The following is a 109,594-nucleotide window of genomic DNA, read 5'->3' as shown; positions in this document are numbered from 1 at the left end:
AGCGCACCGAAACCGAGCTTCTCAAGACCCCGAACCTGGGTCGCAAGTCGCTCAACGAGATCAAGGAAGTTCTGGCTTCCAAGGGTCTCACTCTCGGCATGAAGCTGGAGAACTGGCCGCCGGCTGGTCTCGAGAAGCCCTAAGGCGCTCGGTCACCATTAAAGGACACAACAATGCGTCACCGTCTTGCCAACCGCAAACTCAACCGCACGTCGAGCCACCGACTCGCCATGCTGCGCAACTTGGCCAACTCGCTGCTGCGTCACGAGCAAATCGTGACCACGCTGCCGAAGGCCAAGGAACTGCGTCGCGTTGCCGAGCCGCTCATCACGCTGGGCAAAAAGCCGTCGCTGGCCAACCGTCGTCTGGCTTTTGATCGTACCCGCGATCGCGAAATCGTCGTCAAGTTGTTTGACGAACTGGGTCCGCGTTTTGCCAACCGTAACGGGGGCTATCTGCGCATCCTGAAGTATGGTTTCCGTCAGGGCGACAATGCGCCGATGGCTCTGGTCGAGCTGGTCGAGCGCCCAGAAGTGGAAGCTGCTGCCGAGTAATTTCGGTATGGCTTTCTGCAAAACGCCACGAGAGTGATCTCGTGGCGTTTTGTTTTGCTGTTTTGCAGTGAGGCTGTCTGTTGATGTTCAGGACAGGGTTGTTTCATGCCCTGCTGCCAATGCGGCAGGTGGATCATCCTAGTAATCCCGGCGGAAAACGGTTAACAAAGGCAGTTACCGGTCCGGTGATGAAGGGGTGACAAGCACCATGCAAAGTATCTGTGCCTCGCAAGCAGACATGAATGCTTTGCAGAGGCTCGGGTCCGTGGCACTCCACATCTTCGGGAACTGGCTATCTCGGGTAAAATCATGCAGCTTTTTCCGTGAGCCACATGCAGGGGCAGATCAGGATGATGCCGTGCATGGCAAAGCCGAGGCTCCGATTCAATGCCTTGAAAACGGTCTCGTTAGAGTACAATGCTGCGGCCACCGTCGACCGGCAGGACATGCCCGGTTATATAGTGCGCATCCAGCAGCAAAAAACCGACCGCAACCGCAATGTCGTCTGGCGTACCGATGCGTCCCAGGGGAATGCTGGCTTCGATGGCCTGGCGGCTGGACGTGTCGAAGAGGCTGCCGTTTTCCGGCCACAGATTGGCTCCGGGGGCCACGCCATTGACCCGGACCCGCGGCGCCAGATCGCGTGCCAGCGTACGCAGGACTGCGGCATGCCCGGCTTTGGCGGCGCTGTAGACAGCATGATCCGGCATGGGGCGGTCGATGTGGATGTCCACGATCCCGACGATCGCTCCGTTGGCCTGCTGCAAGTGTGGCGCCGCCGCCTGAGCCAGCCACAAGGGGGCCTTCAGGTTGCTGCCGATCAGGTCCGCCCAGCTGGCCTCGTCAATCCGGCCAACCGGGGTCGGGAAAAAACTCGAAGCATTGTTGACCAGATAATCCAGCCGGCCAAACTGTTCCAGCGTCGCATCGACCAGCGCCGGCAGTTGCCCGCAATCGAGCAAATCCGCTTGATGCGTGGCAGCGGACCCTGGCCGCAGCCGGTTCAGGTCGTCGGCCAGCATGCTGGCTTCCGCCGCTGACTGACGGTAATGCAGCATCAGGTTCAGGCCGCGTGCATGAAGGTGGCGGGCAATGCCCGCGCCGATGCGGCGGGCGGCTCCGGTAATCAGGACAACGGGGGTAGAGGAAGGCGTCATGGACTGGTCCGATGGCGCGGGTGCTTTCCCTTGGTGGAACAATCCCGCAGAATGCGCGCCATTCTGTCATATCTGTGTTCGAGCGCCCATGCTTCCCGTGCCTGACATCGCTGCTGCTGCCATTTCCGGCCGGTTGGCCGACCTGATTCGCGCCGAAATCGGCGAGCAGCAAGGATTCATCCCGTTTTCCCGCTATATGGAACTGGCGCTGTATGCGCCGGGGCTGGGGTACTACACCGCCGGCAGCCACAAGCTGGGTGAAGGCGGGGATTTCGTGACGGCACCCGAACTGACGCCACTGTTTGCCCGTACGCTGGCCCGCCAGCTGGCACAGCTGCTGCCACTGACCGGCGGCACTGTGTACGAATTCGGTGCCGGTAGCGGCATTCTGGCTGCCGACCTGCTGGATGCCTTGCGCCAGCTTGATGTCCTGCCGGTCCGTTACCGGATCATGGAGTTGTCCCCCGACTTGCGCGCCCGGCAGCAGGCCTTGCTGGCCGCACGCCACCCGGACCTGCTGGAGCGCATCGACTGGCTGGAGCAGTGGCCGGAACAGTTCGACGGCGTGGTGCTCGGCAACGAAGTGCTGGATGCCATGCCGTGCGAGCTGGTTACCCGCACTGCCGAAGGCGAACTGATGCAGACGGGCGTGGGCTGCGCCGGGCCGGACTGGCAATGGCAACAGCGGCCGGTGACAGAACCGGTCCTGGCGCAAGCCGCCGCCGGACGGCTGCCGGCCCGGGGGCCGTACACCAGCGAAATCGGCCTTGCAGCCGAAGCGTTTGTCGCCACGCTGGGCCGCCACCTGCAACGCGGTGCGGTCATCCTGCTGGACTATGGTTTCCCGGCACACGAGTTCTATCACCCGCAGCGGGCACAGGGCACGCTGATGTGCCACTACCAGCACCTGGCGCATACCGATCCGTTCCAGTGGCCGGGGCTGACCGACATTACCTGCCATGTGGATTTTTCCGCCATTGCCGAAGCCGGGCTCAATGCCGGACTGGAGCTGGCCGGTTACACCACCCAGGCCAATTTCCTGCTCAATTGCGGGCTGACCGACTGTCTGGCCGAACTCGACCCCGACGACGTACGGACTTACCTGCCGCAGGTGCATGCCGTGCAGAAACTGGTGTCACCGGCCGAAATGGGTGAGCTCTTCAAGGTCATCGGTTTTGCCAAGGGCATTGATGCCGGCTGGACCGGTTTTGCCCGCGGCGACCGGAGCGGCACCCTGTAACGCCCTCTTGCTAGATGCGCTTGGCCGGTACGTGCCGGCTGCCGCCAGCCACGGGCTGCGGAACCCGATGCAAGACCCGCGTACCTTGGACCCCTCTCCGGCCGGCACGCCGGCCAGAATCTGCACCACGTTCAGCCCGCCGGTGTCGCCGCGCCGGCCTCCCGGCTGACTTCGACCGCCGTAACCTTGAATTCCGGACAGTTGGTGGCCCAGTCACTGTTGCCGGTGGTCAGCAGGTTGGTATGGCTGTCGGGAAAGTGGAAGCTCGCATATACCACTCCCGGCGGCACATGCTCGGTCACCCGCGCCGACAGGCTGGTATGGCCGCTGCGGCTGGCCAGCTCCACCCGGTCGCCGTTGCCGATGCCGCGCGAGGCCGCATCCAGCGGATGGATGTGCAGCTGGTCGTGTCCGGCCCAGGCCACATTGGCGCTGCGCCGCGTCTGGGTGCCGACGTTGTAGTGCGGCAGGATGCGGCCGGTGGTCAGGATCAGCGGATAGCGCGCACTGGCCTGCTCGGTGGTCGGGACGTAGCGGGTGTTGTTGAACATGCCGCGGCCGCGGGTAAACGTATCGCGGTGCAGGACCGTCGTACCTTCCGGGGCCAGTGCATTGCACGGCCACTGCACGCTGCCCAGCCGTTCCAGCAGCGGGTAGCTGATGCCGGCAAAGGTCGGGGTCAGGCGGGCGATTTCGTCCATGATCTCCGACGGGTGCGTGTAGGGCATCGGATACCCCAGCGCTGCCGACAGGGCGCATGTCACCTGCCAGTCGGCCAGTCCGCCCAGCGGCGCCATCACCTGGCGGATGCGTGACACCCGCCGTTCGGCATTGGTGAAGGTGCCGTCCTTTTCCAGAAAACTGGAGCCGGGCAGCAGCACGTGGGCAAAGCGGGCGGTTTCGTTGTGGAACAGGTCCTGCACCACGATGAAATCCATGGCGCGCAGTGCTGCGGTCACATGCTGGCTGTCAGGGTCGCTCTGGGCGATGTCCTCGCCCTGGCAATAGAGCCCGCGGAACTGTCCGGCCAGCGCCGCGTCGAACATCTGCGGAATCCGCAGGCCCGGCGTGTCCGGCAGCATGACGCCCCATTCTGCCTCGAAACTTTCGCGCACCTCGCGCAGGCCGATGTGCCGGTAGCCGGTGAATTCGTGCGGCACAGCGCCCATGTCGCAGGCACCCTGGACGTTGTTCTGGCCACGCAGCGGGTTGACGCCCACGCCGTCCCGGCCGAGGTGGCCGGTGGCCAGCGCAAGGTTGGCCAGTGCCATGACGCCGGTCGAACCCTGGCTGTGCTCGGTGACGCCCAGGCCGTAATAAATGGCGGCGCGGCCGGCGCGGCCGTAACGGCGTGCCGCCTCGCGCAGCAGTCCGGCCGGTACGCCGCACTCGGCGGCCACGGCTTCGGGGGCATGTTCCGGCATCATGATGAAGTCGCGCCACGACAGCCAGGACGTTTCATCACAGCGCTCGCCGACAAAGCCGGTGTTGCCCAGGTTTTCCTCGATCAGGGTGTAGGCCAGTGCGTTCAGGACGGCCACATTGGTGCCCGGACGCAGTTGCAGGTGCAGGCCGGTACCGGCATGCAGGGTATCCAGCAGGCCGGTGTGGCGCGGGTCGATCACGATCAGCCCGGCTCCTTCGCGCAGGCGCCGGCGCAGCGCCGAAGCAAACACCGGGTGGGCATCGGTCGGATTGGCGCCGCAGACCAGGATCAGGTCGGCCTCGCGTACCGAGTCAAAATCCTGGGTGCCGGCCGCCTCGCCGTAGCTGGCCTTGAGTCCGTATTCGCTGGGGGAATGGCAGACACGCGAGCAGTTGTCGATGTTGTTGTTGCCGAACGCTGCCCGTACCAGCTTTTGCACCAGATAGGCTTCTTCGTTGCTGCACCGGCTGGAGGCAATGGCGCCGACGGCTTCCGTGCCGTATTGCGCCTGCACCCGCTTCAGCCCGGCGGCAGCAAAGGCAATGGCCTCGTCCCAGCCCACGGCGCGCCACGGATCGTCGGCATGGTCGCGGATCAGCGGCGTGGTCACCCGGTCAGGATGCGTGGCATAGCCCCAGGCAAAGCGGCCCTTGATGCAGGCATGACCATGATTGGCGTGTCCGGCGCGGTCCGGCACCATGCGGACCACCTGCTCGCCCTTGAGCTCGGCCTTGAGCGAGCAGCCGACGCCGCAATAGGCACAGGTGGTGGTTACGCTGTGGGTCGGCTGGCCGCGGTGGATCACCGTGTTTTCCACCAGGGAGGCGGTCGGACATGCCTCGACGCAGGCGCCGCACGATACGCATTCCGATCCCATCAGGTCCGGGCCGGCAAACCCGATGCGCGTGGCAAAGCCGCGGTCGAGCAGGTTGAGGGCAAAGGTGCCCTGGACCTCTTCGCAGGCACGCACGCAACGCGAACAGACGATGCAGCGGCCCGGGTCGTAGGTGAAATACGGACTGGAAATGTCCAGTGCATCGCCGAGGTGGCTGGCGCCCTGCTGGCCGTAACGGATGGCGCGGACGCCCACTTCACCGGCCGTATCCTGCAATTCGCAGTTGCCGTTGCTGGCGCAGGTCAGGCAGTCGGTCGGGTGGTCCGACAGGTACAGCTCCATCACCCCGCGGCGCAGGCGCGCCAGCTGCGCAGACTGGGTGCGTACCACCATGCCGTCTTCGCAGGGCGTGGTGCACGATGCCGGCGTACCGCGACGGCCCTCGATTTCCACGAGGCACATGCGGCAGGAGCCGAACGCCCCCAGCGTATCGGTGGCGCACAGCTTGGGAACGGGCGAGCCGGCCAGCGCTGCCGCGCGCAGGACTGACGTGCCGGGTGCGACCCGGACCGGTTTGCCGTCAATGGTCAGGGTCAGACTGGCCGGACCGGCGACGGCCGGGGTGCCCAGATCCGGGGTGGAGAGGTTTTTCATGCGGAATGCCTCAGGTCCGGTCAGCAAGGCCGAAATCGCGGGGGAACTGGCGCAGGGCGCTCAGGACCGGAAAATGCACCATGCCGCCCAGCGCGCACAGCGAGGCATCGCGCATGGTCTGGCACAGTTCAGTCAGCAGTTCCACGTCATCGTCCGGGTGCAGGCCGGTGCGGATGCGGTCGACCAGCTCACCGGCACGCACGGTGCCCACGCGGCAGGGCGTGCACTTGCCGCAGGATTCTTCGGCACAAAAATGCAGGGCCAGCCGGGCTAGGTCGGCCAGATCGGCGCGGTCGTCCACCGCCACCACGCCGCCGTGGCCGACCAGTGCCCCGCGGGCAACAAACGCTTCGTAATCCAGCAGCAGGTCAAAATCGGCCGGTGCCACCCAGGCGCCGAGCGGGCCGCCGATCTGGACCGCCTTGATCGGGCGGCCGCTGGCCGAGCCACCGCCAAAATCGTGCAGCAGTTCGGACAGGCGCAGGCCGAAGGCGGTTTCCACCAGCCCGGTCTGGCGCAGGTTGCCGGCCAGCTGGACGGCCAGCGTGCCGCGCGAACGTTCGCTGCCGTAACGGCTGAAGGCCTCGCCGCCCTCGCGGGCGATGAACGGTATGGCCGCCAGCGTCATGACGTTGTGCACCAGGGTCGGCTGGCCGAACAGGCCGGCCTCGGACGGCAGTGGCGGCCGGGGCCGCACCATGCCGCGCCGGCCTTCGATCGACTCCAGCAGGGCCGATTCCTCGCCGCAGATATAGGCGCCGGCACCGCAGCGGACCTCCAGCTCGAAGGCCTGCCCGTTGCCCAGGATGTTGTCTCCCAGATAGCCGGCCTGCCGGGCCTGGGCAATGGCTTCGCGCATATGCTCGATGGCGCGCGGGTATTCGGAGCGGATGTAGACGTAGCCCTGGCGGGCACCGACCGTCAGGGCGGCCAGCGTTATGCCTTCGATCAGCGCATACGGGTCGCCTTCCAGCAGCATGCGGTCGGCGAACGTGCCTGAATCGCCTTCGTCGGCGTTGCAGACGACGAACTTTTCCACCGCATGCGCCCGCCGGACTCCCTGCCACTTGATGTGGGCCGGAAACGCCGCGCCGCCCCGGCCGCGCAGGCCGGAGGTTTCCAGCGCCTGCAAGAAGGCATCAGCCCCGGTCGACAGCCAGCGTTGCAGGCCGGCGTAGCCGCCGGTGGCCAGATAGTCCGATAGCGACAGCGGCCGGGTCAGCCCGGCGCGGGCAAATACCAGCCGTTGCTGGCGGGCGAGGAAAGGATGCTGCTCCAGGTCGCCGATCCGCGCCGGGTGGGCGCCGCCATCGAGAAAACCGGCATCGAACAGGCCGGCGACATCGCCGGCCGGCACCGGGCCGTAGGCCACCCGCCCCTGCGCGGTGTCCACTTCGACCAGCGGTTCCAGCCAGTACAGGCCGCGGCAGCTGGTACGGACCACCTCCAGCGGCATGCCGCGCCGGCCGGCTTCCTGGATCAGGGTCTCGGCCAGTGCATCGGCGCCGACGGCACAGGCGACCGAGTCGCAGGCAACATGCACCTGCGCCGTCATGGCTGCTGCTCCAGCCGGGCCAGCAGTTCCAGCAACCTGTCGGGCGTAACGCGGGCATGCAGCCGGCCGTCCAGCTCCAGTGCCGGTGAACAGGCACAGGCACCGAGGCAGTACACCGGCTCGCAGGCCACCGGGCCGTCGGCAGCCAGGGCGTGGTCCAGCAGGTGCGCCAGGGTATCGGCGCCCATGGCCTGACAGGACTCGGCACGGCACAGGCGCAGCGTGTGCGCTCTGGGCGGCGTGCGGCGGAAGTCGCGGTAAAAGCTGATGACGCCGTCTATGTCGGCACGGGACTGGCGCAAGGCCTGCGCCAGCCGGGGCACGGCCGCATCCGGGATGTAGCCGAACTGCGCCTGGATGGCGTGCAGCAAGGGCAGCAGCGCGCCGCGACGGTCCTGGTTGGCTCCGATCAGGGCATCCAGCGTGGCAAGCAGGTTATCGTCGGCCATGGCGGGCGCTTCGGGTGAGGGACATGCCTGCACTGTAGCCAGGGGGGCGGGCTTTTGCCGGGAGCGGCCGGTCGGGCGGAGCATGTGCAAGCGGCGGGTTGCCGCGCGGGGCCGGAAGAGGTCGGGCAAACCGGGGTGACGGGCCCGCCACCGGGCCGCTGGCCCCGGGCGGTATTGCCGGAGTCATCCGGACGGGGTCTGGTACGGACCTGCCGGGCCGGGTGCGTGTGAAGAGCATCCGCCGGACCATGCCGTTGGGCATGGCTGCACGGCCTGGCCAAGGCGCATGTCCGCAGAGGACCGGGCCGGAGCCGGCAGGTCGCGGAGGAAGAAGGGTATTGCCCGGCTCAAGGGCGGGGCCCGGCGCCGGATTGTCCTCCGGGTCTGGCCGGCGTGGCCGGAGCCGATACCGGCACGCGGGGATTGTGCTGGCTGCGGCAGGATGCTTTCATCGTCCTGTCGTGCAGGCTGACGGGCATCTGCCCCTCATCACCCTGACCATGCGACCCACCGGCAACCAACTTGAAAGAGCATGGCCATGCCTGACATCGCACCCTTGACCTGGAGCCGCCTGCTGACCTGCCTGCTGTGCGGTTTCCTGATCGGCATCGAGCGCCAGCTGCGCGGCAAGCCGATTGGCATCCGGACCTCGTCCCTGATCATCCTCGGCAGCTACTGTTTTCTGGAGCTGAGCTGCGCCATCAGCCCGCAGGCCGCAGACCAGGCCCGTGTGCTGGGGCAACTGGTGACCGGGATCGGTTTTCTGGGCGCTGGCGTGATGATGACGCAAAACGGCGTCGTGATCGGTGCCACGTCGGCGGCGACGGTGTGGGTGCTGGCTGCACTGGGTGCGATGATCGGCCTCAACCTGTCGGTCCCGGCCATCGTGCTGACCTTCTTCATCCTCGGCATCCTTGTCGGGGTCGACTGGCTGGAACGCAAGTTCGTGCATCTCCAGCGCGGGGTGCACAAGCCGTTCGACGACCGCCACGGGGCCGAGTGAGGGAGCGGGCGTCCGATTGTGAGCTGCGGCCGGCCCGCAGCAAGGGCGCCTGAACGGGGCCACCGTGCGGGGCTTGCATTCCAAGGGGGCATGGCAGGCTCTTGTGGCGGTGGCGGCCTCCCCGTTGCCCGCGTACGGGACCGTGCGTCAGCAGGTTCCCGCGGTTCCTTCTCGTACAGGTCCCCGTACCCGCATACGGGCAGGCTCAGGAACGGTTTGCTGCCGGTGCCAATGCCGTGCTGCTGGACGTAGCAGCCCCTTTCCCGTGGCTGGCAACCCTGCCGCCGTTGGCCTCAAGGAGCGCAGCGTGTCCGCTCCCGGGCAAGATCTGGCAGCGTCATTTGCCAGGAGCCGTTCCCTGTCTGGTCAGCGGTTTTTCCGGCCCTGCCGGCGCGTCCAGCCCCACCACAGCGCCAGTCCGGCCAGGGCCGCCAGCACGACCGGCAGGTTGCCCCAGCGCATGTAGGGTGTCAGGCCGCTGCGCGGCTGTACCGTTACCTCCAGCACGCCACGGGTGAATTGCGGCATCTCGGCCAGCACTTGGCCGCGGTGGTCGATGGCCGCAGTCAGGCCGGTATTGGTGGCGCGCACCATCGGGCGCCCGGTTTCCAGTGCCCGGGTCTGTGCCAGTTGCAGGTGTTGCCAGGCCGCGTTGCTGTTGCCGAACCACGCCATGTTGCTGACGTTGGCGAGGAGGGTGGCCTCGCGGGCCGGTCCGATCAGCTCTTCGCCAAAGCTGTCTTCGTAGCAGACGTTGAAGGCAACCCGTTCGCCGGCCAGCGTCAGCGGTGTCTGCTGCGTGCCGCCGGGGGTGAAGCCCGACAGCGGGATGTCCATGAAACGGTACAGCCAGCCGGTCAGCCATGGCAGCGGGATGAATTCACCGAACGGTACCAGGTGGTCCTTGCTGTAGCGTTGTTCGCGTCCGGTGACGCTGACCACGCTGTTGAAATAGCGGCCGTCCGCCAGCCGGGTGGGCGCGCCGGTGACCAGCTCGGCTCCCTTGGCGGCCGCCATGTCCCGCAGGGCATTGACGTACTGCGCCGGCATTTCGTCGTACATCAGCGGAAAGGCGGTTTCCGGCAGGATGATCAGGCGGCCGCGGGCGGTGGCAACCTGCTCGGCGTATACACGCAGGGTCAGGCCGAAAGCGTCCGGGTCCCACTTGAGCGACTGCGGAATTGCCCCCTGCGCCAGCGACACGGTCAGCGGTTTGCCGACCGGATGCGTCCACTCCCGTTGCTTGAGGGCGACGCCGCCGCTCCACAGGGTGGCCACCAGCAGCACTGTCAGGGCGATCGGCCGCCGTTGCGGCCTGGTATTGTCGGTCTGGCGCAGCCAGAACAGCCACGCCAGCACGGCGGCAGTCAGGGCCACCATCCAGCTGAGGCCGAAGATGCCGGTGACCGGCAGGTAGCCGGCCAGCGGACCGTCCGGCACCTGGGTATAGCCCAGTGCTCCCCACGGAAACCCGGTGATCACCCAGCCGCGCAGCCAGTCGGCCAGCGTCATCAGGAGCGGAAATGCCAGCAGCCAGGTGCCGGTCGGCCGGTCGCTGCGGCGGGCCCAGCGGGCGGCCAGCGCCAGTGCCAGCGCCGGAAACAGCGCCAGCCAGGCTGGCAGCAGCAGGGTCAGCGGGGCGGCCAGCAGGGCGGGCAGTCCGGCGATGTCGTGCAGGCTGAGGTAGGTCCAGTAAAAGCTGGCGGTAAAGCCGGCCAGCGCCCAGACATAGCCTGCGGCAAAGGCGCGGCGCGGGCTGGCACCGATGGACAGGCGGACCGGTACGGCCAGCAGCACCGGCATCAGCCAGCCTAGGTGATAAGGCGCCAGCGTCAGCGGATAGGCCAGGCCGGCCAGCAGGGCAACAAGCAGGATTCGCACGGATCGGGTTTCCACACAAACAGGTGACGGCAGGTGAAACACCTGCCGTCCGGTCATGATGTCCGGCCAGGCCGGGGTATCAGGCGTCTGCCGCAGGCCGGACCGGCTCGGGCAGTTTTTCCACCAGCAGCATCTGCACCCGGCGGCTGTCGGCACGCAGCACGGTAAAGCGCCAGCCTTGCCGGTCGACGGTTTCACCGCGCTTGGGCAGGTGTCCGAGCTCGTTCACCACCAGTCCGCCGACGGTGTCGATGCCGTCGCCGGCAAAGCCGGTGTGGAAATAGTCGTTGAAGTCGTCGAGTTCGGTGATGGCCTTGACGCGCCAGCGGCCGTTCTTGCCCGGCACGATGTGCGACTCGGTTTCGTCGAAGTCGTATTCGTCCTCGATGTCGCCGACGATCTGTTCCAGCACGTCCTCGATGGTGATCAGGCCGGCCACGCCGCCGTATTCGTCCACCACGATCGCCATGTGGTTGCGGGTCTGGCGGAATTCGCGCAGCAGCACGTTCAGGCGTTTGGATTCGGGGATGAACACGGCCGGGCGCAGGCTGTCGCGCAGGTCGAAGGCGTCGCGGTCGGCAAAGTACGACAGCAGGTCCTTGGCCAGCAGGATGCCGAGCACTTCGTCCTTGCTGTCACCGATCACCGGAAAGCGCGAGTGGGCGGTTTCCATGACATAGGGCAGGAAGGTTTCGACCGCGTCGTCGACGCTGACCACGTCCATCTGGCTGCGCGGCACCATCACGTCGCGCACGGCCAACTCGGAGACTTCCAGCACGCCTTCGATCATGGCCAGCGCCTCGGCGTCGAGGAGGTTGCGCTCGAAGGCGGAGTGCAGCAGCGCGACCAGTTCCTCCCGGTCCTCGGGTTCGCGCAGCAGCAGGGTAGACAGGCGTTCAAGCCAGGACGGTTTATGACTGGGATCGTCCGTTTCCATAGCAGGCGGTCAATGCTCCACGGCGTAGGGGTCTGTGTATCCTAAGCGAGCGAGGATGACGGTTTCAAGAGCTTCCATGGTCTCGGCTTCGGCATCGGTTTCATGATCGTAGCCTTGCAGATGCAACATGCCATGCACGGTGAGGTGAGCATAATGGGCATGCAGATCCTTGTCCTGCTCGGCCGCTTCGCGTGCCACCACCTCGGCGGCCAGCACGATGTCGCCCATCAGCGGCAGGCCGGCGATGGCCTCGTCGCCTTCGTTGAGGGCGAAGCTCAGTACGTTGGTGGCGGCATCCTTGCCGCGGTATTCGGCATTCAGGCGCTGCCCCTCGGCATTGTCGACCACGTGCAGGCCGATCTGCACCGCGCGGCTGCGCCCTTGCAGGGCCGCGCTCACCCAGCGGGCAAAATCGGACGGCCGCGGCAGGCCGGTGGCGGCCACGCGATAATCAATGTTCAGGTCCAGCTCGCGCGGAGCCGGGCGGAAGCGGGTCTTGGCAAGTTTCATGCGTCTGCTTTCGGTTCGTGTTGCTTTTGCCAGCTGTCGTAGGCATCGACGATCTTCTGCACCAGCGGGTGGCGCACCACGTCGCAGCTTTCGAAATGGTGGAAAGCGATGCCACGCACCCCCTTGAGGATACGCTCGACTTCGACCAGCCCGCTTTTCTGGTGGCGGGCGAGGTCGATCTGGGTGATGTCGCCGGTGATGACCGCCTTCGAGCCGAAGCCGATGCGGGTCAGGAACATCTTCATCTGTTCCGGCGTGGTGTTCTGCGCCTCATCCAGAATGATGAAGGCGTGGTTGAGCGTGCGCCCGCGCATGTAGGCCAGCGGGGCGATTTCGATCAGGTTTTTCTCGAAGAGCTTGGCCACCCGGTCAAAGCCCATCAGGTCGTACAGCGCGTCGTAGAGCGGGCGCAGGTAGGGATCGACCTTCTGCGCCAGGTCACCGGGCAGGAAGCCGAGCTTTTCGCCCGCTTCCACCGCCGGCCGCACCAGCACGATGCGCTTGACCGCATCGCGCTCCATGGCATCCACCGCACTGGCCACCGCCAGGTAGGTCTTGCCGGTGCCGGCCGGGCCGATGCCGAAGGTGACATCGTGGTTCTGGATCGCCTTGATATAGACGTTCTGCCCCGGTGTGCGGCCAAACAGGTCGCCCTTGCGGGTCATCAGCACCGGCGTGCCGCCATCAACACCTTCCTGCGCCAGCGGCTCCATGCCGCGCTTGAGTTCGACCAGACCGAGCTGGACGTCTTCCACATCCAGCGGCCGGGTGGCGCGCAGGTAGAACGATTCCAGCACCTGCGCCGCCTCGCGGGAACGCCGGCCGGCGATCTTGAACTTTTCGTTGCGGCGGGTGATGGCCACGTCCAGCGCGGTTTCGATCTGGCGCAGGTTGTCGTCCAGTGCACCGCACAGGTTCATGAGCCGGGCGTTGTCGACCGGGGAAAAGCTGATGGTTTCGATCGGAGTGGACATGTCGGTATCTTGCGGCCTCAGTCTTCGAGGGTGAGGATTTCGCCGCGCACGCTGTGGCGCAGGGCTTCGGTGATGACCACTTCGACCATCTGGCCGATCAGGCGCGGCTGGCCGACGAAGTTGACGATGCGGTTGTTGGCGCTGCGCGCCGCCAGCTCGCTGCTGTCCCGCCGCGAGATTCCTTCGACCAGCACGGTCTGCACCGTTCCCACCATCGACTGGTTGATTTCAAACGTCTTGCGGTCCAGCAGTTCGGTCAGTGTCTGCAGACGCTTCACCTTGACCTCGTGCGGCGTGTCGTCGGGCAGGTCGGCGGCCGGCGTGCCGGGGCGCGGGCTGTAGATAAAGACGAAACTGGCGTCGAACTCCAGCTCTTCAACCAGCTTGCGGGTCTTTTCGAAATCCTCGTCGGTTTCGCCGGGGAAGCCGACGATGAAATCCGACGACAGGCACAGGTCGGGCCGGATGGCGCGCAGCTTGCGGATGATCGACTTGTATTCCAGCGCCGTGTAGCCGCGCTTCATGGCCGCCAGCACGCGGTCGGCGCCGGACTGCACCGGCAGGTGCAGGTGCGACACCAGCTTGGGCAGGCGGGCATAGCAGTCGATGATGCGCGGGGTGAATTCGCGCGGGTGACTGGTGGTAAAGCGGATGCGCTCGACGCCGGGGATTTCGTGCACGCACTCGAGCAGGCAGGCAAAGTCGGCAATCTCGCCGTCGGCCATGGCGCCGCGGTAGGCGTTGACGTTCTGCCCCAGCAGGGTGATTTCCTTCACTCCCTGCTGGGCGAGGCCGGCCACTTCGGTCAGCACGTCGTCGAGCGGGCGGCTGACTTCCTCGCCGCGGGTGTAGGGCACCACGCAGAAGGTGCAGTATTTGGAACAGCCTTCCATGACCGAGACAAAGGCAGCCGCGCCTTCGACCCGGGCCGGCGGCAGGTGGTCGAACTTTTCGATTTCCGGGAAGGAAATGTCCACCTGGGCCGCGCCGCTTTCACGGCGCTGGCTGATCAGCTGCGGCAGGCGATGCAGGGTTTGCGGGCCGAAGACCACGTCCACGTAGGGCGCACGCTTGACGATGGTGTCGCCCTCCTGGCTGGCCACGCAGCCGCCGACACCGATGATGAGGTCGGGCCGGGCTTCCTTGAGCGGGCGTACCCGTCCCAGATCGGAAAACACCTTTTCCTGCGCCTTTTCGCGCACCGAACAGGTGTTGAACAGGATGATGTCGGCGTCGTCCGGGCTGTCGGTCTTGACGATTTCTTCGGCGAGGCCGAGCACGTCGGCCATCTTGTCCGAGTCGTACTCGTTCATCTGGCAGCCGAAGGTCTTGATATAGAGCTTTTTCATGAGGGGCAAAAGCCAAAAACCGACGCCGTGCGCCGGTTTTTTGTTGGGAAATGAATCGCTTGCCACGATTGTAACATCGCGCCCTGCCTTCGCCACCGTCAAAGCGACGGTGGTTGCCGCCTCAATCGCTGGCTGCGGCCACGTGTTCGGCCAGGATCGCCTCCTCCAGCAGCCGGGTGGCCTGTGCGGGCGTCCCGTAACGCAGGCGGGTCAGGGTAAAGGCCGGGTAGTAGTCGAGCTCCGGCAGGTCGATGCAGCGCAGTGCCCCGCTGGCCACCCACGGCGCGGCAAAGTGCTCGGGCAGGTAGCCGATCAGCTCGCCAGCCAGCAGCAGCAGCGCCGTGCCTTCCATCGAGGCTGACTGTACCGGCGTGCGGTAGCCGTCGTTTTCGTCGAGCGGCGTGATGTCCGGCTGCCCGCGTCCGGCCAGCGCATAGGGCAGCAGGTCCTGGCGCTGGCACGGTGGCGTGGTGCGGCAGAACACCGGATGACCGGGGGCGGCATACAGGCGCTGGCGCTCGCGGAACAACGGCAGGTACAGCAGGCCGGGACGCTCCTGGTCGCTGGAGCACAGGCCGAGCTGGAGCCGGCCCTGCAACAGTCCGGCCTCGATGTCGCTGGTGGCGAGCACTTCCAGCGTCAGCGTCACCTCCGGATAGCGCTGCCGGAATCCGGCCAGTGCTGCCGGCAACCGGCACAGCGGATTCATGGCGATGGTGTCGACCACGCCGATGTCCACATGGCCGTTGATCTGGCCGCGCAGCTGGCCGACCCGGCTTTCGTATTCGTCTACCCGGCGCAGGAAGCGCAGGGTTTCCTGGTAGACCGCTTCACCCTCCGGTGTCAGGCGAAAACCGCTGCGGCCACGCTGGCACAGGCGCACGCCCAGCCGGGTTTCCAGGTCGCTCATCTTGCCGCTGATGGTTGACTGGCTCATGCCCAAGCGCACCTGCGCCGCCGAAAAACCGCCGCAGTCGACAATCACGGTAAAAATCTGCAACAACCGCAGGTCAAACTGGTTCAGACGCACATCCACCCTCAGGAATCTGGCGAAAACACCGTAGATTAGTGTTTTATTATACTCCGGTCATGCCGGGCGGATGGCAGGGCCGGACAGAAAAAAACCCCACGGCAGGCCGTGGGGCAGAACGCAATTCGGAGAGCGTCTGAAGAATCGAGCAATACAGGGCAGGTTAGATGGTCAGGGCGCCGGTCGCCAGCTGGAATGCCGCGATCAGGCCAAGGATTACGGCCACGCCGGCCAGCACCAGCTCGTTGCGGGTGAACAGCACGCCACCCTGCTCACGGCGGGCCTTGATGTAGAACAGGATGCCCGGGGCGTACAGCACCATCGACAGCAGCAGGTATTTCGGGCCGGCGGCGTACAGCAGCCAGCAGCCGTAGACCGAACCCAGCAGCGCAATCAGCTTGTCCTTGCCGGCCGCCCGCAGGTCGCCGTCGTAGCCTTCGCCGCGCACGGCGATCTTGACGGCGTAGAGCGCGCACAGCAGGTAGGGGATCAGGATCATCGAGGTGGCCAGCAGCAGCAGGTCCAGATAGGCCGAGCCGTTGAAGAGGGTGATGATCAGGAACAGCTGCACGAGGCCGTTGGTGAGCAGCAGCGCGTTGACCGGCGCACCCTTGGCGTTGGTCTTGCCGAGGAAGGCCGGCATGGTGCCGTCCTTGCCGGCGAGGTAGGGCACTTCGGCAGCCAGCAGGGTCCAGGCCAGCAGGGCACCGCCGACCGAAATCACCAGACCGGCATTCATCAGTGCTGCACCCCAGTCACCCACGGCAGCCTTGAGCACGCCGGCGGTGGACGGGTTTTTCAGGGCGGCCAGTTCCGGCTGCGACAGCACGCCCAGCGACAGCATCGACACGGCGACGAACAGCAGGATGGACAGGGCAAACCCGATCATGGTGGCCTTGCCGACGTCGGCCATCTTTTCGGCGCGGCTGGAGAAGATCGATGCGCCTTCGATGCCGATGAACACCCAGGTCGTCACCAGCATGGTGCTCTTGACCTGGTCGACGAGGCTGCCGAGTTCCGGACGGCCCCAGAAATCCAGGGTAAAGGTTTCGATGCGGAAGGCCACCACCACCAGCACCAGGAACAGTGCCAGCGGGATCAGCTTGGCTACGGTGGTGATGATGTTGATCAGCGCTGCACCCTGGATGCCGCGGCAGATCAGTGCGTGATAGCCCCACAGCAGGGCCGACGAGCACAGGATGGCCGGCAGGGTGTTGCCGTCACCGAAGAAGCCCATCGAGGAAAACGAGCCGAGTGCCGAGAAGATCACCACGTAGTAGGACACGTTGCCGATCCACGCCGAGATCCAGTAACCCCAGGCCGAGTTGAAGCCCATGTAGGGGCCGAAACCGGCACGGGCATAGCCGTACACGCCGCCTTCGACTTCCGGCTTGCGGTTGGCGAGGGTCTGGAACACGAAGGCCAGCATCAGCATGCCGACAAAGGTGATGCCCCAGCCGATCATGATGGCGCCGGCGCCGGCCGATGCGGCCATGTTTTGCGGCAGCGAGAAAATGCCGGCGGCGATCAGGGCACTGACCACCAGGGCCGTCAGCGCGCCGAGCTTGAGTTTGGGGGCCGCAGCAGCGGGAGCCGCCGCGGCGGGCGGCACGGCGCTGGCGCCATGGACGAGTTCGGTCATGATGCTTTCCTTTCAGGCGGAAAAATCCGGATCAAAACGCTTAGTGAAGAAATTCTTTGCGCACGTACTCGGAGGTCATGCATTGCAGGGCGCCGCCGTAGCTGAGGGAGAAATACAGCGCGTCGCCCACCTGGCAGGGCTGGCTGGCGTCGGTGACATCGACGATCAGGTGGTCCGAGCTGCCGCCGATGATGCGGACGGCCGGGTCCAGCGGAGTCAGGTCGGCAAAGTTGACGTCCTGCTTGCCGATGGCGCAGATGGCGCGCTGGCGGATGCCGAGGTCCTCGAATTCCGGCTTGTGGCCGAAGGCGTCCAGTGCGGTGGAGTTGACCGGCACCGAGGGCTTGAACTTGAGTTCGACGATTTCGACGGCCAGCCGCATGGTGTCCTGCCGGGTGCCGGGGATCGGGTCGTCGTTGAGGCCGATGCCCATCAGCAGCGATGCGCCCAGCCGCAGCTGGTTGATGCCGGCGGGCAGGCCGCCGCGCAGCAGCAGCGGCAGGGCGGCCGAGCTGGCGCCGGAAATCGTGCGTAGCTGCACGCCCAGTTCGCGTTCGATCCGGCGTGCCAGATCCACCAGCTGCTGCTGGTTTTCGGTGGTGGGCTCGACGCCGCCATAGCAGGCGAGGTTGGTGCCCAGTCCTTCCAGCTCCAGCCCCGGCAGCTCGGTGACCAGCCGGGCCAGTGCAACGGTGTCGTCGGCGCTGAAGCAGCCTTCGCGCAGGTCGCCGAGGTCATGCATGACGATCACGCCGTGCGTGCGTCCCAGTGCGATGGCAGCGGCGGACAGGGCCCGTACCGTGTGTGGTTCGGAGTTGAGCGACAGGTCAGCGTAACGCACCACGTCCACTGCCCGGCTGACCGACGGGATGCGCAGCAGCAGCTTGCGGGCGGGCAGGTCCTGGAGTTTTTCCAGGTTGCCGATGCGCGAGTCGCCGATGATGTCGATGCCGCCGTCGATCAGGGCTTCGGCGACCGGGTGTGCGCCGCAGGCGAGTTTGGTGATGCCGACCGGGCGAATGCCGGAGGCATGGCACAGTTCCACCATCGCCCGGGTGTTGGCGCGTACTACGGGCAGATCGACAAACAGGCAGGGCATGGTTTGGGACATGGTTTTCTCCGTTGGACTGGCGCAGGCCGGCCGGGCGGAGAGTGGCGACCGGCTTGCCTGCTTGATGCCTCCGGACTGTATGACCCGTTATTCACAAATTAAATAATCAAGTACTGATGTTTACTTCGTGTTTTACCAATGTAAGCAAAAGTCATGCAGTAAACGTCAATGTCAAGACAAAAATACGTTGCTAATCAATATTTTAATTGCATTGTGCTGTTGGTTCGGGTGGACGGTGGATGGTCATTTCCGGCAAGCCGGCCTCTTTGGCATTGCCCTAAGTGAAGTGCCATGCATGACACACGCTCTGGTCTGGCCGGTGCCCGGCAACCCGTCTGTTTTTCGTTGGTTCCAGGCGCGGGCATGTGCCGGGGTGCGGGCTGCATTGCTGTTAGGCAGGTATCCGCATGTGTGGTTGGTGCCAATGCCGGTCCGGGCAAGTGGTTTTCTGGCATGTCTGCCGGCTTATGCAGGCGGCTGGTGCGGATGCGGGTCTGGTCACGCCGGCAGTCTGCCGTTGTGCCGCTTCTGTCATGAAGTATCGGGAGTCCGGCATCGGTGATTGCAGAGAGGGTCTCGGCGCAAGGCTGGCGGACAGGTCCGGGCGCAGACCGGGCCGGTACTACCGGCCGGGCGCCGTGCGTGAATTTTTTGCGTGAGGGTGTTGACAGGCAACCGGTGCCTCTCTAATATTCGGGCTCTCCCAAACGGGGGAAATACGGCGAATTAGCTCAGTCGGTTAGAGCGACGGAATCATAATCCGCAGGTCCGGGGTTCGAGTCCCTGATTCGCCACCAGTATTCAAGGGGTTACGTGCAAACGTAACCCCTTTTGCTTTGCTTCGCAATTGCGGAGCATGCTTCGCAATTTTCTCCCCTCTGGAAAATCTAAGTATTTTCTATCAATAAGTTACCTGCACGACTAGACGGAAATTTGCTCCGCAAAACCATTTTTGCCATTCGCCTGTTCTTCATCAAGCCAAAACCAATTTGAGTCTGGAAAGGCTCAAAAATGCCATTATGCTAGCGACTTGGGATTAGCGGCTTTCGTCCATGAGCGGCCTACTAGGAACCATCCTGAAAGCCGACACTAGGGATGTGCGTATGACAGGACTTTGGTAACCGGGCCTCCGCGCGAAAATGCTCTTAGCAGGCTGTTGAAATACCCGTCAGCCGAGCGTATTCCTGTTTTTGCTTACGCATGACCCAGCCTTGATTGTCCCCAGTTGCCGTTTCCCCGGCCAATTCAAGCCAGAATCCGCCATCAGATGGCACTTTGGCGGTGGATTTCCCCGGTATTGCCCCACTCACGACAGCTGCGGACGCAATGCGGCCAACGTCCGCAGCCGCGTCAGGTTGTACGCCGCCATCGTCAGCGTCAGTAACTGATCCACCTTTGCCAAACCCCGCACCATCACCTGACGGATCGGGCTGATGGTTTTGCCCCAGCCAAAGCACTGCTCGATGCATTTGCGCCGGCGCTGGCTCATGGCGTAGCCGCGATGGCGTGTGGTTCGGCCATCGATGGCACTGCCTCCCTTTCGCCGTGTATTACGCGCCACATGCGGCGTCACGTTCATCTTCCGGCAGGCACTGACGAAGCCTCGTGTGTCGTAGTTCCTGTCGGCCCCGACCGTGACGCGGGCATCCGGTCGGCAGACATCAGCCAGTAGGGTGGCTGCCTCCTCACGTTCGGCGTAACCGTCAGCGGTGCTGGCCCGCACATTGACCACCAGGCCGTGCCGGTTGTCGGTCAGGACATGGCCGAGGTAACTCAGCTGGGCCGGGGCCACGCTGCTCTTGCGGTACAGCCTGCTCCCGGGATCGGTCACGGAAGCATGGGTGGCATTACTGCGCTTCTCGCCATGCCAGTTGCCCGGTGGCCGGTCATCATCGCTGCCATCCTTTCGCCGTAGGCTCTTGTGGCTGGCCCAGGCCTGGATCAGGGTGCCGTCGACGCTGAAGTGCTCGCCCGACAGCAATCCTTGCGACGCCGCCATCTCGACGGTGGCATTGAACAATTCGGTGACAGCATCAAAGGCAATCAGCCGGTTACGGTTCTTGCTGAAGACAGAGTGGTGCCACACCGTGTCTTCAATCGACAGGCCCACAAACCAGCGGAACAGCAGGTTGTAGGAAATCTGCTCGACGAGCAGTCGCTCGCTGCGAATGCTGTACAGCACCTGCAGCATCATGGCTCGCATCAGTTTCTCGGGTGCGATGCTTGGTCGTCCGCCTTTGACATCGGCCTTGTACATTACCGAGAAGCGGGCATCCATACGGGCCAGGGCTTCGTTGAGCCAGGTCCGGACAGGTCGCAGCGGATGGTTGGCGGGAACGAATTCCTCAAGCCGGATGGTGCTGAACAAGGCTTCGTTATAACCGTCCGCTCCGCGCATTCTGCGTCCTTCCATCTGGAGTGTTTGCCTGCATCGTCGCTGATCGGGGTTCGAGACGCCAGTATTTCAACGGCCTGCTAGCATGCAAAATCTTGATCCTTTTCTGGTGCCGTCCGTATGATTGCGCATGACTTGGAATTTTCTCCATGAGACTGCAAGTGACCTAAGCATATTAATATGCACGGCTTGCCCGGTAATCCAGAACAGCACCAAACATCCCGCCGAGAACAAGATATGAACCAGAATATAATAACCTTTGATGATGCGACAATAGAAAAACTTTTTGGCAACGAGGCTGCTGATTACGAAAACATTGAGCGACTTCGGGAATATTACTTTAAGGGTAAAGTTTATAGCCGAGTTACGGCAGACCTTCCTTTGAGAATTATCGTCGGCCACAAGGGTGTTGGAAAATCCGCCCTGATAAGATATGCCATGCATGAAGACTATATGAATGGAGTATTGCCGGTCCTCATTAAGCCGGACGATGTTGTGGCGATTGCAAAGAGTAATATAGACTTCCTTCAGCGTATAAAAGATTGGAAGACCGGGCTTTCACAAGTGATTGGAAATAAAGTACTTGAGGATTTTGGAATCGGTGACAATGCAACAATGCAACTGTTCACGCAACCAGGTGGAAAGTTGCTCAACCTGATTCACGACTCAATTTCAGGGTTGCTTGATAAGGCAGGAGTAAATATTGCTCCAACTAAAGAAAGCATTGCGAAACGATTTTTGGAGAAGAAAAAAATACGGGTATACATCGATGATCTTGATCGAGGCTGGGCGGCAAAGAAAGATGAGATTAATAGAATATCAGCCCTCTTAAGTGCCGTTCTTGATATGTGTACTGAATATCCAGGGATTCAGTTTAGAGTTGCACTTAGGTCTGATGTTTATTTTTTGTATCGTACATCGGATGAATCTACAGACAAAACCGAAGGGTCAGTTGTCTGGTTCTCTTGGACCAATCATGAAATTCTCGCTCTACTCGCAAAAAGAGTGGAGACGTTTTTTGGGCGCACACCACCTGATAAATTAGAAAAATTGCCACAAAGTGAATTGGCGAAGTTTTTATTGCCTATTATGGAGGAAAGATTTAATGGAGTAGGGAAATGGGAGAGTGCCCCAATACATAGAATTCTCATGACCCTCATCAGGAGACGACCTAGAGACCTAGTGAAGTTGTGCTCTCTGGCTGCACGGCACGCTCATGAGCGTGAAGAAAATAAAATCTACACTGAAGATTTTGAAGGAATATTCGAAGAGTACTCACAAGGCCGGTCGCAAGATACGTTCAATGAATACAAGAGTGAACTTCCTCAGATTCAGAGACTAATTGAAGGCATGAGGCCAACAGCTAAGGAAGTTAAGGAAGGCATGGGCTGGATCTATAGCACAGACTCTCTAAACAAGAAGCTTGCCAATATTTGCCAGCAAGGCTCATTCACATTTTCAAGTGGAAAAAAAGCCTCTACTAAAGAGTTGGCTCAATTCATGTATAAGATCAACTTCCTAGTAGCAAGAAAAGATCACGGCAAAGATGGGTTAATTGAAAGAAAGTACTTTGAAGAGAATAGATATATTTCTTCCGAGTTTCGTGATTTTGGCTACGACTGGGAGATTCATCCTGCATTCCGAAAACATCTTCAACCGGAAAGTATCTTTTCACTCTCAAAATCCATTTCCCTCAGCGCAGACTGACAATAATAAAATTTGCGGCGGGAATGGTTTGGTAGCACTTCACCATATAATTTTCATTACAGTCACATGCCAATTGGTGTCCTACATACAGAGTATTCCGCTGTCGTTGAACTTGAGTGTTGAATGTCTGCTTTTCGGAAAACGTTACTCCCGGTTTGGGTCGAAAGCTGACGCATAGGGTACGAATTATGGAAGGGTTATTTGCTCCGCAAAAAAATAACGCCCCCCGCCGTTATTGACTTTCAGAGGTGCTCTCACCATGGTTTTGCGGAGCAAAAAAACGCTTATCTCTTTGATTTGTTGTATTTTCACTCAGGAATCATAATCCGCAGGTCCGGGGTTCGAGTCCCTGATTCGCCACCAAATAATCAAGCAAAAGGCCAACTCAACCGAGTTGGCCTTTTGCTTTTCCAGGCTATGTAGCCACGGTGTAGCCAGTTTTGGCTGCACGGGAGAGCAGGTTTCTTGCCGTGCTGTATGGGGAAGGATCTTGGTTCTCTTGAAACATGCTCGAAACGAGACGTGGTGGTTAAAAAAGAAATCTGCTGTTGCCCTCCAGCCGGACTGGGTGGAGGGGATATGCCGCAATGCCCTGTGCTGTTCAAAATCTTCCTGCCACCCGTACAACCCGCCCCAGAACCTGAGCAGCCGTGACGGCCAGTTGCCCGGAGCTCACTGTTTCAATCAGCCGCCCCAGACCGGGAGCCGGAGCGGTCAGGAACGGATCCAGCCAGCGTGACGAGCACAGCAGCGGCAGGGCCCGTACCGACAAGGCTGCCGAACCCAGTGTCGTTGCAGCCATACTCACCTGCCGGTTTTCGGCCCGTTCCTGGATGCACCAGGTCACGAAGTGCTCGCAGTTGTTGAACAGCAGGTGCGGTTGACGGCGACCGGCGAAGCACAAATGGCTGCTGCAGCACCACGGCTAATGCCCATGTTGACCATCAACGGGAACAGCGTCGCCATCAGCAACACGCCCAGGCCGGTGGCCGATGACACTGCCAGCGACATGACGCAGGCGACGAAATACGCGGCGACCATCAGCACATACGGCGACTTGATCGCCCCCAGCGGGCGGGCGGCCAGTTTAACCACCATATCGTTGGCGCCGATGTGGGTCATGTAGGCCGCAAAACCGCACAGCACCATGATCATCAGGCCAAGATCAGCCGACCGGTTTGACCGCAGAGGCTTGATGAATTCGACGATATCCGTCATGACCGGCCCGGTGGCTTCCACTTTGTCGGGCAATACCGGCTGCCCCAGCCAGGCCGCTACCGCGAGCAGGAGAACCCCGCCCACCATTAGCACCCCGGTTGGCGAGTGGCCTTTGAAAATGTAGCGGCCGACCACGGCCGTTACCGCAAAGCCAATCAGCAACTCCAGCATGATGCACCCCTAAAATTAAGCAATGCCAATTTGCTAATGCTCAACGCCATGCAACACGGGATACTTGCAAAAAACTGATCTGTCACGACAGGAAAACTCTTCATCCTTGGATGAGGCCTCCTGAAACACAGGACCGGACTGTCCTAGGTATCTGAGCGGTACAGTATCGTAAGCGCCATCACCGCTAACACTCGCCAACGGCTCCGCCAGATTCAGTTGCGACAGCCGTGCTTCTGCTTGCTCAGCGTCGTCCTGACGATAGTCGGTCATCTTCGCTGCCCGGACATCCAAGGTGGCGGCATCAATGGCCAGATGGACTTTGCACCAGGCCCGGCAGTACCCGGAGCCATGCTTTTTGACCTTCCATTCTTTCTTGCCGCAAATCTTGAGACCCGTGCTGTCGACCAGCAGGTATAAGGGTTCAGTCCGGCAGCAAACCGGGATGTAGACAGTCAGGATGGCTTGCCGCAAGGCCAGTTTGAACAATGCTTTCAGCGTCGGCGCCGTTTGAATGGCGGCATCGGTATAGACCGGCGGACGCCCGTTGACCCCGGTACGTTCCCCCGGTCAGGGCGTGTCAGGTGGCAGCCAGATCGTCAAATTGCTCCGGCTTTGCAGGCTGTGGTTGTCTTCGGGTCAGTTAGTGGTGCGGTAGCGGGGCTTGTGCGGATTCATGTGGCGAGTCTACTTCGCCAGCCAGCTGGACAGCCCCGGCAGGGGAGTTCTGCAACAACCCCCCCTTAAAATTAACTGATGCTTGACGCCAATCAAATATTGTGTGCGTCAACATGGTTGTCTAAAAGTGCTATCGGCGTATGGTGGCGCTTGCGATAGCGCTATCGATTTCACGGGTCGCCTCCACGACCAGCCAGCCATAAGCCGGCTGCCTGTGGTCGGCACATGCCTGCCGCCCTGCCGCGCGCGACCTTGCCTACCGGTTTTCCGGGTGACATCGACAAGGATCGTCGCATGAGTACCACGACCTCGCCCCGACGGCTGTTCAAGACTTTTCCGTCCGCCTTCAGCATCCTGTTCCTGATCATGCTGATCGCCATCATCCTGACCTGGATCGTCCCCGCCGGCTCCTTCGCCAAGCTGGCGTACGACAAGCCCGCGCAAGCACTGGTGGTTACGCCGCCGACCGGGGCGAGCTACAAGGTGCCGGCGACGCAGGCCGAACTTGACCGGCTGGGCGTCAGCATTGACGTCAAGCAATTCGTCGACGGCACCATCCGCAAGCCGATCGCCATCCCCGGCACCTACGAGCGGCTCGCGCAGTCGCCCAAGGGACTCGCTGACGTGACCGAGAGCATGGTCAAGGGCACCATTGAGGGAGTGGACATCATCGTGTTCATCCTGGTGCTGGGTGGGCTGATCGGCGTGGTCAACGCGACCGGCGCGTTCAACGCGGGCCTGGTTGCGCTCTCGAAGAAGGCACAGGGCAATGAGTTCCTGTTCGTCGCCTCGGTGTGCACGGTGATGGCAGTGGGCGGCACCACCTGTGGGCTGGAAGAAGAGGCCGTCGCCTTCTACCCCATCCTGGTGCCGATCTTCCTCGCGTTGGGGTATGACTCCATCGTCTGCGTCGGTGCCATCTTCCTCGCCGCGTCGATGGGCACCACCTTTTCGACGATCAACCCGTTCTCGGTGGTGATCGCCTCGAACGCGGCCGGCATCGTGTTTACCGAGGGTATCCTGTGGCGGACGTTCGGCCTGGTAGTCGGCACCGCGACCGTGATTGGCTACCTCTACTGGTACTGCAAGCGGCTTAAGGCCGACCCGGGCTTCTCGTACACCTACGAGGACAGCGCGGCCTTCCGCGCGCGCTTCCTGGAAGGCGGCTCGCTGACCGAGGCCGAACCCCTGACGCTGCGCCGCAAGCTGATTCTCACCCTGTTTGTCGCGGCGTTCCCGCTGATGGTGTGGGGGGTGATGGCCGGAGGCTGGTGGTTCCCGCAGATGGCCGCCTCCTTCCTCTCCATTGCGATCATCATCATGTTCATCTCGGGTGAGGCCGAGAAGAAGCTGGTCGAGGCCTTCACCAAGGGAGCATCAGAGCTGGTCGGGGTATCGCTGATCATCGGCCTCGCTCGTGGCGTCAACATCGTGCTCGACCAAGGCATGATTTCGGACACCCTGCTACATTACGCGTCGGGATTGGTGGCCGGCATGCACGGCAGCGTGTTTGCGGTGGCGCAGATGCTGGTCTTCACCCTGCTGGGCTTCGTGGTGCCGTCCTCATCCGGCCTTGCCGTGCTGTCGATGCCTATCATGGCGCCACTGGCCGATACTGTCGGCATCCCGCGTTACATCGTCGTCTCGGCGTACAACTGGGGCCAGTACGCGATGCTCTTCCTCGCGCCGACCGGCCTCGTGCTGGCGACCACGCAGATGCTGGGCATGCGCTTCAACCACTGGGTGCGCTTCGTTCTGCCGATGGTCGGTTTCGTGCTTGGCTTCGGTGCGCTGTTGCTGGTCGCGCAGGTGATGCTGGCCTGAGCAGTGGCTGTCATTTTCAGAAGGCGACTGCACGAAATTTCAGGAGTCGGCTGAACAGCCCTCTGCGCCGCCTAATAAGGCGGCGCAGAGGGCTGTTTTCCAGTGCGGCACGCCTCGCGGAGGTTCAACCCGTTGGCGACAGGCTCCCGTGCCCGGTACAGATGATCGCGTTTGGCATCGGATAGCGGGCGGCCTCGATACGGCTAATGGCTTGTGCCGCCATCCGCATAGGATCGTTCGAGGAACGCATTCCACAGGCGTAACCTAAACCCCGTTTACACAAAAATTCGACCAGGTCCCAGGCAGGTTTTCGCAAAGAAATGATCTACGATGACGCACGTTTGCTGCCGGGCAGTGTGAAGCGGGGAGCGGGTATTGCCTGCATGTCGTACGTGCTGGCCAGCGAGGCATTGGAGCAAGGGGGCTGGTCTTGTTGCCCGAATACGTCCGCTTGCCTGGTCAGGGCTGGTGGATGTCACGGACAGAATGCGAACCCCGTTCTCCTCTTGTGCGCGAGTTGTTTGACTGGCTGCGTGCAGAAGCGGCTTTGGTGGGCATGTAATCTTTGCGGCTACGTGTACTGGCAGCTGCACATTACAAGCGGGCTGCCGAAGCATGGAGTCCGCGCGGGCTGATGTCTCGTGAGCAGGGCAGTCCCTGCCGCACGGTGTGGCCTGCTCCTCCACCCGGGGCAGATTGAGCAAGGGGAGTCATATGCCCGACGGTGTGAAAGGAGATGCTCGCCAGGTAGCGAGCCTTGTTTTATAGCGTGCCTCCAACTGGACCCGCTCCGGAAAACGCATCCACGAGATGGCAACAATCTTCGCCGCCAGGTCAGGCTTGTGTTCCAGCAGGGGGTAACGTTTGAACAGCTTGCTGGAGAGGCGGTTACCGTTCTCCCTGATGCTGCGGATGATGACGTCGAGTTCGGTACCCGCCATCGTTGGTCTGATTTCCGCCAGACAGGCTTGGGGTAATCCGTGCGTACCCGGTAGAATTGCGCGCTTTATCGTGTTTCCCCGCCCGCCCTCCATCATGGAAACCCTCAAGCGCAAAATCATCGACGAAGGCCGCCTGCTCGACGGCCATATCCTCAAGGTCGACAACTTCCTCAATCACCAGATCGATGTACGGCTGATGAACGACATCGGCCAGGCGTTTGCCGAGCGTTTTGCCGGTACCAGAATCGACAAGATCCTCACCATCGAAGCTTCCGGTATCGCAGTGGCTGCCATTGCCAGCCAGTATTTCGGCTTCGTGCCGGTCGTGTTCGGCAAGAAGACCCAGAGCCTCAATCTGGATGCCGAAGCCTTCGAGTCCGAGGTGTACTCGTATACCAAGCAGACCTCCTACAAGGTGCGCGTTTCCAAGCGTTACCTGCGGCCGGGCGAGCAAGTGCTGATCATTGACGATTTCCTCGCCAACGGTGCAGCCGCCAGCGGCCTGATCGACATCGTGCGTCAGGCCGGTGCCGAACCGGTCGGTGTGGGCATCGTGATCGAAAAGGGCTTCCAGCCCGGTCGCAGCAAGATCGAGGCACACGGCATCCGGGTGGAGTCGCTGGCGATCATCCAGAGCTTCGATGACAACCAGGTGCATTTCGGCTGACGACAGTTGTGGTGCTGCATTCCCCTTGTCCATGAGACGGCCGGCTGCAAGCCGGCCGTCTGGCCGTTCGGGTATCCGGCCAGAGGAACCGGCATCATGAAAAATGCCCCGGCATGACCGGGGCGTTTGGCAGGAGAGAAGCGGCTCAATGCGCCATGAAGCGGGCGAAGGGCGTTTCGGACCAGTCAATGCTGTCGAGCAGGTTCTTGACGATCAGGCCCAGCTCGGTGTCGCCCTCGATGTCGAGGCGGCGCGAGAAAAACAGCGTGTCCGGATCTTCTTCGCGCAGTGCCAGCCGGGCAAAGTCGCAGGCCTTGGCGCCAAAGTAGAGGTCTGGCGTCTCGGGCCGGTCGATGGCCGAAAAGCTGCCGTTGTGCACGGTAAAGCAGGCGCTGATCGCGGCATCGGTGGCTTCGACCACGAAGCTGCGTCCTTCCAGCAGGGCCACGGTATCGACCGGCAGTACGCCACGGCCGGCGGCCAGGTTCAGTGCTGCGGCCAGTGCCATGGATGGCGGCCGCTTGGGCAGCATGCGGTGCAGGCCGGCCAGCGGTGCCGGGACGGTGAAATCAGGAATGTTCATGCGCGGTCCTCAGGTCAGGTCGATGCCGGCTCGGGCGTGCCAGTAGCCATTGCAGAGCGGAGCGTGGGCCAGCGTGGCAAAGTCGGCATCCACCGATCCGGTGCTGGCGCGCCGGAAGGCCGCCGCAACGGCCAGCGTGTCTTGCGATTGCGGGCTGATGCGGGCGATGTCGACGCCGCTGGCTGCCAGTTGCGGCAGCTCTGCTCCCAGGTTCATCACGGCACCGGACATGGTCTGGATGCCGTTCATGGTCAGGAAGCCCTGGCCTTCGCGCGTGTCGAGCGGCAGGCCGTCGGGGTGTTCCATGCAGCGGAACTGGCAGTCGTCCTTGTTGAGCGTGTAGTAGCGGGCGGTAAAGCAGCGGGCAGACAACGCCAGCGGCAGGCGGCCCCACGCAAACACTTCGCAGCTCAGTCCGGCCGGGCGCTGTTGCAGTACGCGGGCCACCCGCTCGCGCGGCATTTCCACCGGCGGTACCCAGCGCTTGACGCCCAGGCGGGCGAGGAAGGCCAGCGAGTCTTCGTTGTAAAGATTGAGGTGCGGACCGGCCACCACGTCGCGGCCGGCAGCCCGGGCAAGCCTGAGGGCGCCGAGGTCGTTGGCTTCGATGGCAAAGCTGGTGGCGTCGATCAGCCGGCGCAGGCGCTTGAGGTCGGATTCGCTTTCCAGCAGCGCCTGGGCCGACAGCACCACTTCCTTGCCGGCGTCGGCCAGGTCACGGGCCAGTCCGATCCAGTCGTCGGTACGCAACTGCTGGCGACGCGAGCAGACGGTTTCGCCCAGATAGACGATATCGATGTCGGGGCTGGCGGCAACTTCGGCGTAAAAGCGCATGACCTGGTCACGCGGCCAGAAAAACAGCAGGGGGCCTAGAGAAATTTGCATGAGTGTCGAGTCGGTAGCGCGGGCTTGCGCCCGATCGCGGATTATTTCCACGGGCGGTTGTAGGCACCCAGCGTCTGTTGCTGGCCTTCTGCCAGCTTGCCAAGCTCTGCCTGCCAGGCCGGACGGACGCTGAAGCGCGGCCCTTCGGCGGCGGCGGCATCAAGGGCGGCGCGCAACACGCGGGTTGCCTGGGCGACGTAGGCCGGGCTGCGCTGGCGTCCTTCGACCTTGAGGGCGGCGACACCGATGTCGATCAGTTGCGGCAGCATGTCGAGCACGTTGAGGCTGGTCGGTTCTTCCAGCGCGTAGTACGTGTCGTCGCAGACGTCAAAGCGGCCCTTGCACAGGGTCGGATAGCCGGCCGGTTCGTCACGTCCGTAGCGGTCGATCAGGATGCCGTTGAGGCGGGCCTCGGTGCCGTGCTCGGTTTTTTCCCACTTCACGAACTTGGCCGGCGAGCAGACGCCATGGGTATTGGGCGATTCGCCGGTTGCGTAGCTGGACAGCAGGCAGCGGCCTTCGACCATGACGCACAGGCTGCCAAAGCCGAACACCTCGATTTCGACTTCGGTGTTTTCGATCACGTGGCGGACCTGGTCGAGCGTCAGCACGCGCGGCAATACGGCGCGCTGGATGTTGAACTGCTCGCGGCAGAAATTGATGGCTTCGTAGCTGGTGGCCGAGCCCTGCACCGACAGGTGCAGGCGCAGCTGCGGATGGGTGCGGTGCGCGTAGTCGAGCAGGCTGAGGTCGGCGAGGATGATGGCATCGACCCCGAGTGCGGCCGCTTCGTCAACGGCCCGGTGCCACTTGGCGGTTTCTCCGGCCTGGGCGTAGGTGTTGATGGCCATCAGCACCTTGCGGCCGCGGGCATGGGCATAGGCGATGCCGTCGCGGGCGGCCTTTTCGTCAAAATTCAGGCCGGCAAAATTGCGGGCGTTGGTGTTGTTCTTGAGCCCCATGTAGACGGTGTCGGCACCGTTGTCGATGGCAGCCTTGAGCGCGGGGAGACTCCCCGCAGGACAGACAAGTTCGGGAGGTCGGGGCATGAGGACAATAAGTCGCTAAGGACGGATAAATGCCGCCGAGGGTAGCAAAACCGTTCCGGATGGCCCTTGAGGCAGGTCAAGCCGCTGCCGGCCCTCCGGACGCATCAAGTCCGTGGCTGTGGCGCCACTGTGCCACCTGGCCTTCCAGTGTGGCGAAGTCGCGGATGACCTGTACGCCTTCCGGCAGTTCCGGCAGGCGGCAGCCCGAGCCGCCCATCCAGATGTCCGTGCCGACCGGCAGGTGTGGCCGCAGTGCCTGCACGGCTTCCAGCGGTTCGCCGGCGTAGGCCGACGAAAAAGACAATGCCACGATCTGGCTTTGCAGGCGGGTGGCGGCGCGGCCAATGTCGGAAAACGGCATGTCGGCACCAAACGACAGGGTGTCGCAACCGGCCAGCCGCAGCATGACCTCCACCATCAGGAGGCCCAGCGAGTGTTGCTCGCCCGGGCAGGTGGTCAGCAGCACGCGGGGCGGCCGGACCGGCAGTTGCAGGCGTACCAGCGTTTCGCGCAGCAGGCGGCTGACCATTTCGGTGTAGAGGTGTTCTTCGAATACCTCGATCTCACCGCGCATCCAGGCAGCCCCGATGTCTTCGTTGTTGCGGGCGAGGGTTTCGGTCACGAAAGTACGCAGGCCCTGCACTGCCAGCTGCATTTGTAGGGCATCGCGCACGGCAACCGGATCGTCGCCGCGCAGCAGGCGCACGATGTCCGACTGTACCAGCGCCGGCGGCGCGGATCGGGCCGGCTGGCGCGCAAACAGTGCGTCAAGCTCGTCCGTTTCCATGTGCACGATCTTGCCCGGCCGGAACCCCAGATCCATCAGCCGGCGCAGGAGCCGCAGCTTGTCGATCTGCTCGCGCGGATACACCCGGTCACCGTGTTCGTCCCGCCCCGGCAGCGGAAAGCCGTAGCGGCGTTCCCACATGCGCAGCAGATCCTTGGGAATGCCGGTTTCGCGCTCGACGGCGCTGATGGGCAGGCCGTGGGCTGGCAGGGAGGAGGCAGCGGATATCGTCATGGTGCGGCGATTATGCCATGTCCGCTTGCCTCGCCTGCAAGGGCCGGTGTGGAAATGCCCCTGCCTCCTGTCGGCAGGTTCAGCCGCTCACCATGTCGCGGTAGGCGTGCCAGCTGGCCAGTCCGGCAATCGGCATGGTGACGGCCAGCCCCAGTGTGCCGCTGGCAAACCCGGCCAGGGCCAGCCCGGCCAGCAGGGCGGCCCAGACCAGCATGGCCGGCAGGTTGGCGCGGACCGCCCGCAGGCTGACCAGCATGGCGCTGAATGCATCGATCTCGCGGTCGATCATCATCGGGATCGATACCACGCTGACCACGAACACCAGTGCGGCAAAAGCCAGGCCGATGCCGAACCACAGCACGAGCAAGGTGGTGTCAGCCGGAGCGAACATCTGAGTCAGCAGGCTGTCCAGCGTCGGCAGCGGCCCGGTGGCAAACAGGGCAAACACCAGCAGGGACACCCGGAACCAGATGAAGGTCATGATGGCGAGCAGGGCGGCAAACAGGGTGACGGACTGCACGTTGCCACGCCATGCCGTCAGCGATACCCGCAGCGATGCCGTGCCGGTACGTTCGAGGTCGCGGGCAATGGCATAGAGCCCGGCGGCCAGGAACGGGCCCAGCAGCAGGAAGGCGGCCGACAGTGTCATCACCATCACCGGCGAACGGGCGAACAGGCCGAACAGCAGGAAGCCCATGACCACAAAGGCCACGCCGTAAAACAGGGCCGGCAGCCATGCCCGTTGCAGGTCGGTCAGGGCGTGCAGGCACCAGCCAAGGGGAGCGAATGCATTGACACGGCGGACGGCAGGTAGCGCCGGGCGGACCGGCTCATGCGGGATATCCATGACATGCCTTTCACGAAAGAGGCCTCTGAATTCGATTTATAGCCAGCGTGGCAGACACTACAATCAGCAGCCTGACTGACAAGGAGCAACAGCATGAGCAGCATGACGACGGCCAGCGGCCTGGTGATCGAAGAACTGTCCGTGGGGCAGGGGGCCGAAGCGGTCAAGGGACAGGAAGTCACCGTGCACTACACCGGCTGGCTGACCGACGGCCGCAAGTTTGATTCCAGCGTGGACCGCGCCCAGCCGTTCAGCTTTCCGCTGGGTGCCGGGCGTGTGATCAAGGGCTGGGACGAAGGTGTGGCCGGCATGAAAGAAGGCGGCAAGCGCAAGCTGACCATTCCGGCGGCACTCGGCTACGGCGCCCGCGGGGCCGGCGGCGTGATTCCGCCCAATGCCACGCTGGTGTTTGAAGTGGAGTTGCTGCGCGTAGGCTGAGTCTGGCCGGGGGACAAGCGCAGAAAAGGCGTCCTGCAAAGGGCGCCTTTTCCATGTCCGGTTGCCAGGGAAGATCGTGTACGGTGCCGGCAAACGGCAAACGGCAAACGGCAAACGGCAAACGGCAAACGGCAAACGGCAAACGGCCGTGGCTGTGCTGACCGGAAGCACATCCGCTTGCCGGTGATGCTGCCCGCAGGCCGTGCGGGATTGCCTGGCCGGATTGTGTTACTTGGCTGCGGTATGCAGGGTTTTCATCGCGGCCGGAAAGTCACCGCGGAGCACGTCAGGCAACGTATCCAGAGCGTGGCCGATGGCGATGTCGATCAGCGTCTGCTCTTCGCTGCGCGGCGGCTTCAGTACGAAATGCGCTACCTGGCTCTTGTCGCCCGGATGGCCGATGCCGAGGCGCAGGCGCCAGTAATCCGGCGTGCCCAGCGCCGAGTGGATGTCGCGCAGACCGTTGTGTCCCCCGTGGCCTCCGCCTTTCTTGAAGCGGGCGCTGCCGGGCGGCAGGTCGAGCTCGTCATGCACGACGAGGATTTCCTCGGGCAGGATCTTGTAGAAGCGGGCGACGGCGGCCACGCTTTTGCCCGAAGCGTTCATGTAGGTTTGCGGCCACACGAAGTGCAGTTCGCCCGAGCGGGCGTAAAGTCCGAAAAACTTGGATTCCAGCCGCGGCGTGGCGTGCTCGCGGCGGGCTGCCTGGTCGGTGAACCAGGCACCGGCATTGTGGCGGGTGGCAGCATATTCGGGGCCGGGATTGCCGAGCCCGACGATCAGACGGATGGTGCTCATGCGAATGGTCACATTGAAGATGGCAAAACGGCCCGCGCCGGGGCGCGAGCCGTCTGGAGGCGGAAGCCTTGCGCGGATCAGGCGCGGGCGACCGACAGGTCCTTGCCGCTGCGCAGCGAGGCAAATTCCACGCCTTCCGGCAGCTTGATGCTGGACAGGTGCACGGATTCGCCGGCGACCAGGGTGGACAGGTCGACTTCGATTGCGGCCGGCAGGTTGGCCGGCAGGCAGCGCACCACGGCAGCGTTCAGCAGGTGGCCGATGATCTTGCCGTTCATCTTCACGGCCGGGGAGATTTCGCCGTTGATGAACTTGAACGGTACCTTGGCTTCGATGACGGTGTTGGCGTCAACGCGCTGGAAGTCGATGTGCTGGACTTGCGGCTTGAAGGCGTGCATCTGCACGTCGCGCACGAACACCTGTTCGGTCGCGCCGTCGATCACCAGGTTGAGGATGCTGCTGTGGAAACCTTCTTTTTGCAGCGCGTAGTAGAGGGTGTTGTGGTCGAAGCTGATGGCAACGGCGGCCTTGCCGGCACCGTAGACAACGCCCGGCACCACGCCAGCGCGACGCAGGCGGCGGCTCGCACTCGAACCCTGATCGGCACGCTGTTGGGCTTGGATTTCGATGGTCATGAAAAACTCCAGAGGTCAAAAAAAGACGCCGACCGCGACCAGCCGGTGTCGGGTGACGCCACGCACGGGGCGTGGCGCCGGAATCATTCCATAAAGAGGTAGCTGACCGACTCTTCGTTGTTGATGCGGCGCAGCGTTTCGGCCAGCAGGCCGGCGATCGACACCACGCGGATGTTCGGACAGGCAGCGGCTTCCGGTGAGGTCGGAATGGTGTCGGTCACGACAACCTGGTCGATTTCCGAGGTACGGATGCGTTCGACGGCCTGGCCGGACAGCACGGCGTGGGTGGCGTAGGCCAGCACGCGGGCGGCACCCTTCTGCTTGAGCGCGGCAGCGGCCTTGCAGAGCGTGTTGGCGGTGTCGATCATGTCGTCGACGATCAGGCAGGTACGGCCCTGGATGTCGCCGATGATGTTCATCACTTCGGCCACGTTGGCCTTGGGGCGACGCTTGTCGATGATGGCAAGATCAGCGCCGAGGGCCTTGGCCATGGCGCGGGCACGTACCACGCCGCCGATGTCCGGGCTGACCACGGTCAGGTTTTCGATGTGCTGGCTCTGGATGTCCTTGAGCAGTACCGGGGTAGCGTAGATGTTGTCCACCGGGATGTCGAAGAAGCCCTGGATCTGGTCGGCATGCAGGTCAACGGTCAGTACGCGGTCGATGCCGGCGCTGGTGAGCATGTTGGCGACCAGCTTGGCCGTGATCGGCACGCGGGCCGAGCGCGGACGGCGGTCCTGGCGGGCATAGCCGAAGTAGGGGATGGCTGCGGTGATCCGGCCGGCCGAGGCGCGCTTGAGGGCGTCGACCATGGTCAGGATTTCCATCAGGTTGTCATTGGTCGGCGCACAGGTCGACTGCAGGACGAAAACGTCGCGTCCGCGCACGTTTTCGAGGAGCTCGATGGCGACTTCACCATCGCTGAAACGGCCGACGTCGGCGCGCCCCAGAGTAATGTCGAGGTGTTTGACGACGTTTTGCGCGAGCTCCGGATTGGCGGTCCCGGTAAAGACCATCAAGCTATCGTAGGCGGCCATGGTGCGTTCCGATCAAGACAAACAAAAAGCGTGTAAGTCAGCTTCAACTTACACGCTTGGCTTCACATTCGTCGAATTGGAAGTTGTATTGTGGCTGGGGAGGTAGGGATCGAACCTACGAATGCCGGAATCAAAATCCGGTGCCTTACCACTTGGCGACTCCCCAGTAACCTTTACTCGATCCCGCAGACCGGATGGCGTTGCAGTCCCTTGACCACAAACCCCCGGTAGTCCTGCGACACCGAACGGTAAACTGTCCGTGCATGCTGTTCGGTCGGACATTCCAGAAAGACACAGCTTCCCGATCCTGTCATGAGGGCTTCGCCATATTCGCTGAGCACTTCATGACACCTTGCAACCTGCGGAAACTCTTGGAAAACAACAGCTTGCAGATCGTTTCTGCGTTTTGTTGCCCCCGAGAGGCTTCGCATTATGGAGATGGGCGAATCGCGTGTCAACAGCGTGGACGAAAAAATTTTCGCGGTGGGTACGGATACGCCTGGGTCCAGCACGACGTACCAGGCATCCGGCACTTCGCAAGGTGTTAATTCTTCGCCGATTCCGCTGGCAAAGGCTGCTTCTCCAAACACGAATACCGGCACGTCGGCACCCAGCGTCAGGCCGATGGCCTGGAGTCTTTCCCGCGGGAAACCACAGCCCCACAGCCGGTTCAGTGCCAGGAGGACCGTTGCAGCATCCGAGCTGCCGCCCCCCAGTCCGCCGCCCATGGGGATGCGCTTGGTCACGCGGATGCTGGCACCCAGTGGGCTGCCGCTGGCCTGTTGCAGTGCCCGGGCAGCCCGGACCGTAAGGTCGCTTTCGGGGGAAACGCCGGGCAAGGGGGTGTCCAGAACGATGGCGCCGTCCGTGCGCACGGCCAGTTCGATGTCATCGCACAGGTCGATGAAGCGGAACACGGTTTCCAGCAAGTGGTAGCCGTCGGCACGGCGGCCCACCACGCTCAGGGTCAGGTTCAGTTTGGCCGGAGCCGGGAAGCGTTGATACGTCATGGCAAGCGAAGGCAGCGAAAAGGCCGGTCAGCGTGTGGGCTGCCAGGCGTTGAGGGCAAAGCGGATTTCCAGCTGGGGGCCGCGGGTCAGGATCACGCGCCGCGGGCGCGGGCCGTCGGCGGTCTCGGCCGGTTCTTCGGCCTTGATGCTCCAGCCGTCCTGCTCGAAGCCTCCGGTAATCGGCCGCCACGGTCCGGGGGCCGGCTGGCCTGCGATCCACCAGCCGAGATTGTCGAGCGGCAGCGGCCAGCCGAGGGTTTCGCGGGTCAGTGTTTCGGTGTCGTCAGCGCAGCGCTGACGGTCTTTTTCCCGCAGGCAGACCAGACCGTTTTCGCGCGTCAGGGTCGCGAGAATCTGTCCCAGCGGGTTGAGGATGGCGATGTCGTCATCCCCCTGGCGGCGCAGCCAGTCAAAGTTGGCGTAATAGCCCTTGCCGTCGGCGCGGACGGCCAGACGACCTTCCAGCCGGAAGTCTGTCGGTTCACCCTGGCCTTCGACCACGGGCATGGATACCGGGCGCAACTGGGCGCAGGCAGCCAGCCCCAGCAGGCACAGCAGCATCAGGCTGCGGGACAGCGGTTTCATCATGGCGCGAGTTTCAGGCGTTTGAGCGTGCCGGTGAGCACGTCATGGTCGGCATGGTCCTGCAAGGCTTTGGCCGCACGGTTGCGGGCCTCGTCCGGACGGTCGAGCTTGATCAGCGTTTCCACAATATGGGCTGCAATTTCGCCGTCAGGCAAGCGGCGATAGGCTTTTTCCAGCCATTCCAGCGCCTGCGGATAGCGGCCGAGCCGGAATTCCACCCAGCCCATGCTGTCGAGGATCATGCCGTTTTCCGGTTCCTGCGCGACCGCCTTTTCGATCAGGCTGCGCGCTTCCCTGAGCTTGACGCCTCGGTTGGCCAGCATGTAGCCCAGCGCGTTCTGGGCCATGGCGTTTTCAGGCTCCAGGCGCAGGGCCTGGCGCAGGTTTTTCTCTGCATCCAGCGGACGGTTGAGCTGGTCGGCCAGCATGCCGCGCTCGAACCACAGCAGGTAGGACTGGGGATAACGCTTGAGCGCACTGCCCAGCATGCGGTAGGCGCGTTCGCGCTGGCCGGCATCACGGGCCAGCTGGGCACGCCAGACCTCCAGTTCGGCGCCCTTGCCACCGGTTTGCAGTGCCAGCTGCTCCAGTCGGGCAAGGCCTGATTCCAGCTTGCCCTGTTTCGCTTCCAGCCCTGCCAGCCGTCCCTGTGCTGCCGGATAGTGGCGGCCGGACCTGACGGCGAGATAGTGCGCGCTGGCCGCTTCGGGCTGGTCGCGCTCTTCGGCCAGCTGACCGAGGGTCAGGTGAATGAAATCGGGGTCGCGATAGCCTTTTTGCAGGGCGGCCTGCAAATCCTGCTCGGCCGTGTCGTAGTCCTGCTGCTCGATGGCCAGGATGCCGAGCGCGTAGAGGATGTCGGGATGGTCCGGTGCCTGTTTTGCCAGCACGGCAAACGAGGCGCGTGCTTCGTCATAGCGTTTTTCCGCCACCAGGAGGCGCGGATACGCCAGTTGCAGGTCGATCGAGGCCTGTGGCCGGTCGGCCAGTGCGCTGGCGAGGAAATCCACGGCATGTGCCGGTTCCTGCGTGCGCAGGCGTTCGACCCGCCACAGCACCGGCACGGCCCAGTCGGGCGACAGGCGTGCCAGCTCGCGGATGGCGGCATCGGCCTCGTCATCCGCACCGGCTTCGGTGGCGGCTGCGGCGAGGGCAAAGCGTGATTCGGGCAGTTTGGGATAACGGCCTGCCAGTTCGCGCACCACGTTCAGTGCCTCGGTCTTGTCGGGCTGGCGCGGGGCCAGTGCGGCCAGCTGGCCGAACAGCGGTGCGGCAGCCGCCGGCGAATTGAGCAGGAAGTCGAGCAATGGCCGGGCATCGGCCAGCCGGCCGGCACGTACCAGCGCCAGCGCCAGCTGCTGGCGGGCCAGCTGCGACTCGGGGTCCAGCGCACTCCAGAGCGACAGCGAGGAAATGGCCTGGTTGAGGTTGCCGCTGATCAGCGCCATCTCGGCCGCACGCCGGGCCAGCCGCGGATCACGGGTTTCTTCTGCCAGCTCGAGGAAGGTGCCGGCTGCCGCGCCGGTGTGGCCGCGCTGACCGGCGATTTCACCGGCCACCACGCTGAAGAGGATGCGCTCGTCGAGTTCCAGGCGCGGCAGGCGGGATTCGTCGCTATCTTCGGTGGAAGGCTTGGGCGCCGCTGCCGGAGCCGGGGTGGCTGCGACGGGCGGACGAATGGCCGAACAGGCCGCAAGCAGGCTGGCTAACAGGATTCCCAAGGCCGGACGAGTGACATTCATGGAGTGTTCTGACTGGATAAACGGTGTACACGCGTAGTGCTCTCAGCATAACACGCAGGCGCGTTCCATCGCGGCCAGGATGGAGGGGTGAGCTATCATGCAGCGCCCTGTCCGAGTGTGGAGACCCTCATGCCCGAATTGCCCGAAGTCGAAACTGTCCGTGCCGGACTGACGCCGCACCTGACCGGCCGGCAGATCAAGGCCGTCACGGTGCGCGAGCCGCGCCTGCGCTGGCCGGTGGACCCCGACCTCTCCGCAAAGCTGGCGGGGCTGGAGGTCCGCACTGTCGAGCGGCGGGCCAAATACCTGCTGATCGGCTTCGGGCACGAGCAGTGGCTGATCGTGCACCTGGGCATGTCCGGTTCGGTTCGGGTCCTGCCGGACGACACGCCGCCGCAAAAGCACGACCACCTCGATTTCATCCTCGATGACGGACATCTGGTGCGTTACCACGACCCGCGCCGCTTCGGTGCCGTGCTCTGGCACCTGGGGCCGCCCGATAGCCATCCGCTCCTCAGCCGGCTGGGGCCGGAGCCGCTGTCGGACGGGTTTGACGCCACCGGCCTGCTGCACGCGCTGGCCGGGCGGCGGCAGGCGCTGAAAGTGGCGCTGATGGACAATGCCGTGGTGGTCGGCGTCGGCAACATCTACGCCAACGAAAGCCTGTTCGAAGCCGGGCTCGACCCGCGCCGGCCGGCCCTCTCGCTGACCGCGGACGAGGCCGGGCAGCTGGTGCAGTCGGTCAGGCACACGCTGGCGCGGGCCATTGCTGCCGGTGGCAGTACCCTGCGCGATTTTCGCGACGCCATCGGCAAGCCCGGTTATTTCCAGCAGGACTACGCCGTGTACGGCCGCCAGGGCCAGAGCTGCCCCCGCTGCGGCGGCCTGGTCGAGCGCTGCCGGCTGGGACAGCGCTCGACGTTTTTCTGTCCGGCCTGCCAGCGTTGAGCGCCGCGATTTGTCGGTGTATCCGGATTCCCGTTATCGTTCGGCCATGAAATCCACTGTTTCCCTTCCTGTCCGCCTGTGGCGCATCTGCCGGCTGGTGGTGCATCTGTTCCGCGGCCTTGTACTGGTATCCGGCCGTTATGGCCGCCTGAACCGGGCCGGCCGGGCGCATGCCGCCCGTGACTGGGGGCACCGCCTGCTGTCGATCCTGGGCGCCCGCGTGCGCGTCGAGGGTGAGCCGCCCGAAATGATCTGCGCCAACAGCTTTTTCGTGGCCAACCACGTTTCCTGGCTCGACATTTTCGCCATCCAGAGCGTGTCGGCGACCCGCTTTGTGGCCAAGAGCGAAATCCGCCGCTGGCCGGTGGTCGGCTGGCTGGTAACGCGCGCCGGCACCCTCTACATCGAGCGGGCCTCCCGCCGCGACGCCATGCGCGTCAACCAGATCCTGGCCAACGCCATGCTGGAAGGGGACGCCATGGCAGTGTTTCCTGAAGGCACCACCAGCGACGGGCTGGGGCTGTTGCCGTTCAAGGCGTCCCTGTTCGAGTCGGCCCGGGTGGCCGGCAGCCTGATCCGGCCGGTGGCGATCCGCTATCTCGATGCCCATGGCCGGGTATCGGAGGCGGCGGCCTACATCGACGGCGTCAGTTTCCTGGGCTCGGTGTGGCGGCTGGCCGGCGAGCGCAGCACCGAAGTCGAGCTGCATTTCCCGCCGGCGTACCCTGCGGTCAACCAGTCGCGTCACCAGCTGGCGCTGACGGCCTATTCGCGCATAGCCGGTGCGCTCAAGCTGCCGGCGGCTGAATCGGACGAGTCACTGGACATGCCTGCTGGAATAGCTGCCGATCAGACAGCCTGAGTGCGGTCAGCTGGCCGCCCCACAGGCAGCCGGTATCCAGGCCGATGGCCCGGCCGTCGACATGCAGGCCGAGCGCCGACCAGTGTCCGAATACCAGCGGGATGCCGGCTTCCTGCCAGCGCGCGTGCGGCGCGTCGAACCACGCCAGCAGATCGGGCGGGGCATCGGCCAGTTCGCCCTTGAAAGCAAAGTCCATGTCGCCCTGACGGTTGATCAGCCGCAGCCGGGTCATGGCGTTGACGATCATGCGCAGGCGGTCGATGCCGGTGAGGCTGTCGTCCCAGCGGGCCGGCTTGTTGCCGTACATCCGGGCAAAAAACTCGCGCCAGTGCGGGCCGCCCAGCCAGTCCTCCACCTCGGTGGCGAGGTCCAGCGCCTGGTCCAGGGTCCAGGCCGGCAGCAGCCCGGCATGCACCATGGCGTAGCCTTCGTCGAGCACCATCAGGGGTTGCAGGCGCAGCCAGTCGAGCAGCACCTTGCCGTCTGTGGCTTCGAGGATCGGCGCCAGCGTGTCGCCCGGCTTGAGGCGTCCGTAGCCCTGGCTGACTGCCAGCAGGTGCAGGTCGTGGTTGCCCAGCGTCAGCGTCAGCGAGTCCTGGTGTTCGAACGCCCAGCGCAGCATGGCCAGCGAATCCGGGCCACGGTTGACCAGGTCGCCGGTCAGCCACAGACGGTCGCGTGACGGGGAAAAGCCGATGCGCTGCAAAAGCTGCTGGAACTGGGTGAAACACCCCTGGATGTCGCCGATGGCGTAAGTAGCCATGATGCACGTGCACGGATGAAAAAAGATGCTGCGAGTGTACCGTGTACCGCTCCGGCCTGCTGGCGTGGCGGGCCGGCGTTACAATCGGCGGCCTTTGTTCCGTGCCCTTGCGTTGAAAGCCCAGCCATGTCGCTTGCCCAACTCAATCCGCCGCAGCGTGCGGCAATCCGCTACCTCGACGGCCCGCTGCTGGTGCTGGCCGGGGCCGGCAGCGGCAAGACGCGGGTCATCACGCAGAAGATCGCCTACCTGATCCGTGAAGGTGGTTTCAGCGCCCGTAACATCGCCGCCATCACCTTCACCAACAAGGCCGCGCGCGAGATGCTGGAACGGGTGGGCAAGCTCCTGTCGGCCGACGAACTGCGCGGGCTGACCGTCAGCACCTTTCACTCGCTGGGCCTGATGATGCTGCGCCAGGAAGCGCAGCACGTCGGCTACAAGCCGCGCTTTTCCATCCTCGACAGCGCCGACGCCACCAAGATCATCGCCGACATCCTGCACACCACCAGCAAGGACGAAATCCGGCGGGTACAGGGGCAGATTTCGCGCTGGAAAAACGACCTCGTGGCTCCCGAGTCGGCCCTGACCGACAGCCGGAACGATTTCGAGCAGGCCTGTGCCCGTGTGTACCTGAGCTACCAGGACACGCTGCTGGCCTATCAGGCGATGGACTTTGACGACCTGATCCGCCTGCCGGTCATGCTGTTCCGCCGGGATGCCGAGGCGCTGGCGCGCTGGCAGGGCAAGCTGCGCTACCTGCTGATCGACGAATACCAGGACACCAACACCTGCCAGTACGAGCTGGTCAAGCTGTTGTCCGGCGTGCGCGGCATGTTCACCGCCGTCGGTGACGACGACCAGTCGATCTACGCCTGGCGCGGTGCCAACGTCGAAAACCTCGCCCAGCTGCGCCAGGATTTTCCGCGCCTGCACGTCATCAAGCTGGAGCAGAACTACCGTTCCACCGCCCGCATCCTGCGCGCCGCCAACAGCGTGATCGCCAACAATCCCAAGCTGTTTGAAAAGCAGTTGTGGAGCGAATTCGGCCTTGGCGAGCCGATCCATGTGGTGCAGTGCAAGGATGACGCCAGCGAAGCCGGCATGGTGGCTACCCGCCTGCTGGCCCACAAGTTTGAAAACCGGACCCGGTTTGCCGACTACGCCGTGCTGTATCGCGGCAACCACCAGGCGCGCCTGATCGAAGAAGCGCTGCGCGAGCACAAGATTCCCTACGCCATTTCCGGCGGACAGTCGTTTTTCGACCGGGCCGAAATCAAGGACGTGCTGGCCTACCTGCGCCTGCTGGTCAATCCGGACGACGACCCGGCCTTCATCCGGGCCGTGACCACCCCGAAGCGCGGCATTGGCAACGTGACGCTGGAGCGGCTGGGCAGCCATGCCGGCGAACGGCACGTGTCGCTGTTTGCCGCCTGCCGCGAAGTCGGCTTTGCCGAACGGGTGCCGGCAGCGCAGCGCGAAGGGCTGGCCGAGTTTGCCGGCTTCGTGGAGCGCATGGCGTGGCGGGCCGTGCGCGAGCCGGCCGGGGCGCTGTTGCAGGAAATGCTGGCTGCCATCCAGTATGAACACTGGCTCTACGACAGCGAGGAGCCGCGTCCGGCCGAAACCAAGTGGAAAAACGTGCAGGACCTGGTGGCGTGGATCACCCGCAAAGCGGAAGCCGACGGCAAGAACCTGATCGAGCTGGCGCAGACCATTGCGCTCATCACCCTGCTGGAGGGGCGCGAGGGCGAGGAAGAGCCTGACGTGGTGCGGCTGTCGACCCTGCATGCCTCCAAGGGGCTGGAGTATCCGCATGTGTTCCTGATCGGCTGCGAAGAAGGCATCCTGCCGCACCAGGAGTCGATCGACACCGGCATGGTCGAGGAAGAACGCCGGCTGATGTACGTCGGCATTACCCGCGCACAGCGCTCGCTGACCATCAGCCACTGCGTCAAGCGCAAGCGCGCCGGCGAGTGGGTGTTTGCCGATCCGTCGCGCTTCATTGCCGAGATCGGCGAAGACGATGTCCGCCATCACGGCAAACCCGGCCAGGCACCGCAGATGACGCGCGAAGAGGGCAAGGCGCGGCTGGCGGGACTGAAAAGCATGCTGGCAGCCAAGCGCCAGACGCCGCCGGCGGACGAATCCTGACGTTTGACCGGCCGCAAAGCCGCTGGCGACCGTGGCGATCTACAGTGAAGCCATCAGGTCACCGGACAGGGGAGGCGGTATGGATTCGTCGTATGTAGCGGGTTGGGGCACGCTGGCGCTGATCAACGCCAATCTGGCGCAGTGCAAGGACCGGCCGGGCTGGGTGTGGTTTCTGGTGTCGCTCCTGCTGGGGCCGGTGGCGACCCTGATCCTGCTGTTCATCGGCCGCGGCATGCGTCAGGGGTAAAACCGGCAACAACCGGCTCCGGAATGACGGGGCCGGTCGTCTGCTGTGTGGCCGGGGCCGGTTACCCCGGCGGCCTGCCCGGAGCAATGGCCTGTGTCCGGCCAGGTTTCATGGACGTGCACGCCACGCCATGCCGCCTGGCGCAGGCTGCTAGCCGTTGTTGCGCTTGCCCCAGACGGAGCCCAGCTCCGGATAGTCGCCCTTGCCGACGAGTTTCTTGCTGTTGTCGAGGCGGGTTTCGATGGCTTCGCAGACGGTTTGCAGCACTTTGACGCGGGCGTAGTACTTGTTGTTGGCTTCGACCAGCGTCCAGGGCGCGTTCTGCGTGCTGGTGCGGTCGATCATGTCGCAGACGGCCACCCGGTAGTCGTTCCAGCGCTCGCGGTTGCGCCAGTCCTCGTCAGTGATCTTGTAGCGCTTGAAGCCGGTGTCCTCGCGCGCCTTGAAACGCTTGAGCTGTTCGTCGGGCGAGATCGCCAGCCAGAATTTCACCACGATGGCGCCGCTGTAGTAGAGCTGCATTTCAAAGTCGTTGATTTCGCCGTAGGCGCGCATCCAGTCCGGCTCGCGGCAGAACCCTTCGACGCGTTCGACCAGCACGCGACCGTACCAGCTGCGGTCGAACACCGTGATGTTGCTGCGACGCGGTATGTGACGCCAGAAGCGCCACAGCCACGGCTTGGCCCGCTCTTCTTCGGTCGGGGCGGCCACGGCCACCACGCGGTAGCGGCGCGGGTCGAGCACCGAAGTGATGCGGCGGATGGCGCCGCCCTTGCCCGCTGCGTCATTGCCTTCAAACACCGCCACCAGCGAGTGGGCGGCGAAGGCCGGGCTGCGGATCAGCTTGGCCAGCCGCGATTGCAGTTCAGCCAGCTGGTCCTTGTAGGCGGATTTTTCCAGCGGCTGGTCGAGTTGCAGCGTGTCGAGCAGCATCAGGTTGTCGATCGGCGGCAACAGCGGCGGCGCATCGTTGGGCGGTGTCAGCGGCGAATCCAGCCGGCTGCGGATAGTGTTGAGCAGGGTCTGGGCCACGGTGATGTCGCGGAAATTGCCGTCGGTGCCGTCCACGACTACCCACGGTGCTTCGGCGGTGCCGGTCAGGCGCAGGATGCGTTCGGCCTGGTCGCGGATGCGGTCGTAATCCTTGTGGTGCTGCCAGTCGCGGGCACTGACGCGCCAGTGGGTGGCCGGATCTTTCTCCAGTGCCTTCAGGCGTTTTTTCTGGCCGTTTTTCGACAGGTGCATCCAGAACTTGACCAGCACGGCGCCTTCGGCCACCAGCTGCTTTTCAAACATCAGCACTTCGTCGAGGGCCAGCCGGACCTGGGTTTCGCTGAGGGTGCCATAGACGTGGCCGAACAGGATGTCCGAATACCAGGTGCCGATGAACACGCCGATGCGCCCGCGGGCCGGCAGGGCATTCCAGTAGCGCCACATCCACGGGCGCTCGGTCGCCTCGTCGACGAGGTCGGTGTAAACGTGGGTCTGGGCACTGACTTCGACGATGCGCGGATCCAGCCAGGTATTGAGCAGCGACAGCGTTTCGCTGCGCCCGGCGCCGTCCATGCCGTTGATCAGCACGATGACCGGCGTGTCGGCGCGTTCCTTCAGTTCGTACTGCACGTCCAGCAGTGCTGCCCGCAGGCCGGGCTCGATTTCGTCATACCGATCCTTGTCGAGGTGGTGTCCCAGTTCTGCCGATTCGAACATGCCGCTTCTCCGTATTGCGTCACAAGACCGTAAGCTAGTCTTGATTGGGCACCTGTCCGGCCGGCAGCGTCAAGCCAAATGCATGAAAGGCGGCCATCGTTCCGGTTGCACGGTGCGCTTTCACCCGGCCAGTGAAATCGGTTAAGGTCTTGCCTTTGTCCTGAAAAAAGGCAAATGGAATCGGGAGCGCCATGGCTGGGTTGATCGACTTTCTGCACACGCTGACGGATTGCCGGATGTCCGAGCTGACACCGCTGTCCATCCGCGGCGAACCCTTGGGGGCGCTGACGCCGGTCTGGCGCGAGCGGGTGCTGGCCCTGCCGTATTTTCATGCCGTGGCTGACGGAGTGGCCCTTGGCGAGGCCTTCCAGGGATACAACGACATCAGCGCTGTCCTCATGCGCGTGGCGCGCCAGTGGCGCGACAGCGGCGTGCTGACCGGCTGGCGCGACGAAAACTTCACCGCCCACGACCTGGACGGCCGTCCCTGTTTCGAGCTGGAGCGTGCCGCCTTTCGCGCTTTCGGCCTGCAAAGCCGTGCCGTGCACATCAACGGTCTGGTCCGCAATGCCGACGGCAGCTGGTGCATGTGGGTGGCACGGCGCAGCCCGCTCAAGTCGGTGGAGCCGGACAAGCTCGACAACCTGACCGGTGGCGGTGTGGCGGCTGGCGAAACCCTCAAGGCCGCCCTGCTGCGCGAAGGCCAGGAAGAAGCCGGCCTGGCACCGGTCTGGCTCAGCCCGCTGTCGGCCCTGGCGCCGGTCTTTGCCTGTCGCCACGTGCGGCGCGGTCTGCACCGTGAATGGCTGTATCCGCACGACCTGTGGCTGCCTGCCGGACTGGTGCCGCACAATACCGACGGTGAAGTCAGCGAATTCGTGCTGATGACGCCGGAAGAAGTCCTGGCCGCCCTGCTGGACGGACGCTTCATGGCCGATGCTGCCCTGGTGGCGGCCGACTGTCTGGCCCGGCATGAAGGGCTGGGCGCTGACAGCCCGGACGTCCTGCGCCTGCTGCATCCCCCGCATCTGGCCGGATTCACCGTATAGCGCTCCTGGGCCGCCCGAGGCGGCTGCCCGGTGCAACAACGCCGCTTCCTGCTGAAGCGGCGTTGTTTTTTTGTGCCGGTTGGCGGAGCGCTCCGGCCGGATGTTGTATCCGGCCGTGCGCGGGGGGAGGCCGGAGCGTTGCCCGGCGCACGCCGGAGCCGGCGGATTTACAGTGCTGGCCAGTGCAGGCTCAGCACGATGCCGGCAAAGACCGCCAGCCCGACACGGTTGTTGTCGAGAAAGGCGGCAAAGCAGACTGCCCGGTCGCGGCTGCGGATGCGGGCCAGTTGCACGCCGATCAAGGCTGCCGCCACGGCCAGGCCGGCAGTAAACGGCCAGCCGAGGTGCAGGTGGCGTCCCAGCATCGCCATCAGCAACAGGAACAGCCCCTGGCACAGCGCCACCGCCGCCACGTCAAAGCGGCCGAAGGTGATGGCCGAAGTCCGGATGCCGATCTTGAGGTCGTCCGGCTTGTCGGTGATGGCGTAGCAGGTGTCGTAGGCCAGCACCCAGAAGATGTTGGCCACGAACAGCCACCAGCCCTCCGGCGGGATGTGGCCCTGTACGGCGGCAAACGCCATCGGGATGCCAAAGCCGAATGCCAGTCCGAGATACGCCTGCGGAATCGGAAAAAAGCGCTTGGTGAACGGATAGGTCACCGCCAGGAACAGCGCCGGCAGCGTCAGCAGCAGCGCCAGCCGGTTGAGGGGCAGGGCGATCAGCAGTGCCAGCAGTGCCAGCCCGGCAGCCAGCAGCAAGGCTTCGCGCGGCGTGACGGCACCGCGGGCAAACGGACGCTGGCGCGTGCGCTCGACCGCGCCGTCGATGTCACGGTCGGCAAGGTCGTTGACGACGCAACCCGCCGCCCGCATCAGGAACGTACCGGCGACGAAGATCGCCAGGATGTCGAGTGGCGGCAGTCCATCCGCCGCCAGCCACAGGGCCCACAGCGTGGGCCACAGCAGCAGCAGGGTGCCGATGGGTTTGTCGATCCGCATGAGCTGGCAGTAGTCGAGCAGGCGTTGGCGATTCATGGCAGGGCAATTTCACAGTCAGGCAGGAACACTTCATGGACCAGCATGGGCGCACCTTCAAGCACGAAGCAGGCCCGGCGCGCCCACAGGGACGGGTAACCGGCACCGGGGTGCAGCGCCATGCACGGCGTGACGGCGGCAAATTCCAGGGGGCTGCGGGCAATGGCCGGATCACCGCCGAACAGGGTCAGGCCCAGCGACACGCCGCCACGGTCGAGGACAGGCAGCCAGCGTTCGCTGGCGCTGACGCTGCGTGCCCACACCACCCGGCGCTCCGCCAGCCGGAGCCAGACTTCGCGTATCCACAGCGTGGAGCCGGCGGCGACGGCCAGCGTCCGGGCTTCGTCCGCGCGCGCCGGGCCGGTGTACCAGGCCGCCACTTCGACCGAAAACGGCAGGCCGCTGGCCTTGAGGCGGTCGGTCAGCGAGCCGTCATGCGCCAGCAGCGGCCGCACCGGATGGTTGGCCGGCGGGGCCGCCAGCCAGTCAGGCAAGGAATTCATGCCCCGCATTATGCCAAAGTGCGCCGGCATGGTTGGCAAATTGCAACAGTACGGCGGCGTGGACATGGGCAGTTAATCTGTGGCTGCTAGGGTAAAACCATCACAATGCAAACAAGGACGAGACAGCATGGACCTGATTCTCTGGCGTCATGCCGAGGCTGCCGAGGGAGAGGTGGACCTGGTGCGCGAGCTGACCCGCCGGGGCGAACACCAGGCACGCGACATGGCCGCCTGGCTGGCGCCGCGCCTGCCGGCCGGCGCGCGGGTATTCACCAGCGAAGCCCGGCGCAGCCGCCAGACCGCACGTTATCTGGAGCGCCCGGCTCTGGTATTGCCGGAGCTCAATCCGGACCAGCCGTGGCAGCGGGTATGGGAAGCGCTGGACTGGCCGCAGTGCGGCGAAACCCTGGTGGTGGTCGGGCACCAACCCTGGCTCGGGCAGATTGCCAGCCGGCTGCTGTGCGGCGAGGCGCAATACTGGACAGTCAAGAAAAGCGGCCTGTGGTGGTTCGGCCACCGCACCCGTCATGGTGATGTCCAGACCATCCTGCGCGGCATGCAGACGCCGGCACTGCTGGAGTCGTCCGGACACTGATGCCGGACAAGAAACGGCGGCCGTTCCACCGGAAGCGGCCGCCCAACAACCTTGGAATCAACAAGACACCGGCAGCCGGCAGGCTGTCAGCCGGTGTCCGTGATGCGGGGCAGTCTGCCGCAACGGCGGCCTGACCGGCAATGCGGCCGAATGCCGCACCCGGACTCCGGGCCGGAAGGCTCCTCCATGGCGTGGGCGGATATCAGGCTTGCCCGGATTGCCACCGCTGCGTACCTGCCCGTACGCTTTTGCCAGCCCAGCCCAGCCCAGCCCAGCCCAGCCCAGCCCAGCCCAGCCCAGAGCAGCCCAGCCCAGAGCAGCGGGCGGATGAAGGACATGCGCAGCCGCCCCCGGACGGGCGAGCTGCGGGTATCGCGGGGAGGGAGGTTCCGGCTGGATTGGTTCCGGTCCCTGACTTGTTGCCGGCCCGGCACCGTAGTGGAGAGTGTTACCGGCAATACGGGCACCGGAGCGAAGCGTTCCCGCCACACCGGTCCGTCAGGCAGCGCTGCATGGTCACCGGCATCCGGGCCTGATGCCGGGAGATCGCCGGACAGAGGGGCTGCCGTGCTGGCAGTCCGGTGTCGGACAACAGGTTCAGCGTGGCAGACGCGGGCCGGGAGGTACGGCAGCACTGGGCAGACGCGACAGCCGTGCGACAAAGCCGCCGCCTTCGCGGTTGTCCAGCGACAGCGTCAGTCCGTGCAGCATGGCAATGCGCTCGGCAATCGACAGGCCCAGACCGCTGCCGGTCTGTTTCTGCCCTTCCGGCCGGGCAAAGCGTTCCTTCATGCGCGACAGCCATTCCGGCGCCACGCCGGGGCCGTTGTCACACACCGACAGGCTGGAGGGGTCACATTCCACCCACACCTCGCCGCCGGGCGGCGTATAGCGGATGGCGTTGTCGATCAGGTTGCGCAGCAGGATGTCCAGCAGGCCTTCGTCGCCGGCCAGTGGCCAGATGGCGGTACCGGAGGGCGGGATCAGGGTGATGGCGCGGTTGTCGGCAGCATCGGCACTGCGCTCGATCACCCGGCGGGCGACGGCGACCAGGTCGGCCGGCCGGCGGTCGGCGGCGGCCAGGTGGTCGAGCCGGGCCAGTGTCAGCAGCTGCTCGACCAGGCGGGTGGCGCGGTCGATGCCGGTCATCACCTGTACCAGCGCCTTGCGGCGGGCGGTGTCGTCACTGGCGAGCATGGCCACTTCGGCCTGCACGCGCAGGGCTGCCAGCGGCGTGCGCAGCTCGTGGGCAGCATCGGCGGTGAAGCGCCGTTCGTTGGTCAGGGTGGTGTCGAGCCGGGCAAACAGGCGGTTGAGCGCCACCACCAGCGGGCCGACTTCGGCCGGCACCGGGGCTTCGATCGGCTTGAGGTTGTCGGGCGCGCGTTCACGCAGGTCGCGCACCAGCCGGTCCAGCGGCAACAGGCTGCGGCGGACGGCCAGCCACATCAGTACTAGCAGCACCGGCAGCGCCATCAGCCACGGCATCATCTGGCCCAGCACCAGCCGGCCGACCAGCCGGTCGCGGGTCTTGAGACGCTGGCCGACCACGACGTAGGTGTCGTTCTTGGGGTCGCGCAGGTAAAAGAGCCGCCACTGCTTGCCCTGGAACATCACGTTGCGAAAGCCGCTGGCATTGGCGTCGAACGGCAGTTCGGTCTGGTTGATGTCGGCAAAGACGATCTGGTTGTGGTCGTTGCGCAGCTGGAAGGCGATGTCTTCGTCCATTTCGTCGCTGCCGTCGTCAAACAGCTCGTGCAGCTGGCGCGGCAGGGTCGAGCGGATTTCATAACCCTGCCCGCGCGCATCGAGGTTGACCGAGGCCAGCAGCTGGGCAAAGAACGCCTGCTCGGTGTCAAAGAGTTCGTTGACGGCCTGGTGGGCCGCCCGGTAGTTGATCATGGCGCTGACCACCCAGGCCGCCGGCAGGGTGATCATCAGCGCCACCAGCAGGCGGCGCTTGAGCGAGGGAACCGACGGACGCCTCATGCCTCGCCCAGCTGGTAGCCGACGCCGCGCACGGTGCGGATCAGCTGGCTGCCGAGTTTCTTGCGCAGGTGGTGCACGTGGACTTCCAGTGCATTGCTGTCGAGTTCCTGGGCCCAGCCGTAGAGTTTTTCTTCCAGCAGGGCGCGCGGCAGCACGCGCGACTTGTTTTCGAGGAACAGTTCCAGCAGCTGGAATTCCTTGGCGGTCAGCTCGACCGCCCGGCCGTCCTGCAACACCGTACGGGCATTCGGGTCGAGCACCAGCGTGCCGTGTTCGAACACCGGGTTGGCGCGGCCGTGCGAGCGGCGGATCAGGGCGCGCAGGCGGGCAACCACTTCGCCCAGGGCAAAGGGTTTGACCAGGTAGTCGTCGGCACCGGTATCCAGTCCGCGGATGCGGTCCTCGACCGAGTCGCGGGCGGTCAGGATCAGCACCGGCGTGTCCACGCCCTGGCGGCGCCATTCGCCCAGCACGTCGAGTCCCGACACCTTGGGCAGGCCGAGGTCCAGCACCACTGCGTCGTAGGGAGCGGCCGCCATGGCCGCGCGGGCGGCGGCGCCGTCCTTCATCCAGTCCACGTTGAAACCTGATTGCCGCAGTCCGGCCTCAAGGCCGTCGCCCAGGAGCGGATCGTCTTCGACCAGCAATACGCGCATGTCTGTCTCCCTGAAGGTTGCCCCGCCATGGTAATCCTGGCGGACCGGGCAACAAAAAGCCGGCACACGCCGGCATGGTGTCTTGATCTTATTTGTACTTGCAACTCACCACGCGTGCCGAGGTCGGGTCCAGCCGCAGTTCGACCCGGGCACCCTGGGCATTCCAGCCTTCGACTTCGGCGCAATTGCGCTCCATGTCAAAGCGTTTGAGTTTGTAACCCTGCTGGCGGACAGCCGTCAGCAGCTTTTCATCGCTCATCCATTCCGAGCGGGGCGCCTGGGTACAGGGCGTTGCCGGAGGATCGGCCAGGACAGGCGTGCTGGAGAAGGCCAGCAACGCCACGGCATAAGGGGCAGGCGACATGGCAGGTTCCGCAATCGGGGTACGACACACAACGACAGGCATTACACGCGAACTGACTTAATCGCGGCTTAGAACGGCCTGAATGGCGAGATTACACCGTTCATCACGATCCGGCAGGGATCAAGCCAATGCTTTATAAGAGAAAGCGCTTTGAAAGTGATTTCAAATTCCGTTTTGATATTTGAAGGTATGCCATTCTGTCCAGAACAGAATTGACCGACCGCCCGCAAAGGAGGGACACATGCCGACTTCCGCCTTGACCGCCACCGGCGACTGGCCGCTGCTGATCCAGCCCGGCTGGCAGGATTCCGGGCCTGAACACTGGCAAAGCCACTGGCAGCAGCGCCTGGGCGCCCGCCGCGTCCACAACCGCGACTGGCATGCCCCGCAGCTGGAAGAATGGCTGGCCGGCCTGCATGCCGGGCTGGAAGCCTGCGGGCGGCCGGCCGTGGTGATTGCCCACAGCCTCGGCTGCATTACCGTGGCCCACTATGCCCGCCGGCATCCGGAGCGTATCGCCGCCGCCCTGCTGGTGGCGCCGGCCGATGTCGAGCGCAGTGCCGTGCCGGCAGCGCTGGCCGGCTTCGGCCCGATTCCGCGCGCACCGCTGCCGTTTCCGGCCGTGGTGGTGGCCAGCAGCAATGATCCCTACTGCCTGCCGGTGCGGGCCGCTGCCCTGGCAGCAGCCTGGCAGGCGCCGGTCGAATGGCTGTCCGGTGCCGGACACATCAATGCCGGATCCGGACTGGGCGGCTGGCAGGAAGGCGAGCGCTACCTCCAGCGGCTGTACGAACAGTTGCAGGCCGGGCCTGCCCGGATTGCCGTCGGAGAATAACGGCAATCAGCCGCCGAGGTCGGCAGCCTGCTGCGGCGAAAAGCGCGCCAGCCAGGCCAGAGCGTCCAGCAGCAGGGTTTCCTCGTCGTCGTAATACTGCGCGCCGGCCACGTGCGGCGCCTGCGCGGTGGCGAATACGGGCTTCTTCCACTGCAAGGCCATGGCGATTTCCGACAGCGTGCCCAGCCCGCCGCCCACGGCAACGAGGCAGGCCGCGCTGCGCGCCACCAGCATGTTGCGCGACAGGCCGATGCCGGTCGGCAGCGCCACGGTCAGGAAAGGATTGCCGTGCGCGGCTTCTTCTTCCGGCAGCAGGCCGACGCAAATGCCGCCGGCGTCACGCGCACCGCGCGCGGCGGCCTGCATCACGCCGATCTTGCCGCCGCAGACCAGCGTCAGGCCGGCACCGGCCAGCGCCAGCGCCAGCCGGTAGGCCACGGCCTCCTGCTCGGGTGTGGCTTCACGCGGGCCGACGATGGCAACGGGCTGTGCCAGCCGCAGCGGTCCTTGCTGGCGGCGGGCGAGACGGTCTAGGGCTTCAATGACTGGACTGGAATACGGCATGTTCACGTCGACGGCTGAAATGGTCGCCCAGGCCCAGAATCAGGCTGCACAGGGCGAGAAGGACAATGGAAAGGGCGGCTGTCGCCGGGAAATCCGCGCCGCCGTCACCGATCTTGGCGTACAGCAGCAGCGGCAGGATGTTGACCTGGGTGCCGACCAGCGCCAGCGCGGTGCCGTAGGTGCCCATGGCCAGTGCGCTGACCAGTGCGCACGAGGCGCCGACTGACGGAGCGATCTCCGGCAGCACCACGTTGCAGAAGGCGCGGTACGGCGAAGCACCCAGCGTGCGGGCAGCTTCGATCGGTCGCGGGTCGAGGTTGGTGAATACCGGGTAGAGCGTCAGCGCCACCCGGGGAATCAGGTAATAGGCATAGGCCAGCGTCAGGCCGCCGACGGTGTAGATCCAGGCGCCGAATTCGGCCGGATCGGCACCCAGGTAGCCCAGCAACTGGGTGACAAAGCCGGCACGGCCGAAGGCGAGGATGAAGCCGTAGGCGATCACCATGCCGGAAAACGCCAGCGGCAGTCCCAGCAAGGCCATCCAGATGTCGCGCTGGCGCGGCGGCAGGTGGGCCAGCTGCCAGGCCACCGTCACGCCGACCAGCGTCGACAGCAGCCCGGCCGACAGGCCGAGCGCCACCGAATTGCGGATGGCCGGCCAGAACAGCGGATCGTCCAGCATGCGGACAAACGCCTCGCCTTGATCACTCATCGCCTCGGGCAGCAGGGCCACCAGCGGGAACACGAAAAAGAGCGCGATAAAGGCCAGGGCCGGCCACGCACCGAAGCGCTGCATCATGTCGGACTATTCCTTTGCCTGTTCAATCAGCGCGACAGCGCGGCCTTGCTCCACGCGGCGTCGATCTGCGCCTTGTGGGCCTGGGCCTTGATCACGTCCAGCGGCTTGATCTGCGGCGCGGCCGGCATCTTGTCGCTGACCGAGGCCGGCAGTTTCACGTCCGGTACCGACGGGCGCACAAAGCCTTCGGCGAACAGCTGCTGGCCCTTCGGGCTCATCACGAAGTTCAGCCACAGCTTGCCGGCCGACGGGTTCGGGGCGTTCTTGACGAGGCTCATGCCGTACGGAGCGGCGGCGCTGCCTTCTTTCGGGATGATGACGTCGATGCTGTCTTTCATGCCATCGAGGTACTTGGCTTTCAGGCCGTCGTTTTCGTAGCCGATCCAGATCGGGATTTCACCCTTGAGGAATTTGGCGTAAGGGGTGGTGCCTTCCACGCGCATGACGTTGCCGGCCTGGTGCAGGCGGCCGAGGTAGTCCACGCCCGGCATCGGGTTGTCCATCGAGCCGCCGTTGCCGAAGGCGGCGGCAAACACCGCGACCTGGCCCTGGCCGGTCGAACGCGGGTCAAGGTAGACCACGCTCTTCTTGTATTCCGGCTTCAGCAGGTCGGCCCAGCTTTGCGGGCTGTTCTTGACCAGCTTCTTGTTCACGAGGAAGGCGACGTTGAGCGAATGCACGGTAAACCAGCGGCCGCTGGCATCGCGGAACACCGGAGTCAGCTTGTCGAAATTGACCGGCTTGTAGCCTTCGACCACGCCCTTGCTGGTGGCGTCCACGGCCGAAGCAGCAAAGTAGTAGGCGGTGTCGGCCTGCGGACGGCGGCGGGTCTTGTCCAGTGCCACCACGGTCGCGGCCGAACCCAGGTCGTTGTAGGTCAGCTCGACTTCGGGATAGCGGTCCTTGAAGGCCTTGAACAGCGACTTCCAGTTGGCCCATTCCGGCCCGGTGTCGAACGACACCACGATGCCTTCCTTGGCGGCAGCGTTGTACAGCGCCTTTTCGCCCGGATAGATTTCCGGGCCGCTGAACGCCATGGCCGGCAGGGCAAACAGGGTGGCAGTCAGGCCGGCGAGCAGGCGGCGACGGGGCAGACGGGTCATGAGGGTTCTCCGCGAACGGTGGCAGGTAGGGAAAAATCGGCAGGATCAGTTGTCGAGCAGGCGTACGTGTTCCGGCGCCACGGCGATGGCGTGCTCCGGCACCTGGCGGGCATCGCCCAGCCACACGGTGTCGCAGCCGTCGACCTGGAAGTCGTAGCGGGTCAGGGCACCGAGGTAGCGCTTGAGGGTGACGCGGCCGGGCAGGCGGTTGACGGTGCCGGCCGGCGGATCGGTGTCTATCGATTCGGGGCGCACCAGCATCCTGACCGCACTGCCGATGGCACGGGCGCCGGTATCGCAGCGCAGGCGGGCAAAGCCGAGGTCGATTTCATCCGTGGCACACACCGTGGCCGGCAGGATGGTCGACAGGCCGACAAAGCGGGCCACGGTTTCGTTGCACGGTGCCTGGTAGAGTTCTTCCGGCGTGCCGTATTGCAGCACGCGGCCGTGGTCGAGCAGGGCCACGCGGTCGGCCATGGTCAGGGCTTCTTCCTGGTCATGGGTGACCAGCAGGGTGGTGGCGCCGAACTGCTGTTGCAGGGTGCGGATCTGGTCGCGCAGCTGGCCGCGGATGGAGGCATCCAGTGCCGACAGTGGTTCGTCCAGCAGCAGGGCCTGCGGGCCGAAGGCCAGCGCCCGGGCCAGTGCCACCCGCTGTTGCTGGCCGCCGGACATCTGGCCGGGCAGGCGGTCGATGTGCGCCGACAGGCCGACCAGTTCCAGCATTTCCAGCGCGGTCTTGCGCCGTGCCGCCTTGGCCACGCCGCGCATCTTCAGGCCGTAGGCGACGTTTTCGGCCACGGTCAGGTGCGGGAACAGGGCGTAGTGCTGGAACATCATGCCGATTTCGCGCTGGTGCACCGGCACGTTGGAGAGATCGCGCTCGCCAAGGCGGATGTGGCCGGAGTGTCCGGTCAGCAGGCCGGCCGTCAGGCGCAGCAGGGTGGTTTTGCCCGAGCCGCTGGGGCCGATCAAGGCGACGAGTTCGCCGCTCTCCAGGGTGAGGTTCACATCGAACACGCCCATCGGCGTGCCGCGATACTGGAAACTGACTTGTTCGTACGAGAGGCTCATCGGGTGCGGGACGAAAGGGTGGAGGTCAGGGAGGCAATCGTGGCCAGCAGCAGCAGCACGACCGTGGCGGCGCAGGCAAAGCCCGAGGCGCCGTAGAACGCTTGCAGCAACACCACCGGGAAGGTGCGGTTCTGGAAGCCGACAATCAGGTTGGAAATCTGGAATTCACCGATCGACAGGGCGGCTACCATCACGAGGCCGGACAGCAGGCTGTGGCGCAGGTTGGGCACCACGATGCCGAAAAAGCGTGCCATGGGCCGGGCACCCAGCGTGGCGGCGGCCTGTTCGAGGCGGTCAAGGCGCTGGTGGCGCAGGTCGGTCACCAGCGTCTGGGTCAGGTAGGGCAGGGTCAGCACGACGTGGGCGGCGATCAGCAGCGGTGTGCTGCCGAGCCACGGCAGGGCGTCGGTATTGAAAACGAGGATGTAGCCAAAGCCCAGCGTGATGGTGGGCACGGCCACCGGCAGCAGGGTCAGCATGCGGGTGGCGAACTGGTTGCGCTGGCGGGCTCCGTGTACCAGGGTATAGGCCAGCGGGACGCACAGCAGCACGTTGATGGCACAGGCGCTGACGGCGACCAGCAGGCTGGTGACAAAGGCGCGGGTGAAGCTGCGGTCGTCCCACAGTTCGGCGTACCACTGTCCGGTATGCCCTTCGGGCAGCAGGGTGTTGATCCAGGTCTCGCCGAACGAGCCGGTCAGGATCAGGCCGATGGGCAGGATCAGGTAAAGGACGTAAAACAGGGAAACCAGCCGGGAAATCAACGCAGACCGCCTTGTGCAATGGGGTTCAGGGGCAGGACGCCGCGCATTATTAATTGGTTAAGTATTGATATGGATGAATTAATGGAACGAAATGCGTGCGTTTTTTTCACGCAAGCGCGCATCATGACCACATGAAACGCACGTGTCCGTCCATTCATGAGCTTCTGGCGTTCGAAGCCGTGTCACGCCATCTGTCGATTGCCCAGGCGGCCGACGAGCTGTGTGTCACGCCCAGTGCCGTCAGCCGGCAGATATCCGGGCTGGAACGCTTTGTCGGCATCCGGCTGCTGGCCCGGCACGGCCGGCGCTTTACCCTGACGCATGCCGGCCGGCTGTATCTTCAGCGCATCCAGCCGGCCCTGCTGGCGCTGGAAAACGCCACCCTCGACCTGATCGACGGCCCGCAGGGCGGCGGCACGCTGTCGCTGGCTTCGGTGCCGACGTTTACCACCAAGTGGCTGATCCCGCGCCTGTCGGATTTCAGCCGCCTGCATCCGGGCATCACGCTGGCCTTTCACCGGCATGTGTCCGGCAAGCAGGCGCAGCCGATCGACGTGGATGTGGCCATCCGTTACGGCAATGGCGTGTGGCCGGGCGTGGTGTCCGAGAGCATCACGCTGCGGCGCTTCTTGCTGGTCGGACCGCCGCAGGGCGTGGATGGCATGGCGCCTCCGCGCAATCCGGCGGACCTGGCCCGCCAGACCGTGCTGCAACACCAGGGCGAACCGTCGCTGTGGACCGAGTGGGCGCAGATCATGCAGGTACCCGACCTGGTGCCGCGCCCCGGTCCGCGTTTCGAGCACTTCGGTTCGCTGATCCGCGCAGTGGAGGCCGGCATGGGCTACGCACTGGTGCCGGTCTGCCTGATCGAAGAAGAGCTGGAGCAGGGGCGGGTGGCCGAGCCGTTTCCCAGCGCTGCCATCCTGGCGCAGGGGCATTACCTGTGTTACCGCCCCGAGCAGCTGGAATCGCCGGTATTCGAGGCATTCCGCAGCTGGATTCTGGAAGAGGGCGCCCGCAGGCGCATGTAGTCCGGGAGGCAAAAGCGCTCCTGCGTGACCGGCGGCCTGCCTGCACGCTGAATGGCGCATCTGCCCTGACAAGACCGGTCATGAACATGCCCGGTTCATGCGTGTACGGTGTCTGCATGAAAGCCGTTTGCCTGGCGGCTGCTTGCCCGGGCAAGTATCAAACGGTGAGTTTTTGACAGGACTTTCCGGCGTGCAGCGGCATGCACGGGGATACCGGCGACCGGGGCGGTGCGTGTCGCTGAATGAACACCGGTTTGTTGTGCCATCGGTGAATGGTGCAAGGTCAGGAGCCTGTGGCAGGACCGGAGTCGGTGTTCCGCTGTCCGTTTCGCGCGGTGGCTCGCAGATTCCGGACATCAGCCCGGCAACCGCTGCATCAGGTGCTACAAATCGGGAGGCAAGCGGCCTGATGCCGCCTGCACGTTGACGGCAGGTTATGGAAGGCACCCGAAAGACGGCATTGATGCCGAACCCCCCGGGGAAGCCGCATGCCGGTTTACCGTCAATGCGTTTCTTTCAATGACCGTTCCGGCCAGATACCGGTCTGGCCGGAACGGAACAGGAGTACACAGCATGTCTGCACAAGTGGCTTTTCATGTCGACCAGGCCGATGACGCCGTGTTCCAGATGGCGCTGGGCAACATCAACCACACGCTGGCCAGCTACGCCGGGCGCGGTGAACCGTGCACGGCGCATCTGGTGCTGACCGGACCGGCCGTCCTGCGGCTGGCTACGCTGCCGGATGCCATGCAGCTGACGCTGATCGAGCTGGTACGCCGTGGCCTGCTGGTCGAGCCGTGCCGCAATGCCATGGCCGCATTTCATGTCACGGATGCCGCCCTGCCGGATTATGTGCAGCCGGTGCCGGCCGGCATCGTGCGCCTGATCGAATTGCAGCAGGCCGGCAGCGCCTATATCCGGCCGTAGTCCGGCGGCTCAGAATACGCCCAGTTCCAGCCCGCAGGCGAGGCCGGCCCCTAGTTCGGCCGCCGCAGCCAGGTCGGCTGCTGCCGGAATGCCGCGCACGATCAGCGGCGGAGCGATTGGCGTCAGCGCATGGCCGCGGACGATGCGTTCCACGCTGCCGGCGGCTCCCCGGCCATCGTTGCCGGCGGACACCAGCAGGGCGTAGGGGCGGCCTTCGACGCGGCCTTGCGCCGGATAAAAGGTACGGTCGAAAAAATCCTTGAGGGCGCCGGCCATGTAGCCGAAGTTTTCCGGTGTGGCGAACAGGACGCCATCGGCGGCCAGCAGGTCGTCCAGTCCAGCTGATCGGGCCGGCAGCAGGCGGACGGTGACGGTGGGAGCAGCCAGCCGGGCGGCATCGGCCGCTGTTGCGGCCAGCGCATGGGTGTGGCCGGTCTGCCCGGCCCACAGGATCAGCAGGGTGGTCACGGCTGCGATGCCAGGGCGTCGATGCGTGCCTGCAGGCGTTTGAGCGGTTCGGATTGCGGCCAGCCGGGCGGAACGCACAGATGGCGGCGGACTTCTTGCCAGTCGCCGTTGCCGGCCGGGGCCAGCTCGGCCAGCAGGGCCGGGGTCTGCCGGGTGCCGGAGAGGCTGGCCGCGAGTGCGTCCGGCTCAAGGCAGGCCGGGGCCAGCCAGTCCAGCCGGGGCAGGACTACCTGCCGGTGTGACGGGTCCAGCATGGGGTGGACGGTATGACCCCAGCTGGGTTCCTGTTCGCCGGCAAGCGTCAGTGGCCGGAAATGCTGGCCGCGCAGGATGCTGCCGCTGCGGCAACCGGCAAAGCCGGCCGGCAGGCTGCTGCGGGCCGCCGGGTGGCGGCTGAGGGCCAGCTGCCGTTGCAGGCTGGCCTGCTTGAGCAGCTGGGCGTCGTGCAGGCTGGTGCCGATCCAGTCCTGGCGCTGGCCGTCGTCCACCAGCAGGAAAAACTTGCTGGCGGTTTCCAGGTGCCAGGGCTCGCCGTCGAGCCAGACCAGGAAGTCGAATTCGCCGATGACGTGGCCTTGCCCGTAGACCAGCCGGTTGGCGGCGGCGAGACGGATGTGCGGTGCCTGGGTGAACCAGAAGGCCAGCAGGGCTTCGGCCAGCCGGCCCAGCCGGTTGGGGGCCTGGGCGGCCAGCCAGTCCAGCAGCGGTGCCGGGGCTGTGTCGAGTGCCAGCAGGCGGCTGATGCCGGTATCGCCCAGCAGCACGGCGCGCGGCACTTCCTGACCGCTGTCCCATGGCGATGCGCCCAGCAGCAGTACGGCGAGCGAACGGACTTCGGGAACGCGCAATACGGACAGCAGCGGGGCCAGGCGGGCATCGGCACAGGGCATGGTGGTCAGCTTTCGTTGTCGCGGCGGGTCGGGTCGGGAACCAGGCCGGTCTTGCGTTCCACCTGCTTGAGGATGCCGCGCAGGATGTCGATTTCCTGCCGTTCCAGGTCGGCACGGTCAAACAGGGTGCGCAGCCGGCGCATCAGGCGTTCGCTGTTGCGGCGCTCGTAAAAACCGATGCCGGACAGGGTGTGGTCGAGGTGGCCGTACAGTCCTTCCACTTCGTCGCGGCTGGCGCGTTCGGTCTGGAAGCGCAGGTGGTCGAGCGGGAAGTCGAGCTGGCTGAAAAGCTCGTAGCTCATGACCTGTACGGCCTGGGCCAGGTTGAGCGAAAAATAGTCCGGGTTGCCGGCGATGGTGACGAGCCGGTTGCACTGGCCGGCTTCTTCGATCGACAGGCCGAAGGTTTCGTTGCCGAATACCAGTGCCACCTGCTGTCCCTGGCGGGCGGCGTCGAGCAGTTCGGCGCAGGCGATGCGCGGGGCGGCCAGGGGGGTGGTGATTTCGCGCTTGCGGCTGGTCAGGGCGCAGGCCAGGGCCACGCCGTCCAGTGCTTCGCCCAGCGAGCCGGTGACGACGGCCTGTTGCAGCACGTCGACGGCACCCGAGGCCAGCGTGTCGGCTTCGGGATCGGGAAAGCGCCTGGGGCTGACCAGATACAGGCGGGTCAACCCCATGGTCTTCATCGCACGGGCGGCGCTGCCGATATTGGCCGGCAGCGAGGGGCGGGCGAGCACGACGCGAACATTGCGCAGAAAATCAGGGACTTCGGGTTTCGGCATTGTGAGACTTGGAGTAGAATCCGTACCCATTATGAGGGCCCGGACATGTGCGCCGGGTCTTTGCGTTCTTGAAAACCCGACTATTCATGACAGCCGGCTTCTGTCGAGGCCGGCTGCCTACCTTTGTGAGAAAGGCTATCCCATGCATCCGATGCTGACGATCGCGGTCAAGGCCGCTCGCCGTGCTGCCAACATCATGCAGCGCGCGTCAAGCAATCTTGACCTGATCCGCGCCGAGCAGAAACAGCACAATGACTTTGTGAGCGAGGTGGACCGCGCTGCCGAAGCAGCCATCATCGAGATCATCCGGGAGGCTTATCCCACTCACGCCATTCTAGCCGAGGAGTCGGGCGGTGCCGCGCTGGATGGTGAATTCGTCTGGATCATCGATCCGCTCGACGGCACCACCAACTACCTGCACGGCTATCCGCAGTATGCAGTGTCGATTGCCCTGGCCCAGCGCGGCCAGGTGACCCAGGCCGTGGTCTATGACCCGAACCGCAACGACCTGTTTACCGCATCCAAGGGTTCCGGTGCCTTCCTGAATGACCGCCGCATCCGTGTCAGCAAGCGCATCAGCCTGACCGACAGTCTGGTTGCCACCGGTTTCCCGGTCAGCGACCTGAGCTATCTCGACAGCTACCTTGCCATGTTTGTCGACATGCTTAAAAAGACCGCCGGCGTGCGCCGCGAAGGTGCGGCCTCGCTGGACCTGTGCAATGTGGCCTGCGGTCGCGTCGACGGTTTCTGGGAACTCAACCTCAAGCCGTGGGACATCGCAGCCGGCAGCCTGATCGTGCAGGAAGCCGGCGGTATCGTGACCGACCTTTTCGGTGAGCAGGGCTGGCTGGAATCGGGCGACATCGTGGCCGGCAACCCGAAGGTACTGGCCCAGATGCTGCACGCACTGGCTCCGCACGTCCGTCACTGATCCTGTCTTGCCAGCAGAAAGCCGCCGGAATCCGGCGGCTTTTTTTGCGTCTGTTGCGGGAGGTCAGGCATGAAATGCCCGGTACAACCGGATGCCCGAGAAGTGTGTCTGACAAGGGGGTGGTTTTCCGGAGCATTACTGGCCGGTTTCACCGGAAAAAAGCTGTTGTCCCGTACTGATTGGGTCAGCTGTTCCGGGTTTCCTGTCGCGGGCTGGTGTGACCATGCCCGGTATGTCACGACGCGGAGTGACATGCTGCGGCAACAAAAAACCCCGGTGAATCCTGGGAAACACCGGAGTTTTGAGGTGCCACGCGATGGCGTGACACGAAGGCATACGGTTTAGACGTTGAACAGGAAGTTCATTACGTCGCCGTCCTGAACCACGTATTCCTTGCCTTCGGCGCGCATCTTGCCGGCTTCCTTGGCCTTGGCTTCGCCGCCGTACTGGATGAAGTCGGCAAACGAAATGGTCTGGGCGCGGATGAAGCCGCGTTCGAAGTCGGTGTGGATCACGCCGGCAGCCTGCGGGGCGGTATCGCCCACGTGGATGGTCCAGGCGCGGACTTCCTTCACACCGGCGGTAAAGTAGGTTTGCAGGCCGAGGAGCTTGTAGCCGGCGCGGATCAGGCGGTTGAGCCCCGGCTCTTCCAGACCCATTTCGGCGAGGAAGTCGGTCTTGTCGGCATCGTCAAGGTCGGCAATTTCCGATTCGATCGAGGCGCACAGGGCCACGACCGGAGCACCTTCGGCATCGGCCAGGGCCTTCAGGCGGTCAAGGTGGGCGTTGTCGGCAAAACCGTCTTCCGCCACGTTGGCGACGTACATGGCCGGCTTGATGGTCAGGAGGCACAGTGGCTTGACGATGGCCAGCTCTTCCGGACTCAGCTCCAGCGAGCGGGCCGGCTTGCCCTGGTCAAGGTGCGGCACCAGCTTTTCCAGCACGGCGACCAGTGCACGGGCGTCCTTGTCACCGGCCTTGGCTTTCTTGCCTTCGCGGTTGAGGGCTTTTTCCACTGCCGACAGGTCGGCCAGGGCGAGCTCGGTGCCGATGGTTTCGATGTCGGCGATCGGGTCGACCTTGCCGGCCACATGGACGATGTTGGGGTCTTCGAAGCAGCGCACCACGTTGACGATGGCGTCGGTCTCGCGGATGTTGGCGAGGAACTGGTTGCCCAGCCCTTCGCCCTTGCTGGCACCGGCGACCAGCCCGGCGATGTCGACGAATTCGACGATGGCCGGTTGCACGCGCTGCGGATTGACGATTTTCGACAGCTCGTCCAGGCGCGGGTCCGGCACTTCGACGATGCCGACGTTGGGTTCAATGGTGCAGAACGGGTAGTTGGCGGCTTCGATGCCGGCCTTGGTCAGGGCGTTGAAGAGGGTCGACTTGCCGACATTGGGCAGGCCGACGATGCCGCATTTGAGGCTCATGGAGATTCCTTTTTTTGCATCTGGCCGCTGCGCGCTCGGGCGTGGCGGCAAGGATTCGGGGGCGCGGGTCAGGCCACGCTGAAATTGGCGCGATTGTAGCATTGACTGGCGGCCTGGCCGCAGACCGCTGCGCCGCTGGCCCAAGCCTGACCTAGGTCAGCCAGTCTGGCGATTTGCGGGTAAAGTTGCTGCAAATGGTCTATTCTTCGCGGTTTTTGCGCGAAGCAACAGCCAGGCCGCTGATGTTTTATTCCGTTTTTCGCCCAAGGTCATTGCGGGCCTTGCTGGTGGCCGCCAGTGCCGTACTGGCGGTTCTGGTAATAGGGTTGGCGTGCTGGCTGGCCTTGGGCAGTCTGCACGCCCAGCTGGACGAGCGGCAGCAACGCATGCGCGAACAGCTCGACGCCTATCTGCTGTGGCGCGTGCAGCCGCTGGTGGACCGCAGCGAGCGCCAGCTCGATCTGCTGTACCGGATGCTTGATCTTGACCAGGTGCGCCGTGGCGAAAGCCCGGTCACCATGGCGTGGCGCTATGTGTCCGAGATCAAGCCTGAACGCCATTTCGTCTTTTTCTACAACCTCAAGCACCGCAGGCTCGACAGTTTTCCGTTCTGGCCGGGGGACGGCATTTTCCAGCCGGAAACGCGGCCGTGGTTCCGGGTCGCGCAGGGGCGCCATGACGGCGTGCAGTGGATCGGGCCGTATACCGAATATACCGACGGACGCAGCGTGGTATCGATGGTGCGGCAGGTGCGCGACCATGACGGCAGCCTGCTCGGACTGCTGGTCGTGGATTTTTCGGTCGATGTCCTGCGGCAGGACCTCGACAGTGCGCTGGGTGGTTCGGGAGGCAACCTGCTGTCGGTCAGGACGGCCGGTGGAGCCGAAGTCCTGTCTAGTGGAGAAAATCCGGCACCTGACGATGTGAGGATACCTTCCCGTGTATCGTCCATGCTGCCTTTGCCGGAACACGCAGGCGGGCTGGCTCAGGCATTGCTGCACGGTATCAGGAGTGAGCGCCGGGTGGCCGGGCCGGAGTGGGTGGTGCAGGTCAGCACCAGTGGCGCACAGTTGCGGGCACAGCTGTGGCAGGCATTCCACCGCAGTGCGCTGGCCCTGATTTGCGTCGTGCTGCTGCTTGGCGGCGGTTCCCTGTATCTGCTGCGCGTGTTGCGCCACGAGCAGGCGATGATCCGTTCGGTGCTGAACCGGCTGGAAGAATACGGTCAGCTGGACAGCACGGCCGAACTGTCGCCGGCGCGGCGGCTGTTGTTCGTACGCGAAAACTACGCTGTGGTCGGCCGGCTGGTTGAACGCTTCCGCCTGCAGGCCCACGCGCTGGATTACGACTGCCTGACCGGGGCGTTGACTCGTCATGCGTTCAACCGTGACCTGGCCGGATGCTGGCAGTCCGGTGGCGACTTTGGCCTGATGTTGTTCGATGTTGACCACTTCAAGGGACTGAACGACCGCTTTGGCCATCCGTTCGGCGACGCGGTGCTGCAACGCATCGTGGCCCGGCTCGACAGCCTGCCTTGGCCGGTTGCGTGCTACCGGCTGGGCGGGGACGAATTTGCCCTGGTGCTGGAGCCGGGTATCGGACAGGCATCGTTTGTCCACGCATTCCTGCGGGCAGTGGCCGAGATGGAGTGGCGCGAGGTCGATGCCAGCGTCAGTATCAGCATCGGCGGTGTATTGCGGCATGAGGCCGACAGCCAGGAAGCGCTGATTGCGCTGGCCGACCGGCGTCTGTATGCCTGCAAGCGGCGTGGCCGCGGCTGTGCGCTGGTCAGTGACGGTGTTGCCGGAACGCTAGAGCTGCCGTGAAATCCGGCGGCGCCAGAGCCACCAGAGCGTGAGCAAGAGCAGGATGCTGCCGGCCAGGATGCCGATCACCCGTTCTTCGGTGTGCAGCGCCTGTTCCAGCCAGGCGCGGTGATGGGCGCCGTAAAACCCCAGTACCACCTTGACCGGTACGGTCAGCAGGACGGCGAGGCCGTCGGCCAGCAGGAAGCGTGCAGGCGCAATCTGGCGGCTCATGCCGGCGACCAGGTAGACGGCCACCCGGATGCCCCACAGGAAGCGGGCGGCAAACACGAACCAGATGCCGCGGCGGGCAAAGGCTGCGCGGATGCCGGCCTCGCGTTCGGCACTGACCAGCCGGTCGAAAAAGCGCCACTGGCGGATGCGGTCGCCCCAGTGCCAGCCGATGGCGTACATCGCCACGTCGCCCAGCAGGACTCCGAGAAAAGTGATGACCAGCATGTCGGCCAGACCGGCATGGCCAAGGCCGGCAACGATGCCGGCGCTGACCAGAACCACGTCTTCCGGTATCGGCACGGCCAGACCGCCTGCCAGCAGCAGGACAAAGGCCAGAAGCGCCGCATGCGGACTCAGGAGCGAGACCAGCCAGGCGCTCGACATGGAGCCGGAACCCGGGGTCAGGCTTCCGGCGGCAGTGCCGCCCGGCGGTGGCGCCGCCACCACACTGCGGCGATCACGACGGCCAGGATGCCCAGGATCACGAAGACTCCGTGCTGGCCGCGATGCACCATTTCCATCAGCCAGTCACGGTTGTAGGCGCCGAAATAGCCAAGGTAGACCCAGACCGGCACGCTGATCAGCGCTGCGAGGCCATCCAGCAGCAGGAAGCGCCAGAACGGGATGCGCCGGGTCATGCCGGCAGTCAGGAAGATCGGCGAGCGCAGGCCGGGCAGGAAGCGGGCCACGAACAGCACCCAGTTGCCGTAGCGGGCGAACTTGCCCTGCACCATGCGGAAACGCGATGGCGTGAGGATCTTGCGCACGAACTTGAGCCGGCGTACCCGTGGGCCGTACAGGCGGCCGATCAGGAACATGGTGGCATCACCTGCCAGCACGCCGGCCATGCCGACGGCGAACATGGTGTGCACGTGTGTGTAGCCCAGTCCGGAAATGATGCCGCCGGCGACCAGGGTGATGTCCTCCGGAATCGGCAGACCGAATCCGCAGGCCAGCAACACCAGAAAGACAGCGGCGTAGCCGTAGCCGGTAAAAAATTCGATCAGCGTTTGCAGGATGTCCATCAGCAGGCAGTACGGAAAATCCGGTAGGAAAAGGTGGGGAACCACAACAGAAACAACTAACACACTGATACTATCACAGCCCTCCAGAACCGCCTTTGCGGTGCCTTAAATCGACTTCCCATGACACGTCCGATCCGCGCGACCCTCGATCTGGCCGCTATCCGTCACAATTATCAACAAGCCAAAGCCTGTTCTCCGGAAAGTTTTGCCTTTGCCGTCATCAAGGCCGATGCCTACGGCCACGGTTATGAACAGGTGGCGGCAGCGCTGGCCGGTCTGGCCGACGGTTTTGCCCTCATCAACATCGAGCAGGCCCGTACCTTGCGTGAGGCCGGTCTGCGACAGCCGATCCTGTTGCTGGAGGGCTGCTTTGACCGTGCCGAACTGGAGGAAGCTGCCCGTCTGCAACTGACGGTGCCGTTTCATGCCGCGCACCAGTTCGACTGGCTGAAGCAGGGCAGCTTGCCGGCTCCGCTTGAAGTCATGCTCAAGCTCAATACCGGCATGAACCGGCTGGGATTCCGCCCCGACGAGGCGCCACGCGCCGCAGCCTGGTTGCAGGCACGCAACGACATCCGTCTGGCGGGGCTGATGACCCACTTTGCCACGGCCGACGGCGACCCCGGCATTGCCGCCCAGTTGTCCCGCTTTGACGAAGTCAATGCCTCGCTCGGCCTGCCGTCGTGCGTGGCCAATTCGGCGGCGCTGATGCGTCATCCGGCCAGCCGGCGTCAGTATGTGCGTCCAGGCATCATGCTTTACGGTGCCAGTCCGTTTGCCGACCAGTCGGCCGCTGAACTGGGGCTGCGGCCGGCCATGCGGCTGGAGGCTGACATCATTGGCGTGCAGTCGCTGCAAGCCGGAGATGCCGTCGGTTATGGCGCGACATTCGTGGCCGACCGGCCGATGCGCATTGGTGTGGTAGCCTGTGGTTATGCTGATGGCTATCCGCGTGTGGCGCCGGCCGGTACGCCCTGTGCGATCGGCGGTCAGCCTGCCCGGCTGGTGGGGCGGGTGTCGATGGACATGCTTACCATTGATCTCACCAGTCTGCCGCAGGCTGGTGTCGGAGACCGGGTGACGCTGTGGGGCGGTGATGGTGTGTCGATCGACGACGTGGCCACGGCAGCCGGGACCATCGGTTATGAACTGATGTGCGCTTTGGCGCCACGTGTGCCGCGTAGGGTGGTTGGGGCCTGAGTGCAGGCCGGCCTGTCTGTGCTTCAGACCAGGCTGGAGTTGATCTGCCTGTGCCGGAGGTGCCGTGGACCGGAACCAAAGAGGCTGCGTGCCCTACGGACAGGCCTGTGATACCGGTGTTGTGCCGTGTGGTCCGTGCATGACGGGTTGTGCGCGCGGGCTATTGGTCAACTTTCTCTTTGACTGGATTTCCGTAGTGGGCTGCTGCCGGACGGGCGAGCAGCCAAGGTCCGGCCAATCCTGATGCCATGGTTTGCCTGGTGGTTGCCGGGTGCGAACCGGGGGCAATCTGGTGACAGACGGGGGACCCCGCTTGGTATCCACACAAACAAAAAGACGGATGCCCCTTGGGGCATCCGTGCATGCAATAACTGGCTCAGGCCTGTGTTCCGTCAGTCCGGATCCCTGCGCTGGCGGGGACGGCTACGGCCCGGGTGGGCGCTAGATCGTGCGTGAGTACCTGGCTTTGGTCGTGCGTTCGCGCAAGTGGCGGTCGAAGACCATGGCGATGGTCCGGATCAGGAAGCGTCCTTTGGGCGTGATGGTGATCCACTCTTCGTCCATCGTGAGCAGTCCCAGATCGGCATGGTCGGCCAGTCGTTCCAGCTCGGGGGCGAAGTATTGCCGGAAGTCGATGCCGAAGCTTTCTCCCATGGCATCCATCGACAGGGCAAAGCGGCACATCAGGGCCTGGATGATGGCCCGGCGCAGCAGGTCGTCCGCCGACAGGTGCATGCCGCGCATGACCGGAAGATGACCGGCATCCAGCGCGGCATAGTAGCGCTCGATGTCCTTTTCGTTCTGGTGGTAGCTGGCACCGACCTTGCCGATGGACGATACGCCGATGGCAATCAGGTCATGGTCGGCGTGGGTGGAGTAGCCCTGGAAATTGCGTTGCAGGCGTCCTTGTCGCAGGGCAACCGCCAGATCGTCGTCCGGCAGGGCGAAGTGATCCATGCCGATGAAGACATAACCGGCATCGGTGAGGGTCTGTACGGCCATTTGCAGGATGTCGAGCTTGGCCGATGGTGACGGAAGGTCTGCCTCGTTGATGCGCCGCTGCGGCATGAACAGGGTGGGCAGATGTGCATAGTTGTAGAAAGCCAGCCGGTCCGGACGGATTTCGAGCACGGTTTCCAGCGTGGTCTGCACCGATTCGAGTGTCTGGTGCGGCAGGCCGTAGATCAGGTCGATGCTGACGGACTTGAAGCCGCTGGCTCGTGCTGCATCAATGACGGCGCGGGTTTCTTCCAGGCTCTGGATGCGGTTGACGGCTGTCTGTACCTGCGGGTCAAAGTCCTGTACGCCGACCGACATGCGGTTGAAACCAAGGCTGGCCAAGTGTTTGACGTTGTCTGCCGTGACTTTGCGCGGATCGATTTCGATTGAGTATTCGCCATGCGGTACGAGCTGGAAGTGACGGCCGATTGCCTGCATCAGGCGCGTCATCTGTGCATCCGACAGGAAGGTGGGTGTGCCTCCGCCAAAGTGGAGCTGGGCCAGCTGCGGGTGACCTTGCAGGTACTCGGCATGCAGGGCCAGTTCGCGCTCGAGATAATCCAGATAGGTATCCGCGCGTGACTTGTCTTTGGTGATGATCTTGTTACAGGCGCAGTAGTAGCAAACGGTATTGCAGAAAGGAATATGAGCGTATAATGATACGCCTCGGGCGCAGGCGCCGATTTGCCTTTGTTTCAGCCAATGGTGATAATCGGCCTCGCTGAATGCATCAGTAAAACGATCCGCTGTGGGGTAGGAGGTGTAGCGAGGGCCGCTTCCATCGAGTTTTTCGATCAGTTCGCGGTCAAAAACGAACTGCACAGGCGTGATGCCTGATTCAGTAAAATTTGTCATCTGGGTATACCTTTCAGGCACTGCTGTACTTTGCCTGAGTGGGACAGTCTAACCTTTGATGATGGTCAAGACCGGACTGAAAGTTAACCTTTTTGCATATTATGGCCGAACACAACCCGATCTGCGCCCATACACTGAAGGTCTCTTGCTCAAGCTGCAGCCTGCGTGAGCTGTGCCTCCCCATCGGTTTGAACCGGGAGGAGATGAGTCAGCTTGATGCGGTCATCCGTCAAAGCCGGCGCTTGAAACGTGGTGAATACCTGTTCCGGGCTGGCGAGCCGTTCAAGTCGATGTTTGCGATTCGTACCGGTTTTTTCAAGACCTGCATTTCCAGTCATGATGGCCGCGAGCAGGTGACCGGATTCCAGATGTCCGGCGAGCTTCTGGGGCTGGATGGTGTTTCGAGTGGTGCCCACGGCTGTGATGCGGTCGCACTGGAAGATGCCGAGGTCTGCGAATTGCCATTTGTCCGCATGGAGAGCCTTGGGCGCGAGATTCCGTCGCTGCAGCATCATTTCTTCCGCTTGATGAGCCGTGAAATCGTTCGAGACCAGTCGGTCATGCTGCTGCTGGGCAACATGAAGGCCGAGGAGCGTCTGGCTGCATTCCTGCTTAACCTGTCCCAACGCTTTTCGGCACGCGGTTTTGCAGCCAACGATTTCATCCTGCGCATGAGCCGTGAAGAAATCGGCTCCTTTCTGGGGTTGAAGCTGGAAACGGTCAGCAGGACCTTGTCCAAGTTCCAGTCCCAAGGCTGGATTACGGTCGAGCACAAGCATATCCAGCTGATTCAGCCCGAGCGTCTGAAAGATCTGGTAGGCGGATGTCTTCCCGCCACACAACCACCGCAATCCTGATTTCGTCTTCATCACTTCGTTATTGCTGTCAAAGCCCGCCATATGGCGGGCTTTTTCTTGCTCTGGCTAGAACAGCATGTCCTTGCTGATACCTTTGCGTCGCAATATGCGCCGCAGGCTTTCGAGTCCTTCAATCTGGATCTGGCGAACCCGCTCACGGGTCAGGCTCAGGCTGTCTGCAAGCTCTTCAAGAGTACAGATTTCGTAGCCATTCAGCCCGTAGCGCCGCTCAATGACCAGCCGCTGCTTGTCGGTCAGCTGCTTCAGCCAAGTCTGGACGTAGCGGTTGACCTGCATGCCGTGCAGCTTGATGTCCGGCTCTTCCTGCTGCTCGTCGGGAATGGATTCGCCGATGGTGAGCATGGGGTCGATATCAAGTGGCGCATCCAGAGAGGCCATGCGCTCGTTGAGGCTCATGACCCGGCGGACTTCCTCCGGTGGCTTGCCGACAAGGTGGGCAATTTCATCGATCGTGGGATCGCGGCCAATCTGGCTTTCGAGATGACGCGATGCCCGCAGGTAGACGTTGAGCTCCTTGATGACATGAACGGGCAGACGGATCGTGCGCGACTGGTTCATGATGGCGCGTTCGATCGACTGGCGAATCCACCAGGTGGCGTAGGTCGAGAAGCGGAAACCACGCTCGGGATCGAATTTTTCCAGTGCATGCATCAAGCCGATGTTGCCTTCCTCGATCAGATCGAGCAGAGCCATGCCGCGATTGATGTAATGCTTGGCAATGTTCACGACGAGGCGCAGGTTGTGTTCGATCATGCGCTGCCGGGCTTCGAAGTCACCCTGTACCACCCGGCGCGCCAAGGCACGTTCTTCGTCGGGAGTCAGCAGAGCATTGTTGCCGATGTCATTGAGGTAGATCTGGGTAACGTCGGCTACTTCTTCGTAGGCACGACCGCCGGACTCTTCAGCCTCTGCAGCTTCCTGTTCTTCGTCGTGCTTGTCTTCCTCGAGTTCGTCTACTTCTTCATCGTCGATACGGTCAATGTCGTTGTTACTCATGTCGGTATTTTCCCTCTGCCAGTCAGGCTCCGGCGAGTGCGGGCTCAGAGCTGCGGCATGTAGTTATATGGATCGACCGGTTTGCCGTAGCGGCGCAATTCGAAGTGCAGTTTGGTCTTGTCTGCGTCCGAGTTGCCCATTTCGGCAATTTTCTGGCCTTTCCGGACCGCCTGTCCCTCTTTGACCAAGAGGGTGTTGTTATGTGCGTAGGCGCTCAGGAAAGCCTTGTTGTGCTTGATGATGATGAGTTTTCCGTAGCCTCGTAATCCTGTGCCGCTGTAGACCACCTTGCCGTCGGCAGCAGCCTGAACAGGCTGACCCATTTTGCCTGGAATGTCTACCCCTTTGGTTCTCTCGTCATATTTTGACGGTGATCCGCTTACAGGCCACTGCCAGCCGCTCTCGGGCGTATCGGCATCGGCTGCGCGCGGGGCGGCAGGACGGGTATCCGTTTTGCCGGCTGGTTCCGGTACAGGCTTGTTGGCAGTTTTGTCTCCCTGGGGTGCAGTGGGTTTGTCCGGTGTGGCCGTTGCACCCGAAGGTGCGGTATTGCCGGCCGTCTGGCTTTCCCGTGCCAATTGCTCGGCTGCTGCGGGTGAATACGGCAGTTTCAGTCCTTTAGGATGTTGTTTGATGCTACCGTCACCGCTCTGGGTCGCCCCTGTGGCATAAACCGGTGCAGCAGACACCCCTGCAGGTTGCTGGCTGCTGTCTGCCTGCGGACTGGCAGCTGTCGGTGCACGACCGTCGCCCTTGACCTGGATCCGCAGCGTCTGGCCTACCTTGATGTCAGCCGGATTGCTGATGCCGTTCAGTTCAGCCAGCTCCCGGTAGCCCATGCCGTGATTCAGTGCAATCCTGAACAGGTTGTCACCCGGTTTGACGGTATAGGTTTCCGGTAATCCGGTCATGTCTGCCTGCCCGGCGGTGGCATTTTCACCGACAGGCGTTGAACCGACCGGAGTAATCCGGCTGGCTGCCGGTGCGGCATAGGCCGTACTGGCTTCCGTGACGGGGCGCGGGGCTGCATCAGCCTGTTGTCCGGCATTCCCATGCTGGACAATCGGTGCGGCGGGTTGTTCCAGTGCACTGCATCCGGACAGGAGCAGTACACCGCCACACCAGGCGAATCGAGCGACACGTTTGCAGGCCAAAAACATCATCCTAACCTTCTAGTAAATTAGGTTTAAACAAGCACCCCGGATATGTCCAGAACAAAATTAGCATTTGCTGAATTTTATTGAACTATTTTTCACTGGCGACCGGACAGCAGCGGGACAAATTTCACCGGATCCAGCTTCTGGCGCCGTAGTCCGCTGGCGGTGCGTTCGATCATCCACAGGTGCTGTTCGAGATCATTGCCGACCGGAAGAACCAGCCGGCCGTTGGCTGCCAGCTGGTTGGTCAGCTCGTCCGGAATGGCCGGTGCCGCTGCCGCCACGATGATGCTGTCAAAGGGCGCAGCCTCGGGCAGGCCCTGCCGGCCGTCGGTATGTACCAGCCGTGGTGTCACCATGCGCGCAGCACGCAGGTTGAGCCGGGCCTTGTCCAGCAGGGCGGCGATCCGTTCGACGGAATACACCTCGGGAAACAGCCGCGACAACACGGCGGCCTGGTAACCGCAGCCAGTACCGACTTCCAGTACGCGCCCGGGTGTGCGGCCTTCCAGCAGCAGTTCGATCATGCGTGCCACGATCAGGGGTTGGGAAATGGTCTGGCCATGACCCAGCGGCAGGGCCGTGTCGTCATAGGCACGGCTGGCCAGTGCCGGATCGACAAACAGGTGGCGCGGTACGGCATAGAGCGCAGCAAGCACCCGTTCGTCACGGATGCCCTGTTCCTGCAGGCGCTCGATCATGCGGCGCCGGGTCCGGTCGGACGTCAGGCCGCTGCCGGTGACGGCAGAGCGTTGGGTCAGGGATTGAGCCATGCCGGAAGCTCCGCCAGTTGCCGGTATCCCGTCAGGTCGATCGACAGCGGGGTGACTGAGACAAACCCTTCTCGCACGGCATGAAAGTCGGTGCCTTCCCCGGCGTCCTGCGCCGGGCCGGCGGCGCCGACCCAGTAAACCACGTCACCACGCGGGTTGACGCTTTTGACCACCGGCTCGGCATGGTGACGCCGGCCCAGACGGGTGGCAACCGTGCCTCGCAGCTCGTGGAACGGCCGGTCCGGCACGTTGATGTTGAGCAAGGTGGGTTCGGTGAATGGCCGGTCCATCATCCGCTGCACGATGTCGAGCGTGACCTGTACGGCCGTGTCGAGGTGCTCGCCAGGCTTGGCGGCCAGCGAAACAGCCAGCGACGGCACACCGAGCAGGAAGCCCTCGGTCGCGGCGGCCACCGTACCGGAGTACACGGTGTCGTCACCCATGTTGGCTCCGTGGTTGATGCCGGAGATCACCATGTCCGGTTGCTGGTCGAGCATGCCGGTGACGGCCAGATGCACGCAGTCGGTGGGCGTGCCGTTGACGAAATAAAAACCGTTGGGTGCCCGGCGCAGCATCAGGGGGCGATCCAGTGTCAGGGAGTTGGATGCACCGCTGCGGTCCCGCTCGGGGGCGACCACCGTTACCGTGCCCAGTGTTGCCAGCCCGGCTGCCAGGGCCTCGATGCCCGGGGCGAAATAACCGTCATCGTTACTCAGCAAAAACCTCATGTTCCGTCCCCCTTTGCCGGTCAGGCCCCTTGATAGCGACTGCTGAATTCCAGCATGCGTTCGATCGGCAGGCGGGCAGCATCCATCTGTGCCGGAGTCAGGTAATCGATCACCGTGCCTTCCCCTGCCTGGGCGCGACGTACTGCGTCGACCGTGTTGAGCTTCATGTAAGGACAGGAGTTGCACTGGCAGCCGGTGTAAATCGGTGCCTGCCGCAGGTCGAGGTCCGGACGGGCTTCGTGCATGTTGTACAGGATGCCGTCTTCGGTGGCGACGAAGATCACGGATTGCGGGCTGCCCTGGTATTGCCTGATCCAGTTGAGCATGCCGGAGGTCGAGCCGACGTAATCGGCACGCTTGAGCACCGGCAACGGGCTTTCCGGGTGGGCGATCAGGAAGCTTTCGCCGGATACGGATGCCAGGGCTTCATCCAGCGCAGCTTCGTTGAACTTGTCGTGTACTTCGCACACGGCGGTCCAGAGCGGCATGTCGTAGCCGTACTGGAAGTTCAGGTAGGCGCCCATGTTGCGGTCGGGCGAGAAAATGACCTTTTTGCCCTCGGCGTACAGGTGGGCAATGATGTCGTCGACGTTGCGACTGGTGACGATCCAGTCCGACAGTGCCTTGTGTTCGGCTGACGAGTTGATGTACGACACGTGCACATGGTCGGGGTAACGTTCGCGCCAGGCCTTGAGGGCGGCCACGTCGGTCTGGGTGACCAGTGAACAGGTGGAGCCGGCGTCGGGCAGGATGACCGTGGCCTCCGGGTTGAGGATCCTGGCGGTTTCAGCCATGAAACGGACACCGGCAAAAACGATGATGTCCGCTTCGGCATCGCGGGCAAACAGGGACAGTTCCAGACTGTCGCCAACCTTGTCGGCCATGCGCTGGATGTCGGGTGCCGTGTAATAGTGGGCCAGAGTCACGACACGGGTCATGATGGTAGTCTCCGCTAAAGGCAATATCTGCCTAAATCTGCAATAGAAAACCGCGCCACTTTAGCAAAAAAACGACATGCCCGTCCCGGCCTGCTCCGGTTGCCGGGCGCAGGTTGACAGGGCGCAAGCACGGACCGGTTGTGTTGCGGTATTCATCAACCGGTAAAATAACCATACCTTTGGCATCGTATGATGCCTTTGTGCTGCTCTGGGAAAATCGTCATGAAACCGCACTACCTTACCCCCCTGCTGTCGCCCAAAACGGTTGCCGTGATCGGCGCCAGTGAAACCCCAGGCTCGGTGGGGCAGGCGGTCTTTGCCAACCTGCTGGCGGGTGGCTTCAAGGGCCGGCTGTATCCGGTCAACCTGAACCACCGGGTCGTGGGCGGCATGCCGGCTGTCAGTTCGGTGCGCTCGATCGAAGCGCCGATCGATCTGGCCGTCGTCACCACTGCCGTGCGGACGTGGCCGGGCATCATGAAGGAGTGTGGCAAAAAAGGCGTCAAGGCCGTGCTGTTTGCCAAGGAATTCGGCGACGCCGACCCGCTGGCGCACGAAGTGATGCAGGAATCGCTGGCCATCGCCCGCGAATACCGCATCCGGGTGCTGGGGCCGAACATGCTGGGGCTGATGCGGCCGACCATCGGCCTCAATGCCAGCAACTACAACGGCACCGTGCGTGCCGGCAACCTGGCGCTGGTGTCGCATTCATCAGCATTGTGCGCTGCCATGCTCGACTGGGCCGACGCCAAGGGCATCGGCTTTACCAGCGTCATTTCGATGGGTGACAGCGTCGACCTCGATTTTGGCGAGATCCTCGATTACCTCGTTTACGACAACCAGACCCAGGGCATCCTGCTGCACCTGCACCACATTCATGATGCCCGCCGCTTCATGAGCGCGCTGCGCATGGCATCCCGGACCAAGCCGGTGGTGGTGATCAAGTCTGGTCGGGCCGCCGAACCGCTGAGCGGGGTCACGACCTCCAGTCACCTGACCGCCAGCGAGGACGTGTACGACGCCGCCCTCGAGCGTGCCGGTGTGCTGCGGGTCAACACCATCGCGCAGCTCTTTACGGCCGCCCGCGTGCTGGCCGCCAATTACCGCTCGCAGGGCGACCGGCTGGCCATCGTCACCAACGGCATCGGCCCCGGCATCCTGGCGGCTGACGCGGCCCGCGCCATCGGCGTGGAACTGGCCACGCTGTCGGACCATACCGTGCAGCTTTTCAACGATGTGTTGCCCTCCAACTGGTCGCGCGGCAACCCGGTCGACATCGTTGGCGATGCCAGTCCGGTGCGGTTCCGGACGGCAGTCAAGGCCTGTCTTGACGACCCGAACGTGGATGGTGTGCAGGTGATCTGCACGCCCCAGCTCAGTACCGATCACCTGAATACGGCGCAGCTGATGGTCGACCTGCGCAAGGAAAGCAACAAGCCGCTTTTGCTGTCGTGGCTGGGCGACACCAAGGTGGCTGCCAGCCGCGAGCTGTTTGTCCGGCACCGGGTGGCGCACTTCCGGGCGCCGGAGGCCGCGGTGGAAGTGTTCCGGGCGCTGGCAGCCTTCCATCGCAACCAGCGCCTGCTGTTGCAGACCCCGCCGCCGTTGCAGTTCGAGGAAGTGTCGGCAGACGTGGCCGGGGCGCGCAAACTGATCCGCACGGCGCTGGACGAGGGGCGCTCGGTGTTGTCCGAGCTGGAATCCAAGGCACTGCTGGCGGCCTTCAACCTGCCGGTCAACCAGGTACGGCTGGCGCGGACGTCAGCCGAAGCAGTGGCGTATGCCGAAGAGTTCGGCTACCCGGTCGTGCTGAAAATCGATTCGCCGGACGTGATCTACAAGTCCGACGTGGGTGGAGTGGAGCTGAACCTGCGGACCGAGGCTGCGGTGCGGGCCATGTTCGAGGCGATCCTCGAGCGCACCCGTCAGCACCGGCCGGATGCCCGCATCAACGGCATCCTGGTGCAGCCGATGACCCGGCCGCGTTACGGGCGCGAGCTGATGGTCGGGGTGACGCACGATGACAGCTTCGGGCCGGTGATGACCTTCGGCATGGGCGGCATTGCCGTCGAGGTGCTGAACGACACCAGCATTGCCTTGCCGCCGCTGAACGACTATCTGGCCGAGCGGATGATCGAGCAGACCCGGGTGCGCACCATTCTGGGCGCATTCAAGAACATGCCGCCGGTGCGGCTGGATGCCATTCGTCAGGTGCTGCTGCGCGTGTCGGAAATGGTGTGCGCGCTGCCGGAGTTGTGGGAGATGGACATCAATCCTCTGATCGCCGACGAAAACGGCGTGGTGGCGCTGGATGCGCGCGTGGTGATCCGAGAGGCCGGCAGCGAGCGGCGTTTCGGGCATATGTCGATCATGCCGTATCCGGCTGACCGGGCACACAGTGCCAAGCTGTCGGACGGTACCATCGTGCAGATTCGGCCGATGCGGCCGGAGGATGCGGACATGCAGCAGGAGTTTGTCCGCAACCTGTCGGACGAAAGCCGCTACAACCGCTACATGTCGAGTATCAAGCAACTGTCGCAGCAGCTGCTGGTGCGCTTTACCCAGCTGGATTACGACCGTGAGATGGCGTTTGTCATGCTGCACGACACGCCCCGCGGGACGGAACAGATCGCAGTCTCCCGTTATTTCATGGAGTCCGACAACGAAACCTGCGAGTTTGCGCTGGTGGTGGCGGACAACTGGCAAGGCAAGGGTATCGGTCCGGTCATGATGCAGGCGATTTTCGATGCAGCCCGCGAGCAGGGCCTGAAAACCATGTACGGCGAGGTGCTGGCCAGCAACAAGGGCATGCTCAAACTGATGCACAAGCTCGGTTTCCGGGTCGAGCCCCATCCGGAAGACCGCTCGCTGACGCTCTGCACGCTGGACCTGAGCCAGTTAAACCCTGCTGGCTGATACAGGGCTTTGTCGGCAAGCAGCTTGCCTTGCGCCGGAAAAGCCCAGTAAAATCCGCCGTTTCACGTTCACCCGGTTTTAAAAGAGAGACAACCATGGTTGTAATTCGTCTTGCCCGCGGCGGTGCCAAGAACCGTCCGTTCTACAACATCGTTGTGACTGATTCGCGTAACCGTCGCGATGGCCGCTTCATCGAGCGCGTGGGTTTCTACAACCCGGTCGCCGCCGAAGGCTCCGAGCGCATCCGTCTGAACAGCGACCGTCTGGCCTACTGGACCGGCGTCGGTGCCCAGGTGAGCGACGCTGTGGCCAAGCTGCTGAAGCAGCAGGCTGCCTGAGCCGTTTTGCCCGATTTCGATTTTGCAGTAACAAACGGACGCACTGATTCATGAAAACGCAGGATCTGGTCGTCATGGGTTATGTGTCCGGCGCTTTTGGGGTGCGTGGCTGGGTTCGTATCCAGGCTGATACCGAATACGCCGATGGCCTGTTTGATTACCCGACATGGTGGATTGGCCGCGAAGACTCGTGGCAGGAATACCGGGTGGTCGAAGGCAAGGCGCAACCCAAAGGGGTGGTTGCCCAGCTTGAGGGGGTGGATGACCGTGATGTCGCGTGTGCATTGCGCGGCTGCGAGGTCGCCATTCCGCGTTCAGCCCTGCCGGAAACCGGTGACAACGAGTTCTACTGGGCCGACCTGATCGGCATGGCCGTGAGCAATCCGGCCGGCACGGCATTCGGCGTCGTCGACAGCCTGATGCAGACCGGTGCCAATGATGTGCTGGTCGTGCGGGATGGCAAGCAACAGACGCTGATTCCGTTCGTCAAGGCTTTCATTCTGGATGTGGACCTTCAGGCCAGACGCCTGACGGTCGACTGGGAAGCCGGTTTCTGATGCGGATTGATGCTGTCACGCTGTTCGCGCCGATGTTTGAGGCGCTGACCCGGAGCGGGGTGACCCGCCGGGCTGCCGAGCAGGGTATCTGGTCATTTCATGCGTGGAATCCTCGCGATTTCACCACGGACAACTACCATACTGTCGATGACAGGCCTTACGGTGGCGGTCCTGGCATGGTGATGCTGTGCGAACCTCTGCAGCAGGCGCTGCGACAGGCCGTGGCAGCCCAGCAGGCTGATGGGGCTGCGCGTATCCGCCGGATTTACCTGTCTCCGCAAGGCGAGCCGCTGACTGACCGCAAGGTGCAGGAGCTGGCTGGTCTGGACGGGCTGGTACTGCTGTGCGGACGCTACGAAGGTGTTGACGAGCGTTTGCTGCAAAGCGAAATCGACGAAGAAATCTCGATTGGCGACTATGTACTGTCGGGGGGAGAGCTTCCCGCGATGGTCCTGATGGACGCCGTCGTGCGCCGGCTGCCAGGCGTCTTGAATGACGCCCAGTCGGCCGAGCAGGACTCGTTTGCCACGGGACTGCTGGATTGCCCGCACTATACCCGACCGGAAGTTTTTGACGGGGTGCGGGTGCCGGACGTGCTGCTTTCGGGTAATCACGCTGAAATCGCCAAATGGCGGCTCAAGATGGCGCTCGGGAGAACCCGGGAACGGCGTCCTGACCTCTTGGCGAACCGGCAACTGACCAAACAGGAGGCACGGCTGCTGGCACAGTATCAGCAGGAACATGCCCCGGATAACAACAGGAGTTCATCATGAATCTGATTCAGCAACTCGAGCAGGAAGAAATTGCTCGCCTTGGCAAAACCATCCCTGAATTCGCCCCGGGTGACACCGTTGTGGTGCAAGTGAAGGTGAAGGAAGGCAACCGCGAACGTCTGCAGGCGTTTGAGGGTGTGGTGATTGCTAAGCGCAACCGCGGTCTGAACAGCTCGTTCATCGTTCGCAAGATTTCATCGGGCGAAGGCGTTGAGCGTACGTTCCAGGCTTACTCGCCGCTGGTGGCTTCGATCGAAGTCAAGCGTCGCGGTGATGTGCGTCGCGCCAAGCTGTACTACCTGCGCGAACGTTCGGGCAAGTCGGCCCGCATCAAGGAAAAGCTGGTCCGCAAGGTCAAGGCTGCCTGATTGCCGGCCTGATTTGGCAAGCCAGAACTCAAGGGAGCGCGTGCGCAAGCACCGCTCCTTTTTCTTTGGTTACGGGTGAGGAGCAAACCATGCTGGACTGCATTGTTCCGATGCCGTGGGGAGGTACTCTGGCCATACGGGTGAAGGACGGGGCCCTTCTGTCGATTGATTTCCTGGATGCCGGAACAGGGCTGCATGCGCCGGAGCATCCTGTGGCCTGTCAGGTACGGGATGCCGTACATGGCTATCTGTCATGTCCGCATCAGTCATGGCCATCCATCGTACGTTACCCGCAGGGCAGCATGTTCCAGCAACGGGTGTGGGCTGCCATTGCGGCCATCCCGGTCGGGCAGACCCGCAGCTATGGTGAACTGGCCCGGCAACTGGACAGCAGTGCCCGGGCAGTGGGGCGGGCATGCGGCGATAATCCGTGGCCGGTGCTGGTGCCGTGCCACAGGGTGGTCGCAGCGAACGGGCTGGGCGGGTTCAACCATGATCGTGGAGACGGGATGCTGGCGATTAAGCGGTGGCTGCTGGCCCATGAGCAAGGCGAGAGACAGGCAGAACTGTTCTGAAAACAATCATGCCGCCCCACGGGGCGGCATGATTCATGTTGCCGGATCTGTAAAAGTTCAGGCTTCATCTTCAGTGATGGCCTGTTGCCTGGTATGGGTATCCTCCTGGTCAAACTGCAGCACGACCTTGTCGGCAGATTCGTCGTGGTCGATGGTGACCGAGCCACCTTCGGACAGTCGTCCGAACAGCAGTTCGTCCGCCAGCGCCTTGCGGATGGTATCCTGGATAAGGCGTGCCATGGGACGGGCTCCCATTTGCGGATCGAAGCCCTTGCGTGCAAGGAAGCGCTTGAGTTCGTCGGAAAACTGGATTTCCACCTTGCGTTCGGACAGCTGGGCCTCCAGCTGCATCAGGAACTTGTCCACCACTTGCAGGATGATGGTTTCGTCGAGCATGCGGAAGGAAATGATGGCATCCAGCCGGTTACGGAATTCCGGTGTGAACAGGCGCTTGATGTCTGCCAGCTCGTCTCCGCTGGCCTTGGTGCTGGTAAAGCCGATGCTGGATTTGGACAGGCTTTCGGCTCCGGCATTGGTAGTCATGATGATGATCACGTTACGGAAATCGGCTTTGCGGCCGTTGTTGTCCGTTAGCGTGCCATGGTCCATGACCTGCAGCAGGATGTTGAAAATGTCCGGATGCGCTTTTTCGATCTCGTCCAGCAGCAGCACGGCGTACGGGTGCTTGTTGATCTGCTCGGTCAACAGACCACCCTGTTCGAAACCGACATAACCGGGTGGCGCACCGATCAGGCGGCTGACAGCATGGCGTTCCATGTATTCCGACATGTCAAAGCGGATCAGCTCAATGCCCAGCGTGTAGGCAAGCTGCCGGGCCACTTCGGTTTTGCCGACGCCCGTCGGGCCGGAAAACAGGAAGCTGCCGATCGGTTTTTGCGGATTACCCAGGCCGGAACGTGCCATCTTGATGGCAGCGGCCAGTGCCTCGATGGCCGGGTCCTGTCCGAAGACCACATTTTTCAGGTCGCGCTCGAGAGTCTTGAGAGCATTGCGATCGTTGTTGGAAACCGTTTTGGCCGGAATGCGGGCGATTTTCGAAACAATGTCTTCGATTTCGTGTTTGGAAATCACCTTCTTCTGGCGGGACTTGGGCAGGATGCGTTGCGCTGCACCAGCCTCATCGATGACGTCGATGGCCTTGTCCGGCAGATGCCGGTCATTGATGTAGCGTGCAGACAATTCGGCTGCGGTGCTCAGGGCCGAAAGGGTGTACTTGATGCCATGGTGGGCTTCAAAGCGCGACTTGAGACCTTTGAGGATCTGGATGGTCTGCTCGACCGTCGGCTCGGCTACGTCAATTTTCTGGAAGCGACGGGAAAGTGCGTTGTCTTTCTCAAAAATGCCGCGGTATTCGTTGTAGGTTGTGGCTCCAATGCAGCGCAGCGAACCGTTGGACAGAGCGGGTTTGAGCAGGTTGGAGGCATCCAGCGTTCCACCTGAGGCGGCGCCGGCACCGATCAGGGTGTGGATTTCGTCGATGAACAGGATGGCATTGCGGTCTTCCGACAGCTGTTTGACCACGCCTTTTAGGCGTTGCTCGAAATCTCCGCGGTATTTGGTCCCGGCAAGCAGGGCACCCATGTCCAGTGCGTAGACCGTGGACTGTGCGAGTACTTCGGGAACTTCGCCTTGCACGATGCGGCGGGCCAGGCCTTCGGCAATGGCGGTTTTGCCTACGCCGGCCTCTCCGACCAGCAGAGGGTTGTTCTTGCGCCGGCGACAGAGGATCTGGATGACGCGTTCCAGTTCGTGGTCGCGTCCGATGACAGGATCGATCTTGCCTGCCTGGGCCATCTGGTTGAGGTTTTGGGTGTAGTTTTCGAGTGCGCCACCGGCGGAGCTGGCCTCGGCTTCCTGCTCGTTTTCGCTGTTTTCATTCTGGCTGCTGGGAGCCGGCCGGCCGGGAGGCGGTTCGCTTTTCTTGTTGTTTCCGCTGTCCTTGGTGATGCCGTGAGAAATGAAGTTGACGACATCCAGCCGGCTGATATTCTGCTGATGCAGGAAATACACTGCATGTGAGTCTTTTTCGCCGAAGATGGCAACAAGAATGTTGGCGCCGGTGACTTCTTTCTTCCCCGAACTCTGCACGTGCAGGATGGCGCGCTGGATGACCCGCTGGAAACCCAGCGTGGGCTGCGTTTCGACGTCTTCGCTGCCGGGTACGACAGGTGTGTGTTCGTCGGTGAATTCAGTCAGTTGCTTGCGCAGCTGGTCTATGTTGGCTCCGCATGAGCGCAAGACTTCTGCTGCTGACGGGTTGTCGAGCATGGCCAGCAGCAGGTGCTCGACGCTGATGAGTTCATGCCGTTTCTGGCGGGCCTCCATGAATGCCATGTGGAGACTGACTTCGAGTTCCTGCGCAATCATCTGCTTTCCTCCATCACGCACTGCAACGGATGTTCGTGCGTGCGTGCGTAGTCTCTGACCTGGCTGACCTTGGTGGCGGCGACGTCGCGGGTGAATGTCCCGCAGATGCCCCGACCTTCAGTGTGTATTTTCAGCATAACCTGCGTTGCCTGCTCGCGCCCCATGTAAAAGAAGCGCTCAAGCACGATGACAACGAAATCCATGGGAGTAAAGTCGTCATTCAGCAAGACCACTTTATACATGGGGGGAGGTGCGGTCCGGATCTTGCTCGGAGCAAGATCCGTTCCGTCCTGGTACGGCATCGACATACTGCGGACTTTCTCTATCGAGAGATTTAATGTTGGCTTGTCGGAACACTTTTTCAAGCGGTGCCGCCATTATGCTGAATGGCTTGACGCTCTCATGATAGTCACGTACAACAAGAACAGTGTTTGGACAGGTGATTTGCGCTAATGCTTCAGACGGGTCGCAATTTCTGCCGGCAAACACGCAAGCATGGGTGCAACACCCGATCAGGCAACAATATTAAGCAAGGAAGTGTTTCAGATGGCAACTGGTACCGTTAAGTGGTTCAATGACGCCAAAGGCTTTGGTTTCATCACCCCCGATGATGGCGGTGAAGATTTGTTTGCACATTTCTCTGCCATCAACATGAATGGCTTCAAAACATTGAAAGAAGGCCAGCGTGTCAATTTCGATGTCAATCAGGGCCCGAAAGGCAAGCAGGCCAGCAACATCACTGCTGCTGCCTGATTCGACACAACGATCAAAAAAGCCCGGTGCTGCAGTCAGCATCGGGCTTCTTGTTTTTACGGGTCGGGAAGCATGAAAAAGCCCCTGCCATTGGGCTGGCAAGGGCTTTATTGCTACTACTGGCTCCGGATTACATCCGGGCAATCATTGCATCGCCGAATGCCGAGCAGCTGACTTCTTCAGCATTGTCCATCAGGCGGGCAAAATCGTAGGTGACAACCTTGTCGCTGATGGCTTTTTCCATGGAGCTGATGATCAGGTCAGCCGCTTCGGTCCAGCCCAGATGACGCAGCATCATCTCGGCAGACAGGATCAGCGAACCCGGGTTGACCTTGTCGAGGCCGGCATATTTCGGTGCGGTACCGTGGGTGGCTTCAAACATGGCCACTTCATCCGACAGGTTGGCACCCGGAGCGATGCCGATACCGCCAACCTGGGCTGCCAGTGCATCGGAAACGTAGTCGCCGTTGAGGTTGCAGGTGGCGATCACGTCATACTCGGCCGGGCGCAGCAGGATCTGTTGCAGGAAGGCATCAGCAATCGCATCCTTGACGATGATCTCGCGGCCGGTTTTCGGGTTGGTGAACTTGCACCACGGGCCACCGTCGATCGGCTGGGCACCGAATTCGTTTTTGGCCAGATCGTAGGCCCAGTCACGGAAGCCACCTTCGGTGAACTTCATGATGTTGCCCTTGTGCACGATGGTTACCGACTTGCGGTCGTTGTCGATGGCGTACTGGATTGCCTTGCGCACCAGACGCTCGGTCCCCTCTCTGGAAACCGGCTTGATGCCGATCCCCGAGGTTTCCGGGAAGCGGATTTTTTTCACGCCCATCTCGTTTTGCAGGAAAGCGATCACTTTCCTGGCTGCATCGCTTTCGGCCTGCCATTCGATACCGGCATAGATATCTTCGGTGTTCTCGCGGAAGATCACCATGTCGGTCAGGTCCGGACGCTTCAGCGGCGAAGGGACGCCCTGGAAGTAGCGCACCGGGCGCAGGCAGACGTACAGGTCGAGTTCCTGGCGCAGGGCCACGTTGAGCGAACGGATGCCACCGCCAACCGGAGTGGTCATCGGGCCCTTGATCGACACCACGTAATCACGCAGGGCCGCCATGGTTTCGGCCGGCAGCCAGACATCGCCGCCGTAGACGCGGGTGGATTTTTCACCGGCGTAGATTTCCATCCAGTGGATTTTCTTTTCGCCCTTGTAGGCTTTTTCCACTGCGGCATCGACCACCTTGATCATGACCGGAGAGATATCGATGCCGATACCGTCACCTTCGATGAACGGGATGATCGGATTGTTCGGGACCGGTTGGCCTGCAACGATTTTCTGGCCGCCTTGCGGCACCTTGATGTGGGACGTGCTCATGCCTGCTCCATCTGGATTAACTGGAATGAAAGACCCGGAGGTCATGGAAGGTCACGGGGCCGGGTCTGACGGATGCCGGAGAAGGGAAAAACCGCGGGACGCTGTCGGTGCGCTGGGCATCGGACGGGGCGGCTTTGCAGAATTTGCTCGATTGTCATTGTTTTCAGCTTCTCCTCGCCGGGCGTTATTATCCGAAAAAAAAACGGCGGCTGCCAGCGTAAATTCAGCTCTTTGTCATTTTGCGAAACCGGGACGAGCACGAATGAACAGCTGGCGTTGTGCATTGCAATAAACAGCTTTGGCAGGGGCTTGCCGCCCCGGTGCAAATCCTCCACCATCAGTCCGGATCAATCCTGTCCAAGCGACTGATTGACCGACAAAAATAATCCGAACTGCAAAAGGAGCGCCCGGGCACACGGGCGGACAGAGGGCATGATGGGAATTCCGGAGGAAAACAACCCGGTGGCACGCGAGATTGCTCAGGCGCTGCTTGACGGCTTCAACAAGCACTACGGTCTATTTCGTGCCTGTTCGGTACGAGCCAAGACCTTTTTTGAAACCGGTGACTGGCAGGCGATGCAGCAGGCCATTCGCGACCGTATCCAGTTTTACGATGACCGGGTACAGGAAACCATCCTGCGGCTGCGGCACGAATTTCATGCCGAACTGCTGGATGACGATATCTGGGCACAGACCAAGTTCAACTACATCGGTTTGCTGACCAACCATCGGCAGCCGGAGCTGGCCGAGACTTTTTTCAACTCGGTGTTCTGCCGCGTGTTGCACCGCGACTATTTCAACAATGATTTCATCTTCGTGCGGCCAGCGATCAGCACGGAATACATCGAGGCCGATCCGCCGACCTATCGCAGCTACTACCCTGCCGAACTGGGATTGCTGGCGACCATCCGCCGGATCGTGAAGAGTTTTGGCTGGCAGCGGCCGTTTGCACACCTGTCCCGGGATCTGCTGCATGTCCTGCGCATGGCCAAGGCATTCCATGGCGGGACATGGCCCAAAGCAGAGGCCAATTTCCAGATCCAGGTGCTCAACTCGGCGTTTTACCGCAACAAGACGGCGTATGTTTTTGGCCGGGTACTGAACGGTGGACAGGTCTGGCCGTTTGCCATTCCGGTTCGCCACGATGCCGGCGGCCGGCTGTATCTGGACACGGTCTTGCTGGAAACCTGGCGCATCGGTGTGCTGTTCAGCTTCAGCCGGGCCTATTTCCTCGTGGACATGGAGGTGCCGTCAGGCTATGTGCAGTTCCTGCGCAGCATTCTGCCGACCAAGACGCGCGCCGAGCTGTACACCATGCTGGGCCTGGCCAAGCAGGGCAAAAACATTTTTTACCGCGACTTCATCCACCATTTGCAGCATTCCCAGGACACGTTTGTCATTGCTCCGGGCATCCGCGGGCTGGTGATGCTGGTGTTTGTCCTGCCGTCGTTCCCGTACGTGTTCAAGATCATCAAGGATGTGTTCGGGACGACCAAGGACATCGATCGGGCCACCGTGCAGCAGAAATACCTGCTGGTGAAGCAGCATGACCGGGTCGGGCGCATGGCCGACACACTGGAGTTTTCCAATGTCGGTTTTCCTGCCAGCCGCTTTGATCCGGCCTTGCTGGCCGAAATCCGTGAGCTGGCACCGTCCATGCTCGAAGAAGAAGGCGACAACATCATCATCCGGCACCTGTACATCGAGAGGCGCATGAAGCCGCTGAACATGTATCTGGACGAGGCGACACCGGAGCAGAAGGCGCATGCGGTGCAGGAGTTCGGCAATGCCATCAAGGATCTGGCCACTGCCAACATCTTTCCGGGAGACATGCTGTTCAAGAACTTTGGCGTGACCCGGTACGGGCGAGTGATCTTCTACGATTACGATGAAATCGAGTACATGACCGATTGCAACTTCCGGGAAATTCCCGAGGCACCCACTCCGGAACTGGAGATGGCGGCCGAGCCGTGGTATCCGGTGGCACGCAACGACGTGTTTCCGGAAGAGTTTGCCCGCTTCCTCCTGGGAGATCCGGATGTCCGGCGCGAATTCCTCAAGCATCACCGTGACCTGCTCAGCCCGCAGTTCTGGCGTAACAAGCAGACCCGCATCCGGGCCGGCATTCTGGACGATTTCTTTCCCTATCCGGAAAGCCTGCGCTTCAGCAACCAGCCGTGGTACCGGCTGCCACGGCAAACCGCACCGGTCATGGCCTGATTGCCGGGCATGGCCGGAGAAGGGGCTTTCGCGTAGAGTGCCCGTTTTTCCCGCTTGCCCGTCGCCATGCCCCGTTTGATCCTGCTGAACAAGCCGTTTGATACCATCTGCCAGTTCAGCGCGAGCCCGCCGCATGCCACGCTGGCTGACTGGGTGCCGGTCGCCGGTGTGTATCCGGCCGGGAGGCTGGATACTGACAGCGAGGGGATGGTGCTGCTGACAGATCATGGTCCGCTTCAGCACGCCATTGCCCACCCGGCTGCCAAGGCACCAAAAACCTACTGGGTGCAGGTGGAGGGAACACCGGAGGCAGAGCAACTGGAGCAGTTGCGGCAAGGTGTGGATCTTGGGGATTTCGTGACGCAGCCGGCATCGGTGCGGATTTTGCCCGAGCCGGAGCTGTGGCCGCGCCAGCCTCCTGTGCGTTTTCGCAAGACCGTACCGACGCACTGGCTGGAGATCATCATCAGTGAAGGCAAAAACCGGCAGGTGCGGCGCATGACGGCCAAGGTCGGTCTGCCGACCTTGCGGCTGGTGCGGGTGGCTGTCGGTTCGCTGAAGCTTGGGGAGTTGCAACCCGGAGAGTGGCGGGAGATTGCCAAGGGTGAGCTGCCTGCCGTATGGCAGCAGGCCTGGTCGCAGACCGCAGCGCCCAAACCACACAGGGCGCCGCAATCATCGCGCGCGCCCCGGTTCAAGAGTACTGGTGCAGGCCGGACGGCTCGTCAGCGGCCGAAATAGACCACCGGGCCGGTACTGGTCAGGCCAAGATGGAAGCGCTCGTCCATCTGGCGGGCGGTGCCGTGCGCTTCGCATTCCAGCGCGCGCAGCAGCTCGAATTCCACTTCCACTTCCTTGAAGTACTGGGCCAGCTGGATGTCACAGCAGATTTCTGCATCAATCAGGTCGGCTTCGGGGTGACGTCCTCCGACAACCATGTTTCCTTCTTCCGTCCCGGTGAATTCGATGGCCGGAGGCAGGCTGATACCGGTGAGCGCAATGCGTTGCATGGTCGCGCGCTGGAAGCGTTCCAGACTGCGCATGGCCTTGGCGCGGATGTCGGCAATGGTCAGACCATCCTGGGTGTGTGAGGTCGCGATCAAGCGCGACCACGTTGCCTGATCGTTGCTCTCCCGTGAATGCAGCATGTTCATCGGATACTCCTCAATTATTCGTAGAAGGGGCGTGTCTGGAAGGTTTGGTGCCGCTCAATGTCGGCCCGGCGTCTTGTAATGTTGCCATTCGCTGATGGCATGGATTTTTGTGCGCCGGTATTAATAACCATCGATTTACCAACAATCGATGGAGCCAATATAGGTCATCTTTTTCTGCCAGTGGGGGGAATTTGTCACACTTTCTCAAAAATGCTTTTTCATGCGGAACAGCCAGTCAAGAGCCTCGCGCGGACTGAGCATTTCCGGGTCGAGTTCGGCAAATGCCTCGACCAGCGGGTGTGGGGTGGATGCGACGTTTGGTACCGGTTCCGCCGGCATCATGAAGAGATCTGGTCCCTGACCTGTCGCCGCTTGGGTCTCCAGTTCGGCCAGCTTGCGCCGGGCGTCGCGGATGACCGGTGCCGGCACGCCTGCCAGTGCAGCCACCTGCAAACCGTAGCTCTGGCTTGCCGGGCCGTCATCGACATGATGCAGGAAGACGATGCGGTCCTTGTGCTCCATCGCTGACAGATGCACGTTGGCCACCATCGGATAATCGGCCGCCAGCCGGGTCAGTTCGAAATAGTGCGTGGCAAACAGAGTATAGGCCCGGTTCTTTTCAATCAGGCGACGGGCAATCGCCCAGGCCAGTGCCAGACCGTCAAACGTACTGGTCCCCCGGCCCACTTCATCCATCAGCACCAGACTCCACTCGTTGCTGTTGTGCAAAATGTTGGCAGTTTCGGTCATTTCAACCATGAAGGTCGACCGTCCGCCGGCCAGATCGTCCGATGCGCCGATCCGGGTGAAGATGCGTTCCACCCGGCCGATCTGTGCCTGGCTGGCCGGGACGAAACTGCCGATGTAGGCCAGCAGGACAATCTGGGCCACCTGGCGCATGTAAGTGGATTTGCCGCCCATGTTGGGGCCGGTCACCAGCAGCAGCTTGCGGTCCGGTGCCAGCTGGGTGTCGTTGGCGACAAAACGCTCGACCTGCGCCTCGACCACCGGATGGCGGCCGGACTGGATGCGGATTTCGGCGCTGCGCGTCAGGACCGGGCAGACAAAATCCAGGGTCGCGGCGCGTTCGGCCAGCGTCGCCAGAACATCCAGGCTGGCCAGTGCCCGGGCCAGTTTTTGCAGCGCCGGAACGTGCGGTGCCAGCGTATCGAGCAGCGTTTCCCACAAGGCTTTTTCCAGTGCCAGTGCCCGTTCGCGGGCCGACAGTGCCTTGTCTTCAAAAGTCTTGAGTTCCGGCGTGATGTAGCGCTCGGCATTCTTGAGCGTCTGCCGGCGGCGATAATCGTCCGGAACCTTCTCGCTGTGGACCCGGCCGACCTCGATGTAAAAACCGTGCACCTTGTTGTATTCGACCTTGAGGGTGCTGATGCCGGTACGTTCACGCTCGCGTGCTTCCAGATCGGCCAGAAAGGCGCTGCAATCGGTCTGGATGGCGCGCAGCTCGTCCAGTTCGGCGTGGTAGCCGGCGGCAAACACTCCGCCATCCCGCACCATTGCGGCCGGCTCCGCCGCAATGGCCTGTTGCAACAGTGCTGCCAGCGGACTGTCTTGCGGCAGGGCAGCATCCAGCGTAGCCAGCAGCGGATTGCCAAGGCCCGCCAGCACGGCCTTGACCTGCGGCAGCTGGGCAAGGCTGGCCCGCAGGGCCGCCAGGTCACGCGGACGGGCGCTGCGCAGTGCCACACGCGACGTAATCCGCTCCACGTCGGCCACCGGGTCCAGCGCCAGATGAATGTCTGCGTGACAGGCCTGCAAGGTGGCAATGGCCTCTTGCCGGGCCCGCACGGCGGCGGTGTCACGCAGCGGGTGATGCAGCCATTCGCGCAAGAGCCGGCTGCCCATGCTGGTGACGCAGCGGTCCAGCAGCGAGAGCAGGGTAGGAGCCGCTTCGCCGCGGATGGTTTCGGTCAGTTCCAGGTTGCGGCGCGTGGTGGCATCAAGGTCGAGGTACTGGCTGGCTTCTTCGACACTCAGGCCGACAACGTGCGCCAGTTCGCCCGACTGGGTGCTGCGGGCGTATTCCAGCAGGGCACCGGCAGCACCGGTGGCCACGCTCAGGTCAGCAGCACCAAAGCCGGCCAGGTCCTGCACGCCGAAGTGGCGGGCCAGCCGTTCACGGGCGCTGGTGACGTCAAAGTGCCACGGTGGCAGCCGGCGCACCGGTACGCCGGTCTGCTGGAGCTGCCGCGGCGCAAAGCCGTCGTCGGCAACCAGGAGTTCGGCCGGTTTCAGGCGCTCCAGCTCGGTGCCCAGCCGCTCGGCCTCGGTTTCCAGTACGCGGAAATCACCGCTGGCGAGCGACAGGCTGGCCAGGCCCAGCCGGCCCTTGTGGAATGCCAGCGCCACCAGCCGGTTTTCCTGCTTGTCGTCGAGCAGGGCAGCATCGGTCAGCGTGCCCGGTGTCACCACCCGCACCACCCGCCGCTCGACCGGCCCCTTGCTGGTGGCCGGATCACCGATCTGCTCGCAGATGGCGACGGATTCGCCCAGTTTCACCAGCCGGGCCAGATACTGCTCGACGGCGTGGAATGGCACGCCGGCCATGGGAATGGGCTGGCCGGCCGACTGGCCGCGGGCCGTCAGCGTGATGTCCAGCAGGCGGGCGGCCTTTTCGGCATCGCCGTAGAACATCTCGTAGAAGTCACCCATGCGGTAAAACAGCAGCGTATCCGGATGGTCGGCTTTCAGGGCCAGATACTGCTGCATCATGGGAGTGTGCGCGGGTGTGGTCATGTCAGGAGAAGGCTGGGCGTGCATGGGCGGCGATTATACCGGGCAGGGGCGGGATTCTTTACCCTTTGATCTGGCAGATAAATTGACTAACATGCCAAGCCGTCTGTCCGTACGATCTGGTTGTCATGAACGATTTGCGCCGCTCGCGGCTGATTTTTTCCCTGCTGATGTCGTTCAGCATGTCCACTTTCATGACCCTGTGGGTGACCTGGCTCAATCTGGGCTGGGTGCCGGAGTTTTTCGAGCGCTGGTCGCATGCCTTTCTGGCAGGCTGGCCGGCAGCCTTCGTGATCACCCTGTTTGTCGCGCCGGCCGTACAGCGGGCCACCGCCTGGGTCAACGGCTGGTTTTCCCGCCGGCAGTCGGCCCGCTACTGAATCTCGTCCAGCCGTTGCAGGTTGAACTGCTCGGCCTCGCCCAGCTTGTCGCGCAGGATGTTGAGATAGACGTTCGGGTCGGGAAAACGTCCTTCGCGCTGGGCGCGCCAGAGCATTTCGGCCATGCCGTCCATCGCTTCGTGCTGGGCGGTGTGGCGGCTGCCGTGACGCTCGGCCAGCGCGGCCAGTAGCGCCCGCACGCCCGGCGGCTGGTCGATCGAGCATTGCTCGTCGATCGACAGATGCATCATCAGGTGCAGGAAAGGGTTGGTCTGGCCCTGCTCCGGATGCCAGTCCTGCTCCAGATAGCGTTCGGGCTGGCGCAGGTGTTCATGGTATTCCGGATGGTCGAGCATGATGGCTGCGGCCAGACGCTCCAGATCGGTCAGGGGCTGGCCGGACTGCTGTTTTTTCCACGTGTCGAACAGAAAACGACGGGCGTCGTCACGGCTGGGCTGGAACATGCTGCACACTCGCAAAAACCTGAGTAAATTGCTGGGGATTATAGCGGCACACCGCCCGCGAGAGGAGAAGCAGCATGACGACCGTGTATGATTTTTCCGCCACCCGCCTGGATGGCAGCGAGCAGTCACTGGCCGATTACCGCGGCCAGGTGCTGCTGATCGTCAATACCGCCAGTGAATGCGGTTTTACGCCGCAGTACGCCGGCCTCGAATCCCTGTACGGGCAATACCGGGACCAGGGATTCAGCGTGCTCGGGTTTCCGTGCAACCAGTTCGGCGGGCAGGAGCCGGGCGACAGCGAAGCCATCGGCCAGTTCTGTTCCACGCGCTTTCATGTCACTTTTCCGCTGTTTGCCAAGGTCGACGTCAACGGCGCCGGTGCGCACCCGCTGTACCGTCATCTGGTCAAGGCCCGCCCCGGCATCCTGAACACCGAGGCGATCAAGTGGAACTTCACCAAATTCCTGGTCGGTCGTGATGGCGAAGTACTGGCGCGTTATGCCCCCACCACCCGTCCGGAAGAACTGGTCGCCGACATCGAGGCAGCGCTGGAGCAGCCCGGCAGCTGAACCGGCCGTTGTCTTGAGGAGACCTCGGGTGCAGCAGGCCCGCTGCACCCGAGCCTGTGTCATGTTGCCGGCCTGTCCGGCCCGGAGAAGTCATGAGCGGAGCCGGCAATGCGGCCCGGGTGAGGCGCGAGCATGCTCCGCGTAACTTTTGTGCCGGAGCAGGTCCAGGGGACGGAGTGATCCGTCCCGGCAGTGGTTTCAGCGGCGGGTGAACACCAGGTCCCACACGCCGTGGCCGAGCCGGATGCCGCGCTGCTCGAACTTGGTCAGCGGGCGGTAGTCCGGGCGCGGCGCGTAGCCGTCGGTCGTGTTGGCGAGGGCCGGGCAGGCCGACAGCACTTCCAGCATCTGCACGGCGTAGTCTTCCCAGTCGGTAGCCAGATGCAGGTAGCCGCCGGTTTTCAGGCGCGATACCAGCAGTTCGACAAAAGCGGGCTGGATCAGCCGGCGCTTGTTGTGGCGCTTTTTGTGCCACGGGTCGGGGAAAAAGACGTGGATGCCGTCAAGGCAGCCGGCCGGCAGCATCTCGCGCACCACTTCCACTGCATCATGGCGGATCACCCGGATGTTGGTGAGCCGGTTTTCGCCGACCAGTTTGAGGAGGCTGCCGACACCGGGGCCGTGGACCTCGATGCCGAGGTAGTCCTGTTCCGGGTGGGCGGCGGCAATGGCTGCCGTGGCCTGACCCATACCAAATCCGATTTCGAGGATTCTGGGTGCCGTGCGGCCGAAAGCCTGTGCAAGGTCGAGCGGCTGGCCGGTGTAGTCGATGCCGAATTGCGGATAGAACGTGTCGAGGGCGCGTTGCTGGGCCGGGCTCAGATGGCCCTGGCGCAGCACGAAGCTCTTGATGTGTCGCTGGAAAGCGGGATTGTCCATAAGGCGGGCAACAAGCAGAAACGCGGAAGGGCGCGATGTTACCCGTCTGTCCGGGCGGCGGCCAGCAGCCGGGCGCGGGCGGCAGGCGAGAGCGTTGCCAGCAGGGCTGCCACACCGGAAACCTGCGGCGTCCAGGCCAGTTCTTCGTGGATGCGGCGACAGTCCAGCTGGCGGGATTCCCGCAGGAACGACCAGCGTAGCGGGCCGACAACGGCTTGCAGGTCGGCAGCCGGCAGGCGCGGAACACGGGGCAGGCCAAAGGCATCGGCCACGAGGTCAAGCCGGTCGCCGCCGGGCAGGGCATCGTGGTCGCCGAGGTTGTAGCAGCGGGTTCCGCCTCTGCGGCGGGCCAGGGACAGCACGCAGGCCCGGGCGAGATCATCGGCGTGCACGTGGGTGTGCAGGCTGTCTTCTCCGGGCAGGAGGGCAGGAATGCCGGCGAGGATGCGGGCCAGCGGCAGGCGCTCGGCGGCATGGATGCCGGGGGCGCGCAGCAGGGTCAGGCGCAGGCCGGAGCGCTGTGCCAGCCGGCGCCAGACCTGCTCGGCATCCAGCCGGCGGCGGGCCCGTGCCGACCCGGGGGCGGGGCGGCGGGTCTCGTCAATGGACTGGCCATGACAGTGTCCGTAAACGCTGCTGGAACTGATATAGGTCAATGACTGTGGTAAACTCGACCGCTTTTTCAGCATGTTAACTACATGGCGTACCCGTGCATCCACATGGCCTTGCGGTGCGGGCGGCGCGGTGTACAGCAGGTGGCTGGCCGCGATGCCGGCAAGTCGCCAGAGGGTGGCCGGCTGGTCCAGGTCGCCGACAATGACTGCGGCGCCGAGGGTCCGCCACTGGCGGGCGGCCTCTTCCGTGCGGACCAGTGCCCACACCCGGTAGCGGCGGGCCAGCACAGGCATGGCGCGCCGTGCGATGTCTCCGGCGCCGATGACCAGCAGCCGGGGCCGGCGGGAATGACGACAAGGATGCGAAGGGCGGTTTGTCAAAACGATTGCGTGCAGTCGTTCTGACAACACGTCCGTACCAGGATATGGGGATCATATGCCACAAGTGACTTTGCAGCCGAGCGGCCACGGTTTTCCGGCCGACACTCATGAAACCGTGCTGGAGGCTGCACTGCGGCACGGCGTCTGCCTGCCCTACGGCTGCCGCAACGGGGCTTGCGGAGCCTGCAAGGGCCGGGTGCTGTCAGGCCAGGTCAGCGAGCGCGCCTTCCAGGCGCATGCCTTGTCCGAGGCCGAGCAGCGCGAAGGCTACACCCTGCTGTGCTGCGCCGAACCGCAGGGCGACGTGACCATCGAAGTGACCGAAGTGCCGTCCACCCAGACCATCCAGATCAAGACCCTGCCGTGCCGGGTGGAATCGATTGCGCGCGTTCATGATGTCGCCATCCTCAAGCTCAAGATTCCGGCCGCCGAGCGGCTGCTTTTCCGTGCCGGGCAGTACATCGATATCCTGATGAAAGACGGCAAGGCCCGCAGCTTCTCGCTCGCCAATGCGCCGCATGATGACGCCCTGCTGGAACTGCACATCCGGCACATGCCGGGCGGCAGCTTTTCCGAATACGTCTTCACGCAGATGAAGGAAAAGGAAATCCTGCGTTTCAAGGGGCCGCTGGGCAGCTTCCATCTGGACGAAGATTCCTCCCGCCCGGTCATCCTGCTGGCCAGCGGTACCGGTTTTGCCCCGGTCAAGGGCATCGTCGAACACGCCGTGCATGTCGGCAATTCGCGTCCGATGGTGCTGTACTGGGGCGCCCGCCAGCGCAACGACCTTTACATGTACGAACTGGCCGAACAGTGGGCGCGTGAACTGCCGTGGTTCTCGTTCGTGCCGGTGTTGTCCGAACCGGCTGCCGCAGACAACTGGACCGGCCGCAGCGGTCTGGTGCACCAGGCAGTGCTGGACGATTTTGCCGACCTGTCGGCGCACGAGGTGTATGCCTGCGGTGCTCCGGTGATGGTGGAGGCCGCGCACCGCGCCTTTACCGGCGAGCGCGGACTGCCGGGCGAAGCATTCCATTCCGACGCCTTTTTCCTGTCGACCGACAACAAGGCCGGCAAGTAAGCCTGCTGTCGGGCCTCTGGTCTGTTACGGCCGGTCGAGTGACCGGCCGCCGGCTTTTTTCATTGCCTTCCTATGTCCGGGAAACGAAAGTGAAACAGGGCTCGCCCTCAAGATTCAGTAAATAAGGAAATTCTTTATGACTAGGAAGAAACAGGGCCTTGGCCTGTGGATGTGCATCGCACTGGTGTGCGGCAACATGATCGGCTCCGGTGTGTTCCTGTTGCCCTCCTCGCTGGCCCCGTATGGTGGTCTGGCCATCATCGGCTGGGTGCTGACGGCGATTGGCGCCGTGCTGCTGGCACTGGTGTTTGCCGGGCTGACCCGTTCCATGCCGCGCGAGGGCGGGCCGTATGGCTATACCCGCGATGCCTTCGGCGACTTTGCCGGTTTCTGGATTGCGTGGGGCTACTGGATTGCCCTGTGGGTGGGCAATGCGGCGATTGCCGTGGCGTTTACCAGCTACCTGTCCGGTTTCTTTCCGGTGCTGGCCAGCAACCACTGGGCCGGTGGCGGCACGGCGATCGCGCTGGTGTGGTGCGTGACCCTGATCAACCTGCGCGGGGTGGAAAGCACCGGACGCATGGCGGTGATCACCACGATCATCAAGCTGCTGCCGCTGCTGGCGATCGCCACCATCGGCCTCTTGTGGTTCAACCCGGACAACCTGGTTTTCAATCCGGGCAACAAGCCGGTCGGCGACAGCATCAGCGCCGTGGCAGCACTCACGCTGTGGGCGTTTCTGGGTATGGAATCGGCCTCGGTGCCGGCCGGTGATGTGGAAAACCCGGAAAAAACCATCCCGCGCGCCACGATCATCGGCACCCTGCTGGCGGCAGTGGTGTATATCGGCGTGACCGTGGCCGTCATGGGCGTGCTGCCGCACGATGTACTGGCCAGTTCGCCGGCACCGATGGCCGACGCCGCCCGGGTGATGTGGGGCGACTGGGCTTACGCCGCCGTGGGTCTGGGTGCCGTGGTGTCGTGTCTGGGCGCCATCAACGGCTGGTCGCTGATGCCGTGCCACGTTTCGCTGGCTGCTGCACGCGACGGACTGTTCCCGCGCCAGTTTGCCCGCCTGAACGGCAACCGTGTGCCGGCGTGGGGTCTGGTGGTGTCGAGCAGCTTGATGACGCTGCTGCTGGTGCTGAACTACTCGGGCAGCAAGGGCATGGTGGAAATCTTCAACTTCATCATCCTGCTGGCCACCATGACCACGCTGCTGCCGTACGCCTTTACTGCCGTGGCCGAGCTGATGTTCATGGCCCGCGGCCAGATGCCGGCCACGGGTGCCGGCCGGCGCATCGTGATTGCCTCGCTGGCCTTTGTCTATGCCGTGTGGGCCCTGTATGGCTCGGGTGCCGAAACGGTGCTGTGGGGCGTGATCCTGCTGATGCTGGGCCTGCCGGTGTATGTGTGGATGGCCAAGGAAAAGCGCGAAGCGGCCGAGGCCGAACTGCGTGGCTGAAGCGTAACCGAACAACAAAAACCGCCGGGATGACCGGCGGTTTTTTCATGCACGGACGGTGGATCAGAAGCTGTGGCTGATGCCCAGGCCCACGGTCGACTCGCGCTCGGTGCCGGCCACGTCGATGGCGCGGTCGTACTTGACCTGGCCGTACGACAGATAGGCGTTGGTACGCTTGGAGAGGGCGTAGTTGGTGCCGACGACGAACATGTTGTAGCCGGAGTTGTCCAGCGTTTCGCCGTTTTTCTTCATGTTCCAGCCGTGGCCGTAGGAGATGCCCGGCGTCCAGTTGCCGATGGTGTACTGCACGGTGAGTTCGGCTTCCTGGGTCTTGTACTTGTCCGGGGTGTTCTCGAATGCCTGGTTGGTACCGGCCCAGTAAGCGGCAGCCGGCCAGATGTTGCCACCGTAGCCCTTGGTTTCCTGGTAACCGACGGCCACGTACAGGTTGTTGGCGTTGTAGCTGGCTTCGAAGCGGTTGGCATCCTGACGGCCGCTGACCGGATTGCCGTTGATGGCGTCAAGCCGCTGGTTCTGCTGGGTCAGGTAGCTGTAGGCCGCAGTGTACGGGCCATAGGTATAGGTCAGGCCGACGTTGGCGGTGTTCTGCTTTTTCTTGCCGACTGCATTGGTGCCCGGCTCGTTGAAGCCGTAGAGGGCAGCAAAGCTGAAGCCGCCCCAGTCACCGCTCCAGGCCGGGCTGTCATAGCGGATGGCCTGGTTCACGCGGCTGTCCAGACGGGTGAAGATGAAGCTGCCGTTGACGTTGGTGTTGTTGTCGTAGGTCCACGGATCGACGAATTCCATGTTGGAGTTCGGATAGTTGCTCAGGCGGCCGAGGCGGATCTTGCCCCAGGTATTCGATTGCAGGCCGACGAAGCTGTCGCGGGTGGCAAAGGTATTGCTGGCTCCGCCCGGAGTCTGGGTGAAGTCGATGGCCTGTTCGATCTGCCAGATGGCCTTCAGGCCACCGCCCAGGTCTTCGTTGCCGCGAAAGCCGATGTGCGAACCGGGACCGCCGGCGTTGTTGATCTGGGTGAGGGATTTGGTCGGCACGCTGCCGATGGCTTCGCCGGAGCTGGCCGCCGTGGCGCTGCTGGTCTTGGTATTGGCGATTTCAGCCGTGATCTTGCCGTAGATTTCCACATCGGCCATGGCGGCCGCCGGCAGGGCGGCAATGGCGATTGCGAGGATTTTTTTCATGATGTTTCCTTTCGTGTGTGACGCAGGGGCAGGGTGTTACCCGTGTCGGCCCGATGGCGATGTCAAAAAAATATGAAAAATGATTGACAACCGGGCAAAGAAATCGGCCGGTGTTCTGGCACGGGCCGATTGCCGCAACCGGGCTCAGAGGAAGATTTCGGAGATCATGCAGCGCACCGAACCACCGCCGTATGTCTCGATGGTCTTGACGTCAGGCGAAATGATCTCGCTGGTTTTTTCGATGACGGCACGCTGCTCCGGCGTCAGGCAGTCGTAGGTAGCCTTGGTCATGATGGTGAAGCGCTTGCCGTCAGCATTGCAGAGCTCGATCTCGTTGCCGGCAAAGTTGTTGATCTGGTCTTCGGTGACGTCGATGATTTCCTTGCCGTCACCCTGAAGCTCTTTCACCAGTGCCGCGCGTTCGGTGAGGTCGTCGATGGCCGACAGGCATACCACGGCAAAGGCTTCACCCAGTGCCATCATCACGTTGGTGTGGTAGATGGCAGCGCGCTTGCCCTCGTAGGTCTGGAATCCGTGGAAAGCCACCGGCTTGAAGCCGAATTCCTTGCAGAACTTCTTGAATACATCCTCGTCACAACGCGGCGACAGGCAGGCATAGGCCTTCATGTTGACGCGGTCGAGGATCATGGCGCCGGTGCCTTCCAGAAACTTGCTCTGGGCTTCGTGGGCCGGACCGTAGTTGCTGACCTTGAGCTTGTCGTGACCGATCAGGTCGACCAGTTGCCCCAGGAACTTCAGGCGTTCGTGGCGGCGGTTCGGTGCCCACATCGGGCACAGCATCAGATGGCCGCCTTCCATCGATACGAACCAGTTGTTCGGGAAAATGCTGTCCGGCGTATCCATGACCTGGTTGCTGTCCTGCAGGACATGGACGGTAATCCCCTTGCTGCGCAGCAGATCGACCATGGCATCGAATTCGATCAGCGCCTTGGCTTGTACCACGTCACGCTTTTCGCCAAGGTTTTTCTGGAAGAAGTCATTGGCGGCGGTTTCGGTATCGAAGTAGAACGACACCGGGCGAACCATCACGATCTGGTTCGTAATCTGTTTCGACATGGAATGTCTCCTCGGGTAAGTACCATGCTGCCGGAGCCGGATGTCTCGCTTTTGCGACAATCGGGCGGTTTGCCGGCAACCTTGCCTTTGTTTTGGTACTTCCCTTCGCCAACCCCAAGCCCGGACAGACTAGCGGTAGACGAACGGTCGTAACGGCATCAGTTTGTGGTTTTTTTGCAACGATCGGGCAGGGGCATGTCTTCGTAGCGCACGAAGCGGCAGCGGTGCTTCCAGCGGTAGCCCAACCAGACCGCCAGGTAGACCGGAATGCCGATGTAGGTGGCGATGATGCCGTTCCAGTTGATATGGGAGGCGAAGAACGCTTCGTAGTTCTGCCCCAGCACCACTATCAGGCACAGGGTGAAGGCAAAGAGCGGCCCGAACGGAAACCAGCGGGCGCGGTAGGGCAGTTCGTCCAGCGAGCGCCCCTGGGCCAGAAAGCCCTTGCGGAAGCGGTAGTGCGAAATGGCGATGCCCAGCCAGGCGATGAAGCCGCACAGCCCGGTCAGGTTGACGAGCCACAGGTAAACGCGCTGGTCGCCGAACAGCGAACTGGTAAAGCACAGCGCGCTGACTGCCGTGGTCAGCAGCAGGGCCGGTACGGGCACGCCATGGCGGCTGACGCGGGCAAAGATTTTCGGTGCCTGTCCCTGCATGGCCATGGCGTGCAGGGTGCGGGTGGAGGCATACATGCCGGAATTGCCGGCGGACAGGATGGCCGTCAGGATGACGGCGTTCATGACCGAGGCCGCCGCCGGTACGCCGGTTGCCTGCAAGACCAGGGTGAACGGTGACACGGCGATGTCCTTGACGCTGGATTGCAGCAGGCGCGGGTCGTTGTACGGCAGCAGCAGGCCGATCATGATGATCGACAGGACGTAGAAGATCAGGATGCGCCAGAAAATCTGCTTGATGGCCTTGGGAATGGTGCGCTGCGGGTCCTGTGCTTCGCCGGCGGTAATGCCGACCAACTCGGTGCCCTGGAAGGAAAAGCCGGCAATCATGGCCACGCCGATCAGGGCGCCGGTGCCACCGACGAAGGGCGCCTGGCCGATGGTGAAATTGTGCAGGCCGGCCGGCTGCGAATCACCCACCCAGCCGTAGAGCATGGCCGTGCCGATCAGCAGGAACACCACCACGGCCATGACCTTGATCATGGAAAACCAGTATTCCCCTTCACCGAAACCCTTGACCGACACGATGTTCAGCAGCACGAAAATGCCGAGGAACAGCAGGCTCCAGAGGGTGCCGGGTACATCGGGAAACCAGTACGCCATGACGATCTGGGCTGCCACCAGCTCGACGGCAATGGTGATGGCCCAGTTGAACCAGTAGTTCCAGCCCTGGGCAAAACCGAAGGCCGGGTCGACGAAGCGTTCGCTGTAGAGGGTGAACGAGCCCGACTCGGGCATGTAGGCGGCCATTTCGCCTAGGCTGGTCATCAGGAAGAACACCATCAGGCCGATGACCAGATAGGCCACGACCGCCCCGCCCGGTCCCGCCTGGGCCACCGAGGCACCGGACGCGATGAACAGGCCGGTGCCGATGGCACCGCCGATGGCGATCATGGTGAGGTGGCGGGCCTTGAGATTGCGTTGCAATCCTTCGGCGGTGGTGGCTGACGGTGGAAGGGGGAAAGACATGTCCGGCCTTTGGCATGATCACGAAAACTCTTTCAAGTTAGGTCGTGACAGCCCGTTTGGCGGCCGGAAGGCCTGGCAGGGCCCGGGCGGCAGGGTTTCCCGGACAGACGGCAGCTTACAGGCCGGCGAAATCGCAGACGGTGAACAGCGGAATGCCGGCGTCACGGATGTGCTGCGAGCCGCCGAGTTCCGGCAGGTCGACGATGGCGCCGGTTTCGATCACGTCGGCACCCAGGCGCTTGAGCAGCTTGACCCCGGCCATCATGGTGCCGCCAGTGGCGACCAGATCGTCGATCACCACCACCCGCTGGCCCGGCACGCAGGCATCGGCGTGGATCTCCACCGTGGCACTGCCGTATTCCAGTTCGTACTCTTCGGCGATGGTGGCGTAGGGCAGCTTGCCCTTCTTGCGGATCGGCACGAAGCCGACATTGAGCTCGTAGGCGATGACCGAGCCGAGGATGAAACCGCGTGCGTCCAGCCCGGCGATCAGGTCGATCTGCTGGTTCATGTAGCGGTGCACGAAGATGTCCACCAGCACCCGGAAGGTCTTGGGGTCTTGCAGCAGCGGCGTGATGTCGCGGAACTGCACACCGGCGTGCGGCCAGTCGGGCACGGTGCGGATGTGCGAGCGGATATAGTCGGAATAGGTGGTGTCGTGAAGCGTGGAAGGCATGGTCGGGTCCTGCGGATGCCGCACGGGGCAACGCGGCGGGTGGCAAATCGAAGGGGCGGATTGTGCAATAACTGCGGGCCTTCGGCCACGGTTGTTGTGTAATCGCCGGTGACGGCCCGAAAAAAGCCGCCGGTCGCAACCGGCGGCACAGGCCCGGGCGGGCGGAATCAGGCAAAGACGATGTCGCCGTCCTTGACGTCCACCACAATGGCGGATTTTGGCGGGTATTTGCCGGCGAGGATGGCGCGGGCCAGCGGGTTTTCGATCTCGTTCTGGATCGCCCGCTTCAGCGGCCGGGCACCGTATACCGGATCGAAGCCGGCTTCGGCCAGCTTGTCGAGCGCGTCGTCGGTCACTTGCAGCGACAGTTCCAGCTTGTCCAGACGGGCTTCCAGCCGCTTGAGCTGGATTCGGGCAATGGCGCGGATGTTGGCCTGGTCCAGTCCGTGGAACACCACCACTTCGTCGATGCGGTTGATGAATTCCGGGCGGAAATAGCCCTTCACCTCGTTCATCACCGCCAGCTTGATCAGGTCGTAATGATCCCCGGCCATGCTCTGGATCTGCTGGCTGCCGACGTTCGAGGTCATCACCACCACGGTGTTCTTGAAGTCTACCGTGCGACCTTGTCCGTCAGTCAGGCGGCCGTCGTCGAGCACTTGCAGCAGCACGTTGAACACGTCCGGATGCGCCTTTTCCACTTCGTCGAGCAGGATGACGCTGTAGGGCTTGCGGCGCACCTGTTCGGTCAGGTAGCCGCCTTCCTCGTAGCCGACGTACCCCGGCGGCGCGCCGATCAGGCGGGCCACCGAATGCTTCTCCATGTATTCCGACATGTCGATGCGGATGAGATGATCCTCGCTGTCGAACATGAATCCGGCCAGTGTCTTGCACAGCTCGGTCTTGCCCACCCCGGTCGGGCCGAGGAACAGGAAGGAACCATACGGCTTGTTGGGGTCAGCCAGCCCGGAGCGGCTGCGGCGGATGGCGTCGGCCACCACGCGCACCGCTTCGTCCTGCCCGACCACGCGCTGGTGCAGCACGTCTTCCATGTGCAGGAGTTTTTCGCGCTCGCCTTCCAGCATCTTGCTGACCGGAATGCCGGTGGCGCGGCTGACCACTTCGGCGATTTCCTCGGCGCCGACTTCGGTTCGCAGCAGGCGGTTCTGGCCCTTGCTGCCTTCGCCGGCCTCGGCGGCCTTCAGGCGCGATTCGAGTTCCGGCAGCTTGCCGTACTGCAATTCGCTGGCCTTGCCGAAGTCACCACGGCGCTTGGCGTCCTCGATCTGGCTGCGCACCTTGTCGAGTTCGTCCTTGATCGACTGGCTGCCGACCACCTGCGCCTTTTCCGCCTTCCAGATTTCGTCCAGATCGGCGTATTCCTTCGAGAGCTTGCCGATTTCCTCCTCGATCAGCGCGAGGCGCTTTTGCGAGGCTTCGTCGGTTTCCTTCTTGACCGCCTCGCGCTCGATCTTGAGCTGGATGATGCGGCGGTCGAGCTTGTCCATCGATTCCGGCTTGGAGTCGATTTCCATCTTGATGCGGCTGGCGGCTTCGTCGATCAGGTCGATGGCCTTGTCCGGCAGGAAGCGGTCGGTAATGTAGCGGTGCGACAGCTCGGCAGCGGCCACGATGGCCGGGTCGGTGATGTCGACGCCATGGTGGATTTCGTATTTTTCCTGCAGGCCGCGCAGGATGGCGATGGTGTCCTCGACCGAGGGCTCGTTTACCATGACTTTCTGGAAGCGGCGCTCCAGCGCGGCATCCTTCTCGATGTACTTGCGGTATTCGTCGAGCGTGGTGGCGCCGATACAGTGCAGCTCGCCGCGTGCCAGCGCGGGCTTGAGCATGTTGCCGGCGTCCATGGCGCCTTCGGCCTTGCCGGCACCGACGAGGGTGTGGATTTCATCGATGAAGATCAGCGTCTGGCCTTCGTCCTTCGACAGTTCGTCCAGCACGCTCTTCAGGCGCTCTTCGAATTCGCCACGGAACTTGGCGCCGGCCAGCAGCGCGGCCAGATCCAGCACCAGGAGGCGCTTGTTCTTCAGTGATTCCGGCACCTCGCCGTTGACGATGCGCTGCGCCAGCCCTTCGACGATGGCGGTCTTGCCCACGCCCGGCTCGCCGATCAGCACCGGGTTGTTCTTGGTGCGGCGTTGTAGCACCTGGATGGCGCGGCGGATTTCGTCGTCGCGGCCGATGACCGGGTCGAGCTTGCCTTCGCGGGCACGCTCGGTGAGGTCCAGCGTGTATTTGGACAGGGCTTCGCGCTTGCCTTCGGCGTCGGCGCTGTTGACAGTTTCGCCGCCGCGCACGGCATCGATCGCGGCAGTGATGGCTGCTTTCTGGCCGCCATACTGCTTGAGCAGCTGGCCGGTCTGGCCCTTGTCGTCGCAGACGGCGAGCAGGAAGAGTTCGCTGGCGATGAACTGGTCGCCGCGCTGCATGGCGGCCTTGTCGGTGAGGTTGAGCAGATTGCCCAGATCACGGCCGACGGTGACTTCGCCGCCGGTGCCGCTGACCTTGGGCAGGCGGCGCATGGTGTCTTTCAGTGCGGTCTTCAGACCGCCGACGTTGACACCGGCGCGAGCCAGCAGTGCTCCGATGCCCGAGTCATTATCGTCAAGCATGGCCGCCAGAAGATGCACGGGCTCGATGGTCGGGTTGTCTTCGGCCAGGGCAAGGCTCTGGGCGTCGCTCAGGGCTTGCTGGAATTTGGTGGTGAGTTTGTCAATCCGCATGACAGCCTCCTGTTCGAAATGGATGGTTTTCCACTACATGGGTGACAGGAAAACGCTTTTCAAGGCCTGGCAGATCAAAGCCGGTGCAGCTCCGCTGTGCGGTGTTGCCTTCGCCCGGCGGCACGGGAGACCGGATGGGGATGCGGCGTTTTTCATGGCCCCGGGAAGCGCGGGGATGGGTGCTGGCATTATTTTTGTCTGACAGCCGGCGTATCCCCTCGACATGGCGGGCGCAAGTTTTTATAGTCCGCTGCCTTGCCCTTTTTTACGCAACTTTCCCTTTATCATGTCTTCTTTGCATCTGGCCCGCCTGCTGGCGCTGGCAGCCATTTTCATCTGGGCGTCATTAGCGGCGCTGGGAGTGAAACTGGCGCATCTGCCCCCTTTTTTGCTGGTGGGGCTGACGCTGGCCGCGGCCGGAATCGCGAGCCTGCCGACCCGCCGCAGCTGGCGGGTGCCGGCCCGGACTTTTGCGCTGGGGACTGGCGGATTGTTCGGCTATCACTTTTTCCTGTTCCTGGCCTTTCGCAATGCGCCGGCGATCGAAGCCAACCTGATCAATTATCTGTGGCCGCTGCTGATCGTGCTGTTGAGTCCGTTCCTGTTTCCAGGGTTGCGGCTGGGCCTGCCGCACATCATGGCCGGTTTTGCCGGCTTTGTCGGTGCGGCACTGGTGGTCAGCAAGGGACGGCTGGCATTTGAGGCAGATTATCTGCAGGGTTATCTGGCAGCGGTCCTGGCGGCCTTCCTGTGGGCCGGTTATTCGCTGGCAACACGCAAGCTGCCGCCGTTTCCGACTGCGGCAGTGGGCGGATTCTGCCTGGCGTCCGGCGCGTTGTCGCTGCTCTGCCATGTGCTGCTGGAACCGCTGGTGATTCCGGCGTGGGGTGACGTGCTGTGGGTGCTGCTGCTGGGGCTGGGGCCGATGGGCGGGGCGTTTTTCCTGTGGGACCGGGCGATGAAACTGGGCGATCCGCGCGAGATCGGCCTGCTGTCATTCCTGACACCGCTGCTGTCGACCCTGTTGCTGGTGGTCAGTGGTGGCGGGCGGCTGGACCAGTGGACACTGCTGGGCGGCGGGCTGATCCTGGGGGCAGCACTGGTCGGGGCCTTGGCGCCACCATCTAGGCAGACGGCATGAAACAAAAAGCCGGCTTCACTGAAGCCGGCTTTTTCGTACGGGCAATGCTCAGATGTAGTTGAACAGGGACATGCCCTGGACCTTGCTGAACGACAGTTGCGAGGCTTGCAGGGCCATCTGGGCCATGGCGAGATCGCTGGCTGCCTTGGGGACGTCAAGGTCTTCCAGATTGCTGCGGGTCTTGGCGTAGACCAGCGACAGGTCTTCGCCCAGATTGCCGGCATTCTGGGCTTCGAGTCGGCGGGAGCCGACGGAGGCTTGCCCGGTCAATACGGACTGCAACCCGCTTTCCAGCCCGCCCTGGATGGCGGTCAGTTCCTGTTCATAGCTGCCTGCCGGATAAGTACCCGTACGACCGTTTTCAAGTAATGCTGCCATCCGGCTCATGGTTTCAAAAAGGCTGCCAGCGTCCGCACTGCCTTCGCCAAATATGGACGAACCCGGCTCGGAAATGGCAATGCTGCGGGTATCGGAGATGGCCAGGCTTTTCTGTCCGTCGTTACCTCCGTATGTAATCGTGACCACAGGCCAGTTACCAGTCATGGTGTACGCAGGTGTATCCGAACTGGTACCTGAGAACACGTATTTTCCACTGGCATCCGTGGAGTTGGCTACTGCGACCATTTCCTCCAAGCTCGCTTTGAAAACCTTGCTCATTTGCTTGAGGTTTTCGTCGCTGGCTGCGCCATTACCGGCTTGTACCGACATTTCTTTCATCTGGATGATGATGTTGGAAATGCGGTCCAGAGAGGTTTCTGAAAATTCCAGGGCCGATTCGGCCGCCTTCGTATTGTTGATGAACTGGCTGTTGCGGGCATCCGACTGTGAAATATCCAGAATACGGGCTGCGGCTACCGGGTCGTCTGACGGTGTGTTGACACGCTTGAGGGTGGAGAGCTGGACGTTGAGCTGGCTCATCAGGCTCTGCTGGATGCTGACGCCGTAGGAGCCTTGCAGGAAGGTACTGTTGGTGCTGATGCGCATGGCTTTTCCTTAACCGATGGCCTGGAGGATGCTGTCGAAGAGGCTGCCGGCAATCTGTACCACCTTGCTGGAGGCCTGGTAGGCCTGCTGGTACTTGAGCAGGTTGGCAGCTTCTTCATCCAGATTGACCCCGGAGACGTTTTCGCGGGAGACCATGGCCTCCTTGAGGATGGCGGTCTGGGCGTCCTTCATGACCTTCACTTCATTGGTCTTGCTGCCGACCATGGTGGCCAGTTGTCCGTAGGCACCCTGCAGGGTGGTCTTGCCGCCGCCGACATCCACCACTTCGGCTGTTTGCAGTTTGGCCAGCTGGGTCAGGTTGGAGTTGTCACCGGTTTCGGTGAACGGATCGGTCGGCAGACGCTGGCGGAACTGGAACTGGTCACCGGCAGCCGGAGTACCGGTCATGGTGAATTCGAAACCGGCATCGGTCTGCTGGCCGGTCGGCGAAGTGTGGACCACCTTGTAGCCGCCCGTGGTGCCGGGTGCCGGAATGATGCTGTAAGGCGGCGTGGTCAGGCCGGCTCCGGCCAGGGTGAAGTTGCCGGCGCCATCGGACGTAACGGTAATGCCGGGTGCCGTGCCAAGTGCGGTGGCCAGGTCTGCGCGCATGCCGGCGAGGCCGGAATAGGAACTGACCTTGCCGTCACCGGTATTGGTCGCGCCAGCCTGATAGATATATCCGGAGGCTGCAGCGATTTCTTCCGGCTTGGTCACTTTCTGTGACAGGGCCCGCAGGGCAAAACGGTTGACGACTTCGGTCTGTTCCGGCGTCAGGTTCTGGAGATTGACCGGATGCGTGACCGGTGCACCGGGATTCTGGCCGCTGGCAACGTTGAATGCGGTGTTGAATTCCGGGAAGTTGAAGTCCAGCCCGAAAAATTCCTTGCCGGGATTGCCGTTGCGGTCCACGCCCTGCTGGTGCTGGGCGTTGAAGCTCGAAACCAGGGAGACGGCAATGGCACCGAGCTGCTGCTGGCTCTTGTTGAGGGTGTCGCGCATTTCCAGCGCACCGCCCAGCGAGCCGCCGGTCAGCAGGGTTTTGGGCAGTTCGATGCCGGTCCCTTTGTAGCCGACCGTGAGTTCGCTGGCATCGGCCTTGCTCTGGATGGCTTCCAGCTCGAATGTCTGGGCACCCAGAACCAGCGACTGGCCGTTACCCATGAAAACGTTGATGGTGCCATCGTCCAGCGGGACCGAGGTGGCACCGATGTACTTGTTGAGTTCGGTCAGTGCCTGGTCACGTTGGTCCAAGAGGTCGTTGGGCGGATTGGAGCCCCCTTGCCAGAGCTTGGCAATCTGGTCGTTGAGGGTGGCGATCTGCTTGGCCAGCCCGTTGATCGAGGTGACGCCCGAGCGGATTTCGGTATTGATGCCGGTGCGCAGGTCTTCATGCCGGATGTCCACCGACTTGAAGGTGTTTACCAGTGCAGCGGCCTTGTCGATCATGGCCTGGCGGGCCGGGATGGATGACGGATCGCTCGACAGGGACTGGATGGACGTGAACAGGTCCTGCATGCGCGGGGCCAGACCCGTAGTCGAACTGGAGATGATCTGGTCGAGCTGGTCGAGGTAGGCGTACTGCGTGTCGTAGTATTTGCTTGACGAGGTGGCAGTCTGGACAGCCTTGTCGAGATAGCTGTCGTATACCCGGTAGATGTCGTCTACCCGGACCCCGTTGCCGGTATTGCCGAACTGGCCCGGCCCGTAATACAGGGCAGACTGGTTGACGGCCTTGCGATGATAGCCCGCCGTATTGACGTTGCTGACGTTCTGCGAGGTCGTGGTCAGGGCGGCTCGGGCTGCATTCAAGCCGGTCACGCCGATATTCAGAAGACTCATGGCGGGCAAACAGGTAAGGGATTAAGGGTTTTATCGGCTACAGGACGATCAACTTGACCGTTCCGGCTCAGGCGCTGGTGCGCTGGGCCACCGATGCCAGTTTTTCGGCATAGGCCGGGTCGGTTGCGTAGCCGCCACGGGCCAGTCCACGGGCAAACGCCAGTGCATTGCTGCCGGTATTGAGGGCGCCGGCGTAGCGGTTGTTGTTGGACAGCAGACGTGCATAGTCGGCAAACGCCTCGCCGTAGTTGTCGTAGGCCCTGAAGCGTTCGACCTTCTTGACGGCCTTGCCGTTGACGTACTCGGTGGTCAGGACATCGGCCGTCTTGCCGGTCCACTCCTTGCCGGCCTTGATGCCGAACAGGTTGTAGCTGTCCGAGCCGTCACGGTGACGGATGTTGCGCTTGCCCCAGCCGGATTCCAGTGCGGCGTGAGCCACGACGAGGTGAGGGGACACGCCGAGCTGGGCGGCTGCCTGGCGGGCATGCGGAGCGATGTCGGAAACAAAGCCTTCGCGTCCCTTGGGGGCCGCCATGGGCGAATCCAGCGCATCCAGCGCGCGCATGGGTTCGTAGTCGTCACTGGCGCGCCGGGCCTGCTCCAGCTGGGCGCGGACGCGCGGGTTGAGCGCAAGGGGAACGGCATTGCCACCGGTCGCCAGCGGATTGCTGCCGTCGTCGCCCAGACCGGACTGCTTGAGGATCTGCTGGTACAGTGCTTCGCCCAGTCCCATGCCGCGTCCGCCGGCCAGGTTTTTGGCCATCTGCTCGGTTTGCAGACCCTTGAAGGTTTGCAGGCTAGCGGAATCTTCTTCGTCGTCAAAGCGGGTGGCCTGCATGCTTTTCATCAGCTGTTGCAGGAACAGGGCTTCAAACTCGCGGGCCACCTGACGGGCCGAGGTTTTGGGATCGGTCTTGGCGGCGAGCTTGAGTGAATCCAGCCGCTGGACATCGTAGGCAAGGCCGCCGTCGTTGCCGAAGGGCATGCCGGCAGCGGATCCGGGAATCTGGCTCATCAGATCACCTCCAGTTCAGCCTTGAGTGCGCCGGCTGCCTTCATGGCCGTCAGGATCGACAACAGATCCTGCGGGGTGGCGCCGACCGCATTCAGGGCGCGGACGATTTCGTTGAGATTGCTGCCTCGCGGCACGTTGATCAACCGGCCGCCCTGCTGGTTGATGCTGATGTCGGCCTGCTGGCCGGCAACAGTCTGCCCCTGGCTGAAGGCGTTGGGCTGGCTGACCACCGGTGTCGACTGGACGGTGACGGTCAGGTTGCCGTGGGCGACGGCGCATGGCTCGACCGTGACGGTCTGGTTCATGACCACCGAGCCGGTGCGGGCGTTGATCACCACGCGCGGCAGCGGGGCAGGGGTCGAAACATTGAGGTTTTCCAGCCGGGACAAAAAGGCCACGCGGGCATTCGGGTCCATGGGCGCACGCACTTCGATGCGGCTGCCGTCCATGGCGCGGGCAATCGAGCCCATGCTGGAGTTGATGGCGTTGACGGTGCGGGCGGCGTTGGTAAAGCTGGCCTGCTTGAGTTCCAGCACGATCACGTCGCCGTCGCCGACTGCGGTGGGGACGGCACGTTCCACCGTGGCACCGGCGGGAATGCGGGCACCGTTGAGCTGGTTGATCTTGGCGCTGGAGCCACCGGCCGAAGCACCGGCTCCGCCGACGACCAGGTTGC

General features: G+C 63.1%; 106 protein-coding genes, 2 tRNA genes and 1 pseudogene (2 of these 109 running past the window's edge). 36 read left to right on the top strand and 73 right to left on the bottom strand.

The features are described from left to right. Both G542_RS0108080 and rplQ read left to right on the top strand, forming a co-directional pair. On the top strand, positions 1–143 hold the end of the coding sequence (locus G542_RS0108080) for a DNA-directed RNA polymerase subunit alpha (protein ID WP_012695768.1). Its footprint begins 841 nt before the window's first position; the window shows 143 of its 984 coding nt (coding positions 842–984); its start codon lies beyond the left edge, outside the window; its stop codon occupies positions 141–143. A 30-nt stretch (positions 144–173) separates the two neighbouring features. Further along, positions 174–554 (top strand): 50S ribosomal protein L17, encoded by a 381-nt coding sequence (gene rplQ / locus G542_RS0108075; RefSeq protein WP_012695769.1) that lies wholly within the window; start codon positions 174–176, stop codon positions 552–554. 407 nt (positions 555–961) lie between these two features. On the opposite strand, the gene G542_RS0108065 is transcribed toward rplQ, so the two are convergent. After that, complete coding sequence (locus G542_RS0108065) at positions 962–1,711, bottom strand: pteridine reductase (protein WP_012695771.1); 750 nt, start codon at positions 1,709–1,711, stop codon at positions 962–964. An 88-nt stretch (positions 1,712–1,799) separates the two neighbouring features. Between G542_RS0108065 and G542_RS0108060 the strand changes: the two genes are divergently transcribed. Then, a complete protein-coding gene (locus G542_RS0108060; RefSeq protein WP_012695772.1) occupies positions 1,800–2,951 on the top strand; it encodes a class I SAM-dependent methyltransferase in 1,152 nt (383 codons plus the stop codon). A gap of 131 nt (positions 2,952–3,082) precedes the next feature. On the opposite strand, the gene fdhF is transcribed toward G542_RS0108060, so the two are convergent. Genes fdhF through G542_RS0108045 form a run of 3 tightly spaced genes read right to left on the bottom strand, consistent with a single transcriptional unit; the run spans position 3,083 to position 7,870 of the window. Further along, on the bottom strand, positions 3,083–5,866 hold the full coding sequence (gene fdhF / locus G542_RS16340) for a formate dehydrogenase subunit alpha (protein WP_081666793.1): 2,784 nt from the start codon (positions 5,864–5,866) through the stop codon (positions 3,083–3,085). A 10-nt stretch (positions 5,867–5,876) separates the two neighbouring features. Further along, positions 5,877–7,421: a formate dehydrogenase beta subunit gene (locus tag G542_RS0108050; RefSeq protein WP_027823854.1), complete on the bottom strand. Its 1,545-nt coding sequence runs from the start codon at positions 7,419–7,421 to the stop codon at positions 5,877–5,879. After that, complete coding sequence (locus G542_RS0108045) at positions 7,418–7,870, bottom strand: NAD(P)H-dependent oxidoreductase subunit E (RefSeq protein ID WP_027823853.1); 453 nt, start codon at positions 7,868–7,870, stop codon at positions 7,418–7,420. The genes G542_RS0108050 and G542_RS0108045 overlap by 4 nt, the downstream gene beginning before the upstream one ends. Before the next feature lie 538 nt (positions 7,871–8,408). Between G542_RS0108045 and G542_RS16335 the strand changes: the two genes are divergently transcribed. Next, complete coding sequence (locus tag G542_RS16335; protein ID WP_012695776.1) at positions 8,409–8,873, top strand: MgtC/SapB family protein; 465 nt, start codon at positions 8,409–8,411, stop codon at positions 8,871–8,873. A 366-nt stretch (positions 8,874–9,239) separates the two neighbouring features. On the opposite strand, the gene lnt is transcribed toward G542_RS16335, so the two are convergent. The 8 genes from lnt to G542_RS0108000 form a co-directional block, all read right to left on the bottom strand. Beyond that, positions 9,240–10,754: an apolipoprotein N-acyltransferase gene (gene lnt / locus G542_RS0108035; RefSeq protein ID WP_244878692.1), complete on the bottom strand. Its 1,515-nt coding sequence runs from the start codon at positions 10,752–10,754 to the stop codon at positions 9,240–9,242. Positions 10,755–10,833: 79 nt separating this feature from the next. After that, positions 10,834–11,691, bottom strand: coding sequence for a CorC family transporter (locus tag G542_RS0108030; protein ID WP_012695778.1), 858 nt, complete (start codon positions 11,689–11,691; stop codon positions 10,834–10,836). A gap of 9 nt (positions 11,692–11,700) precedes the next feature. Continuing rightward, the gene (gene ybeY, locus G542_RS0108025) at positions 11,701–12,201 is read right to left on the bottom strand and encodes an rRNA maturation RNase YbeY (RefSeq protein WP_051189973.1); all 501 of its coding nucleotides are present in this window, start codon (positions 12,199–12,201) and stop codon (positions 11,701–11,703) included. Further along, positions 12,198–13,175, bottom strand: coding sequence for a PhoH family protein (locus G542_RS0108020; protein WP_027823850.1), 978 nt, complete (start codon positions 13,173–13,175; stop codon positions 12,198–12,200). The genes ybeY and G542_RS0108020 overlap by 4 nt, the downstream gene beginning before the upstream one ends. Positions 13,176–13,192: 17 nt before the next feature. After that, entirely contained in the window at positions 13,193–14,524 is a 1,332-nt protein-coding gene (gene miaB / locus G542_RS0108015) for a tRNA (N6-isopentenyl adenosine(37)-C2)-methylthiotransferase MiaB (RefSeq protein ID WP_027823849.1), read from the bottom strand. A gap of 121 nt (positions 14,525–14,645) precedes the next feature. Further along, the gene (locus G542_RS16330; protein WP_051189972.1) at positions 14,646–15,560 is read right to left on the bottom strand and encodes a LysR family transcriptional regulator; all 915 of its coding nucleotides are present in this window, start codon (positions 15,558–15,560) and stop codon (positions 14,646–14,648) included. Between the two features lie 157 nt (positions 15,561–15,717). After that, positions 15,718–17,196, bottom strand: coding sequence for an arginine-ornithine antiporter (arcD, locus tag G542_RS0108005; protein ID WP_081666792.1), 1,479 nt, complete (start codon positions 17,194–17,196; stop codon positions 15,718–15,720). A 40-nt stretch (positions 17,197–17,236) separates the two neighbouring features. Continuing rightward, complete coding sequence (locus tag G542_RS0108000; RefSeq protein ID WP_027823847.1) at positions 17,237–18,307, bottom strand: alanine/ornithine racemase family PLP-dependent enzyme; 1,071 nt, start codon at positions 18,305–18,307, stop codon at positions 17,237–17,239. A 720-nt stretch (positions 18,308–19,027) separates the two neighbouring features. On the opposite strand from G542_RS0108000, the gene G542_RS0107995 reads away from it, so the two are divergent. After that, positions 19,028–19,104, top strand: a tRNA-Met gene (locus G542_RS0107995). 509 nt (positions 19,105–19,613) lie between these two features. On the opposite strand, the gene G542_RS0107990 is transcribed toward G542_RS0107995, so the two are convergent. Beyond that, entirely contained in the window at positions 19,614–20,705 is a 1,092-nt protein-coding gene (locus G542_RS0107990) for an IS5 family transposase (protein ID WP_027823846.1), read from the bottom strand. 177 nt (positions 20,706–20,882) lie between these two features. Between G542_RS0107990 and G542_RS0107985 the strand changes: the two genes are divergently transcribed. Next, positions 20,883–22,409: a P-loop ATPase, Sll1717 family gene (locus G542_RS0107985; protein WP_211218803.1), complete on the top strand. Its 1,527-nt coding sequence runs from the start codon at positions 20,883–20,885 to the stop codon at positions 22,407–22,409. A gap of 601 nt (positions 22,410–23,010) precedes the next feature. Here G542_RS0107985 and G542_RS0107980 read toward each other — a convergent pair. The 4 genes and pseudogenes from G542_RS0107980 to G542_RS19495 form a co-directional block, all read right to left on the bottom strand. Continuing rightward, positions 23,011–23,256, bottom strand: a complete 246-nt coding sequence (locus tag G542_RS0107980; RefSeq protein WP_027823844.1) for a hypothetical protein — start codon at positions 23,254–23,256, stop codon at positions 23,011–23,013. Next, positions 23,253–23,798: a C4-dicarboxylate transporter DcuC gene (gene dcuC, locus G542_RS0107975; RefSeq protein ID WP_027823843.1), complete on the bottom strand. Its 546-nt coding sequence runs from the start codon at positions 23,796–23,798 to the stop codon at positions 23,253–23,255. Before dcuC ends, G542_RS0107980 begins: the two co-directional genes overlap by 4 nt. Before the next feature lie 33 nt (positions 23,799–23,831). Continuing rightward, positions 23,832–24,269, bottom strand: a complete 438-nt coding sequence (locus G542_RS18000) for a transposase (RefSeq protein ID WP_266105372.1) — start codon at positions 24,267–24,269, stop codon at positions 23,832–23,834. Further along, positions 24,270–24,344, bottom strand: a pseudogene (locus tag G542_RS19495) (hypothetical protein); the annotation flags it as partial. It abuts the gene before it with no gap. 423 nt (positions 24,345–24,767) lie between these two features. Here G542_RS19495 and G542_RS0107965 point away from each other — a divergent pair. Continuing rightward, on the top strand, positions 24,768–26,297 hold the full coding sequence (locus G542_RS0107965; protein ID WP_027823842.1) for a YfcC family protein: 1,530 nt from the start codon (positions 24,768–24,770) through the stop codon (positions 26,295–26,297). 710 nt (positions 26,298–27,007) lie between these two features. Here the strand turns inward: G542_RS0107965 and G542_RS18785 are convergent. Beyond that, positions 27,008–27,238, bottom strand: a complete 231-nt coding sequence (locus tag G542_RS18785; protein WP_162142345.1) for a hypothetical protein — start codon at positions 27,236–27,238, stop codon at positions 27,008–27,010. A 94-nt stretch (positions 27,239–27,332) separates the two neighbouring features. On the opposite strand from G542_RS18785, the gene G542_RS0107955 reads away from it, so the two are divergent. Next, on the top strand, positions 27,333–27,905 hold the full coding sequence (locus G542_RS0107955; protein ID WP_012695792.1) for a xanthine phosphoribosyltransferase: 573 nt from the start codon (positions 27,333–27,335) through the stop codon (positions 27,903–27,905). A gap of 145 nt (positions 27,906–28,050) precedes the next feature. On the opposite strand, the gene ubiT is transcribed toward G542_RS0107955, so the two are convergent. The 5 genes from ubiT to G542_RS0107930 form a co-directional block, all read right to left on the bottom strand. After that, entirely contained in the window at positions 28,051–28,488 is a 438-nt protein-coding gene (gene ubiT, locus G542_RS0107950; RefSeq protein WP_012695793.1) for a ubiquinone anaerobic biosynthesis accessory factor UbiT, read from the bottom strand. A gap of 9 nt (positions 28,489–28,497) precedes the next feature. Next, positions 28,498–29,373, bottom strand: coding sequence for a U32 family peptidase (locus G542_RS0107945; RefSeq protein WP_012695794.1), 876 nt, complete (start codon positions 29,371–29,373; stop codon positions 28,498–28,500). Positions 29,374–29,414: 41 nt separating this feature from the next. Then, on the bottom strand, positions 29,415–30,422 hold the full coding sequence (ubiU, locus tag G542_RS0107940; protein WP_012695795.1) for a ubiquinone anaerobic biosynthesis protein UbiU: 1,008 nt from the start codon (positions 30,420–30,422) through the stop codon (positions 29,415–29,417). Between the two features lie 76 nt (positions 30,423–30,498). Beyond that, positions 30,499–31,443, bottom strand: a complete 945-nt coding sequence (locus tag G542_RS16320; RefSeq protein WP_051189971.1) for a MerR family transcriptional regulator — start codon at positions 31,441–31,443, stop codon at positions 30,499–30,501. A gap of 79 nt (positions 31,444–31,522) precedes the next feature. After that, positions 31,523–32,290, bottom strand: coding sequence for a DUF2189 domain-containing protein (locus G542_RS0107930; protein ID WP_027823840.1), 768 nt, complete (start codon positions 32,288–32,290; stop codon positions 31,523–31,525). A gap of 93 nt (positions 32,291–32,383) precedes the next feature. Between G542_RS0107930 and G542_RS0107925 the strand changes: the two genes are divergently transcribed. Beyond that, positions 32,384–32,728 (top strand): FKBP-type peptidyl-prolyl cis-trans isomerase, encoded by a 345-nt coding sequence (locus tag G542_RS0107925; protein WP_012695798.1) that lies wholly within the window; start codon positions 32,384–32,386, stop codon positions 32,726–32,728. 228 nt (positions 32,729–32,956) lie between these two features. On the opposite strand, the gene pth is transcribed toward G542_RS0107925, so the two are convergent. The 7 genes from pth to G542_RS0107890 all read right to left on the bottom strand — a co-directional run bounded on the left by pth (position 32,957) and on the right by G542_RS0107890 (position 38,535). Further along, on the bottom strand, positions 32,957–33,526 hold the full coding sequence (gene pth, locus G542_RS0107920) for an aminoacyl-tRNA hydrolase (RefSeq protein WP_012695799.1): 570 nt from the start codon (positions 33,524–33,526) through the stop codon (positions 32,957–32,959). A 77-nt stretch (positions 33,527–33,603) separates the two neighbouring features. Then, positions 33,604–34,161 carry a 50S ribosomal protein L25/general stress protein Ctc gene (locus tag G542_RS0107915; protein WP_012695800.1) on the bottom strand — a complete coding sequence of 186 codons (558 nt, stop codon included), beginning with the start codon at positions 34,159–34,161 and terminating at the stop codon, positions 33,604–33,606. 83 nt (positions 34,162–34,244) lie between these two features. Beyond that, positions 34,245–35,198: a ribose-phosphate pyrophosphokinase gene (locus G542_RS0107910; RefSeq protein WP_012695801.1), complete on the bottom strand. Its 954-nt coding sequence runs from the start codon at positions 35,196–35,198 to the stop codon at positions 34,245–34,247. A gap of 91 nt (positions 35,199–35,289) precedes the next feature. Further along, positions 35,290–35,364: transfer RNA gene (locus G542_RS0107905), tRNA-Gln, on the bottom strand. Between the two features lie 7 nt (positions 35,365–35,371). Next, a complete protein-coding gene (gene ispE / locus G542_RS0107900; protein ID WP_012695802.1) occupies positions 35,372–36,208 on the bottom strand; it encodes a 4-(cytidine 5'-diphospho)-2-C-methyl-D-erythritol kinase in 837 nt (278 codons plus the stop codon). A 27-nt stretch (positions 36,209–36,235) separates the two neighbouring features. Then, entirely contained in the window at positions 36,236–36,796 is a 561-nt protein-coding gene (gene lolB, locus G542_RS0107895) for a lipoprotein insertase outer membrane protein LolB (RefSeq protein ID WP_012695803.1), read from the bottom strand. Further along, on the bottom strand, positions 36,793–38,535 hold the full coding sequence (locus G542_RS0107890) for a tetratricopeptide repeat protein (RefSeq protein WP_027823837.1): 1,743 nt from the start codon (positions 38,533–38,535) through the stop codon (positions 36,793–36,795). Before G542_RS0107890 ends, lolB begins: the two co-directional genes overlap by 4 nt. A 129-nt stretch (positions 38,536–38,664) precedes the next feature. On the opposite strand from G542_RS0107890, the gene mutM reads away from it, so the two are divergent. Together mutM and G542_RS16315 are read left to right on the top strand one after the other, a co-directional pair. Further along, entirely contained in the window at positions 38,665–39,483 is an 819-nt protein-coding gene (gene mutM / locus G542_RS0107885) for a bifunctional DNA-formamidopyrimidine glycosylase/DNA-(apurinic or apyrimidinic site) lyase (RefSeq protein ID WP_012695805.1), read from the top strand. A gap of 46 nt (positions 39,484–39,529) precedes the next feature. Then, positions 39,530–40,345: a lysophospholipid acyltransferase family protein gene (locus tag G542_RS16315; RefSeq protein ID WP_081433677.1), complete on the top strand. Its 816-nt coding sequence runs from the start codon at positions 39,530–39,532 to the stop codon at positions 40,343–40,345. On the opposite strand, the gene G542_RS0107875 is transcribed toward G542_RS16315, so the two are convergent. Continuing rightward, the gene (locus G542_RS0107875) at positions 40,272–41,108 is read right to left on the bottom strand and encodes a symmetrical bis(5'-nucleosyl)-tetraphosphatase (protein ID WP_012695806.1); all 837 of its coding nucleotides are present in this window, start codon (positions 41,106–41,108) and stop codon (positions 40,272–40,274) included. The genes G542_RS16315 and G542_RS0107875 overlap by 74 nt on opposite strands. 126 nt (positions 41,109–41,234) lie before the next feature. Here G542_RS0107875 and G542_RS0107870 point away from each other — a divergent pair, with 126 nt between their 5' ends. Then, positions 41,235–43,259, top strand: coding sequence for a UvrD-helicase domain-containing protein (locus tag G542_RS0107870; RefSeq protein ID WP_012695807.1), 2,025 nt, complete (start codon positions 41,235–41,237; stop codon positions 43,257–43,259). A gap of 79 nt (positions 43,260–43,338) precedes the next feature. Further along, a complete protein-coding gene (locus G542_RS18900; protein WP_012695808.1) occupies positions 43,339–43,506 on the top strand; it encodes a hypothetical protein in 168 nt (55 codons plus the stop codon). Between the two features lie 150 nt (positions 43,507–43,656). Here the strand turns inward: G542_RS18900 and pap are convergent, their stop codons facing one another. Both pap and G542_RS18490 read right to left on the bottom strand, forming a co-directional pair. After that, positions 43,657–45,216 carry a polyphosphate:AMP phosphotransferase gene (gene pap / locus G542_RS0107860; RefSeq protein WP_012695809.1) on the bottom strand — a complete coding sequence of 520 codons (1,560 nt, stop codon included), beginning with the start codon at positions 45,214–45,216 and terminating at the stop codon, positions 43,657–43,659. Between the two features lie 34 nt (positions 45,217–45,250). Continuing rightward, positions 45,251–45,409 carry a hypothetical protein gene (locus G542_RS18490; protein WP_155826627.1) on the bottom strand — a complete coding sequence of 53 codons (159 nt, stop codon included), beginning with the start codon at positions 45,407–45,409 and terminating at the stop codon, positions 45,251–45,253. Between G542_RS18490 and G542_RS16310 the strand changes: the two genes are divergently transcribed. Beyond that, complete coding sequence (locus tag G542_RS16310) at positions 45,408–46,265, top strand: NUDIX hydrolase (RefSeq protein WP_012695811.1); 858 nt, start codon at positions 45,408–45,410, stop codon at positions 46,263–46,265. The two genes, G542_RS18490 and G542_RS16310, sit on opposite strands and share 2 nt — an antisense overlap. 167 nt (positions 46,266–46,432) lie before the next feature. Here the strand turns inward: G542_RS16310 and ubiA are convergent, their stop codons facing one another. Together ubiA and G542_RS0107840 are read right to left on the bottom strand one after the other, a co-directional pair. Continuing rightward, positions 46,433–47,299: a 4-hydroxybenzoate octaprenyltransferase gene (gene ubiA / locus G542_RS0107845; RefSeq protein WP_027823836.1), complete on the bottom strand. Its 867-nt coding sequence runs from the start codon at positions 47,297–47,299 to the stop codon at positions 46,433–46,435. Next, positions 47,296–47,802, bottom strand: coding sequence for a chorismate--pyruvate lyase family protein (locus G542_RS0107840; RefSeq protein WP_162142344.1), 507 nt, complete (start codon positions 47,800–47,802; stop codon positions 47,296–47,298). The genes ubiA and G542_RS0107840 overlap by 4 nt, the downstream gene beginning before the upstream one ends. A gap of 127 nt (positions 47,803–47,929) precedes the next feature. Here G542_RS0107840 and G542_RS0107835 point away from each other — a divergent pair, with 127 nt between their 5' ends. Continuing rightward, on the top strand, positions 47,930–48,397 hold the full coding sequence (locus G542_RS0107835) for a SixA phosphatase family protein (RefSeq protein ID WP_012695814.1): 468 nt from the start codon (positions 47,930–47,932) through the stop codon (positions 48,395–48,397). Positions 48,398–48,994: 597 nt separating this feature from the next. Here the strand turns inward: G542_RS0107835 and G542_RS16305 are convergent. From G542_RS16305 to G542_RS0107815, 3 genes are all read right to left on the bottom strand, one after another. Further along, on the bottom strand, positions 48,995–50,386 hold the full coding sequence (locus G542_RS16305; protein ID WP_012695817.1) for an ATP-binding protein: 1,392 nt from the start codon (positions 50,384–50,386) through the stop codon (positions 48,995–48,997). Continuing rightward, positions 50,383–51,042, bottom strand: a complete 660-nt coding sequence (locus G542_RS0107820; protein ID WP_012695818.1) for a response regulator — start codon at positions 51,040–51,042, stop codon at positions 50,383–50,385. Before G542_RS0107820 ends, G542_RS16305 begins: the two co-directional genes overlap by 4 nt. 88 nt (positions 51,043–51,130) lie before the next feature. Then, on the bottom strand, positions 51,131–51,406 hold the full coding sequence (locus G542_RS0107815; RefSeq protein ID WP_012695819.1) for a PepSY domain-containing protein: 276 nt from the start codon (positions 51,404–51,406) through the stop codon (positions 51,131–51,133). Positions 51,407–51,647: 241 nt separating this feature from the next. On the opposite strand from G542_RS0107815, the gene G542_RS0107810 reads away from it, so the two are divergent. Beyond that, complete coding sequence (locus G542_RS0107810; RefSeq protein WP_012695820.1) at positions 51,648–52,241, top strand: RBBP9/YdeN family alpha/beta hydrolase; 594 nt, start codon at positions 51,648–51,650, stop codon at positions 52,239–52,241. A gap of 6 nt (positions 52,242–52,247) precedes the next feature. Here G542_RS0107810 and G542_RS16300 read toward each other — a convergent pair whose 3' ends face one another. From G542_RS16300 to G542_RS0107785, 5 genes are read right to left on the bottom strand one after another with little or no spacing between them, the layout of a single operon-like run. Beyond that, positions 52,248–52,805 carry a TIGR00725 family protein gene (locus G542_RS16300; RefSeq protein ID WP_012695821.1) on the bottom strand — a complete coding sequence of 186 codons (558 nt, stop codon included), beginning with the start codon at positions 52,803–52,805 and terminating at the stop codon, positions 52,248–52,250. Then, the gene (locus tag G542_RS0107800; protein ID WP_012695822.1) at positions 52,780–53,604 is read right to left on the bottom strand and encodes an ABC transporter permease; all 825 of its coding nucleotides are present in this window, start codon (positions 53,602–53,604) and stop codon (positions 52,780–52,782) included. Before G542_RS0107800 ends, G542_RS16300 begins: the two co-directional genes overlap by 26 nt. A 26-nt stretch (positions 53,605–53,630) precedes the next feature. Then, the gene (locus G542_RS0107795) at positions 53,631–54,707 is read right to left on the bottom strand and encodes an extracellular solute-binding protein (protein ID WP_081666791.1); all 1,077 of its coding nucleotides are present in this window, start codon (positions 54,705–54,707) and stop codon (positions 53,631–53,633) included. Between the two features lie 45 nt (positions 54,708–54,752). Beyond that, positions 54,753–55,781 (bottom strand): ABC transporter ATP-binding protein, encoded by a 1,029-nt coding sequence (locus tag G542_RS0107790; RefSeq protein ID WP_027823831.1) that lies wholly within the window; start codon positions 55,779–55,781, stop codon positions 54,753–54,755. Then, positions 55,778–56,545: an ABC transporter permease gene (locus tag G542_RS0107785; RefSeq protein WP_027823830.1), complete on the bottom strand. Its 768-nt coding sequence runs from the start codon at positions 56,543–56,545 to the stop codon at positions 55,778–55,780. The genes G542_RS0107790 and G542_RS0107785 overlap by 4 nt, the downstream gene beginning before the upstream one ends. A gap of 131 nt (positions 56,546–56,676) precedes the next feature. Here G542_RS0107785 and G542_RS0107780 point away from each other — a divergent pair, with 131 nt between their 5' ends. After that, complete coding sequence (locus tag G542_RS0107780) at positions 56,677–57,576, top strand: LysR substrate-binding domain-containing protein (protein WP_027823829.1); 900 nt, start codon at positions 56,677–56,679, stop codon at positions 57,574–57,576. A gap of 573 nt (positions 57,577–58,149) precedes the next feature. Then, positions 58,150–58,503, top strand: coding sequence for a DsrE family protein (locus G542_RS17490; protein ID WP_012695828.1), 354 nt, complete (start codon positions 58,150–58,152; stop codon positions 58,501–58,503). A 9-nt stretch (positions 58,504–58,512) separates the two neighbouring features. Here G542_RS17490 and G542_RS0107770 read toward each other — a convergent pair whose 3' ends face one another. From G542_RS0107770 to G542_RS0107760, 3 genes are read right to left on the bottom strand one after another with little or no spacing between them, the layout of a single operon-like run. Continuing rightward, on the bottom strand, positions 58,513–58,971 hold the full coding sequence (locus tag G542_RS0107770) for a flavodoxin family protein (RefSeq protein WP_027823828.1): 459 nt from the start codon (positions 58,969–58,971) through the stop codon (positions 58,513–58,515). Then, complete coding sequence (locus G542_RS17485; protein ID WP_051189968.1) at positions 58,968–59,861, bottom strand: DUF1853 family protein; 894 nt, start codon at positions 59,859–59,861, stop codon at positions 58,968–58,970. The genes G542_RS0107770 and G542_RS17485 overlap by 4 nt, the downstream gene beginning before the upstream one ends. A 5-nt stretch (positions 59,862–59,866) precedes the next feature. Continuing rightward, positions 59,867–60,643 (bottom strand): RNA methyltransferase, encoded by a 777-nt coding sequence (locus G542_RS0107760; RefSeq protein WP_034985290.1) that lies wholly within the window; start codon positions 60,641–60,643, stop codon positions 59,867–59,869. Between the two features lie 142 nt (positions 60,644–60,785). On the opposite strand from G542_RS0107760, the gene G542_RS0107755 reads away from it, so the two are divergent. Then, positions 60,786–61,574, top strand: a complete 789-nt coding sequence (locus G542_RS0107755) for an inositol monophosphatase family protein (protein ID WP_012695832.1) — start codon at positions 60,786–60,788, stop codon at positions 61,572–61,574. Between the two features lie 341 nt (positions 61,575–61,915). Here the strand turns inward: G542_RS0107755 and ychF are convergent, their stop codons facing one another. Beyond that, on the bottom strand, positions 61,916–63,007 hold the full coding sequence (gene ychF, locus G542_RS0107750; protein WP_012695834.1) for a redox-regulated ATPase YchF: 1,092 nt from the start codon (positions 63,005–63,007) through the stop codon (positions 61,916–61,918). A gap of 242 nt (positions 63,008–63,249) precedes the next feature. Between ychF and G542_RS0107745 the strand changes: the two genes are divergently transcribed. Then, complete coding sequence (locus G542_RS0107745) at positions 63,250–64,833, top strand: GGDEF domain-containing protein (RefSeq protein ID WP_162142343.1); 1,584 nt, start codon at positions 63,250–63,252, stop codon at positions 64,831–64,833. Here the strand turns inward: G542_RS0107745 and G542_RS0107740 are convergent. Both G542_RS0107740 and G542_RS0107735 read right to left on the bottom strand, forming a co-directional pair. After that, positions 64,819–65,430: a DedA family protein gene (locus G542_RS0107740; protein ID WP_027823825.1), complete on the bottom strand. Its 612-nt coding sequence runs from the start codon at positions 65,428–65,430 to the stop codon at positions 64,819–64,821. The genes G542_RS0107745 and G542_RS0107740 overlap by 15 nt on opposite strands. A 17-nt stretch (positions 65,431–65,447) precedes the next feature. After that, positions 65,448–66,071: a DedA family protein gene (locus G542_RS0107735; RefSeq protein WP_012695838.1), complete on the bottom strand. Its 624-nt coding sequence runs from the start codon at positions 66,069–66,071 to the stop codon at positions 65,448–65,450. A gap of 120 nt (positions 66,072–66,191) precedes the next feature. Here G542_RS0107735 and alr point away from each other — a divergent pair, with 120 nt between their 5' ends. Further along, positions 66,192–67,271 (top strand): alanine racemase, encoded by a 1,080-nt coding sequence (gene alr, locus G542_RS0107730; RefSeq protein WP_027823824.1) that lies wholly within the window; start codon positions 66,192–66,194, stop codon positions 67,269–67,271. 441 nt (positions 67,272–67,712) lie between these two features. Here alr and hemN read toward each other — a convergent pair whose 3' ends face one another. Next, positions 67,713–69,125 carry an oxygen-independent coproporphyrinogen III oxidase gene (hemN, locus tag G542_RS0107725; RefSeq protein ID WP_027823823.1) on the bottom strand — a complete coding sequence of 471 codons (1,413 nt, stop codon included), beginning with the start codon at positions 69,123–69,125 and terminating at the stop codon, positions 67,713–67,715. A gap of 101 nt (positions 69,126–69,226) precedes the next feature. Between hemN and fnr the strand changes: the two genes are divergently transcribed. Beyond that, positions 69,227–69,982: a fumarate/nitrate reduction transcriptional regulator Fnr gene (gene fnr, locus G542_RS0107720; RefSeq protein WP_027823822.1), complete on the top strand. Its 756-nt coding sequence runs from the start codon at positions 69,227–69,229 to the stop codon at positions 69,980–69,982. A gap of 66 nt (positions 69,983–70,048) precedes the next feature. Here fnr and rpoS read toward each other — a convergent pair whose 3' ends face one another. The 5 genes from rpoS to nadA form a co-directional block, all read right to left on the bottom strand. Next, the gene (gene rpoS / locus G542_RS0107715) at positions 70,049–70,999 is read right to left on the bottom strand and encodes an RNA polymerase sigma factor RpoS (RefSeq protein WP_027823821.1); all 951 of its coding nucleotides are present in this window, start codon (positions 70,997–70,999) and stop codon (positions 70,049–70,051) included. 44 nt (positions 71,000–71,043) lie between these two features. Further along, complete coding sequence (locus tag G542_RS0107710; protein ID WP_012695843.1) at positions 71,044–72,162, bottom strand: peptidoglycan DD-metalloendopeptidase family protein; 1,119 nt, start codon at positions 72,160–72,162, stop codon at positions 71,044–71,046. An 89-nt stretch (positions 72,163–72,251) separates the two neighbouring features. Then, a complete protein-coding gene (locus G542_RS0107705) occupies positions 72,252–72,929 on the bottom strand; it encodes a protein-L-isoaspartate(D-aspartate) O-methyltransferase (protein ID WP_027823820.1) in 678 nt (225 codons plus the stop codon). Further along, the gene (surE, locus tag G542_RS0107700; protein WP_027823819.1) at positions 72,914–73,657 is read right to left on the bottom strand and encodes a 5'/3'-nucleotidase SurE; all 744 of its coding nucleotides are present in this window, start codon (positions 73,655–73,657) and stop codon (positions 72,914–72,916) included. Before surE ends, G542_RS0107705 begins: the two co-directional genes overlap by 16 nt. Positions 73,658–73,677: 20 nt before the next feature. Further along, positions 73,678–74,595, bottom strand: coding sequence for a quinolinate synthase NadA (nadA, locus tag G542_RS0107695; RefSeq protein WP_027823818.1), 918 nt, complete (start codon positions 74,593–74,595; stop codon positions 73,678–73,680). 222 nt (positions 74,596–74,817) lie between these two features. Between nadA and G542_RS0107690 the strand changes: the two genes are divergently transcribed. From G542_RS0107690 to G542_RS0107665, 6 genes are all read left to right on the top strand, one after another. Next, positions 74,818–77,511 carry a bifunctional acetate--CoA ligase family protein/GNAT family N-acetyltransferase gene (locus tag G542_RS0107690; protein ID WP_027823817.1) on the top strand — a complete coding sequence of 898 codons (2,694 nt, stop codon included), beginning with the start codon at positions 74,818–74,820 and terminating at the stop codon, positions 77,509–77,511. A gap of 95 nt (positions 77,512–77,606) precedes the next feature. Then, a complete protein-coding gene (gene rpsP, locus G542_RS0107685) occupies positions 77,607–77,849 on the top strand; it encodes a 30S ribosomal protein S16 (RefSeq protein ID WP_012695849.1) in 243 nt (80 codons plus the stop codon). Positions 77,850–77,899: 50 nt separating this feature from the next. Further along, complete coding sequence (gene rimM / locus G542_RS0107680) at positions 77,900–78,406, top strand: ribosome maturation factor RimM (RefSeq protein ID WP_012695850.1); 507 nt, start codon at positions 77,900–77,902, stop codon at positions 78,404–78,406. Further along, complete coding sequence (trmD, locus tag G542_RS0107675; protein ID WP_027823816.1) at positions 78,406–79,179, top strand: tRNA (guanosine(37)-N1)-methyltransferase TrmD; 774 nt, start codon at positions 78,406–78,408, stop codon at positions 79,177–79,179. Before rimM ends, trmD begins: the two co-directional genes overlap by 1 nt. Then, entirely contained in the window at positions 79,176–79,547 is a 372-nt protein-coding gene (gene rplS / locus G542_RS0107670; protein WP_012695852.1) for a 50S ribosomal protein L19, read from the top strand. The genes trmD and rplS overlap by 4 nt, the downstream gene beginning before the upstream one ends. 89 nt (positions 79,548–79,636) lie before the next feature. Further along, entirely contained in the window at positions 79,637–80,122 is a 486-nt protein-coding gene (locus G542_RS0107665) for a methylated-DNA--[protein]-cysteine S-methyltransferase (protein ID WP_027823815.1), read from the top strand. A gap of 57 nt (positions 80,123–80,179) precedes the next feature. Here the strand turns inward: G542_RS0107665 and clpA are convergent, their stop codons facing one another. Further along, complete coding sequence (clpA, locus tag G542_RS0107660; protein ID WP_012695854.1) at positions 80,180–82,510, bottom strand: ATP-dependent Clp protease ATP-binding subunit ClpA; 2,331 nt, start codon at positions 82,508–82,510, stop codon at positions 80,180–80,182. After that, positions 82,507–82,818, bottom strand: a complete 312-nt coding sequence (clpS, locus tag G542_RS0107655; protein WP_012695855.1) for an ATP-dependent Clp protease adapter ClpS — start codon at positions 82,816–82,818, stop codon at positions 82,507–82,509. The genes clpA and clpS overlap by 4 nt, the downstream gene beginning before the upstream one ends. A gap of 238 nt (positions 82,819–83,056) precedes the next feature. Between clpS and cspE the strand changes: the two genes are divergently transcribed. Then, complete coding sequence (cspE, locus tag G542_RS17995; protein ID WP_012695856.1) at positions 83,057–83,263, top strand: transcription antiterminator/RNA stability regulator CspE; 207 nt, start codon at positions 83,057–83,059, stop codon at positions 83,261–83,263. Between the two features lie 130 nt (positions 83,264–83,393). Here the strand turns inward: cspE and icd are convergent, their stop codons facing one another. Both icd and G542_RS0107640 read right to left on the bottom strand, forming a co-directional pair. Then, positions 83,394–84,638 carry an NADP-dependent isocitrate dehydrogenase gene (gene icd, locus G542_RS0107645; RefSeq protein WP_027823813.1) on the bottom strand — a complete coding sequence of 415 codons (1,245 nt, stop codon included), beginning with the start codon at positions 84,636–84,638 and terminating at the stop codon, positions 83,394–83,396. A 41-nt stretch (positions 84,639–84,679) separates the two neighbouring features. Next, positions 84,680–84,976 (bottom strand): hypothetical protein, encoded by a 297-nt coding sequence (locus G542_RS0107640; protein ID WP_027823812.1) that lies wholly within the window; start codon positions 84,974–84,976, stop codon positions 84,680–84,682. A 97-nt stretch (positions 84,977–85,073) separates the two neighbouring features. Here G542_RS0107640 and aceK point away from each other — a divergent pair, with 97 nt between their 5' ends. Together aceK and G542_RS0107630 are read left to right on the top strand one after the other, a co-directional pair. After that, entirely contained in the window at positions 85,074–86,858 is a 1,785-nt protein-coding gene (gene aceK, locus G542_RS16285) for a bifunctional isocitrate dehydrogenase kinase/phosphatase (protein WP_051189976.1), read from the top strand. Positions 86,859–86,924: 66 nt separating this feature from the next. After that, the gene (locus G542_RS0107630) at positions 86,925–87,599 is read left to right on the top strand and encodes a pseudouridine synthase (protein WP_012695860.1); all 675 of its coding nucleotides are present in this window, start codon (positions 86,925–86,927) and stop codon (positions 87,597–87,599) included. On the opposite strand, the gene G542_RS0107625 is transcribed toward G542_RS0107630, so the two are convergent. Together G542_RS0107625 and mutS are read right to left on the bottom strand one after the other, a co-directional pair. After that, positions 87,584–88,012 carry a hypothetical protein gene (locus G542_RS0107625; RefSeq protein WP_012695861.1) on the bottom strand — a complete coding sequence of 143 codons (429 nt, stop codon included), beginning with the start codon at positions 88,010–88,012 and terminating at the stop codon, positions 87,584–87,586. The two genes, G542_RS0107630 and G542_RS0107625, sit on opposite strands and share 16 nt — an antisense overlap. 204 nt (positions 88,013–88,216) lie before the next feature. Then, complete coding sequence (gene mutS, locus G542_RS0107620) at positions 88,217–90,766, bottom strand: DNA mismatch repair protein MutS (protein WP_034985283.1); 2,550 nt, start codon at positions 90,764–90,766, stop codon at positions 88,217–88,219. 125 nt (positions 90,767–90,891) lie between these two features. Between mutS and G542_RS0107615 the strand changes: the two genes are divergently transcribed. Further along, entirely contained in the window at positions 90,892–91,143 is a 252-nt protein-coding gene (locus tag G542_RS0107615; protein WP_012695909.1) for a DUF2798 domain-containing protein, read from the top strand. On the opposite strand, the gene G542_RS0107610 is transcribed toward G542_RS0107615, so the two are convergent. Next, positions 91,137–91,607 carry a DUF1841 family protein gene (locus tag G542_RS0107610; protein ID WP_012695910.1) on the bottom strand — a complete coding sequence of 157 codons (471 nt, stop codon included), beginning with the start codon at positions 91,605–91,607 and terminating at the stop codon, positions 91,137–91,139. The genes G542_RS0107615 and G542_RS0107610 overlap by 7 nt on opposite strands. A gap of 74 nt (positions 91,608–91,681) precedes the next feature. On the opposite strand from G542_RS0107610, the gene G542_RS0107605 reads away from it, so the two are divergent. After that, the gene (locus G542_RS0107605; RefSeq protein ID WP_012695911.1) at positions 91,682–92,176 is read left to right on the top strand and encodes a glutathione peroxidase; all 495 of its coding nucleotides are present in this window, start codon (positions 91,682–91,684) and stop codon (positions 92,174–92,176) included. Positions 92,177–92,374: 198 nt separating this feature from the next. Here G542_RS0107605 and trmB read toward each other — a convergent pair whose 3' ends face one another. Then, positions 92,375–93,055: a tRNA (guanosine(46)-N7)-methyltransferase TrmB gene (gene trmB / locus G542_RS0107600; protein WP_027823810.1), complete on the bottom strand. Its 681-nt coding sequence runs from the start codon at positions 93,053–93,055 to the stop codon at positions 92,375–92,377. A 38-nt stretch (positions 93,056–93,093) separates the two neighbouring features. Further along, on the bottom strand, positions 93,094–94,050 hold the full coding sequence (locus G542_RS16280; protein WP_373279779.1) for an NAD-dependent epimerase/dehydratase family protein: 957 nt from the start codon (positions 94,048–94,050) through the stop codon (positions 93,094–93,096). A 55-nt stretch (positions 94,051–94,105) separates the two neighbouring features. Here G542_RS16280 and G542_RS0107590 point away from each other — a divergent pair, with 55 nt between their 5' ends. Both G542_RS0107590 and G542_RS0107585 read left to right on the top strand, forming a co-directional pair. Further along, the gene (locus G542_RS0107590) at positions 94,106–95,131 is read left to right on the top strand and encodes a CDP-6-deoxy-delta-3,4-glucoseen reductase (RefSeq protein WP_012695914.1); all 1,026 of its coding nucleotides are present in this window, start codon (positions 94,106–94,108) and stop codon (positions 95,129–95,131) included. Between the two features lie 136 nt (positions 95,132–95,267). Beyond that, positions 95,268–96,596, top strand: coding sequence for an amino acid permease (locus G542_RS0107585; protein ID WP_027823809.1), 1,329 nt, complete (start codon positions 95,268–95,270; stop codon positions 96,594–96,596). Between the two features lie 63 nt (positions 96,597–96,659). Here G542_RS0107585 and G542_RS0107580 read toward each other — a convergent pair whose 3' ends face one another. From G542_RS0107580 to clpB, 5 genes are all read right to left on the bottom strand, one after another. Then, a complete protein-coding gene (locus G542_RS0107580) occupies positions 96,660–97,799 on the bottom strand; it encodes a porin (RefSeq protein ID WP_012695916.1) in 1,140 nt (379 codons plus the stop codon). Positions 97,800–97,943: 144 nt separating this feature from the next. Continuing rightward, complete coding sequence (ctlX, locus tag G542_RS0107575; RefSeq protein WP_012695917.1) at positions 97,944–98,876, bottom strand: citrulline utilization hydrolase CtlX; 933 nt, start codon at positions 98,874–98,876, stop codon at positions 97,944–97,946. A gap of 158 nt (positions 98,877–99,034) precedes the next feature. Then, positions 99,035–100,519, bottom strand: coding sequence for an amino acid permease (locus G542_RS0107570; RefSeq protein ID WP_027823807.1), 1,485 nt, complete (start codon positions 100,517–100,519; stop codon positions 99,035–99,037). Between the two features lie 115 nt (positions 100,520–100,634). After that, positions 100,635–101,195 carry an adenine phosphoribosyltransferase gene (locus G542_RS0107565; protein WP_027823806.1) on the bottom strand — a complete coding sequence of 187 codons (561 nt, stop codon included), beginning with the start codon at positions 101,193–101,195 and terminating at the stop codon, positions 100,635–100,637. Between the two features lie 167 nt (positions 101,196–101,362). Beyond that, positions 101,363–103,936, bottom strand: a complete 2,574-nt coding sequence (clpB, locus tag G542_RS0107560; RefSeq protein WP_012695920.1) for an ATP-dependent chaperone ClpB — start codon at positions 103,934–103,936, stop codon at positions 101,363–101,365. 286 nt (positions 103,937–104,222) lie between these two features. Here clpB and G542_RS0107550 point away from each other — a divergent pair, with 286 nt between their 5' ends. Then, positions 104,223–105,077, top strand: coding sequence for a DMT family transporter (locus G542_RS0107550; RefSeq protein WP_027823804.1), 855 nt, complete (start codon positions 104,223–104,225; stop codon positions 105,075–105,077). Positions 105,078–105,125: 48 nt separating this feature from the next. Here the strand turns inward: G542_RS0107550 and flgL are convergent, their stop codons facing one another. The 4 genes from flgL to G542_RS0107530 form a co-directional block, all read right to left on the bottom strand. Next, complete coding sequence (gene flgL / locus G542_RS0107545) at positions 105,126–106,061, bottom strand: flagellar hook-associated protein FlgL (RefSeq protein ID WP_012695923.1); 936 nt, start codon at positions 106,059–106,061, stop codon at positions 105,126–105,128. Positions 106,062–106,070: 9 nt separating this feature from the next. Next, complete coding sequence (gene flgK, locus G542_RS0107540; protein WP_012695924.1) at positions 106,071–107,903, bottom strand: flagellar hook-associated protein FlgK; 1,833 nt, start codon at positions 107,901–107,903, stop codon at positions 106,071–106,073. 67 nt (positions 107,904–107,970) lie between these two features. Further along, positions 107,971–108,918 (bottom strand): flagellar assembly peptidoglycan hydrolase FlgJ, encoded by a 948-nt coding sequence (flgJ, locus tag G542_RS0107535; RefSeq protein ID WP_012695925.1) that lies wholly within the window; start codon positions 108,916–108,918, stop codon positions 107,971–107,973. Then, positions 108,918–109,594, bottom strand: the 3' portion of a protein-coding gene (locus tag G542_RS0107530; protein WP_034985279.1) for a flagellar basal body P-ring protein FlgI. 430 nt of this gene lie beyond the right edge of the window; the window shows 677 of its 1,107 coding nt (coding positions 431–1,107); its start codon lies beyond the right edge, outside the window; its stop codon occupies positions 108,918–108,920. The genes flgJ and G542_RS0107530 overlap by 1 nt, the downstream gene beginning before the upstream one ends.

Origin of the sequence: Laribacter hongkongensis DSM 14985 (assembly GCF_000423285.1) — a bacterium.
GTDB classification, from domain to species: Bacteria; Pseudomonadota; Gammaproteobacteria; order Burkholderiales; family Aquaspirillaceae; genus Laribacter; species Laribacter hongkongensis.
This window is presented reverse-complemented; position numbering and strand designations above follow the sequence as displayed.

What these genes read in the sequence shown, in the direction of transcription:
- trmD (WP_027823816.1), top strand. Translation starts at nt 78,406, where the DNA reads ATGCGGATTGATGCTGTCACGCTGTTCGCGCCGATGTTTGAGGCGCTG.
- clpS (WP_012695855.1), bottom strand. Translation starts at nt 82,818, where the DNA reads ATGTCGATGCCGTACCAGGACGGAACGGATCTTGCTCCGAGCAAGATC.
- G542_RS0107605 (WP_012695911.1), top strand. Translation starts at nt 91,682, where the DNA reads ATGACGACCGTGTATGATTTTTCCGCCACCCGCCTGGATGGCAGCGAG.
- G542_RS18490 (WP_155826627.1), bottom strand. Translation starts at nt 45,409, where the DNA reads ATGGCGCTCCCGATTCCATTTGCCTTTTTTCAGGACAAAGGCAAGACC.
- G542_RS0107565 (WP_027823806.1), bottom strand. Translation starts at nt 101,195, where the DNA reads ATGCCTTCCACGCTTCACGACACCACCTATTCCGACTATATCCGCTCG.
- G542_RS16335 (WP_012695776.1), top strand. Translation starts at nt 8,409, where the DNA reads ATGCCTGACATCGCACCCTTGACCTGGAGCCGCCTGCTGACCTGCCTG.
- rpsP (WP_012695849.1), top strand. Translation starts at nt 77,607, where the DNA reads ATGGTTGTAATTCGTCTTGCCCGCGGCGGTGCCAAGAACCGTCCGTTC.
- flgK (WP_012695924.1), bottom strand. Translation starts at nt 107,903, where the DNA reads ATGAGTCTTCTGAATATCGGCGTGACCGGCTTGAATGCAGCCCGAGCC.
- G542_RS0107815 (WP_012695819.1), bottom strand. Translation starts at nt 51,406, where the DNA reads ATGTCGCCTGCCCCTTATGCCGTGGCGTTGCTGGCCTTCTCCAGCACG.
- G542_RS0107625 (WP_012695861.1), bottom strand. Translation starts at nt 88,012, where the DNA reads ATGAACATGCTGCATTCACGGGAGAGCAACGATCAGGCAACGTGGTCG.
- cspE (WP_012695856.1), top strand. Translation starts at nt 83,057, where the DNA reads ATGGCAACTGGTACCGTTAAGTGGTTCAATGACGCCAAAGGCTTTGGT.
- trmB (WP_027823810.1), bottom strand. Translation starts at nt 93,055, where the DNA reads ATGGACAATCCCGCTTTCCAGCGACACATCAAGAGCTTCGTGCTGCGC.
- G542_RS0107835 (WP_012695814.1), top strand. Translation starts at nt 47,930, where the DNA reads ATGGACCTGATTCTCTGGCGTCATGCCGAGGCTGCCGAGGGAGAGGTG.
- G542_RS0108030 (WP_012695778.1), bottom strand. Translation starts at nt 11,691, where the DNA reads ATGGAAACGGACGATCCCAGTCATAAACCGTCCTGGCTTGAACGCCTG.
- G542_RS16320 (WP_051189971.1), bottom strand. Translation starts at nt 31,443, where the DNA reads ATGACGATATCCGCTGCCTCCTCCCTGCCAGCCCACGGCCTGCCCATC.
- G542_RS0107630 (WP_012695860.1), top strand. Translation starts at nt 86,925, where the DNA reads ATGCCCCGTTTGATCCTGCTGAACAAGCCGTTTGATACCATCTGCCAG.
- arcD (WP_081666792.1), bottom strand. Translation starts at nt 17,196, where the DNA reads ATGACCGAACTCGTCCATGGCGCCAGCGCCGTGCCGCCCGCCGCGGCG.
- G542_RS0107840 (WP_162142344.1), bottom strand. Translation starts at nt 47,802, where the DNA reads ATGAATTCCTTGCCTGACTGGCTGGCGGCCCCGCCGGCCAACCATCCG.
- G542_RS0107745 (WP_162142343.1), top strand. Translation starts at nt 63,250, where the DNA reads ATGTTTTATTCCGTTTTTCGCCCAAGGTCATTGCGGGCCTTGCTGGTG.
- G542_RS0107820 (WP_012695818.1), bottom strand. Translation starts at nt 51,042, where the DNA reads ATGCGCGTATTGCTGGTCGAAGACGATCCGCTCCTGGGCGACGGCCTT.
- G542_RS0107570 (WP_027823807.1), bottom strand. Translation starts at nt 100,519, where the DNA reads ATGTCTTTCCCCCTTCCACCGTCAGCCACCACCGCCGAAGGATTGCAA.
- ubiU (WP_012695795.1), bottom strand. Translation starts at nt 30,422, where the DNA reads ATGCCCCGACCTCCCGAACTTGTCTGTCCTGCGGGGAGTCTCCCCGCG.
- pth (WP_012695799.1), bottom strand. Translation starts at nt 33,526, where the DNA reads ATGAGCACCATCCGTCTGATCGTCGGGCTCGGCAATCCCGGCCCCGAA.
- G542_RS0107735 (WP_012695838.1), bottom strand. Translation starts at nt 66,071, where the DNA reads ATGGACATCCTGCAAACGCTGATCGAATTTTTTACCGGCTACGGCTAC.
- flgJ (WP_012695925.1), bottom strand. Translation starts at nt 108,918, where the DNA reads ATGAGCCAGATTCCCGGATCCGCTGCCGGCATGCCCTTCGGCAACGAC.
- miaB (WP_027823849.1), bottom strand. Translation starts at nt 14,524, where the DNA reads ATGAAAAAGCTCTATATCAAGACCTTCGGCTGCCAGATGAACGAGTAC.
- G542_RS0107930 (WP_027823840.1), bottom strand. Translation starts at nt 32,290, where the DNA reads ATGGATATCCCGCATGAGCCGGTCCGCCCGGCGCTACCTGCCGTCCGC.
- G542_RS0108050 (WP_027823854.1), bottom strand. Translation starts at nt 7,421, where the DNA reads ATGACGGCGCAGGTGCATGTTGCCTGCGACTCGGTCGCCTGTGCCGTC.
- fnr (WP_027823822.1), top strand. Translation starts at nt 69,227, where the DNA reads ATGGCCGAACACAACCCGATCTGCGCCCATACACTGAAGGTCTCTTGC.
- alr (WP_027823824.1), top strand. Translation starts at nt 66,192, where the DNA reads ATGACACGTCCGATCCGCGCGACCCTCGATCTGGCCGCTATCCGTCAC.
- G542_RS0107955 (WP_012695792.1), top strand. Translation starts at nt 27,333, where the DNA reads ATGGAAACCCTCAAGCGCAAAATCATCGACGAAGGCCGCCTGCTCGAC.
- rplS (WP_012695852.1), top strand. Translation starts at nt 79,176, where the DNA reads ATGAATCTGATTCAGCAACTCGAGCAGGAAGAAATTGCTCGCCTTGGC.
- G542_RS0107890 (WP_027823837.1), bottom strand. Translation starts at nt 38,535, where the DNA reads ATGAATGTCACTCGTCCGGCCTTGGGAATCCTGTTAGCCAGCCTGCTT.
- G542_RS0107875 (WP_012695806.1), bottom strand. Translation starts at nt 41,108, where the DNA reads ATGGCTACTTACGCCATCGGCGACATCCAGGGGTGTTTCACCCAGTTC.
- clpB (WP_012695920.1), bottom strand. Translation starts at nt 103,936, where the DNA reads ATGCGGATTGACAAACTCACCACCAAATTCCAGCAAGCCCTGAGCGAC.
- G542_RS0107710 (WP_012695843.1), bottom strand. Translation starts at nt 72,162, where the DNA reads ATGATGTTTTTGGCCTGCAAACGTGTCGCTCGATTCGCCTGGTGTGGC.
- dcuC (WP_027823843.1), bottom strand. Translation starts at nt 23,798, where the DNA reads ATGCTGGAGTTGCTGATTGGCTTTGCGGTAACGGCCGTGGTCGGCCGC.
- icd (WP_027823813.1), bottom strand. Translation starts at nt 84,638, where the DNA reads ATGAGCACGTCCCACATCAAGGTGCCGCAAGGCGGCCAGAAAATCGTT.
- G542_RS0108065 (WP_012695771.1), bottom strand. Translation starts at nt 1,711, where the DNA reads ATGACGCCTTCCTCTACCCCCGTTGTCCTGATTACCGGAGCCGCCCGC.
- G542_RS0107795 (WP_081666791.1), bottom strand. Translation starts at nt 54,707, where the DNA reads ATGACCCGTCTGCCCCGTCGCCGCCTGCTCGCCGGCCTGACTGCCACC.
- hemN (WP_027823823.1), bottom strand. Translation starts at nt 69,125, where the DNA reads ATGACAAATTTTACTGAATCAGGCATCACGCCTGTGCAGTTCGTTTTT.
- ybeY (WP_051189973.1), bottom strand. Translation starts at nt 12,201, where the DNA reads ATGAAACTTGCCAAGACCCGCTTCCGCCCGGCTCCGCGCGAGCTGGAC.
- G542_RS0107755 (WP_012695832.1), top strand. Translation starts at nt 60,786, where the DNA reads ATGCATCCGATGCTGACGATCGCGGTCAAGGCCGCTCGCCGTGCTGCC.
- G542_RS0107580 (WP_012695916.1), bottom strand. Translation starts at nt 97,799, where the DNA reads ATGAAAAAAATCCTCGCAATCGCCATTGCCGCCCTGCCGGCGGCCGCC.
- mutS (WP_034985283.1), bottom strand. Translation starts at nt 90,766, where the DNA reads ATGACCACACCCGCGCACACTCCCATGATGCAGCAGTATCTGGCCCTG.
- G542_RS0107965 (WP_027823842.1), top strand. Translation starts at nt 24,768, where the DNA reads ATGAGTACCACGACCTCGCCCCGACGGCTGTTCAAGACTTTTCCGTCC.
- G542_RS0107740 (WP_027823825.1), bottom strand. Translation starts at nt 65,430, where the DNA reads ATGTCGAGCGCCTGGCTGGTCTCGCTCCTGAGTCCGCATGCGGCGCTT.
- ispE (WP_012695802.1), bottom strand. Translation starts at nt 36,208, where the DNA reads ATGACGTATCAACGCTTCCCGGCTCCGGCCAAACTGAACCTGACCCTG.
- G542_RS16310 (WP_012695811.1), top strand. Translation starts at nt 45,408, where the DNA reads ATGGCTGGGTTGATCGACTTTCTGCACACGCTGACGGATTGCCGGATG.
- G542_RS0107915 (WP_012695800.1), bottom strand. Translation starts at nt 34,161, where the DNA reads ATGACCATCGAAATCCAAGCCCAACAGCGTGCCGATCAGGGTTCGAGT.
- aceK (WP_051189976.1), top strand. Translation starts at nt 85,074, where the DNA reads ATGGGAATTCCGGAGGAAAACAACCCGGTGGCACGCGAGATTGCTCAG.
- ctlX (WP_012695917.1), bottom strand. Translation starts at nt 98,876, where the DNA reads ATGTCGAAACAGATTACGAACCAGATCGTGATGGTTCGCCCGGTGTCG.
- G542_RS0107610 (WP_012695910.1), bottom strand. Translation starts at nt 91,607, where the DNA reads ATGTTCCAGCCCAGCCGTGACGACGCCCGTCGTTTTCTGTTCGACACG.
- G542_RS16300 (WP_012695821.1), bottom strand. Translation starts at nt 52,805, where the DNA reads ATGCCGTATTCCAGTCCAGTCATTGAAGCCCTAGACCGTCTCGCCCGC.
- nadA (WP_027823818.1), bottom strand. Translation starts at nt 74,595, where the DNA reads ATGACCCGTGTCGTGACTCTGGCCCACTATTACACGGCACCCGACATC.
- pap (WP_012695809.1), bottom strand. Translation starts at nt 45,216, where the DNA reads ATGTTCGAATCGGCAGAACTGGGACACCACCTCGACAAGGATCGGTAT.
- G542_RS0107690 (WP_027823817.1), top strand. Translation starts at nt 74,818, where the DNA reads ATGAAACCGCACTACCTTACCCCCCTGCTGTCGCCCAAAACGGTTGCC.
- surE (WP_027823819.1), bottom strand. Translation starts at nt 73,657, where the DNA reads ATGAGGTTTTTGCTGAGTAACGATGACGGTTATTTCGCCCCGGGCATC.
- G542_RS17490 (WP_012695828.1), top strand. Translation starts at nt 58,150, where the DNA reads ATGTCTGCACAAGTGGCTTTTCATGTCGACCAGGCCGATGACGCCGTG.
- clpA (WP_012695854.1), bottom strand. Translation starts at nt 82,510, where the DNA reads ATGATTGCGCAGGAACTCGAAGTCAGTCTCCACATGGCATTCATGGAG.
- G542_RS0107585 (WP_027823809.1), top strand. Translation starts at nt 95,268, where the DNA reads ATGACTAGGAAGAAACAGGGCCTTGGCCTGTGGATGTGCATCGCACTG.
- G542_RS17485 (WP_051189968.1), bottom strand. Translation starts at nt 59,861, where the DNA reads ATGCCCTGTGCCGATGCCCGCCTGGCCCCGCTGCTGTCCGTATTGCGC.
- G542_RS0107800 (WP_012695822.1), bottom strand. Translation starts at nt 53,604, where the DNA reads ATGATGCAGCGCTTCGGTGCGTGGCCGGCCCTGGCCTTTATCGCGCTC.
- fdhF (WP_081666793.1), bottom strand. Translation starts at nt 5,866, where the DNA reads ATGAAAAACCTCTCCACCCCGGATCTGGGCACCCCGGCCGTCGCCGGT.
- G542_RS0107990 (WP_027823846.1), bottom strand. Translation starts at nt 20,705, where the DNA reads ATGCGCGGAGCGGACGGTTATAACGAAGCCTTGTTCAGCACCATCCGG.
- flgL (WP_012695923.1), bottom strand. Translation starts at nt 106,061, where the DNA reads ATGCGCATCAGCACCAACAGTACCTTCCTGCAAGGCTCCTACGGCGTC.
- G542_RS18785 (WP_162142345.1), bottom strand. Translation starts at nt 27,238, where the DNA reads ATGGCGGGTACCGAACTCGACGTCATCATCCGCAGCATCAGGGAGAAC.
- G542_RS0107760 (WP_034985290.1), bottom strand. Translation starts at nt 60,643, where the DNA reads ATGCCGAAACCCGAAGTCCCTGATTTTCTGCGCAATGTTCGCGTCGTG.
- G542_RS0107615 (WP_012695909.1), top strand. Translation starts at nt 90,892, where the DNA reads ATGAACGATTTGCGCCGCTCGCGGCTGATTTTTTCCCTGCTGATGTCG.
- rimM (WP_012695850.1), top strand. Translation starts at nt 77,900, where the DNA reads ATGAAAACGCAGGATCTGGTCGTCATGGGTTATGTGTCCGGCGCTTTT.
- rpoS (WP_027823821.1), bottom strand. Translation starts at nt 70,999, where the DNA reads ATGAGTAACAACGACATTGACCGTATCGACGATGAAGAAGTAGACGAA.
- G542_RS0107665 (WP_027823815.1), top strand. Translation starts at nt 79,637, where the DNA reads ATGCTGGACTGCATTGTTCCGATGCCGTGGGGAGGTACTCTGGCCATA.
- G542_RS0107590 (WP_012695914.1), top strand. Translation starts at nt 94,106, where the DNA reads ATGCCACAAGTGACTTTGCAGCCGAGCGGCCACGGTTTTCCGGCCGAC.
- G542_RS16315 (WP_081433677.1), top strand. Translation starts at nt 39,530, where the DNA reads ATGAAATCCACTGTTTCCCTTCCTGTCCGCCTGTGGCGCATCTGCCGG.
- G542_RS16305 (WP_012695817.1), bottom strand. Translation starts at nt 50,386, where the DNA reads ATGAGGCGTCCGTCGGTTCCCTCGCTCAAGCGCCGCCTGCTGGTGGCG.
- G542_RS0108000 (WP_027823847.1), bottom strand. Translation starts at nt 18,307, where the DNA reads ATGTCCCAAACCATGCCCTGCCTGTTTGTCGATCTGCCCGTAGTACGC.
- ubiA (WP_027823836.1), bottom strand. Translation starts at nt 47,299, where the DNA reads ATGAATCGCCAACGCCTGCTCGACTACTGCCAGCTCATGCGGATCGAC.
- G542_RS0108045 (WP_027823853.1), bottom strand. Translation starts at nt 7,870, where the DNA reads ATGGCCGACGATAACCTGCTTGCCACGCTGGATGCCCTGATCGGAGCC.
- G542_RS0107790 (WP_027823831.1), bottom strand. Translation starts at nt 55,781, where the DNA reads ATGAGCCTCTCGTACGAACAAGTCAGTTTCCAGTATCGCGGCACGCCG.
- G542_RS0107985 (WP_211218803.1), top strand. Translation starts at nt 20,883, where the DNA reads ATGCACGGCTTGCCCGGTAATCCAGAACAGCACCAAACATCCCGCCGA.
- rplQ (WP_012695769.1), top strand. Translation starts at nt 174, where the DNA reads ATGCGTCACCGTCTTGCCAACCGCAAACTCAACCGCACGTCGAGCCAC.
- G542_RS0107925 (WP_012695798.1), top strand. Translation starts at nt 32,384, where the DNA reads ATGAGCAGCATGACGACGGCCAGCGGCCTGGTGATCGAAGAACTGTCC.
- G542_RS0107640 (WP_027823812.1), bottom strand. Translation starts at nt 84,976, where the DNA reads ATGGTGGAGGATTTGCACCGGGGCGGCAAGCCCCTGCCAAAGCTGTTT.
- G542_RS0108020 (WP_027823850.1), bottom strand. Translation starts at nt 13,175, where the DNA reads ATGTCCACTCCGATCGAAACCATCAGCTTTTCCCCGGTCGACAACGCC.
- lolB (WP_012695803.1), bottom strand. Translation starts at nt 36,796, where the DNA reads ATGATGAAACCGCTGTCCCGCAGCCTGATGCTGCTGTGCCTGCTGGGG.
- G542_RS0107945 (WP_012695794.1), bottom strand. Translation starts at nt 29,373, where the DNA reads ATGCAAATTTCTCTAGGCCCCCTGCTGTTTTTCTGGCCGCGTGACCAG.
- G542_RS0107780 (WP_027823829.1), top strand. Translation starts at nt 56,677, where the DNA reads ATGAAACGCACGTGTCCGTCCATTCATGAGCTTCTGGCGTTCGAAGCC.
- G542_RS0107910 (WP_012695801.1), bottom strand. Translation starts at nt 35,198, where the DNA reads ATGGCCGCCTACGATAGCTTGATGGTCTTTACCGGGACCGCCAATCCG.
- G542_RS18900 (WP_012695808.1), top strand. Translation starts at nt 43,339, where the DNA reads ATGGATTCGTCGTATGTAGCGGGTTGGGGCACGCTGGCGCTGATCAAC.
- ychF (WP_012695834.1), bottom strand. Translation starts at nt 63,007, where the DNA reads ATGAGCCTCAAATGCGGCATCGTCGGCCTGCCCAATGTCGGCAAGTCG.
- G542_RS0107550 (WP_027823804.1), top strand. Translation starts at nt 104,223, where the DNA reads ATGTCTTCTTTGCATCTGGCCCGCCTGCTGGCGCTGGCAGCCATTTTC.
- mutM (WP_012695805.1), top strand. Translation starts at nt 38,665, where the DNA reads ATGCCCGAATTGCCCGAAGTCGAAACTGTCCGTGCCGGACTGACGCCG.
- G542_RS0107810 (WP_012695820.1), top strand. Translation starts at nt 51,648, where the DNA reads ATGCCGACTTCCGCCTTGACCGCCACCGGCGACTGGCCGCTGCTGATC.
- G542_RS0107870 (WP_012695807.1), top strand. Translation starts at nt 41,235, where the DNA reads ATGTCGCTTGCCCAACTCAATCCGCCGCAGCGTGCGGCAATCCGCTAC.
- G542_RS0107705 (WP_027823820.1), bottom strand. Translation starts at nt 72,929, where the DNA reads ATGGCTCAATCCCTGACCCAACGCTCTGCCGTCACCGGCAGCGGCCTG.
- G542_RS0108060 (WP_012695772.1), top strand. Translation starts at nt 1,800, where the DNA reads ATGCTTCCCGTGCCTGACATCGCTGCTGCTGCCATTTCCGGCCGGTTG.
- ubiT (WP_012695793.1), bottom strand. Translation starts at nt 28,488, where the DNA reads ATGAACATTCCTGATTTCACCGTCCCGGCACCGCTGGCCGGCCTGCAC.